This window comes from Pseudomonas sp. R5-89-07, assembly GCF_003851685.1.
Classification (GTDB): domain Bacteria; phylum Pseudomonadota; class Gammaproteobacteria; order Pseudomonadales; family Pseudomonadaceae; genus Aquipseudomonas.
This window is the reverse complement of the sequence record NZ_CP027727.1, coordinates 2,280,722-2,395,776: the sequence shown is the minus strand read 5'-3', so window position 1 is coordinate 2,395,776 and position 115,055 is coordinate 2,280,722. Positions and strand designations below refer to the sequence as shown.

101 protein-coding genes and 4 pseudogenes (2 of these 105 running past the window's edge) are annotated in these 115,055 nt (G+C 61.4%); 61 read left to right on the top strand and 44 right to left on the bottom strand.

Annotated elements, in window-relative coordinates:
• On the bottom strand, positions 1–714 hold the 5' portion of the coding sequence (locus tag C4J94_RS11085) for a fatty acid desaturase family protein (RefSeq protein ID WP_124386189.1). 372 nt of this gene lie to the left of the window's left edge; 714 of the gene's 1,086 nt are visible here — the first part of the coding sequence; it begins with the start codon at positions 712–714; its stop codon lies off the left edge, out of view.
• Between the two features lie 162 nt (positions 715–876).
• On the opposite strand from C4J94_RS11085, the gene C4J94_RS11080 reads away from it, so the two are divergent.
• A complete protein-coding gene (locus C4J94_RS11080) occupies positions 877–1,926 on the top strand; it encodes a LacI family DNA-binding transcriptional regulator (protein ID WP_124386188.1) in 1,050 nt (349 codons plus the stop codon).
• Positions 1,927–3,353: 1,427 nt separating this feature from the next.
• Here C4J94_RS11080 and C4J94_RS11075 read toward each other — a convergent pair.
• Positions 3,354–5,324: a sigma-54-dependent Fis family transcriptional regulator gene (locus C4J94_RS11075; RefSeq protein WP_124386187.1), complete on the bottom strand. Its 1,971-nt coding sequence runs from the start codon at positions 5,322–5,324 to the stop codon at positions 3,354–3,356.
• A gap of 184 nt (positions 5,325–5,508) precedes the next feature.
• Between C4J94_RS11075 and C4J94_RS11070 the strand changes: the two genes are divergently transcribed.
• The 3 genes from C4J94_RS11070 to C4J94_RS11060 are packed head-to-tail and all read left to right on the top strand — an operon-like array spanning position 5,509 to position 8,234.
• On the top strand, positions 5,509–6,513 hold the full coding sequence (locus tag C4J94_RS11070; RefSeq protein WP_124386186.1) for a Gfo/Idh/MocA family oxidoreductase: 1,005 nt from the start codon (positions 5,509–5,511) through the stop codon (positions 6,511–6,513).
• Complete coding sequence (locus C4J94_RS11065) at positions 6,510–7,289, top strand: TIM barrel protein (RefSeq protein ID WP_124386185.1); 780 nt, start codon at positions 6,510–6,512, stop codon at positions 7,287–7,289. Before C4J94_RS11070 ends, C4J94_RS11065 begins: the two co-directional genes overlap by 4 nt.
• Before the next feature lie 18 nt (positions 7,290–7,307).
• Complete coding sequence (locus C4J94_RS11060) at positions 7,308–8,234, top strand: sugar ABC transporter substrate-binding protein (protein ID WP_124386184.1); 927 nt, start codon at positions 7,308–7,310, stop codon at positions 8,232–8,234.
• A gap of 52 nt (positions 8,235–8,286) precedes the next feature.
• Here C4J94_RS11060 and yghU read toward each other — a convergent pair whose 3' ends face one another.
• Together yghU and C4J94_RS11050 are read right to left on the bottom strand one after the other, a co-directional pair.
• Positions 8,287–9,114: a glutathione-dependent disulfide-bond oxidoreductase gene (gene yghU, locus C4J94_RS11055; RefSeq protein ID WP_124386183.1), complete on the bottom strand. Its 828-nt coding sequence runs from the start codon at positions 9,112–9,114 to the stop codon at positions 8,287–8,289.
• 46 nt (positions 9,115–9,160) lie between these two features.
• Positions 9,161–10,387: an MFS transporter gene (locus C4J94_RS11050; protein WP_124386182.1), complete on the bottom strand. Its 1,227-nt coding sequence runs from the start codon at positions 10,385–10,387 to the stop codon at positions 9,161–9,163.
• Positions 10,388–10,451: 64 nt separating this feature from the next.
• Here C4J94_RS11050 and C4J94_RS11045 point away from each other — a divergent pair, with 64 nt between their 5' ends.
• On the top strand, positions 10,452–11,438 hold the full coding sequence (locus C4J94_RS11045; protein WP_124388956.1) for an AraC family transcriptional regulator: 987 nt from the start codon (positions 10,452–10,454) through the stop codon (positions 11,436–11,438).
• A 145-nt stretch (positions 11,439–11,583) separates the two neighbouring features.
• Here the strand turns inward: C4J94_RS11045 and C4J94_RS11040 are convergent, their stop codons facing one another.
• Positions 11,584–12,351: an SDR family NAD(P)-dependent oxidoreductase gene (locus tag C4J94_RS11040; RefSeq protein ID WP_124386181.1), complete on the bottom strand. Its 768-nt coding sequence runs from the start codon at positions 12,349–12,351 to the stop codon at positions 11,584–11,586.
• Between the two features lie 138 nt (positions 12,352–12,489).
• Between C4J94_RS11040 and C4J94_RS11035 the strand changes: the two genes are divergently transcribed.
• Positions 12,490–13,638, top strand: a complete 1,149-nt coding sequence (locus tag C4J94_RS11035) for an aldose epimerase family protein (protein WP_124386180.1) — start codon at positions 12,490–12,492, stop codon at positions 13,636–13,638.
• A gap of 68 nt (positions 13,639–13,706) precedes the next feature.
• On the opposite strand, the gene araH is transcribed toward C4J94_RS11035, so the two are convergent.
• From araH to C4J94_RS11000, 7 genes are read right to left on the bottom strand one after another with little or no spacing between them, the layout of a single operon-like run.
• Positions 13,707–14,675, bottom strand: coding sequence for an L-arabinose ABC transporter permease AraH (araH, locus tag C4J94_RS11030; protein ID WP_124386179.1), 969 nt, complete (start codon positions 14,673–14,675; stop codon positions 13,707–13,709).
• Positions 14,676–14,684: 9 nt separating this feature from the next.
• Positions 14,685–16,187, bottom strand: coding sequence for an L-arabinose ABC transporter ATP-binding protein AraG (gene araG, locus C4J94_RS11025; protein WP_124386178.1), 1,503 nt, complete (start codon positions 16,185–16,187; stop codon positions 14,685–14,687).
• Complete coding sequence (locus tag C4J94_RS11020; RefSeq protein ID WP_124386177.1) at positions 16,184–17,188, bottom strand: substrate-binding domain-containing protein; 1,005 nt, start codon at positions 17,186–17,188, stop codon at positions 16,184–16,186. The genes araG and C4J94_RS11020 overlap by 4 nt, the downstream gene beginning before the upstream one ends.
• A 45-nt stretch (positions 17,189–17,233) precedes the next feature.
• Positions 17,234–18,097, bottom strand: coding sequence for an SMP-30/gluconolactonase/LRE family protein (locus tag C4J94_RS11015; protein ID WP_124386176.1), 864 nt, complete (start codon positions 18,095–18,097; stop codon positions 17,234–17,236).
• Between the two features lie 16 nt (positions 18,098–18,113).
• A complete protein-coding gene (locus C4J94_RS11010) occupies positions 18,114–19,694 on the bottom strand; it encodes an aldehyde dehydrogenase (NADP(+)) (protein ID WP_124386175.1) in 1,581 nt (526 codons plus the stop codon).
• Positions 19,695–19,705: 11 nt separating this feature from the next.
• A complete protein-coding gene (gene araD1 / locus C4J94_RS11005) occupies positions 19,706–20,695 on the bottom strand; it encodes an AraD1 family protein (RefSeq protein ID WP_124386174.1) in 990 nt (329 codons plus the stop codon).
• 15 nt (positions 20,696–20,710) lie between these two features.
• A complete protein-coding gene (locus tag C4J94_RS11000) occupies positions 20,711–22,033 on the bottom strand; it encodes an MFS transporter (RefSeq protein WP_124386173.1) in 1,323 nt (440 codons plus the stop codon).
• Between the two features lie 192 nt (positions 22,034–22,225).
• Between C4J94_RS11000 and C4J94_RS10995 the strand changes: the two genes are divergently transcribed.
• Together C4J94_RS10995 and C4J94_RS10990 are read left to right on the top strand one after the other, a co-directional pair.
• Positions 22,226–23,962 carry an IlvD/Edd family dehydratase gene (locus tag C4J94_RS10995; RefSeq protein ID WP_124386172.1) on the top strand — a complete coding sequence of 579 codons (1,737 nt, stop codon included), beginning with the start codon at positions 22,226–22,228 and terminating at the stop codon, positions 23,960–23,962.
• Between the two features lie 48 nt (positions 23,963–24,010).
• Entirely contained in the window at positions 24,011–24,733 is a 723-nt protein-coding gene (locus C4J94_RS10990) for a FadR/GntR family transcriptional regulator (RefSeq protein WP_110624036.1), read from the top strand.
• A gap of 135 nt (positions 24,734–24,868) precedes the next feature.
• Here the strand turns inward: C4J94_RS10990 and C4J94_RS10985 are convergent, their stop codons facing one another.
• Positions 24,869–26,995 carry a TonB-dependent siderophore receptor gene (locus C4J94_RS10985; RefSeq protein ID WP_124386171.1) on the bottom strand — a complete coding sequence of 709 codons (2,127 nt, stop codon included), beginning with the start codon at positions 26,993–26,995 and terminating at the stop codon, positions 24,869–24,871.
• 233 nt (positions 26,996–27,228) lie between these two features.
• Complete coding sequence (locus tag C4J94_RS10980; RefSeq protein WP_124386170.1) at positions 27,229–28,320, bottom strand: NADH:flavin oxidoreductase/NADH oxidase; 1,092 nt, start codon at positions 28,318–28,320, stop codon at positions 27,229–27,231.
• A 90-nt stretch (positions 28,321–28,410) separates the two neighbouring features.
• On the opposite strand from C4J94_RS10980, the gene C4J94_RS10975 reads away from it, so the two are divergent.
• Positions 28,411–28,710, top strand: a complete 300-nt coding sequence (locus C4J94_RS10975; RefSeq protein WP_124386169.1) for a helix-turn-helix transcriptional regulator — start codon at positions 28,411–28,413, stop codon at positions 28,708–28,710.
• 17 nt (positions 28,711–28,727) lie between these two features.
• On the opposite strand, the gene C4J94_RS10970 is transcribed toward C4J94_RS10975, so the two are convergent.
• Both C4J94_RS10970 and C4J94_RS10965 read right to left on the bottom strand, forming a co-directional pair.
• Positions 28,728–29,753: a diguanylate cyclase gene (locus C4J94_RS10970; RefSeq protein ID WP_124386168.1), complete on the bottom strand. Its 1,026-nt coding sequence runs from the start codon at positions 29,751–29,753 to the stop codon at positions 28,728–28,730.
• A gap of 2 nt (positions 29,754–29,755) precedes the next feature.
• Positions 29,756–30,607 carry a hypothetical protein gene (locus C4J94_RS10965; RefSeq protein WP_177413448.1) on the bottom strand — a complete coding sequence of 284 codons (852 nt, stop codon included), beginning with the start codon at positions 30,605–30,607 and terminating at the stop codon, positions 29,756–29,758.
• A gap of 266 nt (positions 30,608–30,873) precedes the next feature.
• Between C4J94_RS10965 and C4J94_RS10960 the strand changes: the two genes are divergently transcribed.
• From C4J94_RS10960 to C4J94_RS10930, 8 genes and pseudogenes are all read left to right on the top strand, one after another.
• Positions 30,874–31,764: a bestrophin family protein gene (locus C4J94_RS10960; protein WP_124386166.1), complete on the top strand. Its 891-nt coding sequence runs from the start codon at positions 30,874–30,876 to the stop codon at positions 31,762–31,764.
• A 140-nt stretch (positions 31,765–31,904) separates the two neighbouring features.
• A pseudogene (locus C4J94_RS28135) lies at positions 31,905–32,984 on the top strand (cache domain-containing protein); the annotation flags it as partial.
• Positions 32,985–33,311: 327 nt separating this feature from the next.
• A pseudogene (locus C4J94_RS28130) lies at positions 33,312–33,848 on the top strand (methyl-accepting chemotaxis protein); the annotation flags it as partial.
• A gap of 158 nt (positions 33,849–34,006) precedes the next feature.
• Positions 34,007–34,283: pseudogene (locus C4J94_RS10950) on the top strand (chemotaxis protein); the annotation flags it as partial.
• A gap of 121 nt (positions 34,284–34,404) precedes the next feature.
• Positions 34,405–35,553 carry an integrase core domain-containing protein gene (locus tag C4J94_RS10945; protein ID WP_124384938.1) on the top strand — a complete coding sequence of 383 codons (1,149 nt, stop codon included), beginning with the start codon at positions 34,405–34,407 and terminating at the stop codon, positions 35,551–35,553.
• Positions 35,554–35,721: 168 nt separating this feature from the next.
• A pseudogene (locus tag C4J94_RS10940) lies at positions 35,722–35,998 on the top strand (chemotaxis protein); the annotation flags it as partial.
• Positions 35,999–36,222: 224 nt separating this feature from the next.
• Positions 36,223–38,631 carry a glucose/quinate/shikimate family membrane-bound PQQ-dependent dehydrogenase gene (locus tag C4J94_RS10935; protein WP_124386164.1) on the top strand — a complete coding sequence of 803 codons (2,409 nt, stop codon included), beginning with the start codon at positions 36,223–36,225 and terminating at the stop codon, positions 38,629–38,631.
• Positions 38,632–38,687: 56 nt separating this feature from the next.
• Positions 38,688–39,953 (top strand): carbohydrate porin, encoded by a 1,266-nt coding sequence (locus C4J94_RS10930; protein ID WP_124386163.1) that lies wholly within the window; start codon positions 38,688–38,690, stop codon positions 39,951–39,953.
• Here C4J94_RS10930 and C4J94_RS10925 read toward each other — a convergent pair.
• Complete coding sequence (locus C4J94_RS10925) at positions 39,950–41,125, bottom strand: XylR family transcriptional regulator (protein ID WP_124386162.1); 1,176 nt, start codon at positions 41,123–41,125, stop codon at positions 39,950–39,952. The two genes, C4J94_RS10930 and C4J94_RS10925, sit on opposite strands and share 4 nt — an antisense overlap.
• A gap of 139 nt (positions 41,126–41,264) precedes the next feature.
• On the opposite strand from C4J94_RS10925, the gene xylA reads away from it, so the two are divergent.
• From xylA to C4J94_RS10890, 7 genes are all read left to right on the top strand, one after another.
• Positions 41,265–42,581: a xylose isomerase gene (gene xylA / locus C4J94_RS10920; protein ID WP_124386161.1), complete on the top strand. Its 1,317-nt coding sequence runs from the start codon at positions 41,265–41,267 to the stop codon at positions 42,579–42,581.
• Between the two features lie 222 nt (positions 42,582–42,803).
• On the top strand, positions 42,804–43,805 hold the full coding sequence (xylF, locus tag C4J94_RS10915; protein WP_124386160.1) for a D-xylose ABC transporter substrate-binding protein: 1,002 nt from the start codon (positions 42,804–42,806) through the stop codon (positions 43,803–43,805).
• Positions 43,802–45,358, top strand: a complete 1,557-nt coding sequence (xylG, locus tag C4J94_RS10910; protein WP_124386159.1) for a D-xylose ABC transporter ATP-binding protein — start codon at positions 43,802–43,804, stop codon at positions 45,356–45,358. Before xylF ends, xylG begins: the two co-directional genes overlap by 4 nt.
• Positions 45,359–46,495, top strand: a complete 1,137-nt coding sequence (locus C4J94_RS10905) for a sugar ABC transporter permease (RefSeq protein WP_124386158.1) — start codon at positions 45,359–45,361, stop codon at positions 46,493–46,495. It begins immediately after the preceding gene.
• 175 nt (positions 46,496–46,670) lie between these two features.
• On the top strand, positions 46,671–47,636 hold the full coding sequence (locus tag C4J94_RS10900; protein ID WP_124386157.1) for an ornithine cyclodeaminase family protein: 966 nt from the start codon (positions 46,671–46,673) through the stop codon (positions 47,634–47,636).
• Complete coding sequence (locus tag C4J94_RS10895) at positions 47,633–48,766, top strand: FAD-binding oxidoreductase (RefSeq protein ID WP_124386156.1); 1,134 nt, start codon at positions 47,633–47,635, stop codon at positions 48,764–48,766. Before C4J94_RS10900 ends, C4J94_RS10895 begins: the two co-directional genes overlap by 4 nt.
• Positions 48,766–49,392 carry a transcriptional regulator gene (locus tag C4J94_RS10890; protein ID WP_124386155.1) on the top strand — a complete coding sequence of 209 codons (627 nt, stop codon included), beginning with the start codon at positions 48,766–48,768 and terminating at the stop codon, positions 49,390–49,392. Before C4J94_RS10895 ends, C4J94_RS10890 begins: the two co-directional genes overlap by 1 nt.
• Before the next feature lie 33 nt (positions 49,393–49,425).
• Here C4J94_RS10890 and C4J94_RS10885 read toward each other — a convergent pair whose 3' ends face one another.
• Positions 49,426–50,202 (bottom strand): ABC transporter substrate-binding protein, encoded by a 777-nt coding sequence (locus tag C4J94_RS10885; RefSeq protein WP_124386154.1) that lies wholly within the window; start codon positions 50,200–50,202, stop codon positions 49,426–49,428.
• Positions 50,203–50,428: 226 nt separating this feature from the next.
• Positions 50,429–51,928: a CoA-acylating methylmalonate-semialdehyde dehydrogenase gene (locus C4J94_RS10880; RefSeq protein ID WP_124386153.1), complete on the bottom strand. Its 1,500-nt coding sequence runs from the start codon at positions 51,926–51,928 to the stop codon at positions 50,429–50,431.
• 108 nt (positions 51,929–52,036) lie between these two features.
• Here C4J94_RS10880 and C4J94_RS10875 point away from each other — a divergent pair, with 108 nt between their 5' ends.
• Complete coding sequence (locus C4J94_RS10875) at positions 52,037–52,975, top strand: LysR family transcriptional regulator (protein WP_124386152.1); 939 nt, start codon at positions 52,037–52,039, stop codon at positions 52,973–52,975.
• 65 nt (positions 52,976–53,040) lie between these two features.
• Here C4J94_RS10875 and C4J94_RS10870 read toward each other — a convergent pair whose 3' ends face one another.
• Entirely contained in the window at positions 53,041–54,315 is a 1,275-nt protein-coding gene (locus C4J94_RS10870) for a glucarate dehydratase family protein (protein ID WP_124386151.1), read from the bottom strand.
• A complete protein-coding gene (locus C4J94_RS10865) occupies positions 54,312–55,673 on the bottom strand; it encodes an MFS transporter (protein WP_124386150.1) in 1,362 nt (453 codons plus the stop codon). The genes C4J94_RS10870 and C4J94_RS10865 overlap by 4 nt, the downstream gene beginning before the upstream one ends.
• Positions 55,674–55,779: 106 nt before the next feature.
• Between C4J94_RS10865 and C4J94_RS10860 the strand changes: the two genes are divergently transcribed.
• The 4 genes from C4J94_RS10860 (at position 55,780) to C4J94_RS10845 (ending at position 60,902) form a co-directional block, all read left to right on the top strand.
• The gene (locus tag C4J94_RS10860) at positions 55,780–56,688 is read left to right on the top strand and encodes a LysR family transcriptional regulator (protein ID WP_124386149.1); all 909 of its coding nucleotides are present in this window, start codon (positions 55,780–55,782) and stop codon (positions 56,686–56,688) included.
• A gap of 158 nt (positions 56,689–56,846) precedes the next feature.
• Positions 56,847–57,305: a (2Fe-2S)-binding protein gene (locus C4J94_RS10855; protein ID WP_124386148.1), complete on the top strand. Its 459-nt coding sequence runs from the start codon at positions 56,847–56,849 to the stop codon at positions 57,303–57,305.
• The gene (locus C4J94_RS10850) at positions 57,305–59,539 is read left to right on the top strand and encodes a molybdopterin cofactor-binding domain-containing protein (RefSeq protein ID WP_124386147.1); all 2,235 of its coding nucleotides are present in this window, start codon (positions 57,305–57,307) and stop codon (positions 59,537–59,539) included. Before C4J94_RS10855 ends, C4J94_RS10850 begins: the two co-directional genes overlap by 1 nt.
• Positions 59,540–59,555: 16 nt before the next feature.
• The gene (locus tag C4J94_RS10845; RefSeq protein ID WP_124386146.1) at positions 59,556–60,902 is read left to right on the top strand and encodes a cytochrome c; all 1,347 of its coding nucleotides are present in this window, start codon (positions 59,556–59,558) and stop codon (positions 60,900–60,902) included.
• Between the two features lie 148 nt (positions 60,903–61,050).
• Here the strand turns inward: C4J94_RS10845 and C4J94_RS27605 are convergent, their stop codons facing one another.
• A complete protein-coding gene (locus C4J94_RS27605; protein WP_164485569.1) occupies positions 61,051–61,200 on the bottom strand; it encodes a hypothetical protein in 150 nt (49 codons plus the stop codon).
• Positions 61,201–61,376: 176 nt separating this feature from the next.
• Here C4J94_RS27605 and C4J94_RS10840 point away from each other — a divergent pair, with 176 nt between their 5' ends.
• Together C4J94_RS10840 and C4J94_RS10835 are read left to right on the top strand one after the other, a co-directional pair.
• Positions 61,377–61,640 carry a hypothetical protein gene (locus tag C4J94_RS10840; RefSeq protein ID WP_124386145.1) on the top strand — a complete coding sequence of 88 codons (264 nt, stop codon included), beginning with the start codon at positions 61,377–61,379 and terminating at the stop codon, positions 61,638–61,640.
• Between the two features lie 21 nt (positions 61,641–61,661).
• The gene (locus tag C4J94_RS10835; protein WP_124386144.1) at positions 61,662–61,955 is read left to right on the top strand and encodes a hypothetical protein; all 294 of its coding nucleotides are present in this window, start codon (positions 61,662–61,664) and stop codon (positions 61,953–61,955) included.
• On the opposite strand, the gene C4J94_RS10830 is transcribed toward C4J94_RS10835, so the two are convergent.
• Both C4J94_RS10830 and C4J94_RS10825 read right to left on the bottom strand, forming a co-directional pair.
• Positions 61,952–62,452, bottom strand: coding sequence for a CinA family protein (locus C4J94_RS10830; RefSeq protein WP_124386143.1), 501 nt, complete (start codon positions 62,450–62,452; stop codon positions 61,952–61,954). The genes C4J94_RS10835 and C4J94_RS10830 overlap by 4 nt on opposite strands.
• Positions 62,453–62,470: 18 nt before the next feature.
• Positions 62,471–63,574, bottom strand: a complete 1,104-nt coding sequence (locus C4J94_RS10825) for a M42 family peptidase (RefSeq protein ID WP_124386142.1) — start codon at positions 63,572–63,574, stop codon at positions 62,471–62,473.
• Positions 63,575–63,743: 169 nt separating this feature from the next.
• Between C4J94_RS10825 and C4J94_RS10820 the strand changes: the two genes are divergently transcribed.
• The 4 genes from C4J94_RS10820 (at position 63,744) to C4J94_RS10805 (ending at position 65,458) form a co-directional block, all read left to right on the top strand.
• Positions 63,744–64,496 carry an OBAP family protein gene (locus C4J94_RS10820; RefSeq protein ID WP_124386141.1) on the top strand — a complete coding sequence of 251 codons (753 nt, stop codon included), beginning with the start codon at positions 63,744–63,746 and terminating at the stop codon, positions 64,494–64,496.
• A 97-nt stretch (positions 64,497–64,593) separates the two neighbouring features.
• Positions 64,594–64,875, top strand: coding sequence for a hypothetical protein (locus C4J94_RS10815; RefSeq protein WP_124386140.1), 282 nt, complete (start codon positions 64,594–64,596; stop codon positions 64,873–64,875).
• Between the two features lie 89 nt (positions 64,876–64,964).
• Entirely contained in the window at positions 64,965–65,219 is a 255-nt protein-coding gene (locus C4J94_RS10810; RefSeq protein WP_124386139.1) for a DUF6555 family protein, read from the top strand.
• Positions 65,219–65,458 (top strand): hypothetical protein, encoded by a 240-nt coding sequence (locus C4J94_RS10805; protein WP_124386138.1) that lies wholly within the window; start codon positions 65,219–65,221, stop codon positions 65,456–65,458. Before C4J94_RS10810 ends, C4J94_RS10805 begins: the two co-directional genes overlap by 1 nt.
• Before the next feature lie 150 nt (positions 65,459–65,608).
• Here the strand turns inward: C4J94_RS10805 and C4J94_RS10800 are convergent, their stop codons facing one another.
• Entirely contained in the window at positions 65,609–66,466 is an 858-nt protein-coding gene (locus C4J94_RS10800) for an SDR family oxidoreductase (protein WP_124386137.1), read from the bottom strand.
• 289 nt (positions 66,467–66,755) lie between these two features.
• Here C4J94_RS10800 and C4J94_RS10795 point away from each other — a divergent pair, with 289 nt between their 5' ends.
• Positions 66,756–70,901: a CheR family methyltransferase gene (locus C4J94_RS10795; protein ID WP_124386136.1), complete on the top strand. Its 4,146-nt coding sequence runs from the start codon at positions 66,756–66,758 to the stop codon at positions 70,899–70,901.
• Between the two features lie 6 nt (positions 70,902–70,907).
• Here the strand turns inward: C4J94_RS10795 and C4J94_RS10790 are convergent, their stop codons facing one another.
• Genes C4J94_RS10790 through C4J94_RS10780 form a run of 3 tightly spaced genes read right to left on the bottom strand, consistent with a single transcriptional unit; the run spans position 70,908 to position 72,112 of the window.
• Positions 70,908–71,351, bottom strand: coding sequence for a DUF421 domain-containing protein (locus tag C4J94_RS10790; RefSeq protein WP_124386135.1), 444 nt, complete (start codon positions 71,349–71,351; stop codon positions 70,908–70,910).
• 9 nt (positions 71,352–71,360) lie between these two features.
• Entirely contained in the window at positions 71,361–71,876 is a 516-nt protein-coding gene (locus tag C4J94_RS10785; protein ID WP_124386134.1) for a hypothetical protein, read from the bottom strand.
• 14 nt (positions 71,877–71,890) lie between these two features.
• Positions 71,891–72,112 (bottom strand): PLDc N-terminal domain-containing protein, encoded by a 222-nt coding sequence (locus tag C4J94_RS10780; protein WP_124386133.1) that lies wholly within the window; start codon positions 72,110–72,112, stop codon positions 71,891–71,893.
• A 210-nt stretch (positions 72,113–72,322) separates the two neighbouring features.
• On the opposite strand from C4J94_RS10780, the gene C4J94_RS10775 reads away from it, so the two are divergent.
• Both C4J94_RS10775 and C4J94_RS10770 read left to right on the top strand, forming a co-directional pair.
• Entirely contained in the window at positions 72,323–72,622 is a 300-nt protein-coding gene (locus tag C4J94_RS10775) for a hypothetical protein (protein ID WP_124386132.1), read from the top strand.
• The gene (locus C4J94_RS10770) at positions 72,622–72,840 is read left to right on the top strand and encodes a hypothetical protein (protein WP_124386131.1); all 219 of its coding nucleotides are present in this window, start codon (positions 72,622–72,624) and stop codon (positions 72,838–72,840) included. Before C4J94_RS10775 ends, C4J94_RS10770 begins: the two co-directional genes overlap by 1 nt.
• Positions 72,841–72,883: 43 nt before the next feature.
• Here C4J94_RS10770 and C4J94_RS10765 read toward each other — a convergent pair whose 3' ends face one another.
• On the bottom strand, positions 72,884–74,380 hold the full coding sequence (locus tag C4J94_RS10765; protein WP_124386130.1) for a sensor domain-containing diguanylate cyclase: 1,497 nt from the start codon (positions 74,378–74,380) through the stop codon (positions 72,884–72,886).
• 461 nt (positions 74,381–74,841) lie between these two features.
• Here C4J94_RS10765 and C4J94_RS10760 point away from each other — a divergent pair, with 461 nt between their 5' ends.
• The 3 genes from C4J94_RS10760 to C4J94_RS10750 all read left to right on the top strand — a co-directional run bounded on the left by C4J94_RS10760 (position 74,842) and on the right by C4J94_RS10750 (position 76,264).
• On the top strand, positions 74,842–75,018 hold the full coding sequence (locus C4J94_RS10760) for a general stress protein (RefSeq protein WP_076954923.1): 177 nt from the start codon (positions 74,842–74,844) through the stop codon (positions 75,016–75,018).
• Positions 75,019–75,308: 290 nt separating this feature from the next.
• On the top strand, positions 75,309–75,659 hold the full coding sequence (locus C4J94_RS10755; protein WP_124386129.1) for a general stress protein: 351 nt from the start codon (positions 75,309–75,311) through the stop codon (positions 75,657–75,659).
• 53 nt (positions 75,660–75,712) lie between these two features.
• Entirely contained in the window at positions 75,713–76,264 is a 552-nt protein-coding gene (locus tag C4J94_RS10750; RefSeq protein ID WP_124386128.1) for an ATP-dependent Clp protease proteolytic subunit, read from the top strand.
• A gap of 414 nt (positions 76,265–76,678) precedes the next feature.
• Here C4J94_RS10750 and C4J94_RS27825 read toward each other — a convergent pair whose 3' ends face one another.
• Entirely contained in the window at positions 76,679–76,948 is a 270-nt protein-coding gene (locus C4J94_RS27825; protein ID WP_124386126.1) for a DUF6555 family protein, read from the bottom strand.
• Here C4J94_RS27825 and C4J94_RS27600 point away from each other — a divergent pair.
• From C4J94_RS27600 to C4J94_RS10730, 3 genes are all read left to right on the top strand, one after another.
• A complete protein-coding gene (locus tag C4J94_RS27600) occupies positions 76,926–77,387 on the top strand; it encodes a hypothetical protein (RefSeq protein WP_164485568.1) in 462 nt (153 codons plus the stop codon). The genes C4J94_RS27825 and C4J94_RS27600 overlap by 23 nt on opposite strands.
• A gap of 121 nt (positions 77,388–77,508) precedes the next feature.
• Complete coding sequence (locus C4J94_RS10735) at positions 77,509–78,342, top strand: SRPBCC family protein (protein WP_124386125.1); 834 nt, start codon at positions 77,509–77,511, stop codon at positions 78,340–78,342.
• Positions 78,342–79,511 carry a zinc-dependent alcohol dehydrogenase gene (locus C4J94_RS10730; RefSeq protein WP_124386124.1) on the top strand — a complete coding sequence of 390 codons (1,170 nt, stop codon included), beginning with the start codon at positions 78,342–78,344 and terminating at the stop codon, positions 79,509–79,511. The genes C4J94_RS10735 and C4J94_RS10730 overlap by 1 nt, the downstream gene beginning before the upstream one ends.
• Before the next feature lie 797 nt (positions 79,512–80,308).
• Here the strand turns inward: C4J94_RS10730 and C4J94_RS10715 are convergent.
• Together C4J94_RS10715 and C4J94_RS10710 are read right to left on the bottom strand one after the other, a co-directional pair.
• Positions 80,309–81,640: an APC family permease gene (locus C4J94_RS10715; RefSeq protein ID WP_256657679.1), complete on the bottom strand. Its 1,332-nt coding sequence runs from the start codon at positions 81,638–81,640 to the stop codon at positions 80,309–80,311.
• 129 nt (positions 81,641–81,769) lie between these two features.
• Positions 81,770–82,084 carry a hypothetical protein gene (locus C4J94_RS10710; RefSeq protein ID WP_124386123.1) on the bottom strand — a complete coding sequence of 105 codons (315 nt, stop codon included), beginning with the start codon at positions 82,082–82,084 and terminating at the stop codon, positions 81,770–81,772.
• A 418-nt stretch (positions 82,085–82,502) separates the two neighbouring features.
• Here C4J94_RS10710 and cyoA point away from each other — a divergent pair, with 418 nt between their 5' ends.
• Genes cyoA through cyoE form a run of 5 tightly spaced genes read left to right on the top strand, consistent with a single transcriptional unit; the run spans position 82,503 to position 87,214 of the window.
• On the top strand, positions 82,503–83,426 hold the full coding sequence (cyoA, locus tag C4J94_RS10705; protein ID WP_124386122.1) for a ubiquinol oxidase subunit II: 924 nt from the start codon (positions 82,503–82,505) through the stop codon (positions 83,424–83,426).
• Between the two features lie 2 nt (positions 83,427–83,428).
• Positions 83,429–85,402, top strand: coding sequence for a cytochrome o ubiquinol oxidase subunit I (cyoB, locus tag C4J94_RS10700; RefSeq protein WP_124386121.1), 1,974 nt, complete (start codon positions 83,429–83,431; stop codon positions 85,400–85,402).
• A gap of 3 nt (positions 85,403–85,405) precedes the next feature.
• On the top strand, positions 85,406–86,020 hold the full coding sequence (locus C4J94_RS10695) for a cytochrome o ubiquinol oxidase subunit III (protein WP_124386120.1): 615 nt from the start codon (positions 85,406–85,408) through the stop codon (positions 86,018–86,020).
• 1 nt (position 86,021) lies between these two features.
• The gene (gene cyoD / locus C4J94_RS10690; RefSeq protein WP_124386119.1) at positions 86,022–86,360 is read left to right on the top strand and encodes a cytochrome o ubiquinol oxidase subunit IV; all 339 of its coding nucleotides are present in this window, start codon (positions 86,022–86,024) and stop codon (positions 86,358–86,360) included.
• The gene (cyoE, locus tag C4J94_RS10685) at positions 86,318–87,214 is read left to right on the top strand and encodes a heme o synthase (protein WP_124386118.1); all 897 of its coding nucleotides are present in this window, start codon (positions 86,318–86,320) and stop codon (positions 87,212–87,214) included. Before cyoD ends, cyoE begins: the two co-directional genes overlap by 43 nt.
• Here cyoE and C4J94_RS10680 read toward each other — a convergent pair.
• From C4J94_RS10680 to C4J94_RS10665, 4 genes are all read right to left on the bottom strand, one after another.
• Positions 87,211–88,815, bottom strand: a complete 1,605-nt coding sequence (locus C4J94_RS10680) for a histidine kinase famiy protein (RefSeq protein ID WP_124386117.1) — start codon at positions 88,813–88,815, stop codon at positions 87,211–87,213. The genes cyoE and C4J94_RS10680 overlap by 4 nt on opposite strands.
• 107 nt (positions 88,816–88,922) lie before the next feature.
• A complete protein-coding gene (locus C4J94_RS10675) occupies positions 88,923–89,432 on the bottom strand; it encodes a ferritin-like domain-containing protein (protein ID WP_124386116.1) in 510 nt (169 codons plus the stop codon).
• Between the two features lie 64 nt (positions 89,433–89,496).
• The gene (locus tag C4J94_RS10670) at positions 89,497–90,381 is read right to left on the bottom strand and encodes a manganese catalase family protein (RefSeq protein WP_124386115.1); all 885 of its coding nucleotides are present in this window, start codon (positions 90,379–90,381) and stop codon (positions 89,497–89,499) included.
• A 166-nt stretch (positions 90,382–90,547) separates the two neighbouring features.
• Complete coding sequence (locus C4J94_RS10665) at positions 90,548–90,769, bottom strand: hypothetical protein (RefSeq protein WP_124386114.1); 222 nt, start codon at positions 90,767–90,769, stop codon at positions 90,548–90,550.
• 295 nt (positions 90,770–91,064) lie between these two features.
• Here C4J94_RS10665 and C4J94_RS10660 point away from each other — a divergent pair, with 295 nt between their 5' ends.
• Entirely contained in the window at positions 91,065–91,247 is a 183-nt protein-coding gene (locus C4J94_RS10660; RefSeq protein WP_003190457.1) for a general stress protein, read from the top strand.
• A 236-nt stretch (positions 91,248–91,483) separates the two neighbouring features.
• Here C4J94_RS10660 and C4J94_RS10655 read toward each other — a convergent pair whose 3' ends face one another.
• The 7 genes from C4J94_RS10655 to C4J94_RS10625 are packed head-to-tail and all read right to left on the bottom strand — an operon-like array spanning position 91,484 to position 99,276.
• Positions 91,484–92,326, bottom strand: a complete 843-nt coding sequence (locus C4J94_RS10655; protein WP_124386113.1) for an MBL fold metallo-hydrolase — start codon at positions 92,324–92,326, stop codon at positions 91,484–91,486.
• 33 nt (positions 92,327–92,359) lie between these two features.
• Complete coding sequence (locus tag C4J94_RS10650; protein WP_124386112.1) at positions 92,360–92,653, bottom strand: hypothetical protein; 294 nt, start codon at positions 92,651–92,653, stop codon at positions 92,360–92,362.
• A gap of 38 nt (positions 92,654–92,691) precedes the next feature.
• Positions 92,692–93,840, bottom strand: coding sequence for a hypothetical protein (locus C4J94_RS10645; protein WP_124386111.1), 1,149 nt, complete (start codon positions 93,838–93,840; stop codon positions 92,692–92,694).
• A 60-nt stretch (positions 93,841–93,900) separates the two neighbouring features.
• Positions 93,901–95,745, bottom strand: coding sequence for an ABC transporter ATP-binding protein (locus C4J94_RS10640; protein WP_124386110.1), 1,845 nt, complete (start codon positions 95,743–95,745; stop codon positions 93,901–93,903).
• A complete protein-coding gene (locus C4J94_RS10635; RefSeq protein ID WP_124386109.1) occupies positions 95,742–96,929 on the bottom strand; it encodes a beta-glucosidase in 1,188 nt (395 codons plus the stop codon). The genes C4J94_RS10640 and C4J94_RS10635 overlap by 4 nt, the downstream gene beginning before the upstream one ends.
• Positions 96,926–98,119 (bottom strand): UDP-galactopyranose mutase, encoded by a 1,194-nt coding sequence (glf, locus tag C4J94_RS10630; protein ID WP_124386108.1) that lies wholly within the window; start codon positions 98,117–98,119, stop codon positions 96,926–96,928. Before glf ends, C4J94_RS10635 begins: the two co-directional genes overlap by 4 nt.
• On the bottom strand, positions 98,107–99,276 hold the full coding sequence (locus C4J94_RS10625; RefSeq protein ID WP_124386107.1) for a glycosyltransferase family 1 protein: 1,170 nt from the start codon (positions 99,274–99,276) through the stop codon (positions 98,107–98,109). Before C4J94_RS10625 ends, glf begins: the two co-directional genes overlap by 13 nt.
• 314 nt (positions 99,277–99,590) lie before the next feature.
• Between C4J94_RS10625 and galE the strand changes: the two genes are divergently transcribed.
• The 4 genes from galE to C4J94_RS10605 all read left to right on the top strand — a co-directional run bounded on the left by galE (position 99,591) and on the right by C4J94_RS10605 (position 103,919).
• Entirely contained in the window at positions 99,591–100,616 is a 1,026-nt protein-coding gene (gene galE, locus C4J94_RS10620) for a UDP-glucose 4-epimerase GalE (RefSeq protein ID WP_124386106.1), read from the top strand.
• A 192-nt stretch (positions 100,617–100,808) separates the two neighbouring features.
• Entirely contained in the window at positions 100,809–102,083 is a 1,275-nt protein-coding gene (locus C4J94_RS10615; protein ID WP_124386105.1) for a glycoside hydrolase family 68 protein, read from the top strand.
• Between the two features lie 222 nt (positions 102,084–102,305).
• Positions 102,306–103,496: an FAD/NAD(P)-binding oxidoreductase gene (locus tag C4J94_RS10610; RefSeq protein ID WP_124386104.1), complete on the top strand. Its 1,191-nt coding sequence runs from the start codon at positions 102,306–102,308 to the stop codon at positions 103,494–103,496.
• A 30-nt stretch (positions 103,497–103,526) separates the two neighbouring features.
• Positions 103,527–103,919 carry a DUF1641 domain-containing protein gene (locus C4J94_RS10605; protein ID WP_124386103.1) on the top strand — a complete coding sequence of 131 codons (393 nt, stop codon included), beginning with the start codon at positions 103,527–103,529 and terminating at the stop codon, positions 103,917–103,919.
• A gap of 93 nt (positions 103,920–104,012) precedes the next feature.
• Here C4J94_RS10605 and C4J94_RS10600 read toward each other — a convergent pair whose 3' ends face one another.
• On the bottom strand, positions 104,013–104,891 hold the full coding sequence (locus tag C4J94_RS10600) for a LysR family transcriptional regulator (RefSeq protein WP_124386102.1): 879 nt from the start codon (positions 104,889–104,891) through the stop codon (positions 104,013–104,015).
• Positions 104,892–105,020: 129 nt separating this feature from the next.
• Between C4J94_RS10600 and C4J94_RS10595 the strand changes: the two genes are divergently transcribed.
• From C4J94_RS10595 to C4J94_RS10565, 7 genes are all read left to right on the top strand, one after another.
• Entirely contained in the window at positions 105,021–106,205 is a 1,185-nt protein-coding gene (locus tag C4J94_RS10595; RefSeq protein WP_124386101.1) for a serine hydrolase, read from the top strand.
• Between the two features lie 174 nt (positions 106,206–106,379).
• Positions 106,380–107,528 carry an acyltransferase gene (locus C4J94_RS10590; RefSeq protein WP_124386100.1) on the top strand — a complete coding sequence of 383 codons (1,149 nt, stop codon included), beginning with the start codon at positions 106,380–106,382 and terminating at the stop codon, positions 107,526–107,528.
• Positions 107,529–107,555: 27 nt separating this feature from the next.
• Positions 107,556–108,722: an efflux RND transporter periplasmic adaptor subunit gene (locus tag C4J94_RS10585; RefSeq protein ID WP_124386099.1), complete on the top strand. Its 1,167-nt coding sequence runs from the start codon at positions 107,556–107,558 to the stop codon at positions 108,720–108,722.
• Positions 108,722–111,895, top strand: a complete 3,174-nt coding sequence (locus tag C4J94_RS10580; RefSeq protein ID WP_124386098.1) for an efflux RND transporter permease subunit — start codon at positions 108,722–108,724, stop codon at positions 111,893–111,895. The genes C4J94_RS10585 and C4J94_RS10580 overlap by 1 nt, the downstream gene beginning before the upstream one ends.
• A gap of 78 nt (positions 111,896–111,973) precedes the next feature.
• Positions 111,974–112,975 (top strand): zinc-dependent alcohol dehydrogenase family protein, encoded by a 1,002-nt coding sequence (locus C4J94_RS10575; protein WP_124386097.1) that lies wholly within the window; start codon positions 111,974–111,976, stop codon positions 112,973–112,975.
• The gene (locus C4J94_RS10570) at positions 112,972–114,162 is read left to right on the top strand and encodes an MFS transporter (RefSeq protein ID WP_124386096.1); all 1,191 of its coding nucleotides are present in this window, start codon (positions 112,972–112,974) and stop codon (positions 114,160–114,162) included. The genes C4J94_RS10575 and C4J94_RS10570 overlap by 4 nt, the downstream gene beginning before the upstream one ends.
• Positions 114,163–114,252: 90 nt before the next feature.
• A protein-coding gene (locus C4J94_RS10565; protein WP_124386095.1) for a LysR family transcriptional regulator crosses the window boundary here: on the top strand, positions 114,253–115,055 show its 5' portion. The gene runs 118 nt beyond the window's last position; the window shows 803 of its 921 coding nt (coding positions 1–803); it begins with the start codon at positions 114,253–114,255; its stop codon lies off the right edge, out of view.

Here is a 115,055-nt window from a genome sequence, read left to right as displayed (position 1 = left end):
TGGCAGCCCCACCAGCATCAGCGGCAACCAGCTGTGCAGGTACAAGGCGGTGCCGATGACCAACGCATAAATGCCCACCCAGATGCGTGCGGCGCGAAACACCTTGGGCCATTCGGATTCGGGGATGAAGTCCTGCTCCTGGGTGCTCATCCGGCCGAGGGCATGGCGGGCCACGCCACTGAAGGTCTTCCAGGCCAGGGGCAGATTGAACAGGCTCAGGAACATCATCCAGAAGCTTGGCGGGCGCGGCTCGACGATCTCCGGGTCGCGACCGACGACGATGGTGTCGGTGTGATGCCGGGCATGGCTCCAGCGCCAGACATGGGGTTCGAACAGGCACATGAAGCACGCCACCGGATACAGCGCGTCATTCATCCAGCGGGTCTTGAACGCCGTGCCATGGCCGGTTTCATGCCAGCGCGGGTTGGAGGCGGTGCCGTAGAGCACGCCATAGGCCAGGAAGAACGGTACGCAGGCCCAGGAACCCCAGAACCAGTAGCCGCCGAAGCCTGTGACAAACAAGGCCGTGAACCAGATCGCCGTGTCCACCAGGGCCGGGCCGTCGCGGCGCTGCATCAGTTCCTTCATGCGTTTGCGCGAGATCGGCGATTGGTACCAGCGGGCCGAGACCAGGCCTTTTTCGGCGGCACGCGCGGCTTCGGGGCCGGTCAGGCTGTAATCGCGCCGGGCGCGGTGAGCGGTGTGTTCGGGCATTGTTATTGTTCTCCGCAAGCGTGGGGTTTCAGGGGCTTTGCGAGACCAACGATAGAGTGCGGCTAAATCAGCCTCAAGGCCTTGAATCCATTCCCTATCAAGCTATCATCCAGGCCCAGCGGGGCTTGATAGTTTTCTATCAAGACGCTCAAGGGGCTTGCCATGAACACCAGTAAACGCCCGACCATCGCCACCGTCGCCGCCCAGGCTGGCCTTAGCGTGGCCACCGTCGACCGCGTGCTGAACGCCCGCGCGCCGGTCAACCCGGACACCGCCGAACAAGTGTTCCAGGCCGCCGAGGCGGTCGGTTATTTCGCTGCGCGGCTGATCGGTCAGCGCATCCGCGAGCGGCGTCCAACCTACCGTTTCGGCATTCTCCTGCTGGGCACCGCCCAGGCGTTCTACGCCAACCTGGCCCAGTCGATCAGCGCGGCGGCGCAGCATCACGCCAGCGCCAACCTGACCTGCCAGTTCGAGTACATCCTCGACCGCACACCCAGCGCCATCGTCGCGCAGATCGAGCAACTGGCCGTGCAGTGCGACGCCCTGGCGGTGGTCAGCTTCGCCCACCCGTTGATCAATGCGTGCCTGGCACACATCCGCCAAGCCGGAGTGCCGGTGGTGGCCCTGCTCTCGGATATTCACGAACACGCCGCCGAACCTTATGTGGGCCAGGATAATCACGTCGTCGGTCGCACCATGGGCTGGCTGTTGGCACGTACCTGCGGTGCGCGCAAAGGCAGCGTGGGCATTCTGCTGGGCGGGCATCGCTTTCTCGGCCACCAGGCGCGGGTCGAAGGCTTGCACAGCTACCTGGCCGAACACGCGCCGGGGCTCAAGCCGTTGGAGCCGCTGATCAACCTGGACAACTGCGACATCACCGAAGAAGCCACCCTCGACCTGCTCAGCCGCCACACCGACCTGCGCGGGCTCTGTGTGGTGGGCGGTGGCGGTGACGGCGTGATCAACGCCCTGGCGCAACTGCCCAAGCGCCCGGCGTTGTGCGCTATTTTGCAGGAGTCCACCGACCTGTCGCGCCAGGCGTTGAGCCAGGGATTGATCGATGTGGTAATGGATTCGCAGCCGCGCCAGACGGCCGTGGCGCTGATCGAGCTGCTGGTGCAGTTGCAGACTGATGAGACGTTCGAACCTGCGCGACACCGGGTACATATCCCACCGCAGATCGTGACTTCGGAAAATATGGGCAACTGAGCAGATCGAATGTAGGAGTTGACGAGCTTTAGCGAGGCTACGAAGGCGGCGGTACTGCTGACATTTGTGTCGCCTGACCCACCGCCATCGCAGCCTCGCTAAAGCTCGACAGCTCTCACAGGGGATTGTCGGTGTTGGTTGGATTTTGGCTCGAAAGCCGGGCACCGCACTCACAGCCAACGCAGATCAAACGTGGGAGTTGTCGAGCCCCGGCGAGGCTACGAAGGCGGCGGTACTGCTGACATTTGTGTCGCCTGACCCACCGCCATCGCAGCCTCGCTAAAGCTCGACAGCTCCCACAGGGGATTGTCGGTGTTGGTTGGATTTTGGCTCGAAAGCCGGGCACCGCACTCACAGCCAACGCAAATCAAATGTGGGAGTTGTCGAGCCCCGGCGAGGCTACGAAGGCGGCGGTACTGCTGGCGGTGGGCTGCCTGACACACCGCCATCGCAGCCTCGCTAAAGCTCGACAGCTCCCACAGGGGATTGTCGGTGTTGGTTGGATTTGGGTTCGCAAGCCGGGCACCGCACTCACAGCCAACGCAGATCAAATGTGGGAGTTGTCGAGCCCCGGCGAGGCTACGAAGGCGGCGGTACTGCTGGCATTCGTGCTGCCTGACCCACCGCCATCGCAGCCTCGCTAAAGCTCGACAGCTCCCACAGGGGATTGTTTGGGTTGGTTGGATTTGGGTTGACAAGCCAGGCACCGCACTCACAGCCAACGCAAATCAAATGTGGGAGTTGTCGAGCCCCGGCGAGGCTACGAAGGCGGCGGTACTGCTGGCATTTGTGTTGCCTGACCCACCACCATCGCAGCCTCGCTAAAGCTCGACAGCTCTCACAGGGGATTGTCGGTGTTGGTTGGATTTTGGCTCGAAAGCCGGGCACCGCACTCACAGCCAACGCAGATCAAACGTGGGAGTTGTCGAGCCCCGGCGAGGCTACGAAGGCGGCGGTACTGCTGACATTTGTGTCGCCTGACCCACCGCCATCGCAGCCTCGCTAAAGCTCGACAGCTCCCACAGGGGATTGTCGGTGTTGGTTGGATTTTGGCTCGAAAGCCGGGCACCGCACTCACAGCCAACGCAAATCAAATGTGGGAGTTGTCGAGCCCCGGCGAGGCTACGAAGGCGGCGGCACTGCTGGCATTTGTGTCGCCTGACCCACCGCCATCGCAGCCTCGCTAAAGCTCGACAGCTCCCACAGGGGATTGTCGGTGTTGGTTGGATTTTGGCTCGAAAGCCGGGCACCGCACTCACAGCCAACGCAAATCAAATGTGGGAGTTGTCGAGCCCCGGCGAGGCTACGAAGGCGGCGGCACTGCTGGCATTTGTGTCGCCTGACCCACCGCCATCGCAGCCTCGCTAAAGCTCGACAGCTCCCACAGGGGACGGTCGGTGCTCTCCGGATTTGGGTTGGTTGGCCTTTCAGCGCGTGCGGAAATCAGCCGCGTTCAGGCCAAACCGGCTCATCTTGTTGTACAACCCGCCCCGCGAGACTTTCAGCTGTTGCGCGGCCAGGCGGATATTGCCGCAGGTCACCGTCAGGGCCGTGACGATGGCGTGCATTTCATGGCTGCTCAGCTCCTGCGTCGGTTGCGGCGCATGTGGGCTGGCCGTGGCGCGCGGCCTGGCGTCCAGTGGCAGATCCGTCGGCTGGATCCACTCGCCCATCGCCAGGTTGGTCGCGCGCTCGATAGCGTTTTCCAGCTCACGCACATTGCCCGGCCAGCCATGCGCCGACAGCAACGCCAACGCATCCGGCGCGAAACCCTGCAGCGGTTTACGCAACGAACGCGCGCAGCGCTGCAGGAAATAGCGTGCCAGCAAGGGAATATCATCCCGCCGCATGCGCAAGGGCGGTACCGTGATGTTCAGCACATTGAGGCGGTAGTAAAGGTCTTCGCGAAACGCCCCCTCGGCCACCGCCTGGCTGAGATTGCGGTGGGTCGCCGCAATGATGCGCACATCCACCGGCCGCGAGTGCTTGGCGCCGACGCGGGTCACTTCGCCTTCCTGCAAGACGCGCAGCAGGCTGACCTGGGCATCGAAGGCCATGTCGCCGATCTCATCGAGAAAAATCGTGCCGCCATCGGCCAGTTCAAACTTGCCCGCCGAGCCGCCCCGCGCCGAGCCGGTGAAGGCGCCTTCGATATGGCCGAACAGTTCGCTTTGCACCAGGTCCCGCGGAATCGCGCCGCAATTGACCGCCACGAAGGGGCCATTGCAACGTTCGCTGGCGTTATGAATCGCCTGGGCAAATAGCTCCTTGCCGGTGCCGCTTTCGCCGAGGATCAGCGTGGTGGAGTCGCTGCGGCTGGCGATGCGCCCAAGATGCAATGCATCCTGGATCGCGCGCGACGTGCCCTGGATGGTTTCAAAGGTGTAGCGGGCCTGGGTGCCGACAATGCGCCGAGTGATTTCGCGGATGCGGCGGTTTTCGCGCACCGACACGATCACCCCGCCCTGCTCCAGCGGGCACACGGAAACCAGGCAGGCGAGCTGGCTGCGGTCGGGCAAGCGAAAGGTGCAATCGAGGTCGCGTACGCTCTCGCCACCCTGCAGCATGGCGTCGCTCAGCTCACTGCGACCGAGGCGCTGCAAGGGACTGCCGAGCACATCAAGTCCCACATTGAACAACTGCCGTGCGTAGCGATTGATCGCCTTGATGCAGCCGCGCTCATCCAGCACCACCAAACCTTCGTTCAGCACTTCGAGTACGGCTTGCTGCTCTTGCAGCAACGCCTGCAACGCCATCTGCCGGGACACGGCTTCCGCCGCCGCCTGCACGGTGCCCAGGGTATGGAAGTGAAACCAGCCGGGTTCGGCCGTGAGCGTCAGCATCGCCAGGGTCTGGCCCTGGGCGTTCTTGATCGGCGCGGCGGCGCAGTGCATGCGGCGTTGACGCAGGCCGACGGCGAAGTTTTCTTCGGCCAGCACATACACCAGATGGTCCTGAGCCAGCGCCAGGCCGGTGCAATTGGTGCCTTGGACCGATTCAAGCAGGCGGCTGCCCACCGGCGTCATGTCCAGCCCGCAGAAATACAAGGTCGTGCCGTCGGCGTCGGTGAGGTTGATATGCCCGCGCGGGTTGTACGCCAGCAACCCATGCATGACTTGCGCGGCGGCGGCAATCAGCACCCGGTGGTTGGCCAGCGTGGCCGCCAATGCGTCGTCGGCGACGAAGCGGTAGGCGCTGTCCGCCGGATCGATGCCGGCCGCAACGCTGCGTCGCCAGGAATCCCAGATCATCTGACGAACCTGCGGCGGGCGCTGGGCTTGCCCCCCCAGGCAGGCCTGCCACGCCTGCTCCAATGCTGCTACGGGGCCGTCATTGAGCGCGGCCGGGCCCAGCGCGGTCAGGTAATCGAGGTCTTGCGCGCTGATCGCCGGGCTCATAAGCGGTATCCATGTTCATGTTTTCGACATGTCAGCATAGACATGTCATTTAAATAGACACTATTTATTTATGGCGCCTTTAAAAGTCTCCAAATATCAGCAACTTAATTATTGGCACAGCCCTTGCTCTCGTCCCCTTATCCATCAGGACCGTCCTGAGGCCAACAATAAAAAGGGGTCATACATGAACACCAACAACATTCGCCTGGGCTTGATTGGCGCCGGTCGCATGGGCAGCTTCCACGGCCTGACCGCCGCCCGCCACATTCCAGGCGCTTGCCTTGCCGCGATAGCCGACCCCACCCCAGGGCAAGCCGCCCGCCTCGCGGCAGAACTGGGTGTGGACAAGGTCTATACCGACCCCCAACAACTGCTCGACGACCCGGATATCGACGGCGTACTCATCGCCGCCCCCGCCCGTAGCCATGCCGAGCTGGTGATCAGCGCCGCCCGTGCCGGCAAGGGCATCTTTTGCGAGAAACCCATGGCGATTACCCTGGATGAAGCCGACCGCGCTATCGCGGCCGCCGCCGATGCCCGCGTGCCCTTGCAGGTCGGCTTCAACCGGCGCTTCGCCAAGAGTTTTCGCACCGCTCACCTCGACGTTGCCGCAGGTCGCATCGGCACCCCGCAGCTGCTGCGCTCGCTCACCCGCGACCCGGCGCTGAACAACCCCGGCGCCTCACCGCAATGGGTGATTTTCCTGGAAACCCTGATCCACGACTTCGACACCCTGCGCTACCTCAACCCCGGTGCCGAGGCAGTGCAGGTGCAGGTCATGGCCGACGCCCTGATCGCCCCGGATTACAAAAGCAAAGGCTTTCTCGACACCGCCGTGGTCACCCTCCGCTTCGATAACGGTGCGATTGCTACCGCCGAGGCCAACTTCCAGGCGGTGTATGGCTACGATGTGCGCGGTGAAGTGTTCGGCAGCGCCGGTATGCTGACCATGGGCGGCGTGCAGGCATCCGACCTGGTGCGCTACCAGGCCCAAGGCATCCAGGCAGACACCCAGCGCCTGGACACCGACCTGCTGCGCGATGCCTACATCGCCGAGCTCAACCACTTTGTCGACTGCCTGCGCAGCGGCGCCAAGCCCCTGGCCAGCGGCGAAGATGCCCGCGCCGCCCTGGCGATTGCCCGCGCGTGCATCCAGGCGTACGAGCAAGGCACGGCGGTGAGCCTATGATCCCGTTCAAGCTGGCGATCAGTGCCGAGATGGTGTTCCTCGACCTGCCGTTCGTCGAGCGGGTCAAACGCATTCATGCACTGGGCTTCAGCGCGGAAATCTGGAACTGGACAGACAAGGACATCAGCGCCCTGGCAGCAACCGGCGCGAACTTCACCTCAATGACCGGCTACATCAGCGGCACGCTCACCGACCCCGAAGGCATCCGTCAACTGCTCCACAGCGCACGGGAATCACTGGGCGTCGCCGCGCGCCTGAACTGCCCCAGCCTCAACCTGCACGGCACCGGCCTGGGCGACGGTGGCCTGCCGGTGCAACCCGTCAGCCGGACCACCGGGCCCATGTGGCTGAGCGCCTGCAAGACGCTGGAAAAAATCGCGCGCCTGGGCGAAGACGCCGGCCGCGTGTTCCTGCTGGAAAACCTCAACACCGAGGTCGACCACCCCGGCACGCCCTTCGCCCGTGCCGACGAGACCCTGGCGCTGATCGAAGCGGTGGGCAGCCCCCACTTGAAGATGAACCTGGACCTTTACCACGCGCAGATTGGCGAAGGAAACCTGATCGAACTGATCCAGCGCGCCGGCAGCGCCATCGGTGAAATCCAGGTGGCGGACGTGCCCGGGCGCCAGGAGCCCGGCACTGGCGAAATCCATTACCCGGCAATCGCCCGGGCGCTGCATGCCATCGGCTACAGCGGCGTGGTCGGCCTGGAAGGCTGGGCCAGCGGCGACAGCGAAACGGCCCTGGAGCGTTTTCGCCAGGCCTTCACCCTATAACAACAAGAGGAACACCCCATGCATCGCTACTCATTGATGGTTGCCACCCTGTTGCTGCTGTTCAGCCAATGGACCTTCGCCGCGTACCGCATCGGCGTGAGCATCGCGCGGGTCGACGATAACTTCATGACCTACGTGCGCACCGGCCTAGAGGCGGCCGCCAAGCAACAGGACGTGCAGATCCAGTTTGAGGACGCCCAGGGCGACGTGGTGCGTCAGCTCAACCAGGTCGAAGGGTTTCTCAACCAGAACGTCGACGCGGTCATCGTGCTGCCGGTGGACACCGCCGCCACCGCCAACATCACCCGCGCGGCCGTGGCCGCCAACAAGCCATTGGTGTACGTCAACCGCCATCCGGATCAACCCACGCTGCCCAAGGGGGTGGTGACCGTGGCGTCCAACGATATCGAAGCCGGGCAATTGCAGATGCGCTACCTCGCGGAAAAACTCGGCGGCAAGGGCAACGTGGCGATCATCATGGGCGACCTGGCGCAAAACGCCACCCATGACCGCACTGAGGGCGCCAAACAGGTGCTCAAGGACTTTCCCGGGATCAAGATCGTCGAGCAGCAAAGTGCCGAATGGCAACGCAGCAAGGCCATGGACCTGACCAGCAACTGGCTGCTGGCGGGTACCCAGTTCGATGCGATTGTGACCAACAACGATGAAATGGCGATTGGTGCGGCCATGGCCCTCCAGCAAGCCGGCAAGAGCAAAGGCGAAGTAGCGATTGTGGGCATCGATGGCCTGCCCGACGGGTTGGCGGCGATCCGGCGCGGCGCGCTCACGGCATCGGTGTTCCAGGACCCGAAAGCCCAGGCGAGTCAAGCGCTACAGGCAGCGGTGCGGATGATCAAGGGCGAGCCGATCGAAGCGCAGGTGTGGGTGCCCTTCGAGCTGATCAACCCTGAGCAGGTGGCGGTGTTCGAACAGCGCTACAAATAAATCGAAGCCAGAGGATCCAAATGTGGGAGGGGGCTTGCCCCCTCCCACACTTTCAATCCAAGTCGCTGGCGCTATGGCGTTCGGGCAACTGATCGTCGCCGGAGACGCGATTCACCCGCCGCCCGCGCTGCACCGCCGGCCGCGCATCGATGGCATCCGCCCAGCGCACGACGTGCTTGTATTCATGCACCGACAGAAACTCCGCCGCGCCATACAACCGCCCTTTCACCAACCCGCCGTACCACGGCCAGATGGCGATATCGGCAATGGTGTATTCATCCCCGGCAATGTATTCGCTCACCGCCAGGCGCTTGTCCAGCACATCCAGCTGGCGCTTGGCTTCCATTGCAAAGCGATTGATCGGGTATTCCATCTTGCTCGGCGCATACGCATAGAAATGCCCGAAGCCGCCGCCCAGATAAGGCGCGCTGCCCATCTGCCAGAACAGCCATGACAGGCATTCGGCACGGGCGGCAGGTTCAGTGGGCAAAAACGCGCCGAATTTTTCGGCCAGGTACTGCAGGATCGCGCCCGACTCGAACACGCGAATCGGCGCAGCGCCGCTGTGGTCCATCAACGCCGGAATCTTCGAGTTCGGGTTCACCGCCACGAAGCCGCTGCCGAACTGGTCGCCGTCACCGATCTTGATCAACCAGGCATCGTATTCGGCACCGGAGTGCCCGAGGGCCAGCAGTTCTTCGAGCAGGATAGTGACCTTCTGCCCGTTGGGCGTGGCCAGGGAATACAGCTGCAAGGGGTGCTTGCCGACCGGCAGTGCTTTTTCATGGGTGGCGCCGGCGATGGGCCGGTTGATGCTGGCGAAGGTGCCGCCGTTTTCGGTGTCCCAGGTCCAGACCTTGGGGGGTACGTAGTCAGCCATGCTCGGTGCTCCTTGGGGGCGCTTGCGATCAACAAAGGGTTTCAGACTAAACCAAAGACGCGTGGCGCGTCACACCGGCGTCACCGTCTTGCCCAGGTACCTGCACACGCAGGGCGATGAGCAAGGCCGCGAGCAACATCAACACACCCGCACCGAGAAACACCCCACCAATGCCACTGAAGGTGAACATCAGCCCGCCACCGGCAGCGCCTGCGGCGATGGCCGACTGCACCGAAGCGACCACCATGCCTCCGGCACTCTCGGCCTGGTCCGGCACTGCACGCGCTACCCAGTTCGACCACGCCACAGGCACGCCGCCAAACGCCATGCCCCAGAGCGCCAGGAGCAGCGCCTGGCCCGGCAGTGACGCAGGCAACCAGACCAGGGCGAGTGCCGCGATTGCCACCAACACCGGCATCAGCACCAACGTTGCCCGTGGGCGCCGCACCAGCAACCAACCGGCGAACAACGTGCCGGCGAAATTCGCCACGCCGAAACCCAGCAGCATCAGCGCCAGCCCTTTGGTATCGACTCCGGTGGTGCTTTCCAGGAACGGCCGGATATAGGTGAACAGCGCGAAATGTGCGGTGTGCACCAATACACAGCCGAACATGCCGATGGCGATGCCGGGGCGCAACAGCACCTCCAGCACGGTGCGCAGGCGCGCAGTGCCATTCGGCGCCAGGCGTGGCAGCGTGAATGCCTGGAACGCCAGGGTCAGCAGGCCGACGGCGGCCGCCGCAATAAACGCGCTGCGCCAGCCATACAGACCACCCAGGTAGCTGCCCAGCGGCACGGCCACCACGGTGCCTAGCGCGATCCCGCTGAAAATGATCGACAACGCACGGGGCAAGGACGCCGCCGGCACCAGGCGCATGGCCACCGCAGCCGCCATGCTCCAGAAACCGCCGAGCGCGATGCCCAGCAGGATGCGCATCAACAACAGCACCGTCAGGCTGGAGGACAATGCCACCAGCAGGTTGGAGGCAATCATCAGCGTGGAAAACCCCAGCAGTACCAGGCGCCGGTCGATACCACGGGTCAGCCCCGGCACCAGCAGACCGGCGAACAGCGCCACCACCGCCGTCACCGTGACGGCTTGCCCGGCCAATGCCTCTGTAACGCCCAGGTCCAGGGCCATCGGCGTCAACAGGCTGGCCGGCAAATACTCAGCCGTGAGCAAGCCGAATACCCCCATCGCCAGGGAAAATACCGCCAGCCAGGCCGGCTCTGCGACAGCGCCCGCAGGCATATGGGCTGCACAATCAGTCATAACAGGTGTCCTCAAGTCATTGGCGTGGCGATCAGTCTAGGTAGCCCCGTCAAGATGATCTATGATGCAGAACCTTGATTTTTTGACTGAAACCCCGAGCATGACTTCAGTAGATGCTTTCACCGCTTCTTCCGACCTGATCAACGAATTGCTGCGCGGCATGCGCCTGCGTGGTGTGCAGTACCGGCGCATCCAGGCCGGGCCCACGTTCGGCATGGGCTTTGGCGCCAGACCGGGCCACGCCTATTTCCACTTCGTCGCCGCCGGGCGCGCCACGCTACGCGCTGAGGACGGCAGCCTTTTCGCACTGTCGGCCGGCAATGCGGTGTTCATTTCCCACGGCGGCGCGCACGCGCTGTTATCTGCACCGGATGCCGCCGTGCAGGACATCGACCGTTTCGACAGCGCACCGTTGGGAGATACCGTGTGCGCTGTGGATGCCTCTCCTGATTCCGTCCCCAGCCTACTGCTGTTCAGTGCGTGCATGGAGTTTGAGCTCGGCAGCCTTCAGGGGCTCGGCAACCTGATGCCGGCCCTGATGTTGATCGACGCCGCAGGCCAGCGTTATCCGGGATTGATGCCGATCCTGACGGTCATGGAACGCGAAATGTCCGCGGCGCGCGTAGGCTTTGCCGGCATTCTCGCGCGCCTCGCCGATGTGGTGGCGGCGATGATCGTACGCGGCTGGGTCGAGTGCGCCTGTGGTAACGCCTCGGGCCTGGTGGCGGCGTTGCGCGACCCGCGCCTGGCCAGCGCCCTGCTCGCCTTGCACCAGCAGCCGGGGCATGACTGGAGCGTAGCGGAGCTTGCCGCCCAGTGTCATACCTCGCGCTCGGTGTTCGCCGACCGCTTCCAGGCCGTCCTCGGCCTACCGCCGCTGCGCTATGCCGCGCAACTGCGCATGCGCCTGGCCAGCCAATGGCTGACCCTGGAACGCATGCCCATCGAAACCGTGGCGCAACGCCTCGGCTATACCTCCCAGGCGGCGTTCAGCCGTGCCTTCAAGCGCATTACCGGGCAGCCGCCTGGGGCGGCCAGGCGTTCGACATGAAGGCCTGACCCCATCGAATAAACACCACTGTTCAAATGTGGGAGGGGGCTTGCCCCCGATAGCGGTGGGTCAGCTTTAAATAGGTTGATTGATACACAGCCATCGGGGGCAAGCCCCCTCCCACAGTTGGACAGTGGCCCCCGGCCTACACCCAACCACCATCCACGATAAAGTTCTGCGCCGAACACATCGCCGAGGCATCGGAAGCCAAAAACAGCGCCATATTGGCGATATGCTCGGGCATCACGCTGCCCGGCAGGCACTGGCTGCGGGCGATCAGCTCACGGGCGGCGTCGTCCACCCACATCGCCAGTTGTTTTTCCGTCATCACCCAGCCCGGCACCAGGGTGTTGACGCGAATGTGGTGCGGCCCCAGTTCCCTCGCCAGGCCGCGGGTCATGCCGTGGGCGGCAGCCTTGCTGGCGGCGTACACCGGGTAGCCGGCGGAGGCCATCATCCAGCCGACGGAGCCCAGGTTGATGATCGAGCCACCACCGGCCTGTTTCATCATCGGCACCACCGCCTTGGCGGCGAAGAAGGCGTGTTTGAGGTTGACCGCAATCAACCGATCGAACATTTCCGAGTCGATTTCATCCAAGGTATGGCGCACATCGTTGGCGGCGTTGTTCACCAGCACCGTGATGGGGCCGAGGGAATGTTCGAAGCGCCCGATGGCGGCGCGGTAACCGATTTCATCGGTGATATCGCAGCATTCGAACTCAACGGTCTGGCCCTTGGAGTTCAACAGCGCGGCCAGGCGTTCACCCTGGCTTTGCGCGCGGTCCACGAAGGCCACCTTGGCGCCCTGGGCGGCGAACGCCCGCACCATGAACTCGCCAATCCCGGAAGCCCCGCCGGAGATCAATACGGTCTTGCCCTTGAGGTCGGGATACAGGGCCTGCTCAGTACTCATAACGTGATGCCTCGATCAATTAGTCTTATTTTATTTTACGAAATCGGCGTTAAAGGCTATAAATTCGCTGTCTCAATGACGAAATATCGCACATTAGTAGAACTATTCAATCCAAAAACAACAAAAGGAAGTTCGACCATGAAGCACCCTCGATACTTGCTGTCCGGCCTGGCGCTGTCCATGTTGATCGCCAGTGGCGGCGCCCAGGCCGCAGGCCTGACCAGCGAGCAGAAACCTTTCGGCAAAACCAATGACGGCACCGCCGTCGAACAGTACGTGTTGCGCAACAGCCATGGCATGCAAGCCACGGTGATTACCTACGGCGGTGTGTTGCAGTCGCTGAAGGTGCCGGACAAGCACGGCAAGGTCGACGACGTGGTGCTGGGCTTTGACGACGTGCAAGGCTATCAAGCCGGTACCGCGTTCTTTGGTGCGACCATCGGCCGCTTCGGCAATCGCCTGGCCGGCGGCGCCTTCGAACTCGATGGCAAACGCTACCAGGTGCCGCTCAACGACGGCCCCAACTCGCTTCACGGCGGCGCCCAGGGCTTCGACAAGCAGGTGTGGCAGGCCAAGCCGGTCAAGGACAAGGACTCGGTCGGGGTCACCCTCACCTACCTGTCCAAGGACGGTGAGATGGGTTTTCCCGGCAACCTGAAAACCGAAGTCACTTATCGCCTCAACGACAAGAACGAACTGCACATCGACTACAAGGCCACCACCGACAAACCGACTGTGCTCAACCTCACCAACCACAGCTATTTCAACCTGGCCGGCGCGGGTAATGGCGATATTCTCAAGCAGGTCGCCACCTTGCATGCCAGCCACTACACACCGGTGAACGCCACCCTGATCCCCACCGGTGAACTGGCGCCGGTCAAGGGCACACCGATGGACTTCCTCAAGCCTACCGCCATCGGTCAGCACATCAAGGCCGACCATCCGCAGCTCAAGTTTGCCGAGCCGAAACAGGGCGGGTTCGACTTCAACTGGGCGCTGGACACCAAGGGCGATGTGAAGCAACTGGCGGCCGAGGTGCATGATCCTGAGTCGGGGCGGCGTTTGCAGCTCTACACCAGCGAACCGGGCGTGCAGTTCTACACCAGTAACTTCCTCGATGGTTCGATGAAGGGCAAGGGCGGCAAGGCGTACCAGCATTGGAGCGGGTTCACCCTGGAAACCCAGCATTTTCCGGATGCGCCTAACCAGCCCACCTTTGCATCAACCCGCTTGAATCCTGGGCAGACCTACACCCAGAACACCGTCTTCAAGTTCTCCGCTAACTGACACTGTGGGAGGGGGCTTGCTCCCTCCCACATTGATCGTTCCCACGCTCCGCGTGGGAACGATCAGGTTCAGCGTTGTTTCATGCGGTCGATGACCACGGCCAACAGCAGGATCGAGCCGCGGATCACGTACTGGTAGAAGGTATCGATGTTCTTCAGGTTCATCGCATTCTCGATGATCGCCAGGATCAACACCCCGGCAATCACATGCCGGATCATGCCAATCCCGCCACTCAACGACACCCCACCCAGCACACAGGCCGAGATCACCGTCAGTTCGAAACCCTGGCCGATCATCGGCTGGCCGGAGGTCATGCGCGAAGCCAGGATCACCCCGGCCAACGCGCCGATCAGGCCGTGCACGGCGAAGATCAGGATCTTGGTGCGATCGACATTGACCCCCGCCAGCAACGCCGCTTCCGGGTTGCCGCCGATGGCCATGGTGTTGCGCCCGTAGGTGGTGTAGTTGAGCAACCAGCCGAAGAACAGGAAGCACAGGATGGTGATCAGGATCGGCACCGGCACGCCGAACAACTGGCCATTGCCGAACACGAAGAACTGATCCTGGGACACGCCCACCGCTTTGCCGTCGGCAAAGATATAGGCCAGGCCGCGCACGATCTGCATGGTCGCCAGGGTGGTGATCAATGCGTTGACCCGCAGCTTGGCAATCACGATGCCGTTGATCAGCCCCACCATCAGGCCCATCAACAGCGCCGCGCCGATGCCCAGCATCACGCTGTCGGTGTCGCGCATCACAATCGCTGCCACCACGCCGGCGCAGGCAATCACCGAACCCACCGACAAGTCGAAGTGCCCGGAGGCCAGGCAGAACAACATGGTGCACGCCGCAATCCCCACCGTGGAAATCGCCAGGCCCAGCCCGCGCATGTTCAGCGGCGAGAGGAAGTTATCGACCAGCAAGGCGCACAGGACGAAGATGCCCACCGCCGCCAGCAGCATCGCCCAATTGTCGAGCAAAGCGCGCATATCGAGGGGTTTGCGTGCCGAAGGCAACGCGTTGTTTTGAATGGTCATGGTCGTCTCTCAGTTCGCCACGCCGCGCGGCAAGGCCAGCTGCAGCAGGTTGGATTCAGTCGCGTGTGCGCGCAGTTGTTCACCGCGCATGGCGCCTTCGCACAGCACCAGGATGCGGTCGGAAATGCCCATGACTTCCATCAGGTCGCTGGACACCACGATCACCGCAATGCCTTGCGCCGCGAGGTTATGGATGATCTGGTAGATCTCGGCCTTGGCGCCGATATCGATGCCACGGGTCGGTTCGTCCAGCAGCAGCACCTTCATCGGCATCGACAGCCAGCGGCCAAGAATGGCCTTTTGCTGGTTGCCACCGGACAAGTACATGATCTTCTGCGCCGCGTTCGGGGTCTTGACCTTCATTGCCTTGATCTGGTGATCGGCGTTGCCTTTTTCCCAGCCGTCGCGCAACAGCCAGCCAAACGTGGAATGCGCGCCACGGGCACTGATGTTGATGTTTTCGGCAACACTGGACAGCGGAATGATGCCCTCCTTCTTGCGGTCCTCGGGGCACAGCAGCACGCCGGCGGCAATCGCATCGCGAGGTGAGCGCAATTGCAGCGGCTCACCGCACAACTCCAGGCTGCCGGCACCGGCACGCTCCAGGCCACTGAGCAGTCGGAACAGTTCCGTGCGCCCTGCCCCCACCAACCCGAACAGGCCGAGGATTTCCCCTTTGCGCACCTCAAAACTGATCGGCTCGCGCAAGCCGGGGCCGAGCAGGCCGTCGACCTTCAACGCGACTTCGCCGTGCTCGCGCGGGCGGTAATCGTAGATATCCTGGATATCGCGACCGACCATGCAGGTCACCAACTGGTCGTGGCTCAGTGCGCTCATATCATCGAAGGTGCGCACGAAGCGGCCGTCCTTGAACACCGTCACCGCATTGCAGATGCGGAACACCTCCTCCATGCGGTGCGACACGTAGAGCACCACTTTGCCCTCGTCGCGCAGGCGCGTGATGATCGCCATCAAACGGTCGATTTCGCGCGCCGAAAGGCTGCTGGTCGGCTCATCGAAGGCGATCACATGGGCGCCACGGGACAGCGCCTTGGCGATTTCCACCAATTGGCGCTGGCCCAGGGACAAGCGCCCAAGCTTTTCTTCAGGGTCGATTTCATCGGCCAGGCCCTTGAGACACGCCAGCGCTTGCTGGCGCAGCAGGCCGCGGTTGACCACGCCAAAGCGCGACGGCAAATGCCCGAGGAACAGGTTCTCGGCAACGGTCATTTCCGGCACCAGGTGCAGCTCCTGGTGTATCACCGCAACGCCGCTGGCGATGCTGTCGGCGGCGCATTTGAAGGCCATGACCTGCTCGCCGATCTGCACCGAGCCGGTGCTGGGAATATAGGCGCCGCCGAGGATCTTCAGCAGCGTCGATTTACCCGCACCGTTCTCGCCCATCAGCGCATGCACCTGCCCTGGGTGGGCGGTGAAGCTGATGCCATCCAGCGCCTTGACCCCAGGGAAGGTTTTGCCGATTGCGTCAAAACGAAGGGCTGCAGCGGTCATTTCCACAGACCGATTTTGGTCAGTTCGGCCTGGAAGTTTTCGCGCGTGATCAAGGTCACTTCATCCATGGCGGTGTACTTGGGCGGTTCAGTGCCCTTGGTCACCCACTCGTACATCATCAGCGCGGTGTTGTAGCCCTCGATGTGCGGGCTAGGCAGCATCGAACCGAAGAAACCGCTGTTGGCTTTCTTCAATTCGCCGATGGCGTCGGTGCCATTGATGCCGATACCGATCACGTTGGCCGCCGCGAAACCGGCGCTTTCGGTAGCACGTACGCCGCCGAGCACGGTATTGTCGTTCATGCCGCCGATGATCAGGTTCTTCGCGCCACTGGGCAGCTTGACCAGCGCCGAGTTGGTGGCGTCCATGCTACCCGGAACGTCGAGGGTTTTAAGCGCGGCGGTGAGGATGTGGTCCTTGGGGATGCCGGCTTCTTCCAGGGACTTGATCGAGCCGTCGGTGCGTTTCTTGCCGGTGTCCAGTTCATTGAAGGTGTTGATCACCGCGTAAGTGTCTTTCCAATCCCAGCCGCGCTTTTTCGCTTCGGCGGCCATTGCGGCGCCCTGCTTCTGGCCCACTTCGAAGGCAGCCATGCCCAGGTACGGCACGTCCTCCATGAAGTTGCCCTTGGCATCGACGAAGCGGTCGTCCACGGCGATCACTTTCAAGCCGTTGACCTTGGCCTTGGCGACGATGGCCGGGCCCAGCGATACGTCCGGCGGGCAGATCACAAAGCCCTTGGCGCCGTTGGCGGCCAGGCTGTCGATGGCCGAGAGGGTCTTCTCACCGTCCGGCACGGCGATCTTGATCACGGTGAAGCCGTGCTCCTTGCCGGCTTTTTCGGCGAAGGCCCATTCGGTCTGGAACCAGGGTTCTTCGGCCTGTTTGACCAGGAAACCGATCTTCACTTCTTCAGCGGCCAGCAGCAGGCCGCTCAAGCTCATGGCCGAGACCGCCACAGCGGCGCAGCACAGGGAACGCAAACCAGGACGACGATTCATGCGGGTGACTCCTTGTTGTTGTTTTTTGAATATTCGTTTTTCGGTTTATCCGGCGAAGCGGTGACAGGGCTTGCCTGGCACGTCGACCTCAATGGCCAATACCGCACCATCAAGGGGGTGATCCAAGGGACTCGCGGCACTGGTGATGTACAGGGTGGTCAGATCCGGCCCACCGAACACGCAACTGGTGGGACGGCTGACCGGCAGTTCGATGATGCGATCCACTTCACCCGAGGGTGTCAGGCGCAGCAGGCAACTACCGTCCCAACGGGCATTCCAGATGTAGCCCTCGCTGTCCATGGCCGAGCCGTCCGGCCCACCGCGTTCGTGAGGTGCAAACCACACCTGGGCGGCTTCGAGCTGGCCGTCGGACTGGATCGAATGCTGATAGAGCGTGCCATCCATGCTGTCGCCGAAATGCACCTGGCTGCCCTCCTCGTTCCAAAGCAAGGTGTTGGGAATGCCCAGCCCGCTCAGCAACGGCGTGACCGTCGCATCGGCATCGATACGAAACAGGCCACCGGAGCGCCGGGTGATGGGCAAGTCTTCGCCGGCGGCGCCGATGTTGTTCTGCATGGTGCCCAGCCACAGTCGACCCTGGGCATCACAGCGCGCTTCGTTGCCACGGTTGCCCGCTTGCGGGTCGGCCACACAAAGAAGAGTCAGGGCTTCGGTGGTCAAGTCCAGGCGGTACACACCGCTGCTCAAGGTCACCAGCGCATCCCCGCTTTCACAAGGGATGAACGCCGAGACGTGCTCGGGCAATTGCCACACGCGCAACTGCCCATCCATCAGGCGCAGGGCCTGCCTGGCGGCGATATCCACCCAATACAGGGCCTGGGACGCAATATCCCAGAACGGCCCTTCGCCCAACCGCGCACGGTGTGGGGTGACTGCGCTCAACGACATGAAGCCTCCTGATGCGTTACAGCGATTCTCGAGACGGCGCGCCATCCACCAGCCGCTGGATACGCAACGGGTTGGCGTTTTTCAGCGCGTCGGGGAGCAGGCTATCAGGGTAGTTCTGGAAGCACACCGGGCGCAGGAAACGATCGATGGCCAAGGTGCCGACCGAGGTACCACGGGCATCGGAGGTGGCCGGGTATGGCCCGCCGTGCACCATCGAATCGCAGACTTCCACACCGGTGGGGTAACCGTTGAGCAGGATGCGTCCGACCTTCTGTTCCAGCAGCGGCGTCAGCTCGGCGAACTGTTGCAGGTCGGCCGGCTCGCCAATGATGGTGGCGGTCAATTGCCCGTGCAGGCCGTGCAAGGCGGCGCTGAGCTGGGCCTGGTCGGCCACTTCGACGAACACCGTGGTCGGGCCGAACACTTCTTCCTGCAGCACTTCATCGCCGTCGATCAGCAGACCCACATCGGCCTTGAACAACTGCGGCTGGGCCTGGTTGCCCGATTGCGGGTTGCCGGCCAGATGCTTGATGCCCGGGTGCGACAGGAGTTTTTCCAGGCCCTTGCCATAGCTGCCCAGGGTGCCCGCGTTGAGCATGGTTTGCGCCGGTTGCTCGCCGATCAACTGCGCGACTTGTTGTGTGAACGCGCTGAACGCCGGCGAGGCGATGCCGATCACCAGGCCGGGGTTGGTGCAGAACTGGCCGCAGCCTTGCACCACCGAGGCGGTCAGGTCGCGGGCGACGCTTTCGGCGCGGGCGTGCAGCGCCTGCGGCAGTACGATGACCGGGTTGATGCTGGACATCTCGGCAAACACCGGGATCGGTTGCGGACGCGCTGCGGCCATGTCGCACAACGCGCGGCCGCCCTTGAGCGAGCCGGTAAAGCCGACGGCCTGGATGGCCGGGTGCTTGACCAGCGCCTCGCCCACGCCGCCGCCGAAGATCATGTTGAACACACCCGCCGGCATTTCCGTGGCTTGCGCGGCGCGGATGATCGCATCGGCCACCTGCTCCGCCGTCGCCATATGCCCGCTGTGGGCCTTGAATACCACCGGGCAACCCGCCGCCAGCGCAGCTGCGGTATCGCCGCCGGCAGTGGAAAATGCCAGGGGGAAGTTACTGGCGCCAAACACCGCGACCGGGCCCAGGCCGATGCGGTATTGGCGCAGGTCCGGGCGTGGCAGTGGCTGGCGATCCGGCAGGGCCTTGTCGATACGCGCGCCGTAGAAATCACCACGGCGCAACACGCTGGCGAACAGGCGCATCTGGCCGCTGGTGCGTCCGCGTTCGCCTTTGATGCGCGCCGCCGGCAAGGCCGTCTCGCGGCAGACCAGCGCAACGAAATCATCGCCCAGCGCGTCCAGCTCGTCGGCGATCGCATCAAGAAATTGCGCGCGACGCGACGCGCTCAAGGCACGGTAAGCCGGGTAAGCGGCGGCGGCAGCCTTGGCGGCGGCATCGACTTCCTGCGGGGTGGCCTGGTAGAACGCCTGGGGCAAGGCTTCGCCGGTGGTGGCGTCGACGCTCTGCAACTGGGTGCTGCCGTTGGCACTGCGTTGGCCGCCGATGTAGTTGTGACCAAGAAACTGAGGCATGGGGTTCTCCTTTAAAGGGTGATGACGTTGCCGGGTTCGAATGCCGCATCACTGCTGCCGACACGGTTGACCAGCGGCGCGCCGAACTCAGCCTGGGTGATCTCGAACACATCGCCGGCCTGGGTACGTATACCGTCGGCAAATGACAGCGTGGCGGTGCCGAAGAAGTGGATGTGCACATCGCCGGGCTTGAGGAACTGGCGGTATTTGAAGTGGTGGTATTCGAGGTTTTCCAGGCTGTGGCACATATTGGCCTCGCCGCTGAGGAATTCGTTCCGCCAGATTTCCTCGCCGTTACGCAGAATGCGGCTGGTGCCTGCCAGGTGCTGAGGCAACTCGCCCACGCGCACTTCCGGCCCGTAGCTGCAACTGCGCAGTTTGGAATGGGCCAGGTACAGGTAGTTCTTGCGTTCCATCACATGGTCGGAGAACTCGTTACCTACCGCAAAGCCCACACGATAGGGCTTGCTATCGGGGCCGATCACGTAGAGGCCGCCGATTTCCGGCTCTTCGCCCGCGTCTTCGGCAAACGGCGGTACCGGGAAGGCGGCGCCGGGGCGCACGACGGTGCTGCCGTCGCCTTTGTAGAACCACTCCGGCTGCACGCCTGCCTGTCCGACCGCCGGTTTACCGCCCTCCACGCCCCATTTGAAGATGCGCATGGTGTCGGTCAATGCGGTGTCGTCGCCCGCCTGGTGCATTTTGTCGCGCGCCGAGGCGCTGCCCAGGTGAGTCAGGCCGGTGCCGCTGATCAGCATGTGCGCAGGGTCTGGGTGATCCAACGGCGGCAGCACTTTGAGGTCGGCCAGCAGTGTGGCGTAGTCATGGCTGTCGCCCAGGCCAAGGCTGTGCACCTGCTGCTCCAGGCCAACCCCGGCTTCGATGGCGGCCAGGGCCAACTCGCGCACGCTGCGCGCGGCCTGAACCTCGCGCAGTTGTGTGCCTTCCACCACGCCGACGCGGCGCTCGCCATTGGGCAACTCGAACTGAACTAAACGCATGCCATTTCTCCTGAATTAAGTACGTGTAGCGCCACGGGCGCTGGCGGCGAATTGGTCGGCGGGTAGCACATGCTTGCGCTCGAGCAGGCGGTAGACCACGAAGGTCAGCACCAACCCGAACAGCATCACGCCGGCCAAGAAGTACAAGCCCGAGGCCAGGTTGCCGGTGTACTCCTTGAGCGCACCAATCACGAACGGGCCGATGTACCCGCCGAGGTTGCCCACCGAGTTGATCAAGGCGATACCGGCTGCCGCACTGGCACCGGCGAAGAAGCGGCCCGGCAAGGTCCAGAACACCGCCGTGCAGGAAAACATCGCGAAGGCCGCCAGGCACAGCGCGGCCATCTGCAGCACCGGCACGCTCAGCCAGGCGCTAAAGAACAGGCCGATGGCACCCAGCACATAGAGCACGGCGAGGTGGCCATAGCGGTCATTCAGACGGTCGGAACTGCGCGGGATGATCAGCAGGCCAATGATGCCGAAGATATAGGGCACGGCAGAGATGAAACCGGTGGTCAGGTCACTGCCGCCGAACTGCTTGATCAGAGTCGGCAGCCACAGGCCCAAGCCGTAGATGCTCAAGGTCACCGGCAGGTAGAACAGCGCAAGCAGCAGCACGCGCTTGTCCTTGAGGGCATGCAGCGGGTTGCCGTGGCGGGTCTGGCCGTAGGCTTGCAGGTCTTTGTTCAACTCACCGGTGAGCCAGGCTTTCTCGTCCTCGCTCATCCAGTTGACCTGTTTGGGGCCGTCCGGCAGGTAGCGCAGCACCGGCCAGGTCAGCAGGATCGCCGGGGTGCCGATTACGATGAACAGCCACTGCCAGCCGTGCAGGCCAAGGGTGCCGTCCAGGCCCAGCAGGCCGCCGGACACCGGGCCGGTGATCATCATCGCGATGGGTTGGGAAAGGATGAACAGCCCGAGGATCTTGCCGCGATGGCGCACCGGGAACCACTGGGTAATGTAGTAAAGCACGCCCGGAAAGAACCCCGCCTCGGCCGCGCCGAGCAGAAAGCGCATCACATAGAAGCTGTGCGGCCCTTGTACAAAGGCCATGCCGATGGTGATGGTGCCCCAGGTGATCATGATGCGGGCGAACCAGCGCCGCGCGCCGAAGCGGTCGAGCATCAGGTTGCTGGGAATCTCGAACAGGAAGTAACCAATGAAGAACAACCCGGCGCCCAGGCCATAGGCCGCATCGCCGATCCCGACGTCAGCGCCCATGTGCAGCTTGGCGAAGCCCACGGCGGAACGGTCCACGTAGGCGATCAGGTACAGCAGGATCAGGAAGGGAATCAGTTTCAGCGTGATGCGCCGAATAAGCCGCAGTTCCTGGCTCATGGGGTCGATCTCCGATTGTTGTTTTTATAGAAGCTCGGGGGACGCCTCTCGCGGAAATCCGCCAGGGTCATACCTCAGTTAAGAAGAACTATATAGTAGGACTATTTGCAAAACAACTCTTCCAAAGCAGCGATTTTGCGCTTATGTTTAACCACGCTCAGAACATATAGTCATACAATAAGAGAATCGATCATGTCTGATAAAAAGCCCGGCCTACGCTCCGCCCAGTGGTTCGGTACCGCCGACAAGAACGGCTTCATGTACCGCAGCTGGATGAAGAACCAGGGCATTGCCGACCATCAGTTCCATGGCAAGCCGATCATCGGCATCTGCAACACCTGGTCGGAGCTGACCCCGTGCAACGCGCATTTCCGCCAGATCGCCGAGCACGTCAAACGCGGCGTGATCGAAGCCGGTGGCTTCCCGGTGGAATTCCCGGTGTTCTCCAACGGTGAATCCAACCTGCGCCCCACCGCCATGCTGACCCGCAACCTGGCGAGCATGGACGTGGAAGAAGCCATTCGCGGCAACCCGATCGATGGCGTGGTGCTGCTCACCGGATGCGACAAAACCACCCCGGCCCTGCTGATGGGCGCCGCCAGTTGTGACGTGCCGGCTATCGTCGTTACCGGCGGGCCGATGCTCAACGGCAAGCACAAGGGCCAGGACATCGGCTCGGGCACGGTGGTGTGGCAGCTCAGCGAACAGGTCAAGGCCGGCACTATTACCCTGGATGATTTCCTTGCGGCCGAAGGCGGCATGTCGCGCTCGGCGGGTACCTGCAACACCATGGGCACCGCGTCGACCATGGCCTGCATGGCTGAGGCCCTGGGCACTTCCCTGCCCCACAACGCGGCGATTCCGGCAGTGGACGCACGGCGTTATGTGCTGGCACACATGTCGGGCATGCGTGCAGTGGAGATGGTGCGCGAAGACTTGAAGCTGTCGAAGATTCTCACCAAAGAAGCCTTCGAGAACGCGATCCGGGTGAACGCGGCGATTGGCGGCTCGACCAACGCAGTGATTCACTTGAAGGCCATCGCCGGCCGCATCGGCGTGGGGCTGGACCTGGATGACTGGACCCGCATCGGGCGTGGCATGCCGACCATCGTCGACCTGCAACCCTCGGGGCGCTTCCTGATGGAAGAGTTCTACTACGCCGGTGGCCTGCCTGCCGTGTTGCGCCGCCTGGGCGAAGCCGACCTGATCCCGCATCCGAACGCCTTGACCGTCAACGGCAAAACGTTGGGCGAGAACACCAAGGACTCACCGATCTACGGCCAGGACGAAGTGATCCGCACCCTCGACAACCCGATCCGCGCCGACGGCGGCATCTGCGTGCTGCGCGGCAACCTGGCACCACTGGGGGCGGTGCTCAAGCCGTCTGCCGCCAGCGCCGAGCTGATGCAGCACCGTGGCCGCGCGGTGGTGTTCGAAAACTTCGACATGTACAAGGCACGCATCAACGATCCGGAGCTGGACGTGGACGCCAACTCGATCCTGGTCATGAAAAACTGCGGGCCCAAGGGTTACCCAGGCATGGCCGAAGTGGGCAACATGGGGCTGCCGGCCAAGTTGCTGGCCCAGGGCGTGACCGACATGGTGCGCATTTCCGACGCGCGCATGAGCGGCACCGCGTACGGCACGGTGGTACTGCACGTGGCACCGGAAGCCGCTGCAGGCGGGCCGTTGGCCGCCGTGCAGGAAGGTGACTGGATCGAGCTGGACTGCGCCAATGGTCGCTTGCACCTGGACATCCCCGACGCCGAGCTGGCGGCGCGCATGGCGGACCTGGCGCCCACCGAAAAACTCATCGTCGGCGGCTATCGCCAGCTGTACATCGACCATGTACTGCAGGCCGACCAGGGCTGCGACTTCGATTTCCTGGTGGGCTGCCGTGGCGCCGAAGTCCCACGGCATTCCCACTAATTGGGATGCTATGATGCGGCGAATTTAAGCCAGAGCCTGCCCGTCGTTATGGATCACCAGCCGCCCAAGCCGCGCAAGAGCATGCATGCCCAGATCGTTCAGGACTTGGGCATGCACATCGTTTCCGGGCGCTTCAAGCCGGAAGAAAGACTGCCCATGGAAGCCACGCTGTGCGAGGAATACAAGGTCAGTCGTTCGGTGTTGCGCGAGGCGACGCGGGTGCTCAGCGCCAAGGGCCTGGTGTATTCCAAGCCCCGGGTGGGCGCCGTGGTGCGGCCGCGCCTCAAATGGCACCTGCTCGACCCGGACGTGCTGTCCTGGTTGATGCAGTCCACGCCCCACAGTGAGTTCTTCAACACCCTGGCCGGGGTGCGGCGTATTCTCGAACCGGAAATCGCCGCCATGGCCGCGACCACCGCCACCGATGAAGACATCGCCACCATCGAAAAAGCCTACCAGGGCATGGAAACCGCCAAGACCCACGACGACCTGTTGCAGGCCGACCTGGACTTTCACCGCGCCATTGCCGACGCCACCCGCAACGACCTGCTCGCCTATATGTGCAATATGCTGTCGCTGCCGTTGCGCGAGTCGATCAACATCACCAACCGCCGCCCGGATATCCAGGGCCTGAGCCTGCCGCGGCACAAGGCGATCCTCACCGCCATCCAGAACCGCGACGCCCTGGGCGCGCGGCACGCCTCGCTGGTGCAGCTGGATGACACGCGAGTGGCACTGGATACGGTGATGAATGTGTTGACGCCGTTGTAGCCAGCTCGACATGTAAACACGATCCCATGTGGGAGGGGGCTTGCTCCCGATAGCGGTGGATCAGCCAGTTTATACATGGCTGACACCCTGCTATCGGGGGCAAGCCCCCTCCCACATTTGGAACGGTGTGTAGCGTTACAGGGTGTAGGAGATCCCGACCTGCACCGTACGTGGTGCGCCTGGATAGGCGTAGATATTGCCGAACGCCCCTTCCTCATACTCGCGATTGAACAGGTTTTTCACGTCCAGGTTCAGGCGCACCTGTTCGTTGACCTTGTAATAACCCAGCAGGTCGACCACGGTGTAGGCATCCATCGAAAATGCAGTGTTGGCGGTCTGGCCGGCGCGCTGGTCGACGTATTTGCCGCCAGCGCCCAGGCCCAGGCCCTTGAGCGCGCCGTCCTGGAATTCGTAGACGTTGAGCAGGCTGAAGCTGTTGCGCGGGATGTTCAACAAGCGTGTGCCGGCGCGGATGCTGTTGTCCTTGGTGACTTCGGCATCCACATAGGCATAGCCGCCGATCATGCGCCACTCAGGCGTGAGGTTGCCCGCGACGTTGAGGTCAAACCCTCGGCTGCGCACCTCACCCGCCGCGACGTTGAACGTGTTGATCACCGGGTCGGTGGTCAGTACGTTTTTCTTGTCGATCTGATAGATCGAAGCGTCGACGCTCAGTTGGCGTTCCAGGGCTTCCCACTTGATCCCCATCTCATAGGACTTGCCCTTTTCCGGCGCGAAGCCACCGCCTTCGCGCGCCGCGCCGGTGTTCGGCTTGAACGAACGCGCAGCGTCGGCATATACCGCGACGGTATCGGTGAGGTCGTAGATCACACCCACACGCGGGGTGACGGCGTTTTCTGCGGTCTGGAACGGGTTTACGCCCGCCACGTAACTTTCGTAGTCATGTTCGAACCGTTCGAAACGTGCGCCGGCCAGGACTTTCAAGCGCTCGGTCAGGGCCACCTGGTCCTGCACGAAGGCCGCGTAGGTCTTGAGGTTTTCCTTGTCATGGGTCGGCGTGCGCGTCAGTGGCGGACGCGCCTGGCCGTAGACCGGGTTGAAGATGTTGATCGGGTAAGTGCCCGCGGCGGCGCTGGAGCGCTGGATGATTGACTGGTAGTCGTAGTCTTCGTACTCGATGCCGGTCAGCAAGGTGTGCTCGAAGCCAGCGGTGGAGAAATGCCCGGTCAGGTTGAGCTGGTAGTCCTTGTCGGTCCATTCCAGCTTGCGGTAGTTGAAGTTGCGCTGCAGGGTGCGACCATCGGCGCCCAGGCCGTTCGCCTCGATGGCGTTCCCCTGCAACGTTCCATCCAGCCATTGGAAACCACCGCCCAGCGTCCAGTTGTCATTGAGCGCATGCTCGAAGCGCAGCTGCGCCATGTTGTTGTCGTTGTGCAGCTTGCCCGCGTCCTTCTCACCCCAGAACGTCTCGCGTGACGGCGTGCCTCGCTGATTCGGGTAACGCGTCAGTCCACGGTCCAATGGGGCATTGTTGCGCATGAAGTCACCTTCGAAGATCACCTTGGTGTCATCGCTGGCCTGCCAAGTGATGACCGGTGTCACCCCGTAGCGCTCGGTCTCGACGTGATCGCGAAAGGTATCGCCGCCCTCGCCCACCACGTTCAGCCGATAGGCCAGGCGGCCTTCTTCATCCAGCGGGCCGGAGGCATCGAGGGTGCCGCGCTTCATGCCCTGGTCATTGACCTGGCTGCCCAGGGTTACGCTGCGTTCGGCCAGCGGCTGCTTGGACACCACGTTGAACGTGCCGCCGGGGTCGCCACGCCCGTAGAGCATGGTCGCCGGGCCGCGCAAAACTTCGAGGCGCTCGATGGTATTGGCATCCGGCATGTTCGGGTAACCGCGGTTGACCGGGAAACCGTTGCGGTAGAACTCACCGGTGGTAAAGCCACGCACGGTGAAGGTGGTCAGGCCCTGGCCACCGAAGTTGTTGGCGCGGCCGACGCCGCCGGCATAGTCGAGGGCATCCTGCAGGCGCGTTGCACCGATGTCTTCGACCACGTCTTTGGACACCACGCTGATGGACTGGGGTGTTTCGTGAATCGAGGTGTCGGTGCGCGTCGCACTGGCTGATCGTGTGGCGTGGTAGCCCTGCACCGGCCCCTGGGCCGACTCGAACTGCTCAGTGGCGGTCACGTTGGTCGCTTGCAGCTCGATGCTGGTTTTTTCTGTAGAGGCGTCCTCTGCCCACGCCAGGGGGGAAAACGCCTGGAGCACACAGATGGAAATCAGGGTACGACGCATGGATGTTGAACCTAGTGAATGAGCCAGATGGGGCGGCATACCTGCCAGGAAATCGCCGCGCATCATATATCAACGCATTCGTATTCGACATACATTCTCATTTGCTATTTTTCGCGTATCGCCTTTGTACCCAGCGGCGCAGTATTCCTGATGTACATAAACCAAATGTGGGAGGGGGCTTGCCCCCTCCCACATGTTTACCGGCTCGCTAAGCCGCCGAGCCGTCCCCTATCTCAGCGATAGCGTTCCAACCAGTGCGCGTAAGGCGCCGGCAAGGTCCAGGACGACTTATCCACGCCCAGCTCCTTGGCCGCAAAGTACGCCCAATGCGGGTCGGCCAAGTGCGCACGGCCTACGGACACCAGGTCCAGGTGCCCGGCCTGCAGCGCGCCTTCGGCCAGTTGCGGCGTACCAAAACCCCACGCCGAGGTGACCGGGATGCCCGCCTCACGGCGCACACGTTCGGCAATCGGCCCCATGAACGCCGGGCCCCACGGAATGTTGGTGTCGGGAATGGTGAAACCGACGCTGACGCTCAGCAGGTCCAGGCCACCGGCCTTGAAGCGGCGGGCCAGTTCGATGGACTCGGTGAGGGTCTGCTCATCGCGGCCGTCGTATTCGATCACACCGAAGCGTGCGGTGAGCGGCAGGTTTTCCGGCCAGACTTCACGCACGGCGGCGAGGGTTTCCAGGAGGAAGCGGCTGCGGTTGTCGAAGCTGCCACCGTAGGCGTCGGTACGCTGGTTGGAGTGTTCGGAGAAAAAGCTCTGGCCCAGGTAGCCATGGGCGAAGTGCAGTTCGATCCATTCAAAACCGGCATCCCGCGCACGACGGGCGGCGTCGACGAAGTCCTGCTGGACGCGGGCGATATCCTCCAGGGTCATGGCACGCGGTACGTTGGGCAGGTTCGCACCGAACGCAATGGCCGACGGGGCGATGGTTTCCCAGCTACGGGCATCGGAAGCAGGGATATGGTCGTCGCCTTCCCACGGACGGTTGGCGCTGGCTTTGCGACCGGCGTGGGCAATCTGGATACCGGGTACGGAACCGGCGGCCTTGATCGCCTTGACCATCGGCACGAACGCCTCGGCATGGGCATCGCTCCAGATACCGGCGCAGCCCGGGGTGATACGCCCCTCCGGCGCGACCGCAGTGGCCTCGACCACCAGCAGGCCCGCACCGCCACGGGCCATGCCGGCCAGGTGCACGTGGTGCCAATCATTGACCATGCCGTCGTCGGCCATGTATTGGCACATCGGCGGGATGGCAATGCGATTGCGCAAGGTAACGTCTTTGAGTTTGAACGGTTCGAACAAAGCGGACATCTGATACTCCGGGGAAGGGTGAGTGATTCGATAGTTCGATGGTAATCGAACTATGGTATTGAGCGATACCCCCCTGTTATGATCCGCTCCATGCGAGCCTTCAAACACCCTACCCCGCAAGAACTGACACTTGAGCGCGTGCTCTACGCCCTCAGCGACCCCGTGCGCCTGGACATCGTGCGCTGCCTGGCCGGCGTATCCGAAGCCAGCTGTGGCGAACTGGACGGCGGGCGACCCAAATCCAGCATGTCCCACCACTTTCGCGTATTACGCGATGCCGGCCTGGTGAACACGCGCAATGTCGGCACCACCCATATGAACTCGTTGCGCCGTGAAGAACTCGAGGGCCGCTTCCCTGGGTTACTAGCCAGTGTGCTTGCCCAGCGGTAAACGCCGGTATCTGCGCTTCAGGCCGTGACGGGCCGTAGCGCCGCCCCATCCAGATGCACACAGTCCTTGCCATTGCGCTTGGCGCCGTACAGGTTTTTGTCGGCGATCTTGAGCACCGCTGACAGCTCATCACCCGACGAAAAACGCGCCATGCCGGCACTGCACGTGTAGTTGTGCGGAGCCGCGACGCTGCCACGGATCGCCTGCAACAGGTCCAGCACAAACTCGCCGGCAAGCGCAGGGTCATCGCCCTGCAATAACACACCGAACTCTTCCCCACCGATCCGTCCAAAGCTGTGGCTGCCTTGGGCGTTTTTCAGGCACAGCGCCATGGCGCGCAGGATCTTGTCTCCCACGTCGTGGCCATAGCGGTCATTCATGGCCTTGAAACTGTCGATATCGAGCATGATGAAGTAGCCGCCCTGGCCGCTGTCGAGCAACTTTTCGAAGCTTTGCATGAACGCGCGCCGATTGAGGATAGAGGTCAGGTAATCGGTCTCGGCCAGGGCGCGAAACTCACTTTCCACCAGCAGTACCGAACGCAGGTTCTTCAAGTATGAGTAACTCAGGACAAAACCGATCGATACCGACGAGGCGCAAAAGATCAACAGATAGCTTTGGGTGCCTGCATAGAGTTCGGCCTGCATGGGCGACCACAGGATGAGCCAGATCGACAGGGCGCCGACCAGATAATCCTGAACACTGATAAACAGGATCGCGCTGCCGACCACCAGTGTGACGGCCAGGGGCAAGCCATAGATACGCAATTGCGGGTTCAAGTGAATGACATAGGCAAAGCCGGCCGACAACAGCACGATATAGACCACCCCCAGCAACCGCCAAAGCAGAAAGTGGGTCGTCTGCGAATGAAAACGGCAAACAAGCAATAGGCCAAGGGTGATGCTCAACATGGACAGGTCGAACAGCATGGCCTGGATCAAACCGATACCTATCCAGGCAATGATGCCTATCCATTCAGCTTGCGTCACCGCAGGCGACAGCAACCTGCGCATCCTGGGCCTTAACTTCAAGTAGGCAGGCATCCTTACGCTCCCATTTCAATAGCATGCAGACCAACCGCAAATGAAAAGGCCATGAACCGCTTTACCAGGCTGACAAAGGGTGGCAGCACTTCCAGCCGGGTTTTGGAGTGAGCTTTGAAATAGCCTTTTTCCACGCCCTCCTGAACCATTCGGATAACGTGGGTCTTGGACACCGAAAGTTGCTTGGCCAATGCCAGATAGGAAGACGACCTGAACGTTGCCCGATCGTTTTCCGGCGCAAAGGCATCGTTATAAATAGCCAGCATCAACAGGTGGCCGGCGTCTCGTTTCACCAGCCAGTAACACTCAGGCAGCAATACATCTACCGTCAGATCGGCGTCGAGAATGATGGCGAACCCCCTGAAGTAGAGAGCCAGGAAGCCGCGGTCATCCAACTCGCGAAGCTGTTGGAAAATCGCTCTTTCGGGATACAGCCGCGCCAACGACTCCGTGAGGGAAGTCAACATCAGGCGCGCTTCACGGCAGGCTTCGTCCGAGGGCGCATATACCCGGAAACGGCTGTCTTCGGGGTGCGGCGTAACTTCCATGAAACCCAATGCGCGAAACAATAGAAAGATCGATTCCAGACTGTTTTTCGAACAATACCTGCGCGTCACGCACAGGGTTTTAACTTCGGACAACAACGGCAACGGTGTGGCGAAGTACTCACTCAGTAAGGCAAACGACACCATCAAGCGGCTGTATTTAAGTGCACTCTTGTAGAAAAACGGTCGTCTGGAATAAGGCACGAGCAGCACGTGGTAATGCGCTCTCAGGCACGATTCAAAATCCTTATGACGTTCGAGCGCTTGCGCGGTATTACACATAGCCGACTTCAACGAACTGACATGCATGAAAGAGCCCTGATCATCCAACTTGATTCCACTGATCTCAGCTACGAAATCCCTGCAGCCCGGCCCTAAAACAAATCACGTGGTAGTAAACCCTGCGGTTAATGGCTTTTTGCCTCGAACGCAATGTACAGCGATTGCCGCGCCAGACGTCATCAGTACCAAAGTTGTTCCAGATTTGCCGAAGCGGATTTGCTCAGGCGAACCTTCACCTCTCACTGGCGTCGTAACCTGGCACTGTTGCCAACCGCACGCCGCGAGGTTCCCGTTTGAAAGCTGCCCTTCTCAAGAAATACCGCCTGATCATCAAGACCATGGGCTATGTGGGCTGGGCCCTGTTCTGGCTGTTGCTGTGGGATATCGCCGTCACGGTGGATTTCATGCTGTTCCTCAACTCCAAGATCAACCTGCCGCTGATGCCCCTGACCTTGCTCGGTTCGGCGCTGGTGGTGCTGATCAGTTTCCGTAACAGCAGCGCCTACAACCGCTGGTGGGAAGCGCGCACCTTATGGGGCGCGATGGTCAACAACTCGCGCAGCTTCGCGCGCCAGGTGCTGACCTTGCTGGATGACCCCGGCAGCGAAGTGAACCCGATCAAATCCACGCTGTTGCGCCGCCATGTGGCCTATGTGAATTGCCTGGCCGCGCACCTCAAGGGCGAGCCTTGCCCTGAGGAAGTGCGCGCGTTCATCCCCGCCGAGGAATTTGCCCGCAATGGCGCCACCAACAACTTCGCCAACGACATCCTGACCGGCTCGGCCGCCTTGCTGGCGCGGGAATACAAGGCCGGGCATCTGGACAGCATCCGCCTGGCGCGGCTGGAGTCGACACTGGTAGACCTGTCCAATGCCCAGGGCGGCATGGAGCGGATCGCCAACACGCCGCTGCCCTATCCGTATGTGTATTTCCCCCGCCTGTTCATTTCGCTGTTCTGCCTGATCGTGCCCGTGGGCCTGGTGGAATCCCTGGGCTGGTTCACCCCGCTGGCGTCCACGGTGGTGGGCTTCATGCTGCTGGCCATCGAACGTATCGGCACCGACCTGCAAAGCCCGTTTCGTTCCAGTGAACATCAGATCCAAATGGAAGCGATCTGCGAAACCATCGAGAAAAACCTGCAGTCGATGCGCCGTGACGCCCTGGCTGGCGACCAGATCGGCTGAATTCCCCCTCCCCTCAAGTGCTGGCGCCCTCGGTCGATAAACCGAGGGTAAGCATGGCCTTATCTGCATAACAACGCCTGCGACGCACAGCACGACCGTTTCTCCCCTTGCCAAAACTATAAATACCCGCGGGTGAAGTCATGAATATCAAGCAGAAGCTGACATGGGCGTTTGCGGCCATCGCGTGCCTACCGGTCGTGCTGGTCGCCATTATCGTGGTGCTGAATGTGCGCGAAGGAGCCCTCGCCAACTTCCTCGACAGCAGCGGTCGCGAGATCCGCCAGATCGACAACGGCATGAAGCAGTTTTTCGACGGCATCAGCCAGAACGTCGAATACGTGGCCAAGGACCCGCGCGTTGTCGCGGCCAAGGACCTCAAGAGCTACGCCGGCGCGGACGCCGCGCAAATCCCGCTCACCCCGACCAATACCGAACTGCTGGCGATCTTCGACCAGTTCGCCAAAAGCCACCCCAGCACCGCCTACCTGTCCCTGGGCCTGCGCGATGGCGGCTACGCCAGTTGGCCGGACGACGCCAAACTGACCCAATACGACCCACGCGTGCGCCCTTGGTACAAGGCCGCCATCGCGGCGCCAGGCAAGACCGTGCGCACCGGTGCCTACTATTGGGCGCCGGACGATGTGGTACTGATCGGTACCGTGCATACCGTCGCCGACGCCACGGGCAACCTCCTTGGCGTGGTCGGCCTGGACGTGTCGCTCAAGCAACTCACCGAACTGGTGCGCACCATCAAGCTGGGCGACAGCGGCTACCTGATGCTGGTGGAGGCCGATGGCAACGTGCTGGTAGACCCCAGCGATGCCAAACACAACTTCAAACCGCTGGCCGACCTGGGGCCCAACTACGCCGAACTGGCCAAGCACGGCGATGGGGTGACCGAAGTGAACATCGACGGCGTGGCCTACATGGCCAACGTCGTCAGTTCCAAGGATCTGGGCTGGCGCTTTATCGGCCTGATCAAGCGTGACGAAGTGATGGCCGGCGCCACCCGCCTGACCTGGCTGATTGCCGCCATCGCCGCCGTATTGGCGCTGGTCTTCGCCATCGTCGGCGCCAGTTTCGCCCGGGTGATCGTGCGCCCTATTCGCGGCGTGGCCGATGGCCTGCAGGAAATCGCCGAAGGTGAAGGCGACCTCACGCGCCAGCTCAAGGTGCAGGGCAAGGACGAAACCGCCAGCCTGGCCGGCTGGTTCAACCAGTTCCTGAGCATGATCGCCCAACTGGTGCAACGCATCGGCAACGCGTCCTCGGACCTGCAAACCGCTGCCGCCGACACCAGCGAAGTGGCCAACAACATGAACCAGGCTGCCGGCCGCCAACGCGAAGCCGTGGAACTGGTGAGCACCGCCTTCAACGAAATGGTGGCCACCGCCAACGAAGTGGCGCGCTCATGCAGCGCCGCCGCGTCGAGCGCCGATGAAGGCTATCGGGATGTGCACGATGGCCAGCAGCACATCGGCGAAGCCACCGGCAGCGTGCTCAAGCTCAGCGAAGACCTGCAGAAATCCACGCAGACCATGCAGTTGCTCGAACAAGACAGCCAGAACATCAACACCATTCTCGACACCATCCGTTCGATTGCCGAACAGACCAACCTGCTGGCACTCAACGCCGCGATTGAAGCTGCACGTGCCGGCGACCAGGGCCGCGGTTTCGCGGTGGTCGCCGACGAAGTCCGCGCCCTGGCCCGCCGCACCGCCGATTCCACCGGCGAGATCGACAGCCTGCTGGGCAACCTTGCCCGCCGCACCAAGGAAGTCACCCAGCAAATGCAAAGCAGCCTGCAGGGGTCGCACACCAGCGTGGAACGCATCCAACAGGCCCGCGACAGCTTCGACAAGATCCGCGGTTCGGTGGACTCGATTCGCGACCAGAACACTCAGATCGCCACCGCTGCCGAAGAGCAGCACCAGGTGGCCGAAGAGATCAACCGGCACATCGCGCAGATCCATGCCGATGCGCAACTGGTTGAAGGGTTCGCCCATTCGGCGCAGACCGGGTCGGGGCGTTTGACAGACATCTCTGGGCAGTTGAAAGGCCTGGTGGGCCGCTTCAAGTTCTAAAGCCAATGCAGATCAAAATGTGGGAGGGGGCTTGCCCCCGATATCGGAGTGTCAGCCACTGCATCTGTGTCTGAAACACCGCAATCGGGGGCAAGCCCCCTCCCACATTTTGATCTGCCTACCTCCGGCAATTTGTGCATCTGGCGCACCGCGTTGAGCAGATGCAGGGCAGCCTGCTGGTGTCCCACACCAGCGTGCAGCGCATCCAACAGGCCCGCCGGCTCGGTGGCCTCGATCCGCGACCAGAACACCCAGATCGCCACCGCGGCCGAAGAACAGCACCAGGTGGCCGAGGAGATCAACCGGCATATCGCGCAGATTCATGCCGATGCGCAACTGGTTGAAGGGTTCGCCCATTCGGCGCAGACAGGATCGGGGCGTTTGACAGACATCTCCGGGCAGTTGAAAGGCCTGGTGGGCCGCTTCAAGTTCTAAAGCCAACGCAGATACAAATGTGGGAGGGGGCTTGCCCCGGTACAAACCGGGGACATCGTTTACATTTCTAACCGGGGACATGGTTTACAGGTTAATACGCATGATCAGGAGGTAACTGATCATGCCCTGGAACCAAGAGTCTCCGATGAATCAACGAATCAGACTGGTCGCCGACTGGCTTTCCGGCAACTACACCAAAAGCCAGTTGGCACGTCGCTTTGACGTTAGTCGGCCTACGGTCGACAAATGGATTGCCCGGCACAACGGCGATTTAAAGTCCTTATCCGAGCTGTCCCGACGACCTCACAACAGCCCAAATAAAACCGACGACGAGATCTTGGCTCGTGTGGTGGCGATGAAGGAGGCCCACGATAAATGGGGGCCTAAGAAGCTTCTCGAACTATTACGGCTTGAAGATCCTTCCGTCGCCTGGCCTTCTCCAAGTACAGCGGGCCAGTGGCTTGATCGACTTGGGCTCGTCAACAAACGACGTTTCAAGCGCCGGCACAGTATTTCCCAGGCAGAAATGCGAGAGGCCAACGAACCTAACAAGACTTGGTGCGCTGATTACAAAGGGCAATTCAAGATGCTTGACGCGCAGATGTGCTTCCCTTTGACCGTTACAGACCACGCGTCCCGGATGATTCTGGCGTGCAGGGCCCATCCCCAGATCAAGACCCAGCCAGTAAAACAAGCATTTGAAAGGCTTTTTCAGGAGTACGGCATGCCGGAAGTTATCCGTTCGGACAACGGGGTTCCGTTCGCCTCTCCGGGTCTGGCAAGAATGTCCACATTGGCAGTTTGGTGGATTCGTCTGGGCATCTATCCGGAGCGCACCATGCCAGGAAGACCCGCCCAGAATGGTCGCCATGAGCGAATGCACCGTAGTTTGAAACTTGAGCTGCCCATAGGGAAAAACTTAGTCGAGCAGCAGCTTTTGCTGGAGCATTTCAGGCATGAGTTCAATTACGTACGCCCTCATGAAGCCCTCGGCATGAAACGTCCGGGAGACCTATATGTGCCGTCTACCCGACTTTACCCAGGCTGTTTGCCCGATGTGGAGTATCCCGCAGAAATGAGGGTTCGCAGCGTCAGACAGGACGGATCGATCAAATGGAACGGCAAGTTGTTATTTGTCAGCGAGGCACTATCTGGGGAAAGGATAGGACTCAAAGAAGTTGAAGATGATGTTTGGGATTTGTACCTGTGTGATTATCCCCTGGGGAGGCTTGGGCGAGGTATGACCCGCGTCCAGGCCTCAAATGTGTAAACGATGTCCCCGGTTTCAGATGTAAACGATGTCTACGGTTCTACACCCCGATATCGGAGTGTCAGCCACTGCATCTGTGTCTGAAACACCGCAATCGGGGGCAAGCCCCCTCCCACATTTTGATCTGCCTACCTCCGGCAATTTGTGCATCTGGCGCACCGCGTTGAGCAGATGCAGGGCAGCCTGCTGGTGTCCCACACCAGCGTGCAGCGCATCCAACAGGCCCGCCGGCTCGGTGAACTCGATCCGCGACCAGAACACCCAGATCGCCACCGCGGCCGAAGAACAGCACCAGGTGGCCGAGGAGATCAACCGGCATATCGCGCAGATTCATGCCGATGCGCAACTGGTTGAAGGGTTCGCCCATTCGGCGCAGACAGGATCGGGGCGTTTGACAGACATCTCCGGGCAGTTGAAAGGCCTGGTGGGCCGCTTCAAGTTCTAAAGCCAATGCAGATCAAATGTGGGAGGGGGCTTGCCCCCGATATCGGAGTGTCAGCCACTGCATCTGTGTCTGAAACACCGCAATCGGGGGCAAGCCCCCTCCCACCTTGGCCTCATACCATCATCGCAGCATAGGTAACAGTCTATTGCTCCGCGGAATGTACTAACCAGTTACTTATCTTGCTAAAATCGCGTTTTGCCCTCTCTCACTCGAGTCCTTTCGACATGAAACGAGCATCGCGCGCCGCTGGCGTCTCTAGAATCTTACTCCTGGGCCTGGGCGTGATCATCGCCCTGCTCGGCCTTGCGCTCGCCGTCGGCGGCGCCAAACTGGTCAGCCTGGGAGGTTCCTGGTACTTCCTGGTGGGTGGCGTGGTCATGGCCATTGCCGGGCTGCTGATTGCCCGGCGCAAGCCGGCGGGCGCCTGGTTGTTTGCTGCGTTCCTGGTCGGCACGGCCGTATGGGCTGTCGCGGATGTAGGGCTGGTGTACTGGCCGCTGTTCTCGCGACTGTTCATGTTCGCGGTGATCGGCATCGTGGTCGCGCTAGTCTATCCGCTGCTGGTCGGCAAACCGGCGCGCGGTGCCTATGGCGTCGCTGCCGTGCTGGGGCTGGGCGTGGTGGTGGCGGCAGGCAATATGTTCGTCGCGCACCCAAGCGTAGCGCCGACCGGTGCCGGCCCTGGCATCACCCCGGTGGCCGCAGCCGATGCCCAGAAAGACTGGGCACACTACGGCAACACCGAAGGCGGCAGCCGCTTCGCCGCGCTGGACCAGATCAATCGTGACAACATCGACAAGCTCAAAGTGGCCTGGACCTACCGCACCGGCGACGTGGCCATCAGCGACGGCAACGGCGCCGAGGACCAACTGACGCCCCTGCAGATCGGCAACAAAGTGTTCATCTGCACCCCGCACAACAACCTGATCGCACTGGACGCCGACACCGGCAAGGAACTGTGGAAGAACGAGGTCAACGCCCAATCGGCGGTATGGCAGCGTTGCCGGGGCATGGCGTATTTCGATGCCAGCGCGCCGATTGCCCAGCCGACCCAGCCGAACAGTTCGCCGATCATCGCCGCCAGCGTTGCCGCCGGTGCGCAATGCCAGCGTCGCCTGCTGACCAACACCATCGATGCACGCCTGATCGCCGTGGACGCCGACACCGGCAAATTCTGCGAAGACTTCGGCAACCACGGCCAGGTAGACCTGAAAGCCGGGCTGGGTAATGTCCCGGACAGCTACTACCAATTGTCTTCGGCGCCTTTGATCGCCGGCACCACCGTGGTGGTGGGCGGCCGCGTTGCGGATAACGTCCAGACCGACATGCCCGGCGGCGTGATCCGTGGTTTCGATGTGATCAGCGGCCAGATGCGCTGGGCCTTCGACCCGGGCAATCCGCAAGACAAACAGGCCCCGGCCACCGGCAGCACCTACGTGCGCAGCACCCCCAACAGCTGGGCGCCGATGTCTTACGACCCGCTGATGAACACGGTTTTCCTGCCGATGGGCAGCTCGTCCACCGACATCTACGGTGTAGAGCGCACCGCGCTCAATCATAAATACGGTGCTTCGGTTCTGGCGCTGGACGCCTCCACCGGCGCAGAGAAGTGGGTGTACCAGACCGTCCACAACGACCTGTGGGACTTCGACCTGCCGATGCAACCCAGCTTGATCGACTTCACCCCGCCAGGCAGCGACAAGGCCGTGCCCGCCGTGGTGATCGGCACCAAGGCCGGGCAGATCTATGTGCTCGACCGCGCCACCGGCAAACCGTTGACCGACGTGCAGGAAGTGCCGGTCAAAGCCGCGAACATTCCCAACGAACCTTACTCGCCGACCCAGCCCAAATCGGTGGGCATGCCGCAGATCGGCGCGCAGACCCTGACCGAATCGGACATGTGGGGCGCGACGCCGTACGACCAGTTGCTGTGCCGCATCGACTTCAAGGGCATGCGCTACGACGGCCTGTACACCGCGCCAGGCACCGATAAATCCCTGAGCTTCCCGGGCTCACTGGGCGGGATGAACTGGGGCAGTATTTCCACCGACCCGGTGCACGGTTTTATCTTCGTCAACGACATGCGCCTGGGCCTGTGGATCCAGATGGTGCCGTCGCAGAACAAGGCCCAGGCCGCCTCCGGTGGCGAAGCGCTGAACACCGGCATGGGCGCCGTGCCGCTCAAGGGCACGCCGTATGCGGTGAACAAGAACCGCTTCCTGTCGGTGGCCGGCATTCCATGCCAGGCACCGCCGTTCGGTACCTTGACCGCCATCGATATGAAGACGCAAAAGGTTGCCTGGCAAGTCCCGGTGGGTACCGTTGAAGACACCGGCCCCCTGGGCATCCGCATGCACCTGCCGATCAAGGTGGGCCTGCCGACGCTCGGCGGTACGCTGTCGACCCAGGGTGGCCTGATCTTTATCGCCGGCACCCAGGACTTCTACCTGCGCGCCTTCAACAGCGGCAACGGCGATGAAATCTGGAAAGCCCGCCTGCCCGTGGGCAGCCAGGGCGGCCCGATGACCTACGTGTCACCGAAAACCGGCAAGCAGTACATCGTCGTCACCGCCGGCGGTGCGCGCCAGTCCACTGACCGTGGCGACTACGTGATCGCCTACGCCTTGCCGTAACCACCCCCTGTTCGCGCGGTGCGCCCGCACCGCGCTTTGTGTCTGGAAAATCCCGCATGAACCCGACTTCTCCAACCTCCCTTGGGCGCCTGCTGCTGGGCCTGGCCTTTGCCGCCGCCCTGCCCGCCCAGGCCGACGACAGCACGCTGACCGGCGACTGGGGTGGCCTGCGCCGCGAACTCGACGCACAAGGCGTGCGCTTCACCGGCGACTACAGCGGCGAGACCGCCTACAACGCCCACGGCGGCCAGCACCGCTCGGCGCGTTATTCGCAAAACCTCAAGCTGGGTGTGCAGTTCGACTTGGGCAAGCTCTACGGTTTGAACCATGGCGACCGCATCCAACTGACGATCAACGACCGGCGTGGCAACAGCGCCTCCGATGACCTGGTGGGCAACCGCCTGCCGATCCAGGAAAACTACGGAGGCCTCTATACGCGCCTGACCGAGCTGAGCTATGAGCGCACGCTGTTCACCCCGGCGCTTAACCTCAAGCTTGGCTATATGGCCATGGGCAACGACCTCGGCGGCCTGGACAGCGGCATCCTGTGCAACTTCATGAACGCCGGTTTCTGCGGGCACCCGCTGAACATGTCGGGCGGCAGTGGCTGGGCCAACTACCCGAACGCGCACCTGGGCGCCCGGGTGAAATACGACCTTTCGCCCAACTGGCAACTGCGCGTGGCGGCGTTCAATGTCGACCCTTCCAGCAACGGCAATGCCAGCCGCGCCTGGCACCTGGGCCCCAAGCACACCACCGGCACCGTGGTGCCCATCGAGCTGATCTACAAACACGCAGGCAGCCTGCCGGGTGAATACAAGCTCGGTTATTACTACGACAGCTCCGATGTAAAACGCATCGGCAGCGATAAGAAAGTCAGCGGTCGCGGCGGCCACTACCTGTTGATCGACCAGGCCGTGTGGGCCTCGCCATCGTCCGAGGGGCGCAGCCTGCACGCCTTCGGCCAGTATTCGGCGGCCAGCGAGGCGGCGTCGCCGTTCAGCAAGTGGTATGGCGCCGGCGTGGTGCTGTACAAACCGTTCGAAGGCCGCCCGCGTGACACCGTCGCCCTGGGCTATGGCCGCGCCGTGCCGAACCCGCGCAGCCGCGAGGTGCAGGAACTTGCCGCGTTCAATGCCGACCGGCCCTACCCCGGGCTGGACAGCGCCGAGCAATTGATCGAGCTCAGTTATGGCTACCAGGCCACGCCCTGGCTGACGCTGAGGCCGGATATGCAGTACATCATCGAACCGGGGGCGTTTTCCGGGGAGAGCATCGACAATGCGCTGATCCTGGGTTTGCAAGTCAAGGCCGTGTTCTAAGCTGCGCCGTGCTGGTACTGCCTCGGCGTGCAACCGTATTCGCGACGAAACACCGTGTGCAGGTATTGCGCCGATTTGAAGCCACAGGTCTGCGCAATATCGGCAATCGCCAGGGCCTGGTTTTCCAGGCCCTTGGCGGCGGCGGCGAGTTTGAAGCGCAGGATCTCGTCGTGCACGCTGCACCCGCGCACCTTGCGAAAGTGCGACTCCAGCGATGAGCGCGACACCCCGACATACGCCGCCACCTGCGCGGTCTTGATGCCCTGGCACGCGTATTGACGAATGAACAGCAAGGCCTGCATCACATAGGGATTGCCCAAAGGCTGGTGCAGGCTGGAGGCCTGCACATTGATCGCCTCCGGCGGCACCAGAATCTGCGTGCCCGCGCAGGGTTTGCCATGCAGCATCTGATGCAGCAGCGCGGCGGCGGTACGGCCCATGGTCTCGGTGCCCTGGATCACCGAACTGAGCGGCACCCGCGTCAGCGTGCGGGTCAGCGGGTCGTTGTCGATGCCGATCAACGCCACTTCCTCGGGCACCGCAATGCCCGCCGTCAGGCAGGCTTGCAACAGCTGACGGGCACGGGCATCGGTCACCGCGATAATGCCGATGGGCTTGGGCAGGCTGTGCAGCCAGGCAATCTGCTGCTCCACCGCGCTGTCCCATAACGGCGCGCTGGTACCCAGGCCGCGATACACCTCGACGTGCAGGCCATCGCGCTGCATCAACCGGCGAAAGGCCTTTTCCCGCTCCTGGGCCCAGCGATTGGCCTGAGCCTGGGGCAGGCTGAAACAGGCAAACCGCGTCAACCCGGCCTCGACCAGGTGCTCGTAAGCCAACTTCATCAACGCATGATTATCGGTCGCCACATAGGGAATCCCCTTCGGATACTGGCTGACGTCCTCATACGAGCCGCCCACCGCCACCACCGGCACCCTGCTCCCGGCCAGCGCCTCGCCGATCAGCGGGTCATCGAAGTCGGCGATGATGCCATCGCCCTGCCAGCGCTCGATGCCACGCAGGCGGCACAGGAAATCTTCCTCCAGAAACAAATCCCAGGACACGCGGGTGCTGCTCAGGTAATTGCCGATGCCGGCGATGATGCCGCGGTCGTAGATTTTGCTGCCATTGAACAGCAAGGCGATGCGGTGAACGGGCGGTAGGGTTTTCATTGTTCTTGTCCTTTTGCCGGTGGATACAGACTAGCCCTCGCTGCACAAAATCGCACCACCCCTTGGTGATTTTCATAATCAGCAGCCCGGGTGCCGTTGCTAGTATCCAGACACCGCCAAGAACAATAAGGAAAACGCCATGCCGTACTTCCCCGGTGTCGAGAAGGTTCGCTTCGAAGGCCCTGCCAGCGACGCCCCTCTCGCCTTTCGTCATTACGATGCGAACAAACTGATCCTCGGCAAACCCATGCGTGAACACCTGCGCATGGCCGCCTGTTACTGGCACACCTTTGTGTGGCCGGGGGCGGATATGTTTGGCGTGGGTACTTTCAAGCGGCCGTGGCAGCGCAGCGGCGATCCGATGGAACTGGCCATCGGCAAGGCAGAAGCCGCGTTTGAATTTTTCTCCAAGCTGGGCATCGATTACTACAGTTTCCACGACACCGACGTGGCCCCCGAAGGCAGTTCGCTCAAGGAGTACCGCAACCACTTTGCGCAGATGGTCGATCACCTGGAGCGTCACCAGGAACAGACCGGCATCAAGCTGCTGTGGGGCACCGCCAACTGCTTCAGCAACCCGCGGTTCGCCGCCGGGGCCGCCAGCAACCCGGACCCCGAAGTGTTCGCCTACGCGGCGGCCCAGGTGTTCAGCGCGATGAATGCCACGCTGCGACTCAAGGGCTCCAATTATGTGCTGTGGGGCGGCCGTGAGGGCTATGAGACGCTGCTCAATACCGACCTCAAGCGCGAGCGTGAACAACTCGGCCGGTTCATGCGCATGGTGGTGGAGCACAAGCACAAGATCGGCTTCAAGGGCGACCTGTTGATCGAGCCCAAGCCCCAGGAGCCGACCAAGCACCAGTACGATTACGACAGCGCCACGGTGTTTGGCTTCCTGCATGAGTACGGCCTGGAGCATGAGATCAAGGTCAACATCGAGGCCAACCACGCCACCCTGGCCGGGCACAGCTTTCATCATGAGATCGCCACCGCCGTGTCCCTGGGCATTTTCGGCAGCATCGACGCCAACCGTGGTGACCCGCAGAACGGCTGGGACACCGACCAGTTCCCCAACAGCGTCGAGGAAATGACCCTGGCCACCTATGAAATCCTCAAGGCCGGCGGGTTCAAGAACGGCGGCTACAATTTCGATTCCAAGGTGCGCCGCCAAAGCCTGGATGATGTGGACCTGTTCCACGGCCATGTGGCCGCTATGGATGTACTGGCCCTGGCCTTGGAACGCGCGGCCGCCATGGTGCAGAACGACCAGTTGCAACAGTTCAAGGACCAGCGTTATGCCGGTTGGGACCAGTCCCTGGGCCGTGCGGTGCTGGCCGGTGAGTTCAGCCTGGCGTCGCTGGCCGAACATGCGTTTGCCAACGAACTCGACCCGCAGGCCGTGAGTGGCCGGCAGGAGATGCTCGAAGGCGTTGTAAACCGGTTCATCTACACCTGAAGCCCCCCTCTGTAGGAGCGAGCTTGCTCGCGAAGAACGCAAGAACGACAGGGTTAACCCAGTGTCTCGCGTTATCGTTGACGTTTTTCGCGAGCAAGCTCGCTCCTACAGAGGGCAGTGACATTTGCGCGACAAATCTACGCACAGAGCGCCCTAGGACGCTCTACAGTTTCAGGCGCACCACCCTGTGTCTTTCCAACAACAATAAAAGGACGCACCACCATGAAGTCATTCAAACGTACCCTGCTCGCCACCGCCCTGGCCCTGCTCGCCCTGCCGGTGATGGCCGATTCGGCGCATCCGAAAATCGGCTTCTCCATCGACGACCTGCGCCTGGAGCGCTGGTCCCGAGACCGCGACTACTTTGTCGCGGCCGCAGAAAAGCTCGACGCCAAGGTGTTCGTGCAATCGGCCGACGCCAACGAGCAGAAGCAGATCTCGCAGATCGAAAACCTCATCTCCCGTGGCGTCGACGTGATCGTTATCGTGCCGTTCAACGCCACGGTGCTGACCAACGCGGTCGCCGAAGCCAAGAAGGCCGGGATCAAGGTCGTGTCTTACGACCGCCTGATCCTCAACGCGGACATCGACGCCTACATCTCCTTCGATAACGAAAAAGTCGGCGAAATGCAGGCCAATGGTGTGCTGCAGGCGGCGCCCAAGGGCAATTACTTCCTGCTCGGCGGCGCGCCTACCGACAACAACGCCAAGGTGCTGCGCGAAGGCCAGATGAAAGTGCTGCAACCGGCCATCGACAAGGGCGACATCAAGATCGTCGGCCAGCAATGGGTCAAGGAATGGAACCCCACCGAGGCCCTGAGCATTGTCGAGAACGCCCTGACCCGCAACGACAACAAGATCGACGCCATCGTCGCCTCCAACGACGCCACCGCCGGCGGTGCGATCCAGGCCCTGGCCGCGCAGAAGCTGGCGGGCAAGGTGCCGATTTCCGGCCAGGACGCTGACCTGGCAGCGATCAAGCGCGTGATCGACGGCACCCAGACCATGACTGTGTACAAGCCGCTCAAGTTGATCGCCACCGAGGCGGCCAAACTGTCGGTGCAACTGGCACGCAATGAAAAGCCCAGCTACAGCTCGCAGTACGACAATGGCAGCAAGCAGGTCGACACCATCCTGCTCACGCCGACGCCGCTGACCAAGGCCAATATCGACGTGCTGGAGAAGGACGGCTTCTACACCAAAGAGCAGATCGCCGGGCAATGACCGCCATGGCCGCCGACTACTTGCTGCAAATGAACGGCATCGTCAAAACCTTTGGCGGTGTCAACGCCCTCAACGGCATCGACCTTAAGGTACGGCCGGGGGAATGCGTCGGCCTGTGCGGTGAGAACGGTGCGGGCAAATCCACCTTGATGAAGGTGCTGTCGGCGGTCTACCCGCACGGCACCTGGGAGGGCGAAATCCTCTGGGACGGGCAGCCGCTCAAAGCCCAGTCCATCAGCGAAACCGAGGCCGCCGGGATTGTCATCATCCACCAGGAACTGACCCTGGTGCCCGACCTGTCGGTGGCCGAGAACATCTTCATGGGCCACGAGTTGACCCTGCCGGGCGGGCGCATGAACTACCCGGCGATGCTGCACCGCGCCGAGGCGTTGATGCGCGAACTCAAGGTACCGGACATGAACGTCGCGCTGCCGGTCTCGCAATACGGCGGCGGCTACCAGCAACTGGTGGAAATCGCCAAGGCCCTGAACAAACAGGCGCGCCTGCTGATCCTTGACGAACCCTCCTCGGCCCTGACCCGCTCGGAAATCGAGGTGCTGCTCGACATTATCCGCGACCTCAAGGCCAAGGGCGTGGCCTGTGTGTATATCTCGCACAAGCTCGATGAAGTGGCCGCCGTGTGTGACACCATCGCGGTGATTCGCGATGGCAAGCACATTGCGACCACCGCCATGGCCGACATGGACATCCCACGGATCATCACGCAAATGGTCGGCCGCGAAATGAGCAACCTCTACCCCACCGAGCCTCACGAGGTGGGCGAGGTGATCTTCGAAGCGCGCAACGTCACCTGCTATGACGTCGACAACCCCAAGCGCAAGCGCGTCGACGATGTCTCCTTCGTGCTCAGGCGCGGCGAAATCCTCGGCATCGCCGGGCTGGTGGGCGCCGGGCGCACGGAACTGGTGTCGGCACTGTTCGGCGCCTACCCCGGACGCTACAGCTGCGAGGTGTGGCTGGAGGGCCAGGTGATCGACACGCGCACCCCGCTCAAGTCGATTCGCGCCGGGCTGTGCATGGTGCCTGAAGACCGCAAGCGTCAGGGCATCATTCCCGACCTGGGCGTTGGCCAGAACATCACCCTGGCGGTGCTCGACACCTACGCCCACCTGACCCGCATCGACGCCGAAGCCGAACTGGGCAGCATCGACCAGCAGATCGCCCGCATGCACCTCAAGACGGCCAGCCCCTTTCTGCCGATCACCAGCCTGTCCGGCGGCAACCAGCAAAAAGCCGTGTTGGCGAAAATGCTGATGACCAAGCCCAAGGTGCTGATCCTGGACGAGCCCACGCGCGGGGTGGACGTGGGCGCCAAGTATGAAATCTACAAACTGATGGGCGCCCTGGCGGCCGAAGGCGTGTCGATCATCATGGTCTCGTCGGAACTTGCTGAAGTGCTCGGCGTGTCCAACCGCGTGCTGGTGATCGGCGACGGCCAGTTGCGGGGCGACTTCATCAACCAGGGGCTCACCCAGGAACAGGTGCTCGCCGCCGCGCTCAGCCAAAACAATAACGATCGGAAGACCGCGTAGATGAATCAGGTCAAACAGCTTTTCACCCGCTACAAAATGCTCGCCTTGGTGATCGCCGTGGCGTTCATCTGGCTGTTTTTCAGTTGGCAGACCGAGGGCGGCTTTCTCACGCCGCGCAACCTGTCCAACCTGCTGCGGCAGATGTCCATCACCGGGATCCTCGCGTGCGGCATGGTGCTGGTGATCATCAGTGGCGAAATCGATTTGTCGGTGGGGTCGTTGCTCGGATTGCTGGGCGGGCTGGCGGCGATCCTGGATGTGGTTTACCACATTCCGCTGCTGGCCAACCTGAGCCTGGTGGCGCTGTGCGGCCTGATGATCGGCCTGGCCAATGGCTACATGACCGCCTACCTGCGCATCCCCTCGTTCATTGTCGGCCTGGGCGGGATGCTGGCGTTTCGCGGGATCCTGCTGGGCATCACCGGCGGCACCACCATTGCGCCGGTGTCGCCTTCATTGGTGTACGTCGGCCAGGGGTACCTGCCGCACGCCGTGGGCATCGGGCTGGGCGTGGTGCTGTTCGCGCTGACCCTGTTCCTCACCTGGAAACAACGGCGCAACCGCGCCCTGCATGGCCTGGCCGCACATTCCCTGGTGCGCGACGTGCTGCGCGTGGCGCTGATCGGTGCGGTGCTGGCCGGGTTTGTCACCACCCTCAACAGCTACGACGGTATCCCGGTGCCGGTGTTGCTGCTGCTGGTGCTGCTCGGCGTGTTCAGCTACGTCACCAGCCAGACCGTCTTCGGCCGCCGCGTGTATGCGGTGGGCAGCAATATGGAAGCCACGCGGCTGTCGGGCATCAACGTGCAGGCGGTGAAACTGTGGATCTTCGGCATCATGGGCGTGATGTGCGCCCTCGCCGGCCTGGTCAACACCGCACGCCTGGCCGCCGGCTCACCGTCGGCGGGAAACATGGGCGAACTGGACGCCATCGCCGCGTGCTTTATCGGCGGCACCTCGATGCGCGGCGGCTCGGGCACGGTGTACGGCGCGTTGCTTGGGGCGCTGGTGATTACCAGCCTGGACAACGGCATGTCGATGCTGGATGTGGACAGTTACTGGCAGATGATCGTGAAGGGCAGCATCCTGGTGCTGGCGGTGTGGGTGGATGTGAGTACGCGGGGGGGGCGCCGGTAACCCTGCGGGAGGGGGCTTGCTCCCGATGGCGGAGTGCCAGTCGATGACCACTTATCTGACCCACCGCTATCGGGGGCAAGCCCCCTCCCACATTGTCCTCATTTTTTCTCGGGGGGTGATTGCCAACAAATACTAAAAGTCCATAATGGACAAATTAGTTTATTTGGAGGCACCCATGTCCACCTCTCCCCTCGTTATCGATCAGGCCCAGGCGCGTGCGCTGCTCGCTCAGGTCGACGTGCCCCTTATCCTGCGCAAGCTGTTCTGCGACCTCGCCGCCGGGCAAGCCGTGCAGCCGGCGCAACAGCTGGTGGAGTTCCCCCAAGGCGCCGGGGATTTCATCAACTATCTGGGGGTGTTGGCGCTCGACGGGGTCTACGGCGTGAAGACTTCGCCCTATATCGTGCGCGAGCAAGGGCCACTGGTGACGGCCTGGACGCTGTTGATGTCGACGCACACCGGCCAGCCGCTGCTGCTGTGTGACGCCTCTGAACTGACCACCGCACGCACCGCCGCCACCACGGCCGTGGCGGTGGATGCGCTGGCACCGCTGTCGGCCCAGCGGCTGGCCATTATTGGCAGCGGCAAGGTTGCCCAGGCACACCTGCGCTACGTGCAGAACCTGCGGGACTGGCAGCACATCCAGCTCTATTCCCCAAGCCTGAACCACGCCACCCCCGAAGCCCGCGCGCAGCTCAATAGCCTGGACCCGCGCCTGAGCCTTGCCGACAGCTGTGAAGCCGCCGTGCACGACGCTGATGTGATCATGCTGTGCACCTCTTCAGCCGGCCCGGTGCTCGACCCGGCACGCTTGAGCAAACCAGCGCTCATCACCTCGATCAGCACCAACGCCCCGCGCGCCCATGAGGTGTCGCCCCACAGCCTCAACCATATGCACGTGTTCTGCGACTATCGCCAGACTACCCCCTCTTCGGCCGGCGAGATGCTGATCGCCAGCGAACAACACGGCTGGGATAAACGCGCAATCGTCGGCGACCTGCCCGAGCTGCTCAGCGACATGGCACAGCGCCCGGACTATGATCGCCCGGTATTTTTCCGCTCCATCGGCCTGGGCCTGGAAGACATCGCACTGGCCAATGCCTTGTATCAATTGCAGCGCCACTCCGGAGAGTTTCTATGAACCAGGCAGACTTCATCATCATCGGCGGCGGCATTGCCGGTGCGTCCACCGGTTTCTGGTTGTCGCAGCACGGCAAGGTGCTGGTGCTGGAGCGTGAAAACCACCCGGCCTATCACTCCACTGGGCGTTCGGCGGCGCTTTATTCTGCCGCGTACGGCACCCCACAAGTGCGCGCGCTGACCCTGGCCAGCCGGGCGTTCTTCGACCAGCCACCGCCTGGCTTTTGCGAACACCCTTTACTGACGCCACGCGGCGAAATGACGGTCGACTTCAACGGCGACCCTGCCGAGCTGAACGCCCAGTACCTGAGCGCGAAAGCCACGGTGCCGCAGATCGAACGCCTGAGCGCGGATGAAGCCTGCGCGCGCCTGCCGATCCTGCGCCGCGAAAAAGTGCACGGCGCCATTTACGACCCCACCGCCTGCGACATCGACACCGACGCCCTGCACCAAGGCTACCTGCGCGGTATCCGCCGCAACCACGGCGAGGTGCGCACCGACAGCCATGTGCTGGGCCTGAGTCGCGACGCCGATGGAATTTGGCAGGTACGCACCCAGGACGCCACTTTCAGCGCACCGATCATCATCAACGCGGCTGGCGCCTGGGCCGACCATATCGGCGGGTTGGCGGGCGCGGCGTCCATCGGGCTGCAACCCAAGCGTCGCTCGGCCTTCATCTTCGCCGGGCCGGAAGGCGTGGACAGCCATGCCTGGCCGATGCTGGTCGCCCTCGACGAAGCTTTCTATATGAAGCCCGACGCCGGCATGTTCCTCGGCTCGCCGGCCAATGCCGACCCGGTTGAGCCCCAGGACGTACAGCCTGAAGAGCTGGACGTCGCCATGGGCATCTACCAGATCGAAGAGGCCACCACCCTGACCATCCGCCGCCCCACGCGAACCTGGGCCGGGCTGCGCAGTTTCGTGCACGACGGTGACTTGCTGTCTGGTTTTGACCCGCAGGTACCCGGACTGTTCTGGGTGGCTGCACAGGGTGGCTATGGCATCCAGACTTCACCGGCGATGGGCCAGGCCAGCGCGGCGCTGGTGCGCGGTCAGCCGCTGCCCGAGCCGCTCACGCAGTTCGGTCTGGACGCTGGTATGCTCTCCCCCGTCCGCCTGGAGCCCCATTGATGAGCAGTGTTGAACAAGACAAGGTCATGCAGAACTTTCGCGCGATTGCCGATGCGATCGCCACGTTGTTCTTTCCCCATGCGGAAGTGGTGCTGCATGACCTGCGAACGCAAACCGTCGACTACATCGCCAATAACCTGTCCAAACGCAGCCTGGGTGACGACTCCTCGCTGGAGGACATGCTGGACGGTGACATCAGCGAAGTGAATATCGGCCCGTATGAAAAGCTCAACTGGGACGGCCAGAAGATTCGCAGCCTGAGCACGGTGCTGCACGACCACCACGGCCAGCGGCTGGCCGTGCTGTGCATCAACCTAAATATCTCGCTGCTTGAAAATGCCAAGGCCGCGCTGGACCTGTTCCTGTCACCGAGCAAGCTGATCGCCCAGCCGGACGCCCTGTTCCGGGACGACTGGCAGGAACGCATCAACACCTTCCTGCACGCCTGGCTGCGCGAGCGCCAGCTGAGCCTGAACCTGCTGACCCGCGACCACAAACGCGAACTGGTCCTTGCACTGCACGCCGAAGGCGCGTTCAAGGGCAAGAGCGCGTCCAACTATGTGGCCAACGTGCTGGGCATGGGGCGGGCAACGGTCTACAAGCACCTGAAGGAACTGAAAGGTTAACGACATGGTCGTTCCCACTGCGTGGGAACGATCTCAGTCGCCGTAGATATCGGACTTGAAGTACTGCTGCGAGATCTTCTGGTACTCACCACTGGCGCGGATGCCGTCGATGGCCGCGTTCAGCTCGCTGACCAGCTCGCCATTGCCCTTGCGCACCGCAATCCCGGCACCCTCGCCTACGTATTTCGGGTCCTTGAGTTCCGGGCCGACAAAGGCGTAACCCTTGCCCCGTGGCATCGACAGAAAGTCGCTGAGCGGGATGGTGTCGGCAAAGATCGCATCCAGGCGCCCCGCCGCCAGGTCCATGTAGATTTCTTCGTTATTGCTGTAGCGCTTGACGTTGATGCCCCTGGGCTCGAACACCTCGGTGGCATACCGGTCGGTGGTCGTGGCGCGCTGCACGCCGACGGACTTGCCCTTGAGGCTGGCGTACTGATCGTCCACCACCGCGCCGTCTTTCATCACCAGGCGTGAGGAGGTGAAGTAATACTTGTGGGTGAAGTCCACCGACTTCTTGCGGTCTTCGTTGATGGTCATGGACGACAGCGCCAAGTCGATTTTCTTGACCTTGAGGGAAGGAATCAGCCCGTCGAACTCACCCTCCACCCACACACACTTGACCTTCATCTGGGCGCACAGGGCATTGCCGATGTCGTAATCGAACCCGACGATCTTGCCCTCTTCGGTCTTGGACGCGAACGGTGGGTAAGCGGCTTCGATGCCGATGCGCAGGGTTTTCTCGGCGGCGAACAATGCGCTGGAGGCCAACAGGCTCAGGGCCAGGGCGGGAATGAGGTGGGGTTTCTTCATGATCGGGTTCTCGCAAGTTGTTGTTGGTTTGGCAAGAGTGAAGAAAGACATGCGGCAACTGTTTTGTACTTATAATTCCATACTGGACTTTTATGTTTGGCACGTCAAAAAAAATATGGGAGGGGGCTTGCTCCCGATGGCAGTGGTTCAGGCACAGATACAGTGCCTGAGACGCCGCTATCGGGGGCAAGCCCCTCCCACATTGGATATGTGGTGCAGGTAAAGCTTACTTCGACACCGGCATCGCAAACTCCGCGCCCTGCTCGATGCTCTCCGACCAACGCTGCATGATCGACTTCTGCTTGGTGTAGAAACGCACGCCTTCGGTGCCATAGGCATGCATGTCGCCAAACAGGCTCTTCTTCCAGCCACCAAAACCATGCCAGGCCATCGGCACCGGGATCGGTACGTTGATGCCGACCATGCCCACTTCGATGCGTCGTGCAAACTCGCGCGCGATGTTGCCGTCGCGGGTGAAGCAGCTGACGCCGTTGCCGAACTCGTGGTCGTTGACCAGCTTCACCGCGGCGGCAAAATCATCCACGCGTACGCAGGCCAGCACTGGGCCGAAGATTTCCTCGCGGTAGATGCTCATGTCCCGAGTCACGTGGTCGAACAAGGTGGCGCCGAGCCAGAAGCCGTTTTCCAGGCCAGGCTCGGACGGCACGTAGTCGCGGCCGTCGAGCAGCAATTGCGCGCCGGCTTGCACGCCCTGCTCGATGTAGCCGCTGATCCGCTCCAGGGCGGCGCGGGACACAATCGGGCCCATTTCGGCCTTGAGGTCGCGGCCATCGGTAATGCGCAGTTGCTTGGCACGTTCGGTCAAGGCGGCGATGACCTTATCACCCACATCACCCACCAGCACTGCCACCGAGATCGCCATGCAGCGCTCGCCGGCACTGCCGTAGGCGGCGCCCATCAGCGCATCGACGGTGCGCTCGATGTCCGCGTCGGGCATCACCACCATATGGTTTTTCGCGCCACCCAGGCCTTGTACGCGCTTGCCGTGACGCGCGCCGCTCTCGTAGATGTACTGGGCAATCGGTGTGGAGCCGACAAAACTCACGGCCTTGACGTCCGGGTGTTCGATCAGCGCGTCCACCGCTTCCTTGTCGCCCTGTACCACGTTGAATACACCCTTGGGCAGGCCCGCTTCACGCAGCAGCTCGGCCATGAACAGCGAGGCGCTCGGGTCGGTGGGGCTGGGCTTGAGAATGAAGGTATTACCCGCTGCGATGGCGATCGGGTACATCCACATCGGCACCATCACCGGGAAGTTGAACGGCGTCACGCCGGCTACCACGCCCAGCGGCTGGCGCATCGTCCAGTTGTCCATGCCACGGGAAACCTGGTCGGAATGTTCGCCCTTGAGCAGGTTCGGAATGCCGCAGGCGAATTCGAGGATATCGATGCCACGGTCGACTTCACCCTGGGCGTCGGTAAACACCTTGCCATGTTCGGCGACGATGATGCGCGCCAGGTCGTCCTTGCGTTCACGCAGCAGGTGCAGGTATTCGAACAGCACACGGGCGCGGCGGATCGGCGGGGTGTCGGCCCAGCTGGCGAAGGCGGCCTGGGCGGCAGCGACGGCTTCAGCCACGGTCTGGCGGCTGGCCAGGGCGACGCGCGCGGTGACTTCGCCGGTGGCCGGGTTGTAGACGTCCTGATAGCGATCATCGCGGCTTACGCGCTGGTCGTTAATGTAGTGCTCGAGGGTAGCAGGCATGGCAGGCGATCCAGTTGGTTGGCGTTGGCACCTACCTTAGGCTTTCGTTTTGTTCCGAACCAGAGCAGAATCCTGAACTTATTGTGCACTCAGGCGAACAATACCCCCATGGACAAAGCTGAGATCGAAGGGCTGTGGACCCACATCCATTGGCTGTCGGTGCTGGAAGAACAAGGCACCTACACCGCCGCCGCCGCGCGCCTTGGCGTGAGCAAGTCGGCGGTAAGCCAGCGTATTTCCGAGCTGGAAAAGGCCACCGGCACTCGGCTGGTGACGCGCACCACGCGCAGCGTACGCCTGACCGACGCCGGGCTTTCGTTGACCCGCGAGGTGCGCAGCGCCTATGAACATATCGCCCGCAGCTTCTCGTCGGTGCGCGATTCGGCCGGGGAAATCCGTGGCCTGGTGCGGCTGACCGCGCCGGTGGCGTTCGCCCGGCAACAACTGGTGCCGCACCTGCCGCAGTTTTTGCAGCAATTCCCACAGGTGCGGATCCAGCTGGACGTGTCCGACGCCTTGAGTTCACTGGCGGCCGAAGGTTACGACCTGGCCGTGCGCCATGGTTTCCAGATACCCGAGACCCACGTGGCCTGGAAGCTCTGCGACACCACTTCGGTGCTGGTCGCCACCCGCGATTACCTGCAGCGCCACGGCGAACCCCGCGAGCCGAGCGACCTGTCGGCCCACAACTGTCTGTTCTACCCACGCGGCAGCGACCAGCCGGCCTGGACCTTCGAACGCGGCAGCAAACACATCGAACGCCTGACTGTCCCCATCGCCGGCAGCTTCGCCACCAACAACAGCGAAGCCCTGCGCGACGCGGCGCTCAACCACTTGGGCATCGCCCTGCTGCCGGACTTCAGCGCCCATGCGGCGCTGGCCGAGGGCAAGCTGGTGCAGGTTTTGAAGGGCTGGACACTCAAGGGCGCGTTTGCCGATGAGATCTACCTGATCCGCCCGTATTCGCCCCATGTGCCGAAATCGGTGAGTGCGCTGGTGACTTTTTTAAAGGCGCAGTTGGCCGCAGGGTTTCGATTCGTCGGCTGAGCTGGGGCAAAAAAAGCCCGGTGACCCACGCTCATGCGCCACCGGGCAAATGAAGCGACCAGCTTTTAGAAACGTGGCTTGACGGTTTTCCAATCCGGTTGATAGCGCTGCATCTGTTTCACGTCATCGCGTTGACGGATACCGCAACTGAGGTATTGATCATGCAGCTTGCCCAACTGATCGTGGTCGAGCTCCAGGCCTAGCCCCGGTGCGCGGGTGATGCGCACGCAGCCGTCGACGATGGGCAGCTTGCCGCCCTTGATCACCTCCTCGTCCGGCTCCTGCCAGGGGTAATGGGTGTCGCAGGCATAGTCGAGGTTGGGCACCGACGCCGCGACGTGAGCCATGGCCATCAGGCTGATGCCCAAGTGTGAGTTGGAGTGCATCGATACGCCCAAGCCAAAGGTATCGCACATTTTCGCCAGCACTTGGGTGTCGCGCAGGCCGCCCCAGTAATGGTGGTCGGCGAGCACGATCTGCACGCTGTTAAGCCCCACGCTGCGGCGGAACTCGTCAAAGTCGGTGACCACCATATTGGTCGCCAGGGGCAAGCCGGTGCGTTTGTGCAGCTCGGCCATGCCGTCCAGGCCCGGCGTCGGGTCTTCGTAATATTGCAGATCGTCGCCGAGCAGTTCGGCCATGCGAATCGAGGTGTGCAACGACCAGTTGCCGTTCGGGTCAATGCGCAGCGGTACGCCCGGAAACGCCTTTTTCAGCGCCTTGATGCACCGCACCTCGTGCTCGGGCTCCAGCGCACCGGCCTTGAGCTTGATGCTTTTGAAGCCGTAGGTTTCGAGCATGCGCCGCGCCTGGGCGACGATCTGCGCTTCGGTGAGGGCTTCGCCCCAGCTGTCGGGCTTGTAGGGTGAATCGATGTGCTGGGCGTACTTGAAAAACAGGTAGGCACTGAACGGGATCTGGTCTCGGATCGCGCCGCCGAGCAGGTCCACCAGCGGCACATTGAGCGCATGCGCCTGCAGATCGAGAAACGCCACTTCAAACGCCGAATAGGCATTGCTCACGGCTTTGCTGGCATGGGAGCCCGGTGCCAGTTCCGCACCGGCAATGCTCAGCGGCTTATGCGCGGCCACGGTGGCCTTCACGATTGCACGCAGACCATTGAGGTCGAAAGGGTCCAGGCCGATCAATTGTTGCTGTACCTGCTGCTGGATCGCCAGCGCCGGGGCGTCGCCATAGCTCTCGCCGAGGCCGAGGTAGCCGGTGTCGCTTTCAATCTCGATGATCGAGCGCAGCGCGAAAGGCTCGTGGATGCCGCTGGCGTTCAGCAGCGGCGGGTCGCGAAAGGCAATCGGGGTGACGGTGACACGGATGATTTTCAAGAGACGGCTCCCTGTGTATCGGCATGCAAAGTGTGTGGCGTTGTGGCTGAGGTGGGTGGTGTACCGCTGCGCGGCGCGGTGCGGGCAAAAAACACCAGCACCGCCGCCACCAGCGAAGTGGCTGCCAGGCCGTACAGGCCGCCCTCGATGGAGCCCGTGGTCTGCTCCAGCAAGCCGAAGGTGGTGGGCGCGACGAAACCACCCAGATTGCCCACCGAATTGATCAGGGCAATCACCGCCGCCGCGATGCGCGCATCCAGGTAACCCTGGGGAATCGGCCAGAACAGCGCCGAAGCGGCCTTGAAGCCAATCGCGGCAAAACAGATGGCAACGAACGCAAACACCGGCCCGCCGGTGGTGGACATGAACATGCCGAACGCGGCGATCACCAGCATCAGTGACACCCAGGCCTGCTGGTGCTTCCACTTGCTGGCCAGCGAGGCGAAACCGTACATGGCGACAATCGAAATCAACCACGGAATGGCGTTGAACAAGCCCACCTGGAAGTCACCCAGGTTGCCCATTTTCTTGATCATGCTCGGCAGCCAGAAGGTGGCGCCATAAATGGTCAGGGCGATGGAAAAGTAGATGAAGCAGAACAGGGCGATCTGTTTGTCGGCCAGCAATTTGAACATCGACGGCCGCACGCGCAGGTTCGCCTCGCGCGCCTGTTGCTCCAGTGCGATGGCACTGACCAGCGCGTGTTTTTCCGCGCTCGTGAGCCACTTGGCCTGATGGGGATGGGACTGCAACCAGAACCACACGAACCCGCAGAGCATGATGGAGGCGAAGCCTTCGATCAGGAACATCCATTGCCAGCCATGCAGGCTAAACCCGTTGACGTTCAGCAACGCCCCCGACACCGGCCCGGAGATCACCGAGGCAATCGCCGAACCACTGAGGAACACCGCCATGGCCTTGCCGCGCTCGCTGGAAGGAAGCCACTGGGTAAAGTAATAGATGATGCCGGGAAAGAAGCCGGCTTCCGCCGCACCGAGGATAAAGCGCAACACGTAGAAACTGGTTTCCCCCTGCACGAACGCCATGCCCATCGCCGCCGCGCCCCAGGTGAACATGATGCGCGTCAACCACGCCCGTGCGCCGTAGCGTTGCAGCAACAGGTTGGACGGCACCTCAAAGAGCGCATAACCGATGAAGAACAACCCGGCGCCCAAGCCATAGGCCGCGGCGCCAATGCCCAGATCGGTTTCCATGTGGCTGCGCACGAAGCCGATATTGACGCGGTCGATGTAATTGACGATGAACATCACCACGAATAACGGCAGCACATGGCGCTTGACCTTGGCAGCAGCGCGGGCAAGCGCGCTCGGGTCTGGCAGGTTCTGGAGGGTATCCACGGGCAACTCCCATTCATTGTTTTTTTAGGGACAGGCCGATGATGGACGCCAGGGATTGTTCCCGTCTAATCTAACCTGGCATGCGATTGATACGGGATTTGGATCAATGTTCGAACTGACGCAACTGCGCTGCTTCACCACCGTGGCCACCGAACTGAATTTTCGCCGGGCCGCAGAACGGCTGAACATGACGCAGCCGCCCCTCAGCCGGCAGATCCAGTTGCTGGAGCATCACTTGGGCGTGGAGCTGTTTACCCGCACCACCCGCAGCGTTGCCCTGACCGCCGCGGGGCGGGCGTTTTTCGTCGAGGCGCAGAACCTGCTGGAGCGTGCCCAGCAAGCGGCGGTGACCGCGCGGCGCTTCGCCGAGGGCGATATCGGTACGGTCAATATCAGTTTCGTCGGCAGCGCGGTGTACGAGTTTTTGCCCAAGGTGATTGCCGAGGCGCGTCTCAAACAGCCTCACGTCAGGATCGACCTGTCCGAGATGAACACCTACCAGCAATACGAAGCCCTGCGCGCCCGACGCATCGACCTGGGCATCGTCCGCGCACCACTGGTGGAGCCTGGCTACGCCACCGAATGCCTGGTGCGCGAGCCGTTCGTGCTGGCGGTACCGAGCAGTCATCGGCTGGCCCAGGCAGAGACCGTCAGCGTGCAGGACCTGGATGCGCAACCGTTCCTGATGTACGCCCATTCGGCCTATCCGCCGTTCAATGAATTGCTCACCGGCCTGCTGCGCTCGGCGCGTGTGGCGCCACAGTATGTGCAGTGGCTGGGTTCGTCCCTGACCATCCTCGCGTTGGTGAACGCCGGCATGGGCCTGGCCCTGGTGCCGCGTTGCGCCAGCAGCGTGGTGTTCAAAAACGTGGTGTTTCACGATATCGACCTGGGCGAAGGCGCGCAGAGCGAGCTGCACCTGATCTGGCGCGAGCACAACGACAACCCGGCGTTCACCATGCTGCTCGAAGGCATTCGCACGGCGGCAGGCGAAGGCTTGCGCCCCGCGCAGTGACCCAATCCTGTCGATTACTTGCCTGATCCTCTGAACTTGCGGGCTATTGCATAGATGGGCCTTGCGCGGTGGTCTAGAGTTCCACGATGGGCGACCTACGGTCGCACCCCTCTATAAGAACTCAGCACCACCAACCGATGATCAGCAGGTGAGCCGCCATGGAATTACGTATTAACCAACAGGCCTATCAGGTCGATGCCGACGCCGACACGCCGTTGCTGTGGGTGATCCGCGACGACCTGGGCATGACCGGCACCAAGTACGGCTGCGGCCTGGCCCAGTGCGGCGCGTGTTCGGTGCTGGTGGACGGCAACGTGGTGCGCTCATGCGTAACGCCAGTGGCGGCGCTGGTTGGTCGCGAGATCACCACCATCGAGGCCATCGAAACCGATGACGTGGGCAAGCGCGTGGTCGCGGCCTGGGTCGAGCGCCAGGTGGCGCAATGCGGGTACTGCCAGTCCGGGCAGGTGATGGCGGCCACGGCGCTGCTCAAGCACACCCCTGCACCGACCAGGGAGCAAATCAACGCGGCGATGATCAACCTGTGCCGCTGCGGCACCTACAACGCCATTCATGCCGCTATGGATGACCTGGCCGCCGGCAAGGGGAGCGTTTGATGAACATTCGCGAGATCCTTCCCGGCGTGACCCTGGACGAGCCGATCAACCTGTCGCGTCGGCGCTTCCTGGCGAGTACCGCCGTGGGTGCGCTGGTGATCGGCTTCGGCCTGCCGCTTGGCGCGTCCCGCGTACAGGCTGCCACCGGCACCGCCGAGCGCGGGACCCAGGTGCCGGCGTTCCTGGAGATTCGTCCGGACGGCAGCGTGCGCCTGCTCAGCCCCTTCATGGAAGGCGGCCAGGGCACGCACACGGCCATGGCGCAGATCATCGGCGAAGAGCTGGATGCCGACCCCGCCACGTTCGTGGTCGAAGCCGCTCCGCCCGGTGAAGCTTATGTGGTGATGGAAAATGGCTTGCGCATTACCGGCGGCAGTATGTCGGTGCGCATGAGCTACCCGACCATGCGGCGCCTCGGCGCCCTCGCCCGCGCCATGCTGATGCAGGCTGCCGCCGAACAGCTCGGCGTGCCGGTGGCGCAACTGACCACGCAACCCGGCCGCGTAGTGCACGCCGCTTCCGGCCGCTCGCTGGGTTACGGCGAGTTGGCCGCTCGCGCCCTGGACATGCCGGTGCCCGACCCGGCCACTATCACCCTGCGCGACCCGAGCCAGTTCCGCTGGATCGGCAAGCCGGTCAAACGCCTGGACGCCTACGACAAATCCACCGGCAAGGCGCAGTACAGCATCGACCTGAAAGTCGACGGCATGCTCCACGCCGCCGTGCAGCACGCGCCGCGCCTGGGCATGACGGTGGGCAGCCTGCGCAACCAGGCCCAGGTCGAGGCCATGAAGGGCGTGCATTCGGTTCATACCCTGCCCGGCGCCGTGGCGGTGGTTGCCGAACGCTGGTGGCACGCCAAGCGCGCCGTTGAAGCGATCCAGGTGGAATGGCTCGAAGCCGCCGCCGACTCTACCGTACGCGCGATGCCGGCGGACTTTTCCAGCGACAAATACCGCGACTTTCTCGCCGCCCAGCAAGGCCCGGCCCGCGACGACGAAACCGAGGGCGACGTGGCCACCTCGCTGGCCAGTGCCAAGACCCGCGTCGACGCCACCTACCACAACCAATACCTCAACCACGCCCAGCTGGAGCCGCCTTCGGCGTTGGCGCGCTACAACCCCGACGGCACCCTGGAGGTGTGGCTGCCGAACCAGGCGCCGGATATGTTCCGCGCCGACATCGCCAAGCGCACCGGCCTGACCATTGAGCAAATCACCCTGCACTCTCCACTGCTGGGCGGTTTCTTCGGTCGGCATTTCCTGTATGACTCGGCCAACCCCTACCCGCAGGCGATTGTCCTGGCCAAGGCCGTCGGCCGCCCGGTCAAGCTGATCTGGAGCCGTGAGGAAGAGTTCGTGCGTGATGTGCTGCGCCCGGTCGCGGTGGTCAAGTTCCACGCCGCGCTGGACGACAAAGGCCTGCCGGTGGCCATCGAAGCGGTGAGCGCCACCGAAGGCCCCACCGAAGCGATTGCCGGCAAACAGGGCGACGCCCTCGACCCCACGGCCCTCGAAGGCCTGTCGGGCAAAAGTTATGCGATCCCCAACAAGCGCATCGCACAGATCTACGTCAAAGGCCCGGCCATGCTCGGCTACTGGCGTTCGGTGGGCAATTCGCTGAACGACTTCTTCTACGAAGCGTTCCTCGATGAACTGGCGGACAAAGGCGGCCACGACCCGTACGAACTGCGCCTGCACCTGTTGCGCGACAACGCGCGGCTGACCACCCTGCTGCAGGCGGTGGGTGAGCTGTCCGGCGGCTGGAAGCGCGGGCCATTTACCGCCGAAGACGGCAGCCGACGCGCCCGTGGTGTGGCCATGGCCTCGCCGTTTGGCTCCCACGCGGCGGTGATCGCCGAAGTGTCGATCGACAACGGCCAGGTCAAGGTGCACGACATCTGGCAGGCCATCGACCCGGGCAGCATCGTCAATCCGGCGATCATTGAAGCCCAGGTCAACGGTGCCGTGGCCCTGGGCTTGTCGCAAACCTTACTGGAGGAAGCGGTCTACGTGGACGGTAAGCCCCGTGCGCGCAACTACGACCTTTACCCGATCCTGCCGCCGTCGCGGATGGCGCGGGTACACGTGAAGATCGTCGAGAGCGGTGAAAAAATGGGCGGTATCGGCGAACCCCCGTTGCCCGCCGTGGCGCCAGCCGTGGCCAACGCGGTGGCCCAGTTGACCGGCCAGCGTATCCGCAGCTTGCCGTTGAGCCGCTACACCTTCAGTTAACTCACAGGGAACGCCCATGAACAACCGCCGATTCGCAAGAACCGCAGGCTGGCTGGCGCTGCCCTGCCTGGTCGTCGCAGGCCTTTTGGCCTGGTACGTCACCCGCGAGCCCGCCTCACCCTTCGCAGCCGAAAAAACCGCCAGTTTCGACCCGGCCCTGGTCAGCCGCGGCGAGTATGTCGCGCGTCTGAGTGACTGCGTGGCCTGCCACAGCCTGCCGGGCAAGGCGCCGTTTGCCGGTGGCCTGGAGATGGCCACGCCGCTGGGGGCGATTCATGCCACCAACATCACCCCCGACCGCGAGCATGGCGTGGGCAACTACAGCCTGGCCGACTTCGACCGCGCCGTACGCCAAGGCGTAGCGCCGGGCGGGCGCCGGCTGTACCCGGCCATGCCCTACCCGTCTTATGTGAAGCTCAGCGACGACGACATAAAGGCGCTCTATGCGTTCTTCATGAAAGGCGTGCAGCCAGCCAGCGAACCGAACATTCCCAGCGACATTCCCTGGCCGCTCAACCTGCGTTGGCCCATCGCCCTGTGGAATGGCGTGTTCGCGCCCACCGCCGCCTACGCGGCCAACCCCAGCCAGGACGCGCTGTGGAACCGTGGCGCATATATCGTCCAGGGCCCCGGCCACTGCGGCAGTTGCCATACACCGCGCGGCCTGGCCTTCAACGAAAAAGCCCTGGACCAGTCCGGCGCGCCCTTCCTGGCCGGTGCGCTGCTCGACGGCTGGTACGCGCCCAGCCTGCGCCAAGACCCCAACACCGGCTTGGGCCGCTGGAGCGAGGCGCAGATCGTGCAGTTCCTCAAGACCGGGCGCAACCAGCATGCGGTGGTCTACGGATCGATGACCGAAGCGTTCAACAACTCCACACAGTTCATGGCTGGCGACGACCTGGCCGCCATCGCCCGTTACCTCAAATCCCTGCCCGGCGACCCGCAGCGCGACGGCACACCCTGGCAGTATCAGGCCGTGGCCGCCAATGCGCGTCAGGACGCCCCCGGCGCCCACACCTACGCGACCCGCTGCGCCTCCTGCCATGGTCTGGACGGCAAGGGCCAGCCAGACTGGATGCCACCGCTGGCCGGCGCCACTTCGGCCCTGGCCAAGGAAAGCGCCTCGGCGATCAACATCACCCTCAACGGCTCGCAACGCGTCGTGGCCGCTGGCCTTCCCGACGCCTACCGCATGCCGGCATTCCGGGAGCAACTGTCCGATCAGGACATCGCTCAAGTGCTGACTTACGTGCGCAGCACCTGGGGCAACCAGGGCGGCGCGGTCGACGCCCAGGCCGTGGGCAAACTGCGCGGGCACACCGACCCGGCCAGCAGCAGCCCGATCATTTTGCATATGCGTTGAGTCCGCAACCGAAGCACGGTCTCCTCGATATAGGTGGATCACATGTGGGAGGGGGCTTGCCCCCGATGGCGGTGTGTCAGTTACACATGCATTCACTGACACAACGCTATCGGGAGCAAGCCCCCTCCCACATTTGGCCAAGTTGTGCCTACTTGCTCTCGTCGGACTTGCCTTCCTGCATCTGCACCGAAGACTTGCTGCCACTGGTGTTGTCCTTGGTGGTGTTGTCCGAATTGTCGAAACAGCCGTGCAGCAAGAACACACTGCAAAGACCCAGGCACATAGACAGCTTTTTCATGAGATCACCTTTGAACCTATTCGTAAGGGTGTGTTGCATGTGGCCAATGGCTGGACGCAAACGTTCCCTGCGCCGGCCGTGAGGCTGACGAATGGTTTGCCATTAAGTGGCTAGCATTTACGCACAGGATATTTGGGCTAACCTTGATCCGCTCAGGCCTGTTATTCGGTGATCCCATGGACACGTTGACCAAAGCGCAAATCGAGCACGCTCTTGCACAGCGGCTGCGCAATTGCCGTGTCAGCTGCACGATCAATCCAGACAACAGCTTGTCCGTCACCGTGCTCGCGCCTGACGCCAATCAATTCACCATCGCCAATATCAACCGCGCCCGCTACCACGGCGAGTCGGGTATCAACCGGCTTGTACGGGAAATCCTCGAAGACATGGTGGTTTCCCGAAAAACCTCCCGCCTCACGTCGGTGGGCCAATGCGGTTGAAAAAACACAACGAGGCGGCCCATGCCCGATTCCACTGCGACACCTTTGCAACATTGCAGAATCGATTACCTTCAAGACACGCTGCTCGGCGTGAACCCGCTTTCCCATGAATGCACGGCCCACATCACCGTCGCCGACGAGAATCTATCGCTGCGCATCACAGGGCCATGGCCCAAAGCACTGCCCAAAGCCCATAGCGTTACGGTCAACGTAGAAACGCGCACGTATCACGGCGACCTCGTGGATGCCCAGGCGTTTGGCTCCGACGAGTTGCTGTTGAACATCGCGCTCCAGCCTGGAACGGCCAGAGGCTAGCCCCGCTCACCCACCAATGCCCGGTGGTGAAAATGCGCTAGCCATTTCAACGCATGCAGCGCCGCAGCCAGCTGCACCTGCTCGCGGCCCCCCATGAAGCGTTCCTTTCGGCTGAAAATACTCAGCGTGTGGCCGATGCGATACGCCCAGGCAAAACAGATGGTGCCGGCCGGAATGCCGTCCATGTCGTCCGGGCCCAGCAGGCCGGTGGTGGCCACAGCGACTTGTGCCGAACTGTCACGTAACGCGCCTTCAGCCATCTCGCGCGCGACTTCACAACTGGTGAGGTTGAAGGTTTCAATCGTATAGGCGCGTACACCCAACAAGCGCTGTTTGGCCTGCGGCGAGTACACAACATACCCACTCTCGATACACGACCCACCGCCCGGCACCTCGGACAACAGCGTGATGATTTTGCCCGCCGTACAGGATTCGGCGCTGGTGAGGGTGAGCTCGTGCTGTTTCAGGTAGTCGATGGTTGAAGCGGCTATTTCCATGGTGACACTCTCCGGCGTTCAAAACGTTGCAAGGTAGTCGGCCAATGTCAGCGCACACGCCTGGATCGCACCGTCCACAATCACCTCGTAGCCGTGGGTATTTTCCGTTGGGATCGCCAGGCAACCGCCGCGTGCCGAGGTGCCATTACTCATGACGGCGCTGGCATCCGAGGCGAAATCCACCAGCAGCGCATATTGGGCGGTATAACCGCAGCGTTGTGCGGCGGCCGCCAGGTTGGACACCACAGAACGGGTGTAATAGCCCTTGAGGTCACCCGTGTTGATGATGGGGTCGACGCCCAGGCGAGTGCCGTACTCGCTCATCACCGGGCCGACTTCCAGCGCGATGGTGGTATCGCCCGGCAGGGTCTGCGCCGCATACATCGCACCGGCATTGCTTTCTTCTTCCAGGGTGGTGAAGACAAAGTACACATCGCACGCCAGCTCCCCACGGCGCTGGTCCAGGCACTGCACGCTGTGGAGTGCCGCGGCGATGGGCGCACGGTCATCCAGAAAGTGCGCGGCAATCGCATCCCCCACCCGAAACGGTGCACGCCAGTGGCGGCTCAGGGTGACGCGGCTGCCAGGACGCACGCCGTGCTCACGCAAGGTGTCGACCGAGCAACGGGTGATCACGTGCACGTCGTTCCAGTGCACATTGCCAGACTGCACATCGGCGCCCTGTGGCGCATTGCCGGTCGCATGCATCGAGCCAAAGGACAGCACACCGGGAATGATCTGGTGATCGCCCAGTATGTCCACCGGGCACATGCCGAAGTTCACCGGGTTGGCGCCGCCCAGCGCGGTCACCCGCAACGTACCGTCGGTGTCGACATGCTTGACCACCATGGCGATCTCATCCATGTGCGCCATCACCCTCACCGCGCGCCGCGGCTCGCGCTCATCCTGCGCGCCTTTGACCAGGCCAACCACGTTGCCGGCAGGGTCTACCCAGGCCTCGTCGCACAGCGGCCGCAGGTGCTCCAGGCAAATGGCGCGCACTTCATCCTCCTGGCCGCCAGGGCCGCGGGCGAGCAACAACTGGTGAAGCAATTGGGCAATGGCGTCCGCTTCGGTCGAGGCACTGTGGTCAGGTCGGGCATCGTTTGGCTGGGGCTGCATCCGGGGTCTCTCCATTTGCGCTGTTGAACACTTATAAAAAAATGACCTGGCAGGTCGAACGAATGTTCAACAAATCTTCCTCATGGTGCGCGCGCATAAATCCGTTTGAACACCCACTTCGGCAGGCTTTCTAGATGGGTTCTACCACCGCCCATGGAGGGATTTCCCGATGAATACCACCCGCCTGCATTCGCTGTGCCTCGCGATTTCCATTGCCTCGCTGACCGCCTGCGCCGGTAATGATTCGGCCTCGAACGTCGTCGCGCCCGGAGACGCCAAATCAGCCACCACCCGAAGCCTCGACGCCGGCGCTGCCCTGCTGCAGTCACGCCCGCCCATCGATGCGCTGAATGCCTACCTCGATGGCTTCCACTTCTACAACGGCCACCCCGACGTGCAGATGGAAGCCCATCACTATTGCGCGATCCTCAACGAGGAAGTGATCCAGTGCGTGATCTACGACGGCAACCGCAAGGACGCCAAGTTGATGGGTGTGGAATACATCATCAGCGAGCAATTGTTCAACAGCCTGCCCGCGCCGGAGAAGGCGCTGTGGCACAGCCATGTGCATGAAGTGAAATCGGGGCAACTGGTGGCGCCCGGTATCCCTGCGGTGGCCGAACACGCCTTGATGGAAAAGCTCGTGCACACCTACGGCAAGACCTGGCACACCTGGCACACCGACCTCAACAAGCGCCTGCCGTTGGGCGTGCCGCAATTGATGATGGGGTTCACCGCAGACGGCCAGGCCGATCCGAAGATGGTCAGCGAGCGGGACCAGCGACTGGGGATCGACAGCGCCAAGGAAAAGCAGGCGCGTGCCGACATCGTCGCGCCGCCCATCGCACCCGGTGCAGACGCCTGGCGCCAGGGCAACATCATCCAGATCGAAGACCCTACCCAGGCAGCCCACCAGCACTGACGGCGGCAGCCGGTCATTTGGATTGAACGATCATTTGCCGGCGCTTGCCTCACAAGAACCGGGCGCATCAACGGCCCTTTGCACGAGGAATCCAACTATGCCTTATAACCATCAAGGCCCTGCCAGCGTCATTACTGCTTCCCGTCATCTAGGCACCGAAGCGGACGAATGCCTCAACGAGAACCTGGACATAAACATGACCAGTAGCGGCAAGCCCACTATTGTCCGCGTGGATTTCAACTCGCCGCTGAAGTGGCCCGGCAACCCCAACTTCGTCACCGTCAACCTACCCGACGGCACGTCCGTCAGTGGCGTAATAGTGGCCCTTGAACGCCCGGCAGAAGGACCAGGCTGGGTCACCTTCACGGTGGACGATTGAGGCTATGCGCACCTCATCCATTGTCTGACAATTTCTTTGAATTATTTTTGACGTCAATTATCTGTACTTCATGAGCATAGGGAGGCCTCATGAAAAACAACGAGTTATTCACCATCAAGTACCAACTACACGGCGAGCCCAGGTCGTTCATCGTGCGTGCGGCGCGCATGAACAATGCTGAAGCATGGCACTGGGCCAGTTGCGATGCCGGCGTGGCGGTCATCCCCAGGTTCGGGCAAAACAATCTCAAGCGCGTCTCCAAGCCGATGGCGGAGAAGTACGGCATTACGGATGTGCGCTGGTGCGGCGCAACAGCGATTCAGTGGGCAGAGGGCATTACATAATGAACAGTCAGGTGCTGGACTACCTAAGCAGGCAAGTGTGGGACGACGAGGTCGCGCAGAACAATCAGATGTTCTACGAAGCGGATCGATTGGATGCCCAGGCTTACAAGATCATCGAACATTACAGCGGCGACGCCATGACTTGGGCACGCTTTACCGAGGCCAAGAAGCTCGCCGATGCGCAACGCACCGCCGCCTATCGAGAGTGGATGCGCATTCATCGCACCAGGAAAGACTGAATCTTTCACTGTAGGAGCGAGCTTGCTCGCGAAAAACTCAGGCCTCACGCGCTTCTCCAGAATGAACGCGGCGCCTGGAGGTTTTTCGCGAGCAAGCTCCCTCTTACATTGGCAATCAGATATGCCCCTGGGAATCAGGGGCATGTGGGTTTAAAGAATCGGTTTACCGCCCGTCACGCCATAGCGCTCGCCCGAGATATAACTGCCCTCATCCGACGCCAGCAGCACATAAATGGGCGCCACTTCCACCGGCTGGCCGGGGCGTCCCAGCGGCGTGTTGCCGCCGAAGTCCTTCACCATGTCTTCAGTCATCGTCGACACGATCAACGGCGTCCAGATCGGCCCCGGCGCCACGCTGTTCACACGGATCCCGCGCTCGCCGAGCATCTGCGCCAGCCCGGCGGTGAAGTTGGCAATCGCGCCCTTGGTGGCCGCATACGGCAACAGCGACGGGTTGGGCATGTCGGAGTTGACCGAGGTGGTGTTGATGATCGAACTGCCTTCGGCCATGTGCGGCAGTGCCGCCTTGCAGATGCGGAACATCGCCGTGATGTTGATGTTGAAGGTCTTCACCCAGTCCTCATCGGGAATGTCTTCCAGCGATTGGTAGGTCATCTGGAACGCGGCGTTGTTGACCAGCACATCGATACGCCCGAACTGTTTCACGGTGTCGTTGACGATGGCCGTGCACTGGGCCGCGTCGCCCAGGTCGCCTGGCAACAGCAGGCACTGACGCCCCGCCGCCTCGACCCAGCGCGCGGTCTCCTTGGCATCCTCATGCTCGTCCAGATACGACACGGCAACATCGGCGCCTTCGCGAGCAAAGGCAATCGCCACCGCACGCCCAATGCCGCTGTCGGCACCGGTAATGAGCGCAATCTTGTTGGCCATCCGGCCTGAGCCCTTGTAGCTTTGCTCGCCGCAATCGGGCATCGGCTCCATCTTGCGCTGGTCGCCGGGCACGGGCTGCTGTTGTGGCTTGAAGGGTGGTTTTGGGTAGTGAGTCATCGGATTCCCTCCTGTGTGTGGTTAGTGTTGCGAGGGCTGGCCGAGCACGATAGTTCAGAGCAATTTTCACAAAATCGGATGACCGTACCCCCGGGGTTTGCGCCACTCGTCCGATTGAATAAACCTTTGCGATGCACACCCCCTCAACCTAGGAGTGAACGCCCGTTGGGGTATCGAGTAGTGTCGAAGCGTTCTGTTACACAGCGCTTTTCAGCTATATTCCGCTATTCGTTTTTCTCCCATCCCGATTCAAATTCATGCCCTGCGCAGTTAACCAAGGTTGGTAATTATGAAGTCTGCCCCCCCGCGGTCGCCCAATGTTCCGCAACGCAAGGATGTGATCCCCAGCACCTTGAATTTTCCAGTGGTGGGCATCGGCGCGTCAGCGGGCGGGTTGCAGGCGGTGAAGGCGTTTTTCGAACACATGCCCCAAGACTGCGGCATGGCGTTTGTGGTGATCCTACACCTGTCCCCCGACCATCAAAGCGTGGCGGATAAAATCATTCAGGAATCGACCCGTCTGCCGGTGATGCAAGTCAGCGAAACGACGCCCATCGAAAAGAACCGGGTGTACGTGATTTCGCCAGCGCAGCACCTGTTGATGAATGATGGCTATCTGTCTGTCTCGCCATCGGTGCGCGAGGGCGGCTCGCACATCGCCATCGACCTGTTCTTTCGCGACCTGGCAGACACCCACAAAGAACGTGCGTTTTGCCTGGTGCTGTCGGGCACCGGTTCGGACGGCGCAGTCGGCGTTTCGCGAATCAAGGAACAAGGCGGCATCACCCTGGTGCAATCGCCGGAAGACGCCGAATACGACGGCATGCCACTGGCGGCCATCGAAACCCAGATGGTCGACCTGGTACTGCCCGTGGTGGAGATGCCGCAAAAGCTGCTGGAGCTGTGGCGCAACGCCCAGTCCATCATCCTGCCCACCGCCAATGACCCCGAGATCAAGACCACGCCGCCAGGCACCGAGCGTGACGCGGCCGTCGCCGAACAGCTGCTGCTGGATATCCTGATTCAACTGCGCCTCAACACCGGCCACGACTTCAAGCACTACAAGCGGGCCACAGTGCTGCGTCGCATCGAGCGACGCTTGCAAGTCACCGCCCAACCGGACCTGGCCAGCTACTACGAATACCTTCAGGGGCACCCCGAAGAAACCAAGGCGCTGCTCGGCGACATGCTGATCGGCGTCACGAATTTCTTCCGCGACCGCGAGGCCTTCGAAGCCCTCGAACGCGATGTGATCCCCAACCTGGTCAAGTCACTGGAAGACACCGTCCCCAAGCGCGAAGAAGTGCGTATCTGGTCGGCCGGTTGTTCCACTGGCGAGGAAGCCTACAGCCTGGCGATGCTGGTCGCCGAGCAACTGGCGCTGGATGCCAGCGATGCAAAAATGCAGGTGTTCGCCACCGACATCGACGAGCGTGCGATTAACCACGGGCGTAACGGGGTGTACCCCGAAGCGATCATTACCGATGTGCCGCCGTCGCGCCTGCGCCAGTACTTCGCCAAGGAAAAAAACCAGCACTATCGGGTGCGCAAAGAGATTCGTGAAAAGGTGCTGTTTGCCAAGCACAGCCTGCTGAGCGATCCGCCCTTCTCGCAGATCGACCTGATCGTGTGCCGCAACCTGCTGATCTACCTGGACCGCGAAGTGCAGCGCGACATCCTGCAGATGTTCCATTTTGCGCTGCGCCCCGGCGGCTACCTGTTCCTGGGCTCTTCGGAATCTGCCGACGGCTGCCTGGACCTGTTCGTACCGGTGGACAAGCGCAACCGGATTTTCCGCGTGCGCGCAGGCTCGGCGGCGATGCGTCGCGCGCCCACCATGCCGCGTGGCGGCTACCTGCGCACCAACGCCACGGTCGCCCCCATACAGGCCAAGATCCCCAACAAGGTGTCGTTCGCCGATATTCACCTGCGCGCCCTGGAGCGAGCCGCGCCGCCGAGTGTGATCGTGGACATGCAGGCCGACATCCTGCACATGAGCGAAGGCGCGGGCCGCTTCCTGCGCCATGTGGCGGGGGAAATGACGCGCAACCTGCTGGCGCTGGTGCATCCGGACCTGCGCCTGGATATCCGCACCACGCTGTTCCAGGTCCAGCAATCGGGGCTCTCGGTGACGTCACGCAAAGTGCGGATAGAACGCGACAACGCGCACTACCTGGTGGATATCACCGCCCTGCCGTACCAGGACGATGCCACCGAAAGCGACTATGTGCTGGTGATTTTCCAGGAGAGCGAAGTCGACCCGCAGCACGCCGAAGACAGCGCCATCGGCCATGCCGAAAACCAGATGATGAGCAACCTGGAGCGCGAACTGCAACGCACCAAGCTGCACCTGCAGGACACCATCGAACAGGCCGAGGTCTCCAGCGAAGAACTCAAGGCCTCCAACGAGGAAATGCAGGCGGTCAACGAAGAGTTGCGCTCGGCCACCGAAGAGTTGGAAACGAGCAAGGAAGAGTTGCAGTCGATCAACGAAGAACTGCTGACGGTCAATTTCGAACTCAAGACCAAGGTGGAAGAGACCGACAAGGTCAACGACTACCTGACCAACCTGATCGCCTCCACCGATATCGCCACGGTCTTCGTCGACCGCAACATGCGCATCCGCTGGTTCACGCCACGGGCGACGGATATTTTCAGCATGTTGCCGGTGGACACCGGGCGCTCGTTGATGGACATCACCCATCGCCTCGACTATCCGCAAATGACCGAAGACGCCACCAACGTGTTCGAGTCGCTGAGCATGATCGAGCGCGAAATCAGCAGCAAGGACGACCGCTGGTATATCGCGCGCCTGCTGCCCTACCGCTCCAGCGAAGACCATATCGATGGCACGGTGCTGACCTTTATCGACATCACCAAGCGGCGCCAGGCCGAAGAAGAACTGCGCCTGGGTGAAGAGCGCATGCGCCTGGTCGCTGACAGCACCCATGACTTTGCCATCATCATTCTGGACGATCATGGCGCGATCACCGACTGGAATACGGGCGCCGAGTTGATCTTCGGCTACACCAAGGACGAGGTGATGGGCGCGTATTATGACTTGATCTTCTCGCCTGAGGACCGTACCGCCGGTATCCCGGAAAACGAACTGCGCGCGGCCCGCGAACACGGGCGCGGCGAAGACGAGCGCTGGCATGTGCGCAAGGATGGCAGCCGGTTCTATTGCAGCGGTGAAGTCACCCAACTGACCAGCAACAGCCTGCAGGGCTACGTCAAGATCGCCCGTGACCTCACCGGGCACAAGCGCACCCAGGATGAGCAAAGTCAGCGCTTGATGGAAACCCAGACCAAAAGCCACCTCAAGGATGAGTTCTTCGCGGTGATGTCCCACGAACTCAAGCATCCGTTGAACCTGATCCAACTAAATGCCGAGCTGTTGCGTCGCCTGCCGGCGACCAAGGCCACCGGCCCGGCGGTGAAGGCCGTGAACACGATCTGCGAAGCGGTCTCGAGCCAGGCGCGCATCATCGACGACCTGCTGGATGTGGCCAGGGTACGCACCGGCAAGCTCAAGCTGAAAAAACAACCGATCGACCTGATCCGCACGCTTGAGGATATCCACGCGGTGGTGCTCGCCGATGGCCATCGTTGCCAGGTGACCCTGCAAAAGCCCGCGGTTCCGGCGACCCTGTTCGTAGACGCCGACCCGACGCGCCTCGAACAGGTGATCTGGAACCTGGTCAACAACGCGCTGAAATTCACCCCGAACGACGGCCGCGTGCAGTTGGTAGCCAGCCGTACCGAGGGGTATGCGCGGTTGGACGTGATCGACAGTGGGGCCGGGCTCGCCGAAGACAGCCTGGAGAAAATCTTCGATCTGTTCGGGCAGGCAGAAAACCAGCATCAGACCCATCAACGCGAAGGGCTGGGTATCGGCCTGTCCCTGGTACGGCAACTGGTGGAAGCCCACGGCGGCACGGTCAGCGTTCAGTCCGAGGGGTTGGGCTTTGGCTGCACCTTCTCGATTTCGCTGCCACTGTCCGCGCAACAGGACCGCCTGCCTCTTTCCAATGCCATAGCATCCTCGGATGAGCGCCTGAGCGGCGTCAAGGTGTTGCTGGTGGACGACTCTGCGGACGTGCTGGAAGTGCTGAATATGCTGCTGGAGATGGAAGGCGCCGAGGTGAGTGCTTTCGATGACCCGTTGAACGCGCTGGAAGTGGCCGGCGACACGCCCTACGACCTGATTATTTCGGACATCGGCATGCCGAAGATGAATGGCCATGAGCTGATGCAGAAATTGCGGCAGATCAGCCATCTCCAGCAGGTACCCGCCATCGCGTTGACCGGTTATGGGGCCAGCAGTGACCAGAAAAAAACCGCTGAGTCAGGCTTCAGTACGCATGTCAGCAAGCCGGTCACCCATGATGCCTTGATCAGCCTGATCGAAAGCCTGTGCCGCTCGCGCCGCTAAGTGGGATTACTCATAAGGGATGACCGAGATCTTGCCGTTACGCTCCAGAATCGCGAAGCGGATGTGCTTGATCTCGAGAATTCCCTGGGCCGACCGCGCCGCCTCGAGAATATCGTCTTCATCCAGGCGTGCGCGCTTGAGGCGTTCGTGGAGCACTCGGCCCTGCTCTACCACCACCGTCGGGCCGCCGTCGAGCAAGCGTGAAAACCACCGCGAACGCTGCTTGACCAACGAAAACCCGATGTCGATGGCGATCAGCGTGACGATCACCAGCACCGCATTGGTCAGCGAAAAATCATCGCCCAACAACGCCTGCTGGGTGGCCTCACCGATCACCATCAACAACACTAGGTCGAAGGTGGTGAGTTCGGCGAGTGAGCGCCTGCCGGCGACCTTGAACAGCACCAGCAATACCAGATAAATCGCAACCGCGCGCAAGACTGAGTCCATGACTGCCCCCTAGGGATAAATGAACTGCGAGACGTCCACCGTTGCGCCGTTGGCCAGCGACACCTGAGTGTCGAAACTGCCGACGCCGTCACTGCGCAGGGTCAGATGCAGCGTGGCGCGCCCTTGATCGTCGGTCAGTGTCCACAGCTTCACGCCCTCTCCCGCCGTGCTGGCCTTGAGCGGCTGGGGCTGGAGCATTTCCACATTGAAGCCCTGCAACAGCTCGCCGTTGATCTCCAGTTCCAGTGGCTTGCCCGCGACGCCTTGCATATGAATAACCAGCGCGTCGGAGGAACCATTGCGCAGGAAGCGCTGGTATTCGACGCGCAGCTGGCCATTGGCGCTGCGCACCTCGGTGGTGCTCAACGGCCCCTTGGAGAACAGCCCCGCCAGGGTCAGTACGATGAGTACCACCAGCCCATACCAACCCAGTCGCTCGAAGCGCCAGATTCGGCGTTGCTGAGGCATGTCTTCACGTACCGGATAGTCGCGGCTGTGCAGGTCGTCAGGCTCTGACTCGCGCATAACCTGCCCTCTTGTCAGCCCTTGCTGTGCTCCGGCGAAGACGGCCCTTTGGTCACGCCGCGTGGGCCGTACACCGCCCATATCACCGCGCCGAGCAGCGGCAGCAAGACCACCACGGCGGTCCACCCCGCCTTGCTCCCTGAGGAGTTCTCGCTACGCCACACGCTGTTGAGGACCCACAGGTCGATCAACAGCAGGATGATCATCAAGCCAATCCAGAAATACGTCACTTGCATGGTGCACCTCCCGGTTATGCACATTAGGTTGGCCGGGCGGTCGCAGGGTTCAGATTTTTTCGGCTGGCGGATGCCGGATCTAAATTAACGATGGTTCTAACGGAACTGAATCGTTGAATTGATCAATATTTCAAAGATAAGCAAATTGATACCGCCCCGTTCCAGGCCGGTCACAACCTTACCGGAACCTGTTGAAGAAGGACTTACGCCATGCAATACAACGACACTTATGCAAAACGGATGGCCTGCCGCCAATTGGCATTGGAGCAAAACCAGAAGCTGTTAAATGAAGCCAACGCCATCAGCCGCAGCGCGTTCGACCTGCTCGAACGCGCCGATTTCGATAGCGTACTGTTCGATGAATACCTGCGCCTGCGCGCAAAGGCCCAAACCCTGTTCCGTGAAGCGATCGATCATCTGGGCGTACTCAACACACACTTTCCGGTGCCCACACCCAGCGTGGCGAGCGAGGACGCAAAAGTTGCCCGGCGTGAAAAGGAGGTGGCGTGATGAACAACTCACGACGGGCCTGGGAACTGGCGATGGTATTGGTCGCCAATGGCAAGATCCCGTTCGACCCCGCCAACCCGGGCGGATCGGTGAAGATCCTGTCGCGGCATCTGGAGGCGCTGGAAACCGCACTGCGTGAAGAGGCGATGGCAGACATGCCGGTTGAGCGCTTGCGCAATGTCGGCAGTCGTCGGCCGGCATTGGCGTGTGCCGATTGAGGTTAACCCTGTGGGAGGGGGCTTGCCCCCTCCCACAATTGAGTCACAGCGCAAAACCATTACGCCCTGCCGACTTCGCGCTATAAAGCGCCTTGTCCGCCGCCTCGACCAAGCCGAGCGCCGGCTCCAGCCCATCACCCGCTGCCGCCGCAACGCCGACACTCACACTCACGCGCTCGAATGGGCTGCCCGGATGGGCGATATTGGCATGCTGCAGTTGTTCAAGGATCAGTTGCGCCACCACGGCCGCGCCTTCACCGTCGGTCGCGGGCATGATGATCGCGATTTCTTCTCCGCCATAACGCGCCACCAGGTCCGAAGGGCGCCGCACGCAGGTTTCCAGCAGCTTGCTGACCCTTTGCAGGCAGGCATCGCCGGCGACGTGGCCGAGGGCATCGTTGTAGCGCTTGAAGTAGTCGATATCGATCATCAGCAAGGCCAGCGTCGTGCCGTCGCGTTGTGCCCGGCGCGCTTCCAGGGCCAGGGTCTCATCAAAGCAGCGGCGGTTGGCCAGGCCGGTCAGCGCGTCCTTCATCGCCAATAACTCAAGCTGTCGATTGGACTCGAGCAGCTGTTGCTGCGCAACACGCAGCGCCTCTTCGGCCAGGGTTCGGCGGCGGATATCGAGGATCAGAAACCAGCCGATCAAACCGGTCAGCCCCAACAGCCCCATCACCACCACGGCCGACAGCGCAGCTTCTATTCGCCAGGCCGCCAGCGCTTCGTGCTTGCCCAGGGCGACGGTGGTGATCAACGGCAGGTTTTCGCTTTTGCGGAACGCATACAGCCGCTCTACCCCATCCAGGCTGGACGTGTACGAAGCGGTGCCGACGGAGCGGTCGACCAGATACTGGGAATAGATCGGCGAGGTGGAAAAGTTGCGGCCCATGTCCTGCTCGCGGAAGGGATAGCGCACCAGCAAGGTGCCGTCGGTATAAGACAAACCGATCGCGCCGTCCTGGCCGATGTCGAGCTTGCCGAACACGCGTAAAAAGTTTTCCACCCCCAGGGTCACGGCCACCACCCCGGCAAAGTTGCCGGTCGCGTCATTGAAGCGTCGGCTGACGGTCACCACCCATTCATGTTTGCTATGGCTCTGGATCGGCGGGCCGATGAAGGGCTCACGGCTCGGATCGTCGCGATGGTGAATGAAATAGGCACGTGCGCTGCTGTTGGCACCCGCCGGTATCACGCGATTGGACGACATCAGCCAGCGCCCCTGCTGGTCATAGATGGTAATGCCGCTCAGTTGCGGCATCAGCGGCTGCTGTCGACGTATCAGCGCGCCGATGCGCTCGATCTGCGCCGCGCCACTGCCTTCGGTTTCCAGGCGTTCGACCAGCCCCAGCAACAACAGCGCGCTCTGGCGCACGATTCCTTCGGTGTAGGTATTGAGCGCCTGGGTGAGGTTCAAGCCATGCACGTCCACCTCCGCCAGCGCACGCTCGCGGGAGGACAGGACTTTCCAGATCGTCAACGAAGTCAGGGAACAGCCGATCACCAACAGCAAAAGCATCACAAGGCGGGTATCACGCTTCACGTCAGCACCTTAAGGAAGTCCGGTTTCCATTCCAGCCATCAAACGAACGTCGGTACTCACAGCGGCCACCGGTTCCGGGGCGCAAGCATACAAGCAGTCTGGCGGGGCTGCAGCAACAGAGTGTGCAACGACCACCCCGCCGTTCGAAGGCGGCGCCCGCAAGGGTCGACGTCGGCGCTGGATCACGTTGCGCTTTGGTCCTCGTTCAAACAACACACTGGAGACTAAGCGAGCAACAAGTTGCGCCATTATTTCAATATCAACCGCGGCCCCTCTACAGTAAAAAAGTTATACGAAGCGGCCTCGGGAATGCTCATTTGTACAAGTTTTTTGCTACTCACTACCGTTCATCGCCATTTCTAAAAATTTTCAAAACATCTGCCCGCTTGCTCTTATCGGAGTAGATGTCCGTTGCATAAATGGGCAACTAGCGAAACGACAATTGAACTTGGAGTATTGTTATGACCACGAGTAATAAAAACCCTGGCAACTTCGCTAACGATCGCGAAAAAGCGTCGGAGGCGGGAAAGAAAGGTGGCCAGTCGTCAGGCGGCAACTTTGCCAACGACCGCGAAAAAGCGTCGGAAGCGGGGCGTAAAGGCGGCCAGAACAGTCATGGTGGTGGGCGCAAGTCATAACGAAGGGCATTAATCATGCGAGCGTCAACTAATTACCAGCGTGGTGAATTACATCACCGGCCGATAGTGGAAGTGCGAACCGAGGCGCAGTCGGGCATGCGTTCAAACACCGCGACGTGTTACGAACATCGGCGCGGCGTTGAACTAGCTGAAGCAACTATCGGTTTGCCGCAGAGTCCACCATTGTGCGAGAGACACTTATAGCCAGTGCGTCAGCGCGGCGAAGTGTAAGTTCCCTGCAAGATCGAAATGAACGTTGCATAACCGACATAACGACGAGGTAACTGAACATGAGTACTCAAGACAAAAAAGGCCAAATGAGCGTCAATGAAGCCGGTAAAAAAGGTGGTGAAGCCACGTCTGCCTCTCACGATAAAGAGTTCTATCAGGAGATTGGCAGCAAAGGCGGTCAAAACAGTGGCGGGAACTTCAAGAATGACCCGGAACGGGCCGCCGAAGCGGGTAGCAAAGGCGGTCAAAACAGCGGCGGGAACTTCAAGAATGATCCCGAACGCGCCGCCGAGGCGGGCCGCAAAGGGGGCCAGAACAGTGGCGGCAATTTCGCCAACGACCGCGAGAAGGCTTCTGAAGCCGGGCGTAAAGGCGGCGAAAACAGCCACGGTGGTGGCCGCAACAGTTGATGTGCTTGATGCAGGGGAGCAGTGCTCCCCTGCTTTCATTGATGAGGGACACCATGCCTTTACACATTATCAATTTTACCGGCCCTGTTACCGCTTCAACCTGCAGCCAACTGATCGAAAAAGCCTCGTTGGCCGTGCAGCAGGATGCTTCAGGCCTGGTAGTGAACATCGCGACCATGGGCGGCGAATGCAGCTACGGGTTTACGATGTACAACTTCCTTTTGTCCCTGCCGATCCCGGTGCATACGCATAACCTGGGCACGGTAGAGTCGATGGGCAATATCATTTTTCTGGCCGGTGAACGCCGAACCGCCTGTATTCACAGCAAATTCCTGTTTCATCCGTTTCACTGGCATGTGCAAGGCGCCGTCGACCATTCGCGGATGTCCGAGTACGCGATGAGCCTCGATTATGACTTGCAGCTGTATGCACGCATCGTGGCCGAGCGCACCGCCGATGCCGATGAAACGCTGGAAACGGAAAAGTACCTGATCGCAGCGCCGCGCATTCTTGACCCGCACCAGGCACTGGCGGCCGGCCTGATCCATGCGATCGAGCTACCGGTGATCAAGGCGGAGTTCGTGAGCAGCTTCGTTCACTCCTAGCGCCGCTGATCAATCGGGCCCGCAATGCACAGAGCAACGTTGCAACCGAACGTGATCCGCCCCGCTGTCGGATCGCGATACTGGCATTAAAATATCAACTAATCGCTTGTTTGAAAATTTCGCTTTTTATTGTTGAAAACGTCCGCCCAATCATGAATGGTGGCAATTCATTCAGGGAGGAACCGATGTGCACCCTTTACAAGCGAACCGCCGTTGCGTTCAATGCAAGGAATTCTATGAATCGTCCACGGGTGAACCCGATTTCCTGGTGGCAACAGCGTCTGAAATGCTTTGCCCAGCGTGCAAAGAAATGTATACGGACGAGTTGATGAAAGTTGCACTTCAACGCAGTGTACAGAAGTTATATCAGCTGCAGGAGCGTCGAATAAAACAGTAACTCTCAACTACCATCCATCATTCGGGCGGTGGTGGAACGTAGGGCTTTGCAATAAACGGAACGCTGCCAGACGGACGCCACCTTACATTTTCAAGCCCATAGCGCTCGGCAAGTGGCTTGCTTACTCGTTTGATCTTTTCATTACGCGACCTTGGGATTATACCGATCCCCGCGTCGCAGCATGCCCAATGCCACGCCTCTGCGTTATTCATGAACTCGGCTCTTATAATGAAAGACTTCGGCTCATGCTGATAGTCGTACTCGATGATATATAAAGAATTTTTCATAGCCGCTCCTTCTGATTTTTTGTGGTTTTATCAGAACGAAGGTTCAGAATTTTTCTTATCTAAATGGCCGGCATTTACTGATTTAAAGCAGAACAACCATTCGTCGGCCGTTCCTGAAAAAAATAAAACCGCTGCTATTTTCCTGATTCTTAATAGTGAGTCTGTTCACTCCAGGCTCTTGGTAAAAACTCCTGTCTTGCCCGTACTTTGTGCGGGCTTTTTTTCATGGCAGCTTTATATGGCTAATCAGCGTGTTCGAACTGGCCGGTACTCTTGGCTAGATACGTGCGATCACCCTTATATACGCAAGGGTTATTACTTGGGTCTGGACCCCGAGGTCTATGTGTGTGTGCGCTGTGGCGAACAGCGCAGGCCCGAGCGGTGGGACGACTTTGCGCGTCGACGCATGCCGCCCAAGGGGCCTCTAAACAATCTGTAACCCTTGAACTGATAATCAACGCCAACCCAAAACACCTTTCATCCCCCATCGTGAAATGCAGTGGAACCTCAAACGGCGCGCAATTTTCTACCGCAAACACACCCGCTGGAGGACTGGAAACATGACTGAGCATCCACTGATAGCGAACCATACCCCTCAAGACACCCACCGACGCGGCACGCTGACCAAGGCTGAACGTGCGCTGTCACTGACGACCGGCGCTGCCTTGTTGCTGCACGGCTGGCGCAAAGGCGGATTGAGCGGCGCGTTGCAGACCGTGGCAGGCGCCTACGCCGTAGTTCGCGGCACCGCCGGCCATTGCAGACTCAAGCAGGCGCTGACGCCGACGCCCTTCGAACAGCAGTTCAGTCGCGAGCATCACTGGCCGCTCAGTGAGGCGATCACGCGCAGTATCACGATCAATCGCCCGCTTGAGGAAGTGTCTGCCTTCCTCGCCAGGCCCGAACAGATCGGCCCGTTGCTGCGCTGGGTCGACAGCGTCGAGCAGCTGGCGCCGGACACTACCCGCTGGACACTGCGCGCACCCGCCGGCAAGCGCGTGCAGTGCACACTGATCCAGAGCCAAACCCAAGAGCCTGCGGTATTGCATTGGAAAACCCCAGGCGATGCGCGCTGGGCCCATGACATTAGCCTCTCGCTCTCACCCGCTCCGGCAGGCCGTGGCACCCAGGTCAGGGCGGTGGTGGTATGCAAGCCGGCCATGGGCAAATTGGGCTACGGGCTGGCGCGGGCGATCAGCCTGTTCAGTGACAAAGCCCTGCTCAATGCGCTGCAAGCGGTGAAACAACAATTGGAAACCGGCGAGGTCAGCAACAACCGCCTCAGACCGGAACAGGACGACGACTTTTTTTACGTACACGCCGCCGATGACCAAGTGACCACCGATCACTCGACCGTCGAGACCGGCGTCGCCATTGAAGGGGGATCTCACTGATGCGCGCACTCACCTGGCAAGCACCGAATTTGTTGCAAGTCGACAACGTTCCCGACCCGACCATCCTCAATCCCCGTGACGCAATCATCCGCGTCACAATGTCCTCCGTGTGCGGTTCCGACCTGCATTTGCTTGGCGGCTACGTACCGGCCATGAAGCCTGGCGATATCATCGGCCACGAATTCATGGGCGAAGTGGTAGAAGTGGGCAAAGGCATCACCGACCTGCGCCAGGGTGACAAGGTGGTTACCATTTCGATCATAGGTTGCGGCAACTGCGAACCCTGCCAGCGCAGCGATTTCTCCTGCTGCGACAACTCCAATCCCAACCCGTCGGCGACAGACCTTATGTACGGCCAGCCATGCTGCGGCATCCTCGGCTACAGCCATGCGTTCGGTGGCTACCCTGGCAGCCACGCCACCTACGTGCGGGTGCCGTTTGCCGACGTCAACCTGTTCAAGGTGCCCGAAGGCGTCAGCGACGAGCAGGCGCTGTTTGTTTCGGATGCGGCGCCTACCGGTTACTTCGCAGCGGACAACGCCGGTATCCAGCCCGGCGACACCGTGGCGGTATGGGGCTGCGGCGGGGTCGGCCAGATGGCCATTTGCAGCGCGTATCTGCTAGGCGCCGAGCGGGTGATCGCCATCGACCGCTACCCCGACCGGCTGCGCCTGGCGCAAGAGCGCGGCAAGGCGATACCGATCAACTATGAGAAAACCAATGTGCACGAGGCCTTGCTGGAGCTGACTGGCGGGCGTGGGCCGGACCGTTGCATCGATTGCGTGGGGATGGAGGCGCATGGCACCGAGATCGACTATGCGTATGACAAGGCCAAGCAGTTGCTCAGGCTGCATACCGAACGCGGCAGTGTGCTCAGGCAGGCGATACGGGCTTGCCGCAAAGGCGGCACGGTGTCGGTGGTTGGCGTGTATGGGGGGCTGCTCGACAAGTTTCCCATGGGGGCGATTGTCAACAAGGCGCTGACGTTGAAATCGGGGCAGCAGCCGGGGCAGCGGTATGCGGCGACGTTGTTTGAGCATATTCAGAAGGGGGAGTTGGATCCGGCTTATCTGTTGACTCATCCGATGAGTCTGGAGGATGGGGCGCAGGGGTACGCTATGTTCAAGGAGAAGACGGATCAGTGTTTGCGGGCGGTGTTTAGGCCTTGAGCTGTTTTGGGGCTTTTGGTTGCGGGTGAATATCCGTTGTTTGGGTAACGGCGGCTTATGGTTCCGCTCTTACAGCGGGTCACTTTGGAAAAGCCCCAAAGTAACCAAAGGGCTCTTGCCCCACCACTCGGCACCTCGCTCACGCTCGGTGTGCCCGTAATCCGACAGTGATTTGGGGGGCCGCCGCCACGCGCCATCCATGGCGCGGGGCGGCTAAACCGGCGTCCTGCCGGTTTACCCCCCCATCACTGTCGGCTTCCGGCCAGCGTGGTTTGACGGGGCGCTCAAGATCAAAATCAAAAGCGAGGCGGCCTTAGAGCCGACCTGGTCTGAGGGTGCGCGATGGCTCAGCCAATCAATAACCTGTGGCGAGGGAGCTTGCTCCCGCTGGACTGCGTAGCAGTCCCAGTCTTGAAGAGCGAGGGCCGCTTCGCGCCCCAGCGGGAGCAAGCTCCCTCGCCACAGTACGGCACTCATTCTTGCCTATCTACGATGCGCAGCGAGTCGCTTTTGCTCTTGATTTTGATCTCGGTCGCCCCGTTAAACCACGCTGGCCGAACGCGGGCTTGAATCCGTGGGTAACCCGGCAGGACGCCGGGTTAGCCGCCCTGTGCCATGGATGGCGCATGGCGGCGGCCCACGGATTCAAGACCGCGTTCGGGCACACCGAGCCTGGGCGAGGTGCCGAGTGGTGGGGCGAGGACCTTTTGGTTACTTTTGGGTCCTTCCAAAAGTGACCCGCTGTAAGAGCGGAACCATAAGCCGCCGTTACCGCAGCAATGGATATGTACTCGAAATCAGCCAGCCTCCACCGCCGGCGCCACCATCCGATTACACCCATACAACACCACCCCCACCAACACCAACGCCCCACCCCGCAACCACGTATCCAACCCCTGCTGACTAAGCAGAATCAAACACGAAACAACCGCCAGCACCGGCACCCAACTCGGCACACGAAAGTGGCTCTTCTCCACCCTGTCCCGCCGCAGTACCAGCACCGCCACATTGGTACTGAGAAAAACAAATAGCAGCAACAACACCACCGTCTGCGCCAACGCCGCCAGCGTCCCCGTCAACGTCAGCGCAATCGCCACAGCGGTACTGGCAACAATCGCCACCCAGGGCGTACGCCGCTTGGGCAGCACCCGTGACAACGGTTGCGGCAACAACCCCATGCGCGCCATCCCATAGGCCAGCCGACTCGCCATGACCATGGTCAACAGCGCACCATTGGCCACCGCCACCAAGGCAATGAACGCAAACAACTGAGGCGGGATACTCAAGCCCGACGCACGCACCACTTCCAGCAACGGCGCCGACGTGGACGTCAACTTATCCATCGGCAACACCACCGATGCAGCGACACCCACCGCCATGTACACAATGCCGGCGGTGATCAATGCCGCGAACAACGCGCGCGGATACACCTTGCGCACCCCGCGGATTTCCTCCGCCAGGTTGGCTGACGTCTCAAAGCCGACAAACGAATAGAACGCCAGTAACGCAGCCCCCAGCACCGCCACCGTCGGGTTGACGCCGGGCTTGAATTCGAATGCGCGCCCCAGGTTGGCTTCGCCGGACTGCAGGCACCACGCCGCCGCCACCACCACCAACAGCAGCCCGGACAGTTCCACGCAGGTCATGACCATATTGGCGCCCAGCGACTCCTTGATGCCGCGGGCATTGAGCAGCGCAATCACCAGTAGAAAGACCAGCGCCGCCCAATGCGGCGATACATCGATGAACGCGGCGAGGTAGTCGCCAGCGAAGGCCAGTGACAGCCCGGCGGCGCTGGTCACGGCCGCCGCGAGCATGCAAAAGCCCACCAGGAACGAGATCAACGGCGACTTGAAGGCCTTCTCGGCGAACACCGACGCGGCGCCGGCATGCGGGTACTTGGTGACCAACTCGGCGTAGGAGCCGGCCGTGAGCATGGCGAAGAACAGCGCCACCAGCAGCGGCACCCAGATCGCCCCGCCCACCTGGCCGGCGATGGTTCCGGCCAGCGCGTACACGCCTGCGCCGAGCACATCGCCCAGGATGAACAGGAACAGCATCGGCCCGGTCACGGCGCGGCGCAAGGAGGGTTTGGAGGGTTCGGCGTGGCTGAGGCTGGATTCGGTCATGGGCGGCTCTGGCGGCGGGTTGCGATCAGGACTCATCCGGTACGGGCCGGCTGAGGCAGGGCTATCTACAATGGAAAATGCCCGCGCCGCCAAAGTTCATTCATTCGTCAACGTCCAGCGCGCAGGCCGTCAGTCATCGTCGTGGCCGTGGGCGTCGGCGCAGGGCAATCGACCGGATTCGCCGCCGGCAATTCTTTCCGCCTGGTCGATGCCGCGCTTGAGTGCGTCATGCACGGTCCATTCCGCGCCCGGCAACTGCTTGGTGCGTTCAACCACACATTGGCCCGTCGCGGTGTAGACGCAGAGCAGCACTTCAATATCAGCGTCCTCGCGCTCCCGTGCCCTGACTTCGATATGACAGCCGTTTTCCACTTCCTGGGTAAAACACTCTTCGTCCCGCGCCTGTGCAGCCCAGGCATTAAAGGTATTGCCGCGAATGAACATAGCTGTTCTCCAAGACCGTTAGTAGTTGGCCCTCAACTAAGACCTGAACTCTTTAGCAGTGATTCCGTGTGTTTTCCACAACGAAGTCAGCATGCGCCTATATAAAACCCATTAGCGTTTCGCTTGTTAAACCGTTCGTCAGGCGGAGTAACATTTTGTTAAACCAACCCCCGAGGCCTCATTCAAATTGTTCGGGAGCTGGGTGAAACACGCCCCGCCAAGCGGCAGCAAAAGCCAACAGATCCGGGCAGTAGACGATGGTTATCTACTGGCAACGCCCTATCGCCTGGCGTTTATCAAGTGGAGTACGCCAGGCATTAACAAACGCAACGGCAACGTTTCGCTTAACTAACTTGCGAACACGGGCGCGGCTGTTTGGGCAGCGCAACAACGGATGTTTTCACTACAGGAGCACGGCATGAAACGAGCGATGGTTTATTGCCTGGCATCTCTCGCCAGCATCTTCTTGTTAACCGGCTGCAACTTGGTGGTGTTCAACCCCAAGGGCCAGGTTGCAACCGATGAACGCGACCTGATCATTCTTGCCACAGGCCTGATGTTATTGGTGGTGGTACCGGTGATCGTGCTGATGTTCGTATTCGCCTACCGCTACCGGGCGACCAATAAGAAAGCGCGCTACTCGCCACGCTGGGCCAGCTCCCACAAAATCGAAGCGGTGGTGTGGGGCGTGCCGTTGCTCATCATCATCGCCCTGGGTTGGGTGACGTGGGAAACCACCCACGCCCTGGACCCCTATCGCCCGCTCGACTCGGATGCGCCGCCAATCAACGTGCAGGTGGTGGCCACCGACTGGAAGTGGCTGTTCATCTACCCGGACCTGGGTATCGCCAGCGTCAACGAACTCGCCCTGCCAGTGCACACGCCGGTGAGCTTCACCATCACCTCCGATGCGGCCATGACCTCGTTCTTCATTCCCGCGCTGGGCGGGCAGATCTACGCCATGGCCGGCATGCAGACCAAGCTGCACTTGATCGCCAACGAGACCGGCAAGTTCAAGGGCATCGCCGCCAATTACAACGGCCCCGGTTTCTCCGACATGCATTTCGACACGTTGTCGCTGAGCCCCACCGACTTTCAGGCCTGGGTGACCAAGGTCAAAGGCGCGGCAACGCAGCTGGACCAAACCAGCTATGCGCAACTGGCCAAGCCCACCATCAAGCACCCGATCACCTATTACTCGGCGGTACAGGAGCGGCTATTCCTGGACATCGTCGATAAATACGAAGGCATGAACAAAGCCCCTAGAACCAAACGTGCGCAATTGAGCGGCGCGCCAGAGCGCGCCGGTCAACACCCAAGTCTGCTGGCTGAGGAGCGGTAACAATGTTCGGAAAACTGTCGTGGGACGCCATCCCAACCACTGAACCCATCGTGATGTACACCTTGGCCTTCGTCGGGCTGATTGGTGTGACGATGGTCGGGTCCATCACCTGGAAGCGCAAATGGGGCTACCTGTGGCGCGAGTGGTTCACCTCGGTGGACCACAAGAAGATCGGCTGCATGTACATCATCGTCGCACTGGTGATGCTGCTGCGCGGGTTCTCCGACGCGATCATGATGCGTACCCAGCAAGCCATGGCCGCCAGCGGCGGGCCGGGTTATCTGCCGCCGGAGCATTACGACCAGATCTTCACCGCCCACGGCGTGATCATGATTTTTTTCGTGGCCATGCCCTTCGTGGTCGGCCTGATGAACGTTGTGGTGCCGTTGCAGATCGGCGCGCGCGACGTGGCCTACCCGTTTCTCAATGCGCTGAGCTTCTGGCTGTTCGTGGCCGGTGCCCTGCTGGTTAACGTCTCACTGGGAATCGGTGAGTTCGCGCGAACCGGTTGGGTCGCCTATCCACCGTTATCCGGGTTGGCGTACAGCCCCGGGGTCGGGGTGGACTACTACATCTGGTCATTGCAGATATCCGGGATCGGCACGCTGCTGACGGGGGTGAATTTCTTCGTCACGATTCTGAAGATGCGCACCGAAGGCATGACCCTGTTCAAGATGCCGGTATTCACCTGGAATGCGCTGTGTACCTCGGTGCTGATTCTGGCCTCGTTTCCGATCCTGACCGCCACCCTGCTGATGCTGACCCTGGACCGTTACCTGGGCATGCATTTCTTTACCAATGAAGCCGGCGGCAACCCGATGATGTACGTCAACCTGATCTGGGCGTGGGGGCACCCGGAGGTGTATATCCTGATCCTGCCGGCGTTCGGGGTATTTTCCGAAATTGCCGCCACGTTCAGCAGCAAGCGGCTGTTCGGCTACGTGTCGCTGGTGTGGGCGACGATCGCGATTACCGTGCTGTCGTTCATCGTGTGGCTGCACCACTTCTTCACCATGGGCTCGGGGGGCAACGTCAACGCGTTCTTCGGCATCATGACGATGATCATCGCCGTGCCGACCGGGGTGAAGATCTTTACCTGGCTGTTCACCATGTACCGCGGCCGGGTGCGCTTCGAAACCCCGATGCTGTGGACCCTGGGCTTTATCGTAACCTTCAGCATCGGCGGCATGACCGGCGTATTGCTGGCCGTGCCGGGGGCCGACTTCATGCTGCACAACAGCCTGTTCCTGATCGCGCACTTTCACAACGTGATCATCGGCGGCGCGGTGTTCGGCTATATGGCCGGCCTGACCTACTGGTTCCCCAAGGCCTTTGGCTTCCGCTTGAACGACAAGCTGGGGCGCATCGCGTTCTGGTGCTGGCTGATCGGCTTCTATTTCGCGTTCATGCCGTCCTACGTGCTGGGTTTCATGGGCATGACGCGGCGCCTCAACCATTTCGACAATCCGGAATGGCGGCCCTGGCTGCTGCTGGAGCTGGTGGGTGTGGCCATCATCCTCTGCGGTGTGACCGCCCAGGCGCTGCAGCTGTTTATCAGCATTCGCCGCCGTCACGAGTACCGCGACCTCACCGGCGACCCGTGGGACGGACGCACCCTGGAATGGGCCACCGCGTCGCCGCCGCCGCTGTACAACTTTGCCGAGCAACCCAAGGTCAACGACCTGGACGCGTACTGGGGCATGAAGGAGCGCGGCGTCAGCACCCTGAGCCACACCGACTATCGCAGCATCCACATGCCGCGCAATACCGCCTCGGGCCTGATCATCAGCCTGTTCGCGCTGATCTGCAGCTTTGCGCTGGTGTGGCATATCTGGTGGTTGGCGGCATTCGGCCTGGTGGCATCGGTGGTCGCATTCGTGGTGCGCAGCTACGACGAAGACACCGATTATTTCGTGCCCGCAGAGGAAGTGGCGCGCATCGAAACGGCCCGTCTCAAAGACCTGGCAGAGGCTTGACCCATGTCCAATATCGTTATCGAAAAAGACATCGCCCACACCCATGAACAAGGGCATGAAGACGCCGGTTCCCTGAGCCTGTTCGGGTTCTGGATCTACCTGATGACCGACTGCATCCTGTTCGCGACGCTGTTCGCCGGCTATGCGGTACTGCGCGACAGCGTGGCGGGCGGCCCCTCCACGGCGGATATCTTCGAACTGCCTTATGTGCTGGCTGAAACCATGCTGCTGCTGTTGAGCAGCATCACCTACGGCTACGCGATGCTGGCGATGAACCGTGGCGAGCAGTCCCAGGTGCTGCGCTGGCTGGGGCTTACGTTCGTGCTCGGCGCCGGGTTTATCGCGATGGAAATCAATGAATTCCATCACTTGATCGCTGAAGGCTACGGGCCGGAGCGCAGTGGTTTTCTGACCGCGTTCTTCACCCTGGTCGGCACCCACGGCGCGCACGTGTTGACGGGCCTTGTGTGGATGGCGGTGCTGATGGTCCAGGTAAAGCAACGCGGCCTGACCAGCACCAACGCCACGCGGCTCAGCTGCCTGAGCCTGTTCTGGCACTTTTTGGACGTGGTGTGGATCTGCGTCTTTACCGTGATCTATCTGTTGGGGGTGGTGTGACATGTACAAGCAAAGTTCGGTTCACAGCAGCGCGGGCAGCAGCCATGGCAGCAGCCGTTCCTATCTGGTCGGCTTCCTGGTGTCGGTAGTGCTCACCGTGATCCCTTTTGCCATGGTGATGTTCCCGTCACTGCCGCGCACCACCACCGCCTGGCTGGTGGTGGCACTGGGCGCGATTCAGATCGTGGTCCACCTGAAGTTCTTCCTGCACCTGGATACCGCCGAGGAACAACGCTGGAACCTGATTGCGCTGATTTTTTCGGCGGTCATCATTCTTCTGCTGGTAGGGCTTTCGCTATGGATCATGGGCAGTATTCACCACAATATGCTGGCGCACTGAAACACTGGCTCGGGCTGTTAAATGCCGCGCTGCAACTGACCAAGCCGGGGATTATTTTCGGCAATCTCGCCTCGGTGCTGGGGGGCTACTTCCTGGCGGGCAGCGGCCATCTGGCGGACCCCGCGCACCTGCTGGCCACTCTGCTCGGCACCGCACTGGTGATCGGTTGCGGCTGTGTCATCAACAACTGTGTCGACCGCGATATCGACCGGCGCATGGTGCGTACCTGTCACCGTGCGTTGGCCCTGCGAACCATTGCAGTGCCCACGGCCGCAAGCTACGCCATCGCCCTGGGTGTCGCCGGTTTCGGTTTGCTGTGGGTCGGCAGCAATGGGCTGACCTGCCTGCTGGCACTGTTGGGGCTGGTGATCTATGCGGGAATTTACACCGTCTGGCTGAAGCGGCGCTCGCACTGGGCAACTTTGATCGGCAGCCTGTCCGGGGCGATGCCGCCGGTGATCGGGTACTGCGCGGTATCCGGCAGGTTCGACGCCACGGCGCTGCTGCTGATGGTGGTGTTCTGCTGTTGGCAGATGCCTCACTCGCACGCCATTACCGTGATGCGTCGCGAGGATTTCCGTGCCGCGCGCCTGCCGCTGCTGAGCCTGCCCGAAGCCCACCGGCAGATACATGCGTACATCCTGGCGTTCCTCGCCAGCACGATGGTGCTGGGCGTGGTTGCGCAGATGAACGCCGGGTATTTTGCGTTGATGCTTGGGTGCTGCGGTTATTGGATGACGCTCGCGGCCAGCTCTGCGCGCCTGACGGATCCACGGAGCTGGGCGCGCAAGGTGTTTGGATTCTCGATTGTCCTGGTGCTGGCGCTCAACCTGTCGTTGGCTGTCCTCGGTTAGGCATCTCGGCTGTCAGGCACCGCAGGTGCGGCGTCGAGCACAGCGCGGACTTTGCGGGGCAGGTCAGTGGATTGGTAAGGCTTCTGAATCAGCTCGAATTCATCCACCGGTATATCCGCGCGGGCCAATGCGTCTTTCGCGTAGCCAGTCGTCAGCAACACCTTGATGCGCGGGTACAAGCGCGACACTTCACGGGCGAGTGCCGCACCATTCATCGCGCCCGGCATGATCAAGTCACTGAACACCAAGTCGTACGCGTTGCTCTTGAGCATGTTCAAGGCCTCGGCGGCGTTGTGCGCGATGCCGGTCTGGTACCCGTAGTCGGAAAGAATCACTTGCGCCAACTCGGCCACTTCGGGCCGGTCCTCCACGATCAGGATTTTCTCGTGGCCCTGCAGTGAGGTGGCGGCGGCGGGTTGCTCGACCCAGAGCTGGCTATCATCGGCCGCAAAGTAAAGGCGTATCGTGGTTCCGATGCCGGGATAGGAATGGATGCGGGCCGTACCGCCCGATTGTTTGACGAAGCCATACACCATCGACAGCCCCAGGCCTGAGCCCTTCCCTTCTTCCTTGGTGGTGAAGAACGGTTGCATGACTTTTTCCTGAATACTCTCGGCAATGCCGCTGCCATTGTCCGAGACCGAAACACTGACGTAGCGGCCCTCAGCCAGGCCATCGCGTTCAGCCCCAGCCCCGCCGGGCACCTGAACGTTGGTGGTTTTGATCGCCACTGTCGGACCCGTGCGCCCTTCCAAGGCATCCTGGGCATTCGATAGCAGGTGCCGCACCGCCAGCTCCGCCTGGGTAGGGTCGATGCGGCAGTTCCACAGGTCGTCGGCGAGTTCCACATGCAGGTCGACATCGTGCAGTACGCCCGTCAGGTCGGGACGACTCAGCAAGGTGTTCAGGTTGATCACCCGGCTGTCGAGCCGCTGCTTGCGCGAGAACGCCAGCAATTGTTGGGTCAGGCTTTGAGCTTTCTCAGCGGCAGCGCGGGCACGACTGGCACTGTTGAAAATGCGCTGCGGGTCGCTGCCGGGGCGCTTGGCGCTCTGCTGGATCAGTTCCAGATACCCGACCATCACTTGCAGCAAGTTATTGAAGTCATGGGCAATGCCACCCGTCAGTTGCCCCAGCGCTTCCAGGTCTTGTGCGCGGCGCACACGCAATTCCGCATCGTGACGCCGGCTCACGTCCAGTTGGGAGGCGAAAAAATACACCAGTTGCCCGCGCTCGTTGAACAACGGAGAGAGGAACACTTCATTCCAAAAGGTCGAGCCGTCCTTGCGGTAATTAAGCACCTCGACACAGACTTCATGGTGTCGCTCAACCGCACGCTGCACCTGCCTCAAGGTATTCTTGTCGGTTTCCGGCCCTTGCAGGAACCTGCAATTGCGTCCGATAACCTCGTCGTGCTCATACCCGGTCAGGGTCAGGAACGCCGGATTGGCGAAGATGATCGGATTGTCGGGCTGCGCCGGGGCGGTGACGATCATCGCGCTGTGGCTGGCTTGCATGGCCGCGAAGAACAGATCCCTGCGGTTTGAAGAAAGCACCGGCAAGTCGTCACTGCCGACCAGGGGCTTTTTCTTGGTTGCCAAGGTTCACCTCCAGATAAGTGGCGTGTGTTCCATTGACCGTGAAAACGCAGCGGAGTGCGAGCTGGCGCTAAATCATACGCGGCGCCGCAGGGGCGCCGCGCAAAGCATCAGCGCTTGGCCTCGGTGTCGGGCGCCGCAGAGCGCTCCAGAAACGCCTGGGTGAGCTGCGGCAAATGCTCGAGCAGCCACTCGGCCATGGCGATTTCCTGGGGCAGGATTTTCTCGCACGCCGCTTGTGTCTCGGTGTCGCCCGCCGCTTGCGCAGCCGCGATGAGCACCGTGTAGCTGGCCACCTCCATGTTTTCGAAGACATAGCCTGCCATCGCGCCCTTGATCACCTCGTCGCTCATCAGTGAGCCACCCACCGCCTGGCCGAACGCCATCAACTTGCCGCCGATGTCTTTCAGGGTCGAGGAACTGCCGCCCAGGCGCGTCAGGCATTCGTCAATGAGCGCCTGCTGGCCAAGGGTTTCCTGAATATGCTGGTCGATCCGGGCCTTGAGTTGCGGGTAATGCTCCAGCCGCTCGGATTGCGCCTTGAGCATTTTTTCGGCCTGTTGCTCCATTGCATGGGCATCACGTAGCCAGTCGAGCACGTTTTCCTGTGGGGTCGCCATGTCGTTACTCCTCTTCAAGCCAGTAAATGGAACCGCACGCCCTTGAGCGTGCGGTTGCCGCCAATCAAAGATCAGGCTTGGGCTGAAGGCCCGCGCCCAGGTCGGCACCGGTGGTCGGGTCGCTGGTTGGGTCGGAAAGCGTGCGGATTTTCATCGCGCTCAGCAGCGCTTCGTCGTCAGCGTCCAACTGCACGCTGGCCATGCCATCACCGCCATCGACCGCAGGTTGCGGATTCTCCACGAACTCCCATTCCTCGCCCTGGTTCCAGGGGCCGCGCATATTTCCCTCGCCCTGGGACATGTTGTAGTACACCTGGGTGAACTCCGGTTTGCCCGGCAGCTTGCCTTGAGGGAAATTCGGTTGAATGGAATGCAGCGCCTTTTCAAAGGAAATCTGATGCGCGATTTCCCGGGTCATCAGGAAACCCAGGGCATCCTTCACACCGGGATCGTCGGTGACGTTCATCAGCCGCTCATAGACGATCTTGGCGCGCGCTTCGGCCGCGATATTGGAGCGCATATCGGCGGTGGGCTCACCAATGGTGTCGATGTACGCCGCTGTCCACGGCACCCCGGCAGAGTTGATCAACGGTGCCCCCGCGCCGTACAACAGGCTGGTGATATGGGAGTCATTGCCAGCGCCGTTGAGTGAGCGATACAGCTCGCCCTCTTCCTCCACGCCTTCGGCCATTCGCCCCTTGGCGCCCTTGTTGAGCATCACGATGATCGAGCCAACGATCTCCAGATGGCTGAGTTCTTCGGTGGCGATGTCCATCAACAGGTCTTTGCGGCCTGGGTCGTCTTCAGCCAAGGCTTGAGTGAAATAGCGCGACGCGGCCGCCAACTCGCCTTGAGCGCCGCCAAACTGTTCGAGCAAAAGATTCGCCAGGCCCGGATTGGGCTCGGCGACACGTACGGTGTATTGAAGTCGCTTGTTATGTAGAAACATGAACAAATCTCCTCGGGCTTTCTTAAAAAGGGGCGGCATCTTGGAGTGCGCGCCTACCCTTAATGTGAAGCGGACGGTGATTGAAAAATTTCAAAAAAATCCACGCATCACGACCAGCGGTTACGCACCGCATAGCAAGCGAAGCGGCGCGCCAGGGGCGTTTCGCTCAGTCAGCAGCCGCATCATCCCGATCGGGAACGGCATCGATTTCTGGCGTACCGTTAGGCGGCACGGGGGTGGCCACAGCGCCATCCGCATGGGTGTCGGGGTGGTTCCAGTCGGTGGTCGCATTGGGGTCTTCGTCACGTCCGGCGGTACCGATCACGAAACCGTCGTCATTGGGATTGTCGAGTGGCTGGTTCTGGGTGTTGGAGGGGTCATGGTTCATCGCAGCAGTCTCCCGTGCACAGGATAGGAACTTCGTTGGAACCGTCGCTGTTTTCCAAGTGCGACGAAAAAGACGAGTGGCGCGGATGAACTTATCCACTATCGAATCAGCGACTGAAAACTTATACGAAGCGGCGTTATGACCGTGCTCTTGTACAACTTTTAGTGAAAACCTACCGCTCGTCGCCGCTTATAAAAATCAATAAAACATTTTTCATGGCGCCGCTATCGGAATAGGTGTCCGTTGCCATAACGGGCAACTAACGAAACGCTAACTGAGCGACTGGAGAATTGTCATGACCACAGGTAATAAAAATCCAGGTAACTTTGCCAACGATCGCGAAAAAGCATCCGAAGCAGGCAAGAAAGGTGGCCAAGCGTCAGGCGGAAATTTCGCCAATGACCGTGAAAAAGCCTCCGAGGCAGGCCGTAAAGGCGGTCAACACAGCCACGGCGGCGGCCGTAAATCGGGTTCTTGAGTGATGCGTGGGAGGGGCAGCCTCGCTGCCCCTTCAAACCAGGCACTCGCCGATCAGTGTGCGAACGCCGCTGATCAAGCGCAGACTTTCTACCGCTAACTTACACTTCCTGCCGCACGTCTTTTTAACGGGGCTCTCTACGTTAAGAATGACGTGTATTGTTGTTGCGCGCACAAACTTGAACTTAATAGCCGGCTACGTTACTTACCTCGCGGCGCGGCCGTAGCCCTTATACTTTAATGCTCATTAATGCCGGCACTCAGCGCTTGTTTCAGTTCGCGTGCGTCATGGCTGCAGAATACCGTCACCGTCTTGCCGCTCTCTGCGACCAACTGGCGCAACCGTTGTTGATTATGCAGACGCGCCTGGCGGTCGGTGTCCATCATGCTCTGGTAGAAACGCATGCCGGGCGGACAGCGGCGCTTGGGCAAGTGAACTTCGTCATGGTGAAAGTACGCATCACCGGCGTGCAGCTTCCAGCCAGTGGCGGTGCGAACAGCGACGCCGGCATGGCCGGCCGTATGCCCGCGAAGTGGCACCAGCAGAATGTCTTCCTGCTCGGCGCCGACCATCGCCCGCACCGAATCGAAACCGAACCAGGTATCGCCGTCCGGGGTGTACAGCTCCCAATCCGCCACGTCCCGCCATTGTGCGGGCAGGAAGCGCAGTCGCTCGATCCAGTCGCTGGCCAACGTTGCGTGGTTGAGCTCCTGGTGCATGACGTGCACCCGAGCCTTGGGAAAGTCCTGCAGCCCGCCGGCGTGATCAAAATCCAGGTGCGTCAGCACGATGTGACGCACGTCCTCAGGCTTGAACCCCAACTGCCGCAATTGCTCGAGTGCGGTGAAACGATGCTCAAGCTGGATGTTGTTGAACGTTCTGAAAAACCGGCTCAGGCGTTCAGGGTGCTCGACATCCTGCTGGCCGAACCCGGTGTCCACCAGGACCAGGCCATGGGCATCTGTCTCGATCAGCAGACAATGGCACACCACCGAGGCCGTCCACCCACGGCTGTAGCCGTCGAACAACGCCCCTCCGAGGGGGCACATACATCCACAGTTCAAATGGTGCACACGCATAGCAGCTTCCTTGATCGATGCCCGACGGCCGGGCTATTTCGAAGGTGCCGGCGACTGCGCGACATCAATGCACAGGTCGATGGACACGGTGTCGACACGGTCACGCTGCAGCGCCGCGAGATGACGCAGCGTCTGTGCATGGACCGCGTCCGCCGCGTCCTTGAGCCGCTGCCATTCCTCAAGGCTGATGACTTCACGCAGCACCAGCTCATCGGCACGGTTGATGAGCGTCTGATAGAAGTCGTCGGGCCAGTCCAGGCGGTAGCTGTCATCTTCGAGCAATAGGTGCCAGGCCTGGATTTCCATCTCTTTTTGGCTTTTTACCATCGTCGCGCTCCTGTCGAGTCGAACTGCCTGTGGCTGGCTCAGTACCGCAACACGGCGGCCGCGCGGCTGTCGGTGGGCATCGAACGTTCGGTGGGCACCACCACGATCTCGCCGCCCTGGCGGATAACAGCCAGGATCAACTCGTCCAGCGCCGCATCCTCATTCACCGCATGGTCGTGGACCACCTGGGTCCCCACTTCGGCATGGGCGTCCGCTTCCACCAGCAGCAACCCCACGCGGCCTTCCTGTGCCGCGCGTTCGATATCCGCCAGGTGCGACGCGCAAAGGCGTTGCCCCGCCGCGACACCAAAGCGGTCGAACGCAGCATTCAATGCCTCGTCACGGCGCCGGCTCAGCACGTCTGTGCAGGCTTGTGCCAACTGGGCCGACGAGAGCGTGGCGGGGTCGATGCGCACGCCTTCGGCCAGCAGGAACGGGCTGTGGCTGATCGACCGAAACACGGCCTGGTTCTCAGGCAGCGCCACCAGCACCAAGGGTAACTGGCAGACCCGCGAACAGTGCTCGGTAATCGCCTTGTCGACGGCACGGAAAAAGCGCTCACGGTCCAGGTTTACTTCATCCTGCTTACCGCCGCCGCCCGACTCATGCATCATCGGGTCGCCGCGCTCGCCCGCCCCGCTGAACCCGTCCGGGTGGCCTTGCTGATTGCGAGGGGTCAGTTCCTCGCCCAGCGCCTGGGCCTGGGAAGTGGGCACCGCCTGCGGCAGCTGCACCTCTTGCAGCACCTGTGCGGTGCCCTCGAACACCTGCACGCTGTCGCGGGTCAGACACAGCACCTGGTAGCGCTCGGTGGTCGGCGCCTGGCGCAGCAACGGCCGCAGGTAAGGGTGACGGTTGACCATGGCGATCTCTTGAACCGGCTGATGCAAGCCCACCACCATGAAGTGTTCGGCGCCGCCAAAGATCGCGAGCGCGGGCGGGCAGTTATTCCAGAACTCCGTGTCCGCCACCAGGTCATGGAACGGCGCCAGCAGTGTCTGGGCCTCGGGTGACTGTTGCGTCAAACCGACTTCCAGGTCTTTGATCAGGTTCTTCAAGCGAATCGGGTTCTGTGCGCGCTCGGGGAACGTTTGCTGAACGGGCATGTAGACACTCAGATTCGTGCGATCCGCCAGCGCCAACAGCGTGTCCAGTGTCTGGCGGGTAAAGGTTTGAATCTCGACCATGGGAAATCTCCTTAATGTTGGTCCGAATCGATCAGCCTTTTTCGAGGCTCTCCTCCAGGGCTATGTACGGTTCGAGCCAGGGCCATTCTCGGCAGTTCGTTCGGCAAACGGCGCAGGCCGATCAACGGCGTAGCCTGCTGCATCGGCATCCGAGCGCAGCATTGCCTGGCGCTGCCAGAGGGTGCGAAAACGTCCGGGTTGGCGGCGCAGTTCATCTGGGGAGCCGTCCTGCACGATCTGCCCATGTTCCAGCACCAGCACCCGGTCGAAGTGGGCGACGGTGGACAGTCGGTGAGCCACCGCAAGCACTGTTCTGCCGCGCATCAGGTCAGTCAGGGCGCGCTGGATGACCGCCTCGGAATCCGAATCCAGGGCGGACGTTGCTTCGTCGAGAATCAGAACCGGCGCGCCCTTGAGGAACGCCCGCGCCAGCCCCAGGCGTTGCCGTTGCCCACCGGAAAGCGTCACGCCGCGCTCCCCCACCAGCGTCTGATAACCCGCGGGCAGCGCCTGCACGAACTCGTCACAGAAGGCGCGCCGGGCCGCTTCGATGATCTGCTGCTCGGTCGCGTGGGGCTGGCCGTAACCGATGTTTTCCAGGATGCTGCGATTGAACAGCGCCGGCTCCTGGGGCACCACGGCAATTTGCCGACGCAAGCTGTCCTGGCTGACCGAGCGGATGTCGCGGTCGTCGATCAGGATCACGCCGCTTTGCACGTCATCCAGGCGCTGCAGCAAGCCCAGCAGCGTGGACTTGCCCGAGCCCGAGGTGCCGACAATGCCGACGCTCTGACCGGCCGGGATCTCCAGGAAAAAATGCCTGAACACCGAGCGCCCGCCGGGGTGGGCGTAGCTGACATCGAACAAGCGGATACTGCCGCGGGTGGGTGCCAGCTCTTCCCGCGTATCGCTGAGCTCATGGGGCTGGGCGATGATCCCCAGGGTTTCGGCGATGACGCCCATCTGCTGAGTGGCTTCCACCAGGGCCAGCGCCAGGTCGCGCGAGCCATGGAGAATACGAAACGTCAACGCACTGACCATCACCACATCGCCCGCCGTGACCTGGCCCTGGCGCCACAGCAGGATGGCCCAGCCCAGCATCGACCCCGCCATGATGGATAGGCACACGTCGTGGAGCACGCGCGCCTTTTCCAGATAGATCCAGCTGCGCCGATGCGCCCCGGCCTCGACGCCGATCTCGCGCTCGAGCCTCAGGCGCTCGCGCTCGCGTCCGGAAAACGCCTTGATCGTCCATACATTCGACACCTGATCGACAATTTCGCCACCGACACGCGCCGATTGTGACGCAAAGGCAATGTGCCGATTGCGGCCGCGCACGCCGACCACGGTGATCAACGCCGCCACCAGCAACACGCACACGATCAAGGCCAGCGCCATGGAGCCACGCACGGCGAACAGCACCACGACGGCCCCGAGAAAATCCACACAGGGCGGCACGATGCGCCAGGCCAGCCCACCGTAGACGGTGTTGGCAGCCGTGGCCGCCGCCGACACCCGGTTGGCCAGCGAGCCGGCAAAGTGCCGGTTGAAATAGCGCATCGGGTGCCCGGTCAGGTGGTGGAACAGGTCCACGCGCAGGTCGGCGCAACTGCCGACCACGGTGTAGCAGCCCACCCAGCCACCGAGCCGCCACAGCACGTTTTCCACCACGATCAGCCCAATGAACAAGCTGAAGGCGCGCCACACCTGGCCTGCCTGCGAATCGCCGGCCATGGCGTCCACCAGCAACTTCATGCCGTACTGCACCGCTACCGCGCAACAGGCCGCACCGATCACCAGTGACAACATGGCGCTGAAATGCAGCGGACGCACCCGGACGTAGCGCCATAGGAACGCACTGGCGGTTGCCGGCAGCGGCTCATCGCGCAAGCGCCGCAGGATCATGGCCGCTGCCTCGCCGATTGCAACCGATCCAGCTCGCGCAAACACGCCCGCACGCGATCGGGCACCGCCTGCAGCTGCATATGCAAAGGGTGAAAGGGCGCGCGCTCGCCCTCTCCGTCCGGGTAGCCGAAAACGCCGGTGGGGCAGTAACGGCCGTCATCCCAGCCGGGGTAATCGAGAAAGGGATACCAGCAGATACCTTGCACGGGAACCCCGCGCCTGAGCGCTGTGAGCACCTGCTCCACCACGTAGCTCAGCCAGGGCACCCGTGCTTGATCCTCGGCGCCGGTTTCGGAAATCAGCAGTGGCCGCTGATAGCGCTGGTGCAGCTCCTTGAGCATCCCGGCCAGCGGGCGGTAATCAGGCGCCCCGCGCATGATGCGATCACCCTGGAAATACCACTGGTTGTGCGGGTAGAAATTGGCGCCGATGATGTCCAGGTAATGCTCCTGCCCACCCAGGCCCGGCCATTGCCGCCCGGTCAACAAGTCCCACGCTTCGAATTGAGCCAGCCGATAACGTTCGGCGTGATCGATCTCTTCGCTGCGACGCGACGCTGACACCACGTTGATCAACGGGTCGCACTGCACGAAACGCGCAGCAGGCGCACGCTCGCGAATCGCCTCGATTGCCGCGATGCTGGCGCGCACCAACTGGTGCTTGAGCTCCTGCCCTCGCCCGCATGCGTTCGGGTTGAAATAACCGACGTCACCCCCCGCCCAGCTCCAGAACGATATCTCGTTGACCGGCGAGTAGAACGGCCGCTGGATGCCTTCATCGCTCATCAGCTTGGCCACCTCGCCGGCAAAGCGGGCGAAGCGGTCGATGAATGACGGGCGCCAGATGTCCAGGTCATCGGGATAGCCGTAATGACAAAGGTCCCATATCACTTGCAGCGAGTGCTCGCGCGCGGCCCTGAGCATCGGCAGCAAGCTGCTCCAGTCGTAGCGGCCAGGGCTGCGTTCGATCAGGTGCCAGCGCAAACCGTCGCGGGCACAGCGTACGTTCAGGCCCGCCAGTTGCCGGTAGTCCTTGTCCACCCAACGCGCGTGGCCGGTGCTTTCCAGCAGGTCCAGGCGCTGGCCGTCCTGGCGGCGCTGGCTGGAACATTCGTAGCCGGCCATCACGAAGCTGTCGAACAGACTGATCTGTTCGCGTGGCCCTCCCTGGGTTTGTGCGTTCATGGAGCTTCGAGCCCCGCTTCAACGGCGACTTCGCTGCTCGCGGCCTCGATATCGCGGTACAACGCCAGGGCCTGGCCGACCACCTGGTCCATGTTGTAATACTTGTAGGTGCCCAGGCGCCCGAGGAACGTCACATTTGGCGTCTGCTGGGCCAGCGCCTTGTAGCGTTTGTACAGCTCGGCGTTTTCGGGGCGCGGGACCGGGTAATAAGGGTCGCCCTCATCGCAGGGAAACTCATAACTGATGCTGGTGCACGGATGCTCCTGGCCGGTCAGGTGCTTGTACTCGGTGATGCGGGTATAGGGCACCTGCTGGTCGGGAAAGTTGACCACCGCCACCGGCTGATAGCGTTCCTGTTCGAGGGTCTGGTGTTCGAAGCGCAGCGAGCGATAGGGCAAGCGGCCCAATTGGAAATCGAAGTATTCGTCGATCGGCCCGCAATAAATGATGTGCTTGAACTTGACCACCTCGCGCACGGCCTTGAAGTCGGTGCTCAGCAGCACGTCAATGCGCGGGTGATCGAGCATCCGTTCGAACAGGCGCGTATAGCCATCGCGGGGCATCATCTGGAAGGTGTCGGTGAAATAGCGATCGTCGGTATGGGTGCGGGTGGGAATGCGCGAGGTCACCGATTTGTCCAGCTCGGCAGGGTCCAGGCCCCATTGCTTGCGGGTGTAGCCACGGAAGAACTTCTCGTACAGCGTTCGCCCGATCTGATTGACCACCACGTCTTCTGACGTGCGAATCGTCGCCACCGGTTCGGCCCGCTCGGCCAGGAACACTTCGGCTTGCTCAGGCGTCATCGACAAACCGTACAGCGTATTGAGCGTGGTGAGGTTGATGGGAATCGGCACCAACTGCTCATCCACCTTCGCCAGCACACGGTGCTCGTAGGGCCGCCACTCGGTGAAGCGTGACAGGTAATCGACAATGCGCTGGGCATTGGTGTGGAAAATGTGCGGGCCGTAGCGGTGCACCAGCACGCCCGCTGCATCGTAATGATCGTAAGCGTTGCCGGCCACATGGGCGCGACGGTCGATCAACAGCACATGGCGGCCGAGCCCCTCGGCCAGGCGCTCGGCCATCACGCTGCCGGCAAACCCGGCACCGACGATCAGGTAATCATAAACACTGCGCGCCGGCTGGCAGGACGGTCCGGACGTGGCGGCTTCAAGATTTATCTGAGGCATTCGATCTGCTCCTTCATGAAGCGGCTGGTGTTGTCCCACGACATACCTTCAAGGGCGGCGTCGACACGTTTTAAAAAGTCGGGCGTGCCTTTGAGGTGCAGCGCGCCTTCAATGGCGCTGACAAAAGCCTGCGGCGTGTCGGCGATGAATACGGCGCCGCTGTGGCCATAGCCATTGACCACATCGCGAATCGCCGTAGACACCACGGGACAGCCGCCCGCCAGGTATTCAGGGGTTTTGGTGGGGCTGATAAACCGCGTGGACGCGTTCAGTGCGAAAGGCATCAGCGCCACATCCCAGCCGCTCAGGTACGCCGGCAGCTCGGCGTATTGCCGCGCCCCCAGGTAATGAATATTGGGCCGACGCGGCAGCGTCTGCGGGTCGATCTTGACCACCGGCCCCACCAGTACGATCTGCCAGTCGGGCCGCAGCGCCGCGACCTGGTCCACCAACTCGATGTCGAAGCGTTCATCGATCACCCCGAAAAAGCCCAGGCGTGGCCGTGCAATCGAGGCCTGGTCGGCAGGCTCGACCACGGCGTCACGCGCCTGGGCGAAGTGCGCGATGTCGACGCTGCTGGGCACCGGATGCGCATTGCCGTGCTGGCGCTGCTTGACCTCCCACAGGCTCACTCCGCCGGTAAATACCACGTCGGCCCTGGCCATCAACAGCCGCTCCATGTCCACCAGTTGCGCAGGTGCGCCCATGAACGCAGACAGCTCATCCATGCAGTCGAACACGGTGACCTGCGCTTGGAGATGGTCGGTAAATGCCAGGCTCATCGGGGTGAAGTACCAGAGCAGAAGATCGCCGGGTAAGCGCTGGGCAAGGCGCTCGTCGAGCAATTGGCGCTGCGCTTCGTTGATTGCCTGGGCACTCATGCCTTCGGGCAGGCGTGGCACCCATACCTCGATACCGTCTGCCGGGCTCGAGGCTTCAAGCCGCGGCGGCTCGTCGCCGGCCAGCACCGGTTCTTCGAAGAAGATTACGTCGTAGTCTTTGGCCAGGCGCGACATCACATGCTGCGGGCGCTGGTAAACGAAACCCCAGCGCAAATGGGACAGGCACACCAGCGTGGGTCGGGCCAGGGTCGGGGATTCCACGAGGCGTTGCGCACTCAGCGCAGCACTCTGTTCAGGCTGTTCTGCAAGGTTCATATCAACGTCCTTATCAAGCGAAAAGTTCACGGCTCAGGCATCGAGCCCCTTGGCCCTATCAGGTCGATACGGCAAGTGCGCGACAGCGTTCAATCAGGCTGTACGGCTCTTGAAGGTTGGAAGCGTGACCATCGCGGCGCGTTCACAAGAAGATTCTGCGAAGCCGATGAACTGCACATACCAGTCGGTAAACCGGTTTGAACTCGCGCCAAAAAACAGCCCCTACCGGTTTAACAGTCAGCCGCCACAACGGCGCTGACCGAACCTGGGCAACAGGGCGTCAGGCAGACGCCGGGACGATTGAGGGCAGGCGCATGATTTTGATAACGGGCGGTGCGGGATACATCGGTGCGCATGTCGCAGTGCAATGGATGGGGCGAGGCGAGGACGTGTTGATCCTGGATAATTTGTGCAACAGCGAACGCTCGGCCATCGAGCGCATCAGTACCCTGGCTGGCAGGCCCCCAGGGTTTGTCTACGGCGACGTACGCAACCGGCGCTTGCTCGACACGCTGTTGCGCGACTACCCGATTGACGCGGTGGTGCACTGCGCAGGGTTGAAAGCCGTCGGTGAAAGCGTGCGCGAGCCGTTGCGCTATTACGACACCAATGTCGGCGGCAGCGTGGTGCTTTGCCAGGCCATGGCGCAGGCGGGTGTGTTCAGGCTGGTGTTCAGTTCATCGGCCACCGTGTACGGGGACTGCACGAGCATGCCCATCAGCGAGACGTGCACCACCGGGCAGCCGACCAACCCGTACGGCATGTCCAAATTGATGTGTGAAAACGTGATGAAAAGCGTGGCCGGCGCCGACCCGCGCTGGTCGATAGGCCTGCTGCGCTACTTCAACCCCATCGGCGCCCACGCTTCCGGTTTGCTGGGCGAGGCACCGACCAGTACACCGAATAATCTGCTGCCCTATTTGCTGCAAGTTGCCAGCGGCGAACGTCAGGCGTTGTCGGTTTACGGCCGAGACTACCCAACCCCGGACGGCACCGGCGTTCGCGATTACATCCATGTCGTCGACCTGGCGCAGGGCCATACCTGCGCGCTCGAAGCGCTGCGCGAGCGGCGTGGTATCAGTGTGTGGAACCTGGGAACGGGGCGTGGGTATTCGGTGCTGGAGGTGATCAAGGCTTTCGAAAGAGTCACCGGTGTGCACATACCCATGACCTTCGAAGCGCGCCGGCCAGGGGATATCGCCTGCTGCTGGGCCGACCCGCAAAAGTCAATCGAAGAGCTGGGCTGGCAGGCGCGTCACTCATTGGAAAGCATGCTGGCCGATGCCTGGCGCTGGCAGTGCAACCAGCATCGGCATGAGGAGGTGCGGCAGGCCAATTAATGAACGAGCTGCCCCAATACGCAGAGACAATATTGGGGCTATCTCCATTAGTGAAACGAATCAGCTACGACAAAAACCTCGATTATGCATAAATGCATTTTTCTGCTTGACCCGAAGGAAGGACCCTTCTAAAGTGAACTCACTGTATATAAATACAGTATTCAACCAACCTTCATGGACGAGGTTTTCCCTATGAAAAGCACCACCGCGACATTTGGTAAAACACCCCATCAACCCAGCCTGTGGACTCGCGCCGATGCGCTGAAAGTGCACGCAGACGATCCCACCACCACCCAGCCACTGGTCAGTGCCGACTTCCCGGTCCTGAGCGACAAGGTGTTTATCTGGGACACCATGCCGCTGCGTGACCTCGACGGCAATATCACCTCCGTCGATGGCTGGTCGGTGATCTTCACCCTGACCGCGGATCGTCACCCGAATGACCCGCAATACCTCGATCAGAACGGTAACTACGACATCACCCGCGACTGGAATGATCGCCACGGTCGGGCAAAGATGTACTACTGGTTCTCCCGCACCGGCAAGGACTGGAAACTCGGCGGCCGAGTCATGGCTGAAGGGGTTTCGCCGACGGTGCGCGAATGGGCCGGCACGCCGATCCTGTTGAATGAGCAAGGTGAAATTGACCTGTACTACACCGCCGTCACACCCGGCGCGACCATCGTCAAGGTGCGTGGTCGCGTGGTGACCACCGAGCATGGCGTCAGCCTGGTGGGCTTCGAGAAGGTCAAGCCGCTGTTCGAAGCCGACGGCAAGATGTACCAGACCGAAGCGCAGAACGCCTTCTGGGGTTTCCGCGATCCGTGGCCGTTCCGCGACCCGAAGGACGGCAAGCTGTACATGCTGTTCGAGGGCAACGTGGCCGGCGAGCGTGGATCGCACAAGGTGGGCAAAGCAGAAATCGGCGACGTGCCGCCGGGTCATGAAGACGTCGGCAACTCGCGCTACCAGACCGCGTGCGTCGGTATCGCCGTGGCCCGAGACGAGGATGGCGACGACTGGGAAATGCTGCCGCCGCTGCTCACCGCGGTCGGCGTCAACGACCAGACCGAACGTCCGCACTTCGTGTTCCAGGACGGTAAGTATTACCTGTTCACCATCAGCCACACCTTCACCTACGGCGACGGCGTAACCGGGCCCGACGGGGTATACGGTTTTGTCGCGGACTCGTTGTTCGGCCCTTACGTGCCGTTGAACGGTTCCGGCCTGGTCCTGGGCAACCCCTCTTCCCAGCCGTTCCAGACCTACTCGCACTGCGTGATGCCCAACGGCCTGGTGACCTCCTTCATCGACAGCGTCCCTGCTGGCGAAGACGGTAAACAGATGCGCATCGGTGGCACCGAGGCACCGACCGTCGGCATCAAGATCAAAGGGCAGCAAACATTCGTGGTCGCCGAATATGACTACGGGTTCATTCCGCCGATGCTGGATGTGACGCTCAAGTAAAGCCGCTCCATTGCGCCGTTGTTTGAGAGCGCTCTTGAACAACGCGCATTAACCCACCTGCGCCGATGTGCAGAATCTGGCAGGTATCTATTTCTGAGACACACAACTGCTGAATCGATTGCAATTAGCAGTGCAGTTCTTATTCTATTTTCGTCCTGCCACTCTCCTCATCTAGGCTAAGTTCCATTCATTGGACAAAACTCAGCCCAAGGAAGGTGACGAGTGAGCAAGCAGATTCTTATTGTCGGTGGCGGTGTAGGCGGCACGATGCTCGCCAATCAACTGGTCATCAAGCTCTATCCAGAGATTCTGCGCGGCGAAGTAGCGATTACCCTGCTATCGAATTCCCCTGATCACTTTTATAAACCTGCCTTTATGTACGTGGCCTTCAATCAGTTCTTTCAAGAAGAACTAAAGCGCCCGGAACGGTCATTGTTACGTCCAGAAATTGACTTTCACGTCGATGAGGTCACTCGCTTCGAATTTTCGAAGCAGCAGCTGCAAACCCGCAGCGGTAAACGCTATGTTTATGATTTTCTGGTGATTGCCACCGGCTGCGTTCCGGCCCCTGAGCGCATTGAGGGGCTTAAAGAAGCAGGTGATCATTTCTATCAATACCCGGCAGCGCGGCAATTGGCCGAGCGTTTAAGTACCATCGAAAAAGGCCGGATATTTATCACGGTATCCTTTCCCAAGACGCCTAACGTGCCACACCAATGCGGTATCGCACCGGTCGAGACCACGTTAATGCTGGATGATTTTCTGCGTCGTCGTGGTGTCCGGGACAAAGTTGAAATCATTTATACCTATCCCACCACCGCCCAACTGCTTCGTAATTGCCTTTTTCTACAGCGTCCGACCGGCGAGATTCTGCCGAGTCTCTTTGAGCAGAAAAACATCCACTTTCAGCGCGGGTTCACGTTGAGCAGGGTTGATCCGGACCGGCGCATCGCCTACTCCGAAGAGGGGGACGAGCAGCCCTTCGATATTCTTATGGCGACTCCACCTATTCGCGCGGTAGACGTGGTACTTGAAAGTGGCGCCTCACAGGCCGAGAACCATGAAGGCTGGTTGCCGACTAATCATGAAACGCTGCAGGTGTACGGGCTTGAAGGGGTCTATGTGATCGGCGATACGGTGGATCTGCCTGTCAGTAAGGCAGGAGGCGCTTGCCACAATCAAGCCCCCGTCATTGCCAATAATATTGCCGCCGAAATTCGCTTGGGCAAACCCTGTGCGGTGTATGACGGGCGTGTCCAGGCGGTGGCGCAAATGGGGCTCAATGCAGGCATGCCACTTTGGTATGACTATGCCCACGATGTGCTGCCAACCCCACCGAGCAAGCTGGGTGGCCTGTTGCGCAATGGATTCAATCGTGGCCTCTATTGGGCGGTAGCTCGCGGAATACTTTAAGGCGGCGTAACAAGGAAGGAGTCAATAATCATGGATGGGCTCAATCAATCATCGGCGACCAATCCTTCAGCCAATGCCCGATCACCTGACCAGAATGCCGGGCTCGAAGCGCTGTTGATCAAGCTGCAACCGTTGCTCGACGGCGGGCGCATGGACAACATCGTCGATGCGCTTGCTCTAGTCTCCGATCTTGTCGACCTGCTTGACGCTGCCCTGGTAGAAAAACTTGCCCGGGTATTCGAGGAGACAACTGCCGTGTCCTGGAGTGTTGGAAACGCGTTGCGTATGGCCAAAGCCGAGACTGCTGCACAAGCGGCTCCCCCCAGCCTCTATGGGCTGCTGTCACTGCTACGTGAAAGGGACACCCGGCGCGGGGCAGAACTCTTACTCAGAACGCTGAATGTCATCGGAAGACAACTTTGAACGAAAGAACCGCTCATCATTGGAGCGGTCTACGGCGTATGTGAAGGCATTGTGGAGCAGGGCCGACGTCAAGAACTATGCGCCCCTTGCCGCTCACATATGCAAGGAAATGAAGTCCACAAAACAGCGCAGCTTGGGCGTAATGAAGCGGTTCGGCGGCCACAGCACGCTGAAGTGGATGACGCGGGTGACCTCTTCGGTCAGCACGGCCTGCAGGTTGCCGGACTCAAGCGCTGCCTTGACGGCAAACTCCGGCAGGCAGGCAATGCCACGCCCCTCCATGGCAGCGTTGAACAACATGTCGATGTTGTTGCAGACCAGTACCGCCCGCAGATCCTGCGCGCCGTTGTGGGCTTTGTCCGGTAGCGGCCAACGCTCAAGCTTGCCGGTGGAGGGCACCCGGTACAACAGGCAGTCATGATTGCTCAAGTCACTGGCGTCAATGGGCGTACCCTGGGCCTGGAAATAGGTCGGGGCGCCCACCAGCAGGAAACGAAAAGCACTCAATCGCCGCGCCACCAGACGCGAGTCATTCAATTCACCGGTCCTGACCACCGCATCGAAGCCCTCCTCCACCACATCCACCAGTCGATCGCTGAAGTCCAGTTCCAAATGGATGTCCGGGTATCGCTTGGCAAAGCTGGACAACAAGGTGAACAGAAACTGCCCGGCCAGGGGCAGGCTCACGCGCAGTTTGCCCCGAGGTTCGCTGTTGGTGCTCGACAGCTCCAGCTGCGCCGCTTCCAGCTCATTGAGCACACGCTGGCAGCGATTCAGGAAAAGCATGCCTTCCGCCGTCAGGTTGATGCTGCGGGTACTGCGATGAAACAGCCTGACGCCCAGGCGCTGCTCCAGGCGCGCAATGCTTTTACCGATCGCCGATGAAGACACGCCCAGCTGCCGTCCAGCCGCGACAAAACTGCGCGTTTCGGCGACCTGTACGAAGACCGAGATTCCGCTGAGGTTGTCCACGCTTTCTCCTTGAATTTGCGCGTTGGATTGCGGAACGAAACGTCCGATGTGTCCGGAATTCTAGCCTCTGTTTCCGCTGCCGTCTGCGACCTAGCATGGCGACGTCCATTACAGCAGGGAATCGCGATCATGACCGTCAAAGAAACCATTCAATTATCCAGCGCCACCGCCACTGACCCCATGCAGGCGCGAATCGACGCTGCCCTCAATAGTGCCATCGAAGACAAACGCCTGGTGGGCGCCGTGGTGCTGGTTGCCCGGCGTGGCGAAATCACTTATCGCAACGCCGCAGGTCTGGCGGACCGAGAGGCTGACCTGCCGATGCGCACCGACGCCTTGTTCCGGCTCTCCTCGGTGACCAAACCTATCACCTCGGCCGCCGCCCTGGCCTTGGTTGCCCAAGGCCGTATTGGCCTGGATGATCCTATCGCTCGATGGCTACCAGAGTTCCAGCCAACCCTGTCGGACGGTACGCCCGCGTCCATCAGCGTACGCCAGTTACTCAGCCATACGGCCGGCCTGGGCTACGGATTTCTCGAAGCCCAGGGTGGCGGCGCGTATGCGCAGGCCGGTGTGTGCGACGGGCTTGAACGTGCGCCGCTGACCCTGGAGGAAAACATCCGGCGGCTGGCGACCGCACCGCTGCTCTATCGCCCTGGCACTGATTGGGGTTACTCAATCGCCACCGACGTATTGGGTGCCCTCATCGCCAACGTGTGCCAAACCAGTCTGGCTGACGCGATCGATCAACTGGTGTGCGAGCCACTCGGCCTGTCCGACACCCGTTTCAACGTCGTCGACACCGCCCGCCTGACGGCCGCGTACCTCAATGCCGCTCCCGCGCCTCGTCGCATGAATGGCGTGGAAGTGATCGAGGTTTTCGAGAACACCGCAGGCATCCGGATGGAGGCGGATCGGGCACTCGATAGCAATGCCTATGATTCGGGAGGCTCGGGGATGATCGGCTCCGCGGAAGAATTCCTGACGGTGCTCGAAACGTTGCGCCAGGGGGGCGGGCCGCTCATGCCAGCGAGCCTGGCGAAGGAAATGGGCACCGTCCAGACCGGCAGCCTGGCGCTCGCCAATTGGCCTGGGCGTGGTTTCGGCCTGGGGTTCACCGTGCTGGCTGACCCTGCGGCGGCACAATCACCGGAGTCCGTCGGCACCTGGCGACTGGGCGGGGCTTACGGGCACTCCTGGTTTGTCGATCCGGTGCAGCAGATCACTGTGGTGGCGTTCACCAACACCGCCTTCGAAGGGATGTTCGGGCAGTTCACCGTCGATCTGTGCAATGCCGTTTATGGCGCTGACTGAAGTAAGTCTCGCGCCGCGTTAAGGAGCCCATGATGAAAAGACCGGCGTGAAAGCCGGCCTTCATGCGAATGCAGTTTGAGTTGTCCAGCTTTGTTTTGGCTACCTGCCCCATGGAATTGAGCAGGCACTTCGGCTTCCGACCGTGCCATGTTCTTTATTGAAAGGTATCGACTCATGACGCATTCACGCCTGTACCACAGCTATGCAAACGTGCGCCTGGACTCCCTGACGGGGTTTCGATTTGTCGCGGCTGCCCTGGTGTTCTTCTTCCATGCCTCACTGACCAAGATCATCGGCTTCAATCCGTTTGCCGATCAAGAGATCATCGCCCGCTTCCAGCGCCTGTTCAGTGTAGGCGGCTGGATTGGCGTCTCGTTTTTCTTCGTGCTCAGTGGCTTCGTCATCACTTGGTCGGCCCGCAGGAACGATACGCTCGGGGCGTTCTGGCGCCGGCGCCTGGTGAAGATCTATCCCAACCATGTGGTCACCTTCGTCCTGGCGATGATCGTGTTCGCCGTACCGCTGACGGCCGTCAGCGCCTGGCTGCCCAACTTACTGCTAGTCCATGCCTGGGTGCCGGACATGTCGGTATTCCTGAGTGTCAACGGGCCGTCCTGGTCGCTGTGCTGTGAATTGACGTTCTACCTGGCATTCCCGTTTCTCTTGCGCGCGTTGTGGAAGGTCCCGGAGGACCGGCTCTGGCTGACCGCCGGCCTGACCGTCTGCACGATGGCCGCAACTCACTGGCTCATCGCCGAAGTCGTCAACAGTACGCCGCAGATCGTCGAATACCCGATCTCTCTGAATCAGTGGTGGTTGGCCTACTACTTTCCGCCGCTCAGGCTATTCGAGTTCGTGCTCGGCATGTTGATGGCGCGGATCCTGATGGCCGGCCGCTGGATTGCCATTCCGTTGGCACCGGCCCTGGCATTGGCGACGGTAGCCTACTGCCTCGCAGGGGAAGTGCCTTTTATGTACAGCCTTTCGCTGACGACCGTGGTCCCGATTGCCTTACTGATCACCAGCCTGGCTGCTGCCGATGTTGCGCAACGCAAGTCCTGGTTTCGTCATCCGCTGATGGTCTGGCTGGGGGAAATTTCGTTCGGCTTCTACATGATCCACCTGCTGATCATGATGTGCGTGACCTCATTGTTGGACGGACAACGTTTTTCCGTTGTACCGGCGTCTCTCATTCTTGCCGCCACGTTCTATCTGTCACTCCTGGGTGGCTGGCTGCTGTTTGTCTTCGTTGAGCAGCCTGTCATGCGGCGCTGGGGCAAGGCCAAGCCGATGGAGCGGCCATTGAGTGTGCCCCAGGTCTGAATTTTTTCATTAGAAAGGATGCTTGCCATGTCATCGTTTATTCGCAAATGGGCCGGCGTGCCCGCTTGGGCACTGGGCGCATTGGTGCTGCTGGCACTTGCCGGTGTCGCCATCAGCATGCGATCGCCGGTTGCCCAGGCGACAGCCGCCCCCCCACCGTTGCCACAGGTGCAAGTGATGACGGCCTTGACCCGGGATGTCGTCGATTGGCAAAGCTACACTGGCCGCTTGGTCGCTACCGACACCGTGGTCATAAAGCCTTTAGTGGCCGGTACGCTGATCAGCGTGCACTTCAAGGATGGCGCGCTGCTTCGCAAAGGCGACCTGATGTTCGAGATTGACCCTCGCCCTTATGCCGCCACGCTGCAACAAGCCCAAGCTGCGCTCGTGGCTGCCAGGTCGATGGGACTGTTTGCCCAGAAAGAGCTCCAGCGCTACGAGCATCTGATTACCAGCAATGCCATCGCAAAAACCGACCTGGACAAGCGCGTACAGAGCGCCAGCGAAGCACAGGCCAGGGTCAATGAAGCCCAGGCCAGGGTAGAGTTGGCAAGATTAGACTTGGAACACACCCGCATTCTCGCGCCGTTTGACGGTCGAGCTTCACGCGTGGAGGTCACGCCGGGAAATATCGTTGACGTGGGCGAACGCTCCACCGCGCTGACAAACCTGGTGTCGATTTCGCCAATCTACGCTGACTTCGATGTGGATGAACAAACCTTCCTGCGCTATCTGGGCAACCGCCCGGCGGACGACCCGGTCCCCGTCATGCTCGGCTTGGCCCATGAAAATGGCTATCCGCGCAAAGGCAACCTGAGCTCCCTGGACAACCGACTGGACACCCGCTCAGCCACGATCCGGGTCAGGGCAAGTTTCGACAATAGCAACGGGGAGCTGCGCCCTGGCTTGTTTGCCAGGGTCCTGCTGCCAGGCAGTGCCAGCCACACCGCGACCCTGGTTGACGACAGCGCCATCGGCACCGATCAGGACAAAAAGTACGTGCTGGTGGTCGATGCCGATGACCGCGTCCAGTACCGGCAGGTCAAGCCCGGGATACGCCAGGGCGCGCTACGCGTCATCGACCAGGGCATTGAGCCCGAGGAGCAAGTCATCGTGAGTTCCTTGCACCTGGCGACGCCGGGCACCCGCGTTGCTCCGGTACGCATGCCGTCACAACCACAGGCGCAGCAATGATGAATATTTCCGGATTCTTCATCGACCGTCCGATTTTTTCTGGTGTTCTCAGTGCGCTCGTGTTGCTGGCCGGCGTGCTGGCGCTGACGCGGCTGCCGGTGTCGGAGTACCCCGATGTGGTGCCGCCGTTGATCGTGGTAAACGCACAGTACCCAGGCGCCAACCCCAAGGTAGTGGCTGAAAGCGTTGCCGCGCCACTGGAAGAACGCATCAACGGCGTGGAAGGCATGCTGTACATGCAATCCCAGGCCAACAGCGATGGCACCTTGGCGATCAACGTGACGTTCGCCCTGGGTACCGATCCCGACAAGGCTCAGCAACTGGTGCAGAACCGCGTCTCCGAGGCACTGCCACGTCTGCCTGCCGACGTGTTGAACCTGGGCGTCACCACCAGCAAGTCGTCATCGACCCAGACCCTGGCGATTCACCTGGTGTCACCCAATAATGAATACGACGCCAACTACCTGCGCAACTACGGCATCTTGAACATCAAGAGCCAGCTTGAACGCATCCCAGGCGTCGGCGAAGTACGCATCTGGGGCGGCGGCGATTACGCCATGCGTATCTGGATCGACCCCGACAGCGTGGTACAGCGAGGCCTTACCGCCGGCGAGGTGGTACAGGCCATTCGAGAACAGAACATTCAGGTCGCAGCCGGCGTCATAGGCGCTTCGCCGATGAGCGCTGGCGTCCCGCTGCAGCTCTCGGTCAACGCTAAGGGTCGGCTGAAAACCGAAGAGGAATTCGGCAATATCGTGGTCAAGACCGTCCCGGATGGAGGCGTTACGTATTTGCGCGACGTGGCCCGGATCGAATTGGCGGCGTCAACCTACGCGCTCCGCTCGCTGGTTGACGGGCAACCGGCGGTGGGCTTCGGGGTGTTCCAGATGGCGGGCGGCAACGCGCTGGACATCTCTGCCCGTGCCCGGCAGATCATGGCTGAGGCCAAGGCCGATATGCCGGCAGGCGTCGATTACAAAATCGTCTTCGATCCGACTCAGTTCGTTCGTTCCAGCATCAATGCGGTGATCAGTACCCTGTTCGAAGCCATCGTGCTGGTCGTGCTGGTCGTCATCGTGTTCCTGCAGACCTGGCGTGCCTCGGTCATTCCATTGCTCGCCGTGCCCATCTCCATCGTCGGCACACTGGCGTTCTTGCTGGCGTTCGGATTTTCCATCAATGCTCTGTCGCTGTTTGGCCTTGTCTTGGCAATCGGTATCGTCGTTGATGACGCGATCGTGGTGGTGGAAAATGTCGAGCGCAATATCAGCCAGGGGTTGTCCCCCCACCTGGCGACTCACCAGGCCATGGCAGAAGTCAGCAAACCGATCATTGCCATCACCCTTACGCTGGTTTGCGTATTCATTCCATTAGCGTTCATGCCCGGTCTCTCCGGCGGGTTCTACCGCCAGTTCGCTTTGACCATCGCCATTTCCACGGTGATCTCGGCGTTCAATTCGTTGACGCTTTCCCCCGCCCTGTGCGCCCTGCTGCTCAAGCCACACGGAGCCCCGAAGGATCGGCTGGAGCGCGCGATAGACAAAGTTATGGGGCGTTTCTTCAAGGGTTTCAATCGTTGGTTCAAGCACGCCGAGGACCGCTATGGCGCCGGCGTACAGGGTGTCCTGGCACACAAGGGCAGGACGTTGGCGTTATTTGGCGTTCTGCTGTGTGCCTGCGCATGGCTCAGCCACACGTTGCCGACGGGGTTCGTTCCGGCCCAGGACAAGGAGTTCCTGGTAGGTTTCGCCCAACTGCCCGCCGGAGCCTCGCTGGATCGTACCGAGCAGGTCATTCAGCATATGAACGATATCGCGCTCAAGCATCCTGGCGTTGCCCATACCCTTGAGTTTCCTGGAATGTCCGTCAACGGCCTGATGAACTCTTCCAGTTCGGGGATCATTTTTGTGATCCTCAAACCCTTTGTCGAACGCTCCGGCGAGGCGTTGGGGGCGAGCCGTATCGCGGCGGACCTCAATGGCGAATTCAGCAAGATTGCGCAGTCCTTCACAGCGGTCTTCCCGCCGCCCCCCGTTCTGGGTCTGGGAACACTTGGTGGATTCAAACTGCAGATCGAGGACCGCGCCAGCCTGGGTTATGTTGCCCTCGATAGCGCGGTCAAAGCCTTCATGACCGAGGCTGCCAAAGCGCCGGAGTTAGGCCCGCTGTTCTCCAGCTATCAGATAAACGTGCCCCAACTGGACGTCGATCTTGACCGGGTCAAAGCCAAGCAACTGGGCGTGTCAGTGACCGACGTGTTCGAAACCCTGCAGATTTACCTGGGGTCCTTGTACGTCAATGATTTCAACCTTTTCGGACGTGTCTACCAGGTTCGTGCGCAGGCCGACGCCCCCTTCAGGGCCAACCCGGAAGATATTACGCGCTTGAAGGTACGCAATGCATACGGTGCCATGGTGCCCCTGTCGACGTTGTTGTCGGTCGATCCCGGCTACGGGCCGGAAATGGTCGTGCATTACAACGCCTTTACCGCGGCGGACGTCAACGGCGCACCCGCGCCTGGTTACTCCTCGGGCCAGGCAGAAGCAGCCATTGAGCGCATCGCCAGGCAGACTCTGCCTCAGGGTATACGCATGGAATGGACCGATCTGACCTATCAGCAGCGGCTGGCCGGTGACGCAACCGGCTGGGTACTCGCAGTTAGCACGGTACTGGTATTCCTGGTGCTGGCGGCACTGTACGAAAGCCTTTTGTTGCCGCTGGCGGTGATCCTGATCGTGCCGATGGGTGTGCTCTCGGCCTTGGCAGGGGTATGGCTGACCGGGGGCGATAACAACATCTTCACCCAGATCGGCCTGATGGTGCTGGTGGGACTGGCGTCGAAGAACGCCATCCTGATTGTCGAGTTTGCAAGGCATCTGGAAAGCCAGGGGCATGCCCCCCTTGGCGCTGCCTGGGAGGCCAGCAAGCTGAGACTTCGACCGATCCTGATGACCTCGATTGCCTTCATCATGGGCGTGGTACCCCTGGTGATTTCCACCGGCGCCGGAGCGGAAATGCGCCAGGCAATGGGCGTCGCGGTGTTCTTCGGCATGCTGGGCGTGACCGCATTCGGACTGCTCTTCACCCCCGTCTTCTACGTGCTGGTTCGCAGCATCGGCCGCCGGCTACCCCAACGCCAATCGATTCCCATTGCGGACACATATATCCGTTAACACCGGAACTCCAGCGCGTTTTTCTGTATTGGACGCGCCTCTAGACTGCAAACGTTCCTAATCCTTGCGAGAAATGCCATGACACGTGTCGTTCGATTCCATGAGTATGGTGATCCAGAGGTTCTGCAGATCGAAGATCTACCGGTCCCCCAGCCAGGCCCTGATGAGGTCCGCATACGCGTAAAAGCCATAGGCCTGAACCGCGCCGAATCAATGTTCAGGCGCGGCCAATATCTTGAACAGGCTGAGTTTCCCAGCCGACTGGGGTATGAAGCGGCAGGAATTGTCGAAGCCGTCGGTGACGCCGTTCGCGACTTCGATGTTGGTGATCCGGTCAGCCTGGTTCCTCCTTCCAGCATTGCTCAATGGGGAACCTACGCTGAGCAGGCCGTAGTGCCGGCGGCAATGCTGGTCCGGCATCCCGACACACTCAGCATGGAGCAGGCCGCTGGCATCTGGATGCAATACCTCACGGCCTGGGGTGCGCTGTTGCCCGTGGCCGGGCTGGTCGCAGGGGACTTCGTGCTGATAACCGCGGCATCGAGCAGCGTAGGCCTGGCCGCCATCCAGATCGCCAACCGGGTAGGGGCGATCCCTATCGCAGTGACGCGTGGCGAGCAGAAAGTGCGCAAATTGCTGGCCGCCGGTGCTGTCCATGTGATTGTCAGCGGCGAAGAGGACTTGGCCTCACGTGTCGCGCAGATTACGTCCGGAAATGGCGCTCGGGTTGTCTTTGATCCCGTGGGCGGCCCGGCTATCGAGCCACTGGCGGACGCCACCCGTCGCGGCGGCATCATCATCGAGTACGGGGCGCTGAGCAGCGAACCCTCGCCCTTCCCTCTATTCACCGTGTTGGGAAAAAGCCTCACGCTTCGGGGCTATCTGCTGCACGAAGTCGTCAACGATCCCACCCTGTTTGCCCAAGGCAAGGCGTTCGTCTCCAGCGGCCTGGTTGATGGCAGTCTGTCCCCGGTGATCGCCAAAAGATTTGCCTTCGACGAAATCGTCAAGGCTCATCAATACCTGGAAGCCGGTGAACAGTTCGGCAAAGTCATCGTGACCCTGGAGGACCGGCCATGAAAATGTTCAACCCGTTATTCTTCATTGCCCTGGGTTTGTTCGGGGTCTACACCATCGAGTTCGGCGTGGTCGGTATTTTGCCGGTGATCGTCGAACGCTACAGTGTCAGCGCCTCCGAGGCGGGCTATCTGGTAGGCCTGTTCGCCCTGATCATTGCGGTATTCGGTCCCTTCATGGTGCTGTGGCTATCGCGCTACAACCGCAAGCGGATCCTGACCCTGTCGCTGTTCATATTCGCCGGCTCCAGCGCCTTGTCGGCTTACGCGCCCGATTACGGAACACTCGCCGTGCTGCGGATCATTCCAGCGTTTTTCCATCCGGTGTATTTCTCGCTGGCATTTGTGGCGGTGGTGTCTCTGTATCCCAAGGAGCAGGCTACGCAGGCGACGGCCAAGGCGTTTGTCGGCACCAGCATGGGCATGGTTCTCGGCGTACCTATCACCACCTGGATCGCTGCACGTTTTTCCTACGAAGCCGCGTTTCTGTTCTGCACCGCCGTCAATGTGATCGCCGGCCTGGGCATCATCGCCCGGTTACCCGACACCTTTGCCGGGCAGCGCACGCCTTACGCCGAACAACTGGCTATCCTGCGCAAACCGACGTTGTGGCTCAATATCCTGGCCTCCACCCTGATCTTCGGTGCAATGTTTTCGGTGTACTCCTACAGTGCCGAATACCTGTCTCGCGAAGCCGGCATGAGCGGAGAAGTGATCAGTGCCATGCTGATCCTGTTCGGCGTGGGAGGCGTCGCCGGTAACCTGCTTGCAGGCCGCCTGCTGTCCACCAACAAAGTGGGGACGACGCTGATGCATCCGATCATGCTGGGCGCGTCGTACCTGATTCTGCATTTCTTTGCCAGTCCAGCCATTTTGCCGATGATCCTGATCGTGGTTCTGTGGGGCGCCACCCACACCAGTGGCCTGATCGTGACCCAGGTCTGGCTGACCTCCGAAGCTCCGGAGGCGCCTGAGTTCGTGACAGGTCTGTATATCTCGTTCATCAATCTGGGCGTGACGCTCGGCGCAACTGCCGGCGGCTGGTTCCTGGCACGCATGGGCATGGAAGGAACCATCATCAGCGGCCTGGCTTTCTGCGCACTGGCAGCCGCGACGATCGCGACCAAGGTGCTAGTGTACGGAGCACGACAGCCAGATCTTGCGCCGGAAACCCAAGCGGTTTTGCACTAAAGTCATTCATTGAAGACCGTGGCAAGCCACGGTCTTTCTCGAACTCAGCGGAGTTTCTATCGGTCAAAACCACTCGGACGGAGCCACGATATGGATGTTAGCAGCATCTCACCTACTGCCACACAGGCCGTCGATTTCCCTGTAGACAGCACCCAGTTCGACTGGGAAAACCTTCGATACTTCATCGCCTTCGCGAGGATACGATCCCTGGCCGCCGCAGCGCGGTCCTTGAACGTCGAGCACGCCACCGTATCGCGACGGATAGCCGCCCTCGAAACGGCACTGAAGATACGCCTGGTGGACCGACGCAGCCATCGGTACGAGTTGACCGACAACGGCGAACGCATCGCCCAGTTGGGTAACCGCATGCAAGAGACCGCCTGCGCCCTTAGCCGCGCAGTCTGCGCAATCCGCACCGACAAGGTCGCGGATATCACCCTTAGCGCGCCGCCCCACCTGACCACACATTTCATCGCCCCCCACCTTGGTCGGTTACGGGAACAATGCCCGGACGTCAACGTGCGGATCCTGTCCAACCCGCGCATGGCTTCCATGGCCAGGCGTGAAGCCGATATCGCGATCAGCGTTGGGCGACCGACCGAGACGGATCTGGTGGTGCGCAAGATTGGCACCCTCGACTTCGGCTTCTTCGCCGCACCTTCCTATCTTCACAACCGCATCGCCTCAGCCTATGAATTCATTGCCCATGACGATGAACATGAACCCTCCCCTCAGCGCATCTGGCTGGAAAATGCCGCAGGCCAGCGGCCGGTGGTACTCAGGGTCAAATCCTTCGATGTGCAGGCCGAAGCGGCCAGGGCGGGGGCTGGTATCGCGTTGCTGCCTATTTTCATGGCCGATGCCCCAGGCGGTTTGCAAAGGGTTCCAATCGA

Excerpts from the sequence above, each read along its gene's own strand:
- C4J94_RS10605 (WP_124386103.1), top strand. The coding sequence starts at position 103,527 with ATGGATGGGCTCAATCAATCATCGGCGACCAATCCTTCAGCCAATGCC.
- C4J94_RS10995 (WP_124386172.1), top strand. The coding sequence starts at position 22,226 with ATGTCTGATAAAAAGCCCGGCCTACGCTCCGCCCAGTGGTTCGGTACC.
- C4J94_RS11020 (WP_124386177.1), bottom strand. The coding sequence starts at position 17,188 with ATGAATCGTCGTCCTGGTTTGCGTTCCCTGTGCTGCGCCGCTGTGGCG.
- C4J94_RS10595 (WP_124386101.1), top strand. The coding sequence starts at position 105,021 with ATGACCGTCAAAGAAACCATTCAATTATCCAGCGCCACCGCCACTGAC.
- C4J94_RS10975 (WP_124386169.1), top strand. The coding sequence starts at position 28,411 with ATGCGAGCCTTCAAACACCCTACCCCGCAAGAACTGACACTTGAGCGC.
- C4J94_RS11050 (WP_124386182.1), bottom strand. The coding sequence starts at position 10,387 with ATGACTGATTGTGCAGCCCATATGCCTGCGGGCGCTGTCGCAGAGCCG.
- C4J94_RS10820 (WP_124386141.1), top strand. The coding sequence starts at position 63,744 with ATGAATACCACCCGCCTGCATTCGCTGTGCCTCGCGATTTCCATTGCC.
- C4J94_RS27605 (WP_164485569.1), bottom strand. The coding sequence starts at position 61,200 with ATGAAAAAGCTGTCTATGTGCCTGGGTCTTTGCAGTGTGTTCTTGCTG.
- C4J94_RS10855 (WP_124386148.1), top strand. The coding sequence starts at position 56,847 with ATGGAATTACGTATTAACCAACAGGCCTATCAGGTCGATGCCGACGCC.
- C4J94_RS10845 (WP_124386146.1), top strand. The coding sequence starts at position 59,556 with ATGAACAACCGCCGATTCGCAAGAACCGCAGGCTGGCTGGCGCTGCCC.
- C4J94_RS11075 (WP_124386187.1), bottom strand. The coding sequence starts at position 5,324 with ATGAGCCCGGCGATCAGCGCGCAAGACCTCGATTACCTGACCGCGCTG.
- C4J94_RS10905 (WP_124386158.1), top strand. The coding sequence starts at position 45,359 with ATGAATCAGGTCAAACAGCTTTTCACCCGCTACAAAATGCTCGCCTTG.
- C4J94_RS10875 (WP_124386152.1), top strand. The coding sequence starts at position 52,037 with ATGGACAAAGCTGAGATCGAAGGGCTGTGGACCCACATCCATTGGCTG.
- C4J94_RS10860 (WP_124386149.1), top strand. The coding sequence starts at position 55,780 with ATGTTCGAACTGACGCAACTGCGCTGCTTCACCACCGTGGCCACCGAA.
- araG (WP_124386178.1), bottom strand. The coding sequence starts at position 16,187 with ATGACCGCTGCAGCCCTTCGTTTTGACGCAATCGGCAAAACCTTCCCT.
- C4J94_RS10650 (WP_124386112.1), bottom strand. The coding sequence starts at position 92,653 with ATGGTAAAAAGCCAAAAAGAGATGGAAATCCAGGCCTGGCACCTATTG.
- araD1 (WP_124386174.1), bottom strand. The coding sequence starts at position 20,695 with ATGCGTTTAGTTCAGTTCGAGTTGCCCAATGGCGAGCGCCGCGTCGGC.
- galE (WP_124386106.1), top strand. The coding sequence starts at position 99,591 with ATGATTTTGATAACGGGCGGTGCGGGATACATCGGTGCGCATGTCGCA.
- C4J94_RS10770 (WP_124386131.1), top strand. The coding sequence starts at position 72,622 with ATGAACAACTCACGACGGGCCTGGGAACTGGCGATGGTATTGGTCGCC.
- C4J94_RS11070 (WP_124386186.1), top strand. The coding sequence starts at position 5,509 with ATGAACACCAACAACATTCGCCTGGGCTTGATTGGCGCCGGTCGCATG.
- C4J94_RS10785 (WP_124386134.1), bottom strand. The coding sequence starts at position 71,876 with ATGCGCGAGTCAGAGCCTGACGACCTGCACAGCCGCGACTATCCGGTA.
- C4J94_RS11015 (WP_124386176.1), bottom strand. The coding sequence starts at position 18,097 with ATGTCGTTGAGCGCAGTCACCCCACACCGTGCGCGGTTGGGCGAAGGG.
- C4J94_RS10590 (WP_124386100.1), top strand. The coding sequence starts at position 106,380 with ATGACGCATTCACGCCTGTACCACAGCTATGCAAACGTGCGCCTGGAC.
- C4J94_RS10755 (WP_124386129.1), top strand. The coding sequence starts at position 75,309 with ATGAGTACTCAAGACAAAAAAGGCCAAATGAGCGTCAATGAAGCCGGT.
- C4J94_RS10895 (WP_124386156.1), top strand. The coding sequence starts at position 47,633 with ATGAACCAGGCAGACTTCATCATCATCGGCGGCGGCATTGCCGGTGCG.
- xylG (WP_124386159.1), top strand. The coding sequence starts at position 43,802 with ATGACCGCCATGGCCGCCGACTACTTGCTGCAAATGAACGGCATCGTC.
- C4J94_RS11060 (WP_124386184.1), top strand. The coding sequence starts at position 7,308 with ATGCATCGCTACTCATTGATGGTTGCCACCCTGTTGCTGCTGTTCAGC.
- C4J94_RS10665 (WP_124386114.1), bottom strand. The coding sequence starts at position 90,769 with ATGAACCATGACCCCTCCAACACCCAGAACCAGCCACTCGACAATCCC.
- C4J94_RS10655 (WP_124386113.1), bottom strand. The coding sequence starts at position 92,326 with ATGCGTGTGCACCATTTGAACTGTGGATGTATGTGCCCCCTCGGAGGG.
- C4J94_RS10645 (WP_124386111.1), bottom strand. The coding sequence starts at position 93,840 with ATGGTCGAGATTCAAACCTTTACCCGCCAGACACTGGACACGCTGTTG.
- C4J94_RS11040 (WP_124386181.1), bottom strand. The coding sequence starts at position 12,351 with ATGAGTACTGAGCAGGCCCTGTATCCCGACCTCAAGGGCAAGACCGTA.
- C4J94_RS10615 (WP_124386105.1), top strand. The coding sequence starts at position 100,809 with ATGAAAAGCACCACCGCGACATTTGGTAAAACACCCCATCAACCCAGC.
- C4J94_RS10970 (WP_124386168.1), bottom strand. The coding sequence starts at position 29,753 with ATGCCTGCCTACTTGAAGTTAAGGCCCAGGATGCGCAGGTTGCTGTCG.
- xylF (WP_124386160.1), top strand. The coding sequence starts at position 42,804 with ATGAAGTCATTCAAACGTACCCTGCTCGCCACCGCCCTGGCCCTGCTC.
- cyoD (WP_124386119.1), top strand. The coding sequence starts at position 86,022 with ATGTACAAGCAAAGTTCGGTTCACAGCAGCGCGGGCAGCAGCCATGGC.
- C4J94_RS10585 (WP_124386099.1), top strand. The coding sequence starts at position 107,556 with ATGTCATCGTTTATTCGCAAATGGGCCGGCGTGCCCGCTTGGGCACTG.
- C4J94_RS11080 (WP_124386188.1), top strand. The coding sequence starts at position 877 with ATGAACACCAGTAAACGCCCGACCATCGCCACCGTCGCCGCCCAGGCT.
- glf (WP_124386108.1), bottom strand. The coding sequence starts at position 98,119 with ATGCCTCAGATAAATCTTGAAGCCGCCACGTCCGGACCGTCCTGCCAG.
- C4J94_RS10575 (WP_124386097.1), top strand. The coding sequence starts at position 111,974 with ATGACACGTGTCGTTCGATTCCATGAGTATGGTGATCCAGAGGTTCTG.
- cyoE (WP_124386118.1), top strand. The coding sequence starts at position 86,318 with ATGGATCATGGGCAGTATTCACCACAATATGCTGGCGCACTGAAACAC.
- C4J94_RS10670 (WP_124386115.1), bottom strand. The coding sequence starts at position 90,381 with ATGTTTCTACATAACAAGCGACTTCAATACACCGTACGTGTCGCCGAG.
- C4J94_RS11035 (WP_124386180.1), top strand. The coding sequence starts at position 12,490 with ATGAAGCACCCTCGATACTTGCTGTCCGGCCTGGCGCTGTCCATGTTG.
- C4J94_RS10840 (WP_124386145.1), top strand. The coding sequence starts at position 61,377 with ATGGACACGTTGACCAAAGCGCAAATCGAGCACGCTCTTGCACAGCGG.
- C4J94_RS11065 (WP_124386185.1), top strand. The coding sequence starts at position 6,510 with ATGATCCCGTTCAAGCTGGCGATCAGTGCCGAGATGGTGTTCCTCGAC.
- C4J94_RS10935 (WP_124386164.1), top strand. The coding sequence starts at position 36,223 with ATGAAACGAGCATCGCGCGCCGCTGGCGTCTCTAGAATCTTACTCCTG.
- C4J94_RS10570 (WP_124386096.1), top strand. The coding sequence starts at position 112,972 with ATGAAAATGTTCAACCCGTTATTCTTCATTGCCCTGGGTTTGTTCGGG.
- C4J94_RS10890 (WP_124386155.1), top strand. The coding sequence starts at position 48,766 with ATGAGCAGTGTTGAACAAGACAAGGTCATGCAGAACTTTCGCGCGATT.
- C4J94_RS10780 (WP_124386133.1), bottom strand. The coding sequence starts at position 72,112 with ATGCAAGTGACGTATTTCTGGATTGGCTTGATGATCATCCTGCTGTTG.
- C4J94_RS10925 (WP_124386162.1), bottom strand. The coding sequence starts at position 41,125 with ATGAAAACCCTACCGCCCGTTCACCGCATCGCCTTGCTGTTCAATGGC.
- C4J94_RS10695 (WP_124386120.1), top strand. The coding sequence starts at position 85,406 with ATGTCCAATATCGTTATCGAAAAAGACATCGCCCACACCCATGAACAA.
- C4J94_RS10760 (WP_076954923.1), top strand. The coding sequence starts at position 74,842 with ATGACCACGAGTAATAAAAACCCTGGCAACTTCGCTAACGATCGCGAA.
- C4J94_RS10810 (WP_124386139.1), top strand. The coding sequence starts at position 64,965 with ATGAAAAACAACGAGTTATTCACCATCAAGTACCAACTACACGGCGAG.
- C4J94_RS10825 (WP_124386142.1), bottom strand. The coding sequence starts at position 63,574 with ATGCAGCCCCAGCCAAACGATGCCCGACCTGACCACAGTGCCTCGACC.
- C4J94_RS11045 (WP_124388956.1), top strand. The coding sequence starts at position 10,452 with ATGCAGAACCTTGATTTTTTGACTGAAACCCCGAGCATGACTTCAGTA.
- C4J94_RS10930 (WP_124386163.1), top strand. The coding sequence starts at position 38,688 with ATGAACCCGACTTCTCCAACCTCCCTTGGGCGCCTGCTGCTGGGCCTG.
- C4J94_RS10990 (WP_110624036.1), top strand. The coding sequence starts at position 24,011 with ATGGATCACCAGCCGCCCAAGCCGCGCAAGAGCATGCATGCCCAGATC.
- cyoB (WP_124386121.1), top strand. The coding sequence starts at position 83,429 with ATGTTCGGAAAACTGTCGTGGGACGCCATCCCAACCACTGAACCCATC.
- C4J94_RS10580 (WP_124386098.1), top strand. The coding sequence starts at position 108,722 with ATGAATATTTCCGGATTCTTCATCGACCGTCCGATTTTTTCTGGTGTT.
- C4J94_RS10730 (WP_124386124.1), top strand. The coding sequence starts at position 78,342 with ATGCGCGCACTCACCTGGCAAGCACCGAATTTGTTGCAAGTCGACAAC.
- C4J94_RS10625 (WP_124386107.1), bottom strand. The coding sequence starts at position 99,276 with ATGAACCTTGCAGAACAGCCTGAACAGAGTGCTGCGCTGAGTGCGCAA.
- yghU (WP_124386183.1), bottom strand. The coding sequence starts at position 9,114 with ATGGCTGACTACGTACCCCCCAAGGTCTGGACCTGGGACACCGAAAAC.
- C4J94_RS11000 (WP_124386173.1), bottom strand. The coding sequence starts at position 22,033 with ATGAGCCAGGAACTGCGGCTTATTCGGCGCATCACGCTGAAACTGATT.
- C4J94_RS10675 (WP_124386116.1), bottom strand. The coding sequence starts at position 89,432 with ATGGCGACCCCACAGGAAAACGTGCTCGACTGGCTACGTGATGCCCAT.
- C4J94_RS10660 (WP_003190457.1), top strand. The coding sequence starts at position 91,065 with ATGACCACAGGTAATAAAAATCCAGGTAACTTTGCCAACGATCGCGAA.
- C4J94_RS10835 (WP_124386144.1), top strand. The coding sequence starts at position 61,662 with ATGCCCGATTCCACTGCGACACCTTTGCAACATTGCAGAATCGATTAC.
- C4J94_RS27825 (WP_124386126.1), bottom strand. The coding sequence starts at position 76,948 with ATGAAAAATTCTTTATATATCATCGAGTACGACTATCAGCATGAGCCG.
- C4J94_RS10945 (WP_124384938.1), top strand. The coding sequence starts at position 34,405 with ATGCCCTGGAACCAAGAGTCTCCGATGAATCAACGAATCAGACTGGTC.
- C4J94_RS10735 (WP_124386125.1), top strand. The coding sequence starts at position 77,509 with ATGACTGAGCATCCACTGATAGCGAACCATACCCCTCAAGACACCCAC.
- C4J94_RS10965 (WP_177413448.1), bottom strand. The coding sequence starts at position 30,607 with ATGCATGTCAGTTCGTTGAAGTCGGCTATGTGTAATACCGCGCAAGCG.
- xylA (WP_124386161.1), top strand. The coding sequence starts at position 41,265 with ATGCCGTACTTCCCCGGTGTCGAGAAGGTTCGCTTCGAAGGCCCTGCC.
- C4J94_RS10805 (WP_124386138.1), top strand. The coding sequence starts at position 65,219 with ATGAACAGTCAGGTGCTGGACTACCTAAGCAGGCAAGTGTGGGACGAC.
- C4J94_RS10635 (WP_124386109.1), bottom strand. The coding sequence starts at position 96,929 with ATGAACGCACAAACCCAGGGAGGGCCACGCGAACAGATCAGTCTGTTC.
- C4J94_RS10900 (WP_124386157.1), top strand. The coding sequence starts at position 46,671 with ATGTCCACCTCTCCCCTCGTTATCGATCAGGCCCAGGCGCGTGCGCTG.
- C4J94_RS10830 (WP_124386143.1), bottom strand. The coding sequence starts at position 62,452 with ATGGAAATAGCCGCTTCAACCATCGACTACCTGAAACAGCACGAGCTC.
- C4J94_RS10710 (WP_124386123.1), bottom strand. The coding sequence starts at position 82,084 with ATGTTCATTCGCGGCAATACCTTTAATGCCTGGGCTGCACAGGCGCGG.
- C4J94_RS10715 (WP_256657679.1), bottom strand. The coding sequence starts at position 81,640 with ATGACCGAATCCAGCCTCAGCCACGCCGAACCCTCCAAACCCTCCTTG.
- C4J94_RS10795 (WP_124386136.1), top strand. The coding sequence starts at position 66,756 with ATGAAGTCTGCCCCCCCGCGGTCGCCCAATGTTCCGCAACGCAAGGAT.
- C4J94_RS11010 (WP_124386175.1), bottom strand. The coding sequence starts at position 19,694 with ATGCCTCAGTTTCTTGGTCACAACTACATCGGCGGCCAACGCAGTGCC.
- C4J94_RS10880 (WP_124386153.1), bottom strand. The coding sequence starts at position 51,928 with ATGCCTGCTACCCTCGAGCACTACATTAACGACCAGCGCGTAAGCCGC.
- C4J94_RS10885 (WP_124386154.1), bottom strand. The coding sequence starts at position 50,202 with ATGAAGAAACCCCACCTCATTCCCGCCCTGGCCCTGAGCCTGTTGGCC.
- cyoA (WP_124386122.1), top strand. The coding sequence starts at position 82,503 with ATGAAACGAGCGATGGTTTATTGCCTGGCATCTCTCGCCAGCATCTTC.
- C4J94_RS10980 (WP_124386170.1), bottom strand. The coding sequence starts at position 28,320 with ATGTCCGCTTTGTTCGAACCGTTCAAACTCAAAGACGTTACCTTGCGC.
- C4J94_RS10790 (WP_124386135.1), bottom strand. The coding sequence starts at position 71,351 with ATGGACTCAGTCTTGCGCGCGGTTGCGATTTATCTGGTATTGCTGGTG.
- C4J94_RS10750 (WP_124386128.1), top strand. The coding sequence starts at position 75,713 with ATGCCTTTACACATTATCAATTTTACCGGCCCTGTTACCGCTTCAACC.
- C4J94_RS10800 (WP_124386137.1), bottom strand. The coding sequence starts at position 66,466 with ATGACTCACTACCCAAAACCACCCTTCAAGCCACAACAGCAGCCCGTG.
- C4J94_RS10640 (WP_124386110.1), bottom strand. The coding sequence starts at position 95,745 with ATGATCCTGCGGCGCTTGCGCGATGAGCCGCTGCCGGCAACCGCCAGT.
- araH (WP_124386179.1), bottom strand. The coding sequence starts at position 14,675 with ATGACCATTCAAAACAACGCGTTGCCTTCGGCACGCAAACCCCTCGAT.
- C4J94_RS27600 (WP_164485568.1), top strand. The coding sequence starts at position 76,926 with ATGATATATAAAGAATTTTTCATAGCCGCTCCTTCTGATTTTTTGTGG.
- C4J94_RS10850 (WP_124386147.1), top strand. The coding sequence starts at position 57,305 with ATGAACATTCGCGAGATCCTTCCCGGCGTGACCCTGGACGAGCCGATC.
- C4J94_RS10985 (WP_124386171.1), bottom strand. The coding sequence starts at position 26,995 with ATGCGTCGTACCCTGATTTCCATCTGTGTGCTCCAGGCGTTTTCCCCC.
- C4J94_RS10815 (WP_124386140.1), top strand. The coding sequence starts at position 64,594 with ATGCCTTATAACCATCAAGGCCCTGCCAGCGTCATTACTGCTTCCCGT.
- C4J94_RS10775 (WP_124386132.1), top strand. The coding sequence starts at position 72,323 with ATGCAATACAACGACACTTATGCAAAACGGATGGCCTGCCGCCAATTG.